We start from the raw sequence: 95,229 nt of genomic DNA on the forward strand, positions 1-95,229 counted from the left end.
CGTAGCGGCCGGGTTCGCAGCGCAGCTGGGCGTAGCCGAGCCCGGGCAGCCGCACGGACTGGTAGTCGTGACCCTTGGCGTCGCCCTCACCGTGCCAGTTGAGGCCGATGCGGGGCGTGGTCTTGGTGACGAACGTGCCGTCGAAGCGACAGGACCGGTACTTGGCCGGGTAGTCGAAGCCGTTCCAGTACCAGTTGAGGTCGAACGTCGTCACGGCGCGCAGCGGGTCCCCGCCGACGGCCACGTTGCGGCCCCCGCGCTGGCTGATGATGCCGTGGGCGTAGCCCTTGGCGTAGTTCTCGACGCCGTTCTTGCCGCGGCGCTGGTTGAGCCCCTCGTGCTGCGGGTTGGCCGTGCCACCGCGACCGTCGTCGGAGGCGTGCGCGTAGCGGTAGATGCGCACGGTCTTGACCGCCACCGCACGGCCGTAGCTCTTGTCCTCGTACTTCGCGAGCCACATCTGGGTCTCCCGCTCGCGCGCGATGGCCTTGAGGCTGACCCGGGTGGCGTCGGGACGACAGGTGAGGGTCATCGTGCCGATGCCCGGGATGGCGAACGACCTGGTGTAGCGACTCCGGGCCCCCGCCCCCTTCCACTCCAGCACGACGTGACGGACCGTCGTACCGCTGCTCGCCGCGGCGGCACGCGGTGCCGGTCCGGCCGGTCCGGCCGGTCCGGCCGGCGTGACCGGTCCCGCGGACGCGGGCACCGCCCCGGCGGCCGTGAGGACGACGGCCAGGGCGACGGCGGCCAGGGAACGGCCACGGGAGCCGACGGTCATCGTGCGGGGTTCTCCGCGGGTGCCGCCGGGTGCGCCTGGGTGGCCTCCTGGGCGTCCTCCTCGGTGAGCTGGCGGAACCGGCCGTCGACGACGCCGAACTCCGGGGCCTTCTCCTTGCCCTGCAGCCACGCGACCTGCTGTGCGACGTTGGCGTCGGGCAGCGGGACCACGCCGGCCTTGTCGGCCAGGCTCTGGCTGCGCTTGAGGTAGTAGGTCAGGAACTTCTGGACCTCGGGGCGGCCCAGCGAGCGGGTGCTGACGGTGAGCAGCAGCTGCCGCGACAGCGGGTACTGGCCGTTGAGGATCGTCTGCGGGCTCGGGAAGATGCAGTTGGGCTGGTCGTCGCCGTCGGAGATCTCGATCTCGAAGGGACGCAGCTCGTTCTCGTACGTCGTGTAGTAGCCGTGGCTGAACAGCCCGACGTGGCCGAGCGTGTCGTCGAGCCGGTCGCGCGCGGCGTCCGCGACCTTGAAGCGCCGGGCCACCGGGACCAGCGCGGCCTTGCGGGCGTTGAGCTTGCGGATCATCCGGCCGCGGGCGGCGTACGCCGTGGTGACCCGCGCGTCGTCCTTGGCGCGGTCGGCGGGGGAGCGCTTGTCGGCGACGCCGCGCTTCTGCTGCTTGACGGACTCGAGCACCTCGGCCTGCGCCTTGTCGTAGTAGCCCTGGGACTCCGCGACCTGCCGGCGCAGCTCGACGTACTGCGGCTCGATCGTCCTCAGCAGGTTGGCCTGCAGGTCGTCCTGGGTCGTCCCGGTGACGAACTTCCTCGTCTGGTCCTCGGAGTCGGTGTCCTGGTAGCCGACCCGGAAGTCGGAGTTGATCGGCTCGGGGTCGCCCAGCACGTAGCGTCCGAAGAACCGGGCCGGGGCGAACTCGACGGTGGGCCCGCCGGCTCGGAACTCGACGTCGTCGAGGTTGCTCCCGAGCTGGGACCAGTTGTCGATGGCGGACCCGTTGCGGAAGCCGGCCCGGATCTGGTCGGTGGACAGGCAGTCGGTCCCGACGTCGGTCTGGGCCTTGATCGCCAGCACGACGGCGTCGGCGGCCACCTGGAACTGCATGACGTCGAGCCCGTTGCGGCGGCACTGCTCGTACTCGTCGGCGGTGAGGGGCCGCGCCGAGTCGACGATGTCGACCTCGCCGATGCACAGGCGCTGGAAGCCCCGGGTCTCGCCGCTGGTCTGCTGCTCGACGGTCGTGCCGGACCCGGTGCCGGCGAAGCCGCGCCGGGCGGGTCCGGTGAGCGAGTCGAGCCCGCCGTCGACCTCGACCACGCCGGGGACCGGGTCGGCACGGTCACCGAGTCGCACGCCGACGGTGTCGTCGGTGGCGTCGTCGGCCGTGGTGCCGGCGCCGTCGGTGGTCTCGTCGGACGGCTCGAGCCCCGCCCGGTTGAGCGACGGCACCCCGGAGGAGCCCGCGTCGGTCCGGTCGGTGGAGTCGCTGCCGCAGCCGGCGACGCCGAGGGCCAGGGCCAGGGAGAGCGCGGCGCTGACCGCGAGCCGGCCGCGGGCGTGGTGGCTGCGCGTCACTGGTCGTCCTTCGTCGTGGTGTCCGTGGTGGTGCCCGTCGTGTCCGTGCCGGACCCGGTGCCGACCCCGCCGGTGAACTCCAGGCGGCTCGCGTCGACGACCTGGTCCTCGGCCGGGTAGGGGTAGCTCTTCTGCTTGCTGTAGTCGACGACCTCGAAGTCCTCGAGACCGATGCTCTGCAGCTCGTAGCCGGCCAGGAGGGGGCGCCGACCCTTCTCGACCGCGACCTTCTGGAAGTACAGGGTGGGCACGGCGGCCCGGTCGACGACGATCGCGCCGTACTTCTTCAGCGCGTCGACGATGTGCGCGGCGTACGCGGCGCGGTCCTTGTCGAACGGCAGGGCCTTGCCGGTCTCGGGGTCGACGGGCGGGGCGAGCTGGAAGTCGCCCTTGAGCCGGATCCGGGCCCCCTCGGGCAGCGAGTCACCGTTGTTGTTGTTGCCGTCGGTGGAGGAGGCCGGCTGGACGAACGTGCCGGCGGCCGGTCCGGGGATGCTGATGGCCAGGGCGTGGTTGATCTGGCCACGCTCGAGCTCGCCGGGGCGGATGACGCCACCGAAGAGGGGGAGGCCCGAGCCGCGGGCGCTCACCACGTAGGGCTGGTTGAAGCCGGGTCCGTCGAGGTCCCAGGTGCGCATGAAGTGGTAGGAGATCGTGCCGTCGTTCTCACGGCGGGCCCGCCACAGGTCGTAGGCGGTCCGGGTGCGCTGGTCGAAGACGGTGAACCAGCCGTCGTAGAGCGGGTCGGGGTCGACATCGGCGGGGATGTCGAGCGTGATGTCCTTGCCACCGCCGTCACCGCAGAGCACCTGACGGCAGGTGAGCACGGTCGGCTCGCCGCCGGCGACGATGGGGGTGGTCCACTCGCGCGTGTTGACGTAGATGCCCTCGTCGACCGTCTCCTGGGTCGGCTTGCCGTCGAACCCGACGGAGGTGCGGACCTTGGAGCTCTGCAGCAGCTTCTCGGACGTCGCGGCGATCGGCGCCGTCAGCACGTCGGTGTTCCACGGGGACTCGACGCTGAAGACGTCCTCCTGGGCCTGACCGTCGTCGGCCCCGCTGCCGCCCGCGTCCTGGAAGGCCGGCGAGGCGCCGGACCGGGCCGGGGTGGCGCTCGAGGAGGGGGTGCCCGCGGACGCCGTGTCGCCGGCCTCGTCGTCCGCTCCGCCGCAGGCGGCCAGCAGCCCCAGCGAGAGGAACGCGAGCACGGTGACGGCAGCCAGGCGCTGTCGTGAGGTAGGGGTCTTCATGACTTCCGCAGGTGGTCGTGAGTGCCGGAGGTGGCCGGGGCCACCGTGGTCTCGATGGTCTCGGCGAAGCGCGAGAAGGTCTCGCCGATCTCGCCGAGGTGGTCGGAGGAGGCGGGGGTGGCGACGGAGGGCCGAGCCGCGCTGATGATCGCGTGGGCCTCGCGGCGCGCGTGCAGACGGATCAGCTCGGCATCGAGCTCGGCCTGGGCGGTCAGCAGCTCGCAGCGCCGGGCGGCCTCGACCGCCAGGGCCTCGACGTGCCGCTCGTGCAGCACGTTGATGCGCCGCATGGAGGCCACGATGCCGGCCGCCACGTCGGCCACCTCGCGCACCAGCGCCGCGGGGTCGGCGACCTCGGCACCGGTGACCAGGTGCTCGATGACGGGGGCGACCGGGGCGGCCGGGGCGACGGTGGCGATCGGCAGGACCGGGAGGGTGGGTGCCCCGGGGGCGGGGCGCTGGACCGGCTCGGCCTGCGCGACCGGCTCGGGTCGGACCGGGGCGGTGGGTACGGCGGCCTCGGCCTCTCGCTGTGCGGCCAGCGCGTCGAGGTCGGCGACCGACTGGATCCGCAGACCCTCGATGCCTGCCCCGGACGCGGTCGGCTCGGGGGCAGGTTCGGGCTCGGGGGTGGGCTCGGCCTCGGGCTCGGGTTCGGGCGCCAGGTCGAGCTCGGCCTCGGTCTCGTCCTGTACCTCGTCCTCGTCGTCGACCTCGGACTCCGGGTCGACCTCGGACTCCGGGTCGATCTCGTCCTCGTCCTCGGGCTCGGCCGGGGCGACCTCGCCGCGGGCCGTCGCGATCGCGAGCCGCGTGCGCTCGGCCTCGACGGCCATGGCGGCGTCGACCGTGGCCGGCGGCAGGATGAGCGGCATCCGGGGCTGGTCGTCGTCGGCCCGGTCGGCTCCGTCGGCCGCGACGCGCGGTGGGCGGGCCACGGACGTCAGCGGGACCACGGTGTCGTCCGTCGCCGGCTCGACGCTCGTGGGTGCCAGGAGGGTCGAGCTGAAGTCGACCGTGCCGACGCGCTGTGCCGACGCAGCCGCGTCGGCCACGGACGGGGCCTCGGGGATCGAGGCGTGCTGCTGCGTCATCGCGTGGCCGTCCCGGTCGAGCCGGGCTCGCCGACGACTCCGCCGACCCCGCCCGGGTCGGGGGCCGGGGCGTCGGTCTCGCCCTGCTCGGCGCCGTCACCGTCGCCGCTCGACGTCTCGCCCTTCGGCGCGACCGCGCCGAAGGTGTAGCCGTCGGGGACGGCGACCAGGGTGTAGCGCGCGTTGCCGTAGACCTCCTTGAGGAGGGTGTCGTCGCGGGCGGCGGCGGCCGGGTAGAGGCGGCTCAGCAGGTCGGTCGCGGTGCTGGTCGACAGCAGCATGTAGTCGGCGTGTCCGGCCGGGTCCTTGGCCGCGCGGTTCCACGGGCCGTCGGACTCGTCGACGCGGTCGAAGAAGATCGACGGCTTGCCGGTCATCAGGATGACGGCGTACGTCGAGGCGTTGTCGGTGAGGATCGAGTCGGGGGAGTCGGCGTGGTCGAGGATGTAGTCGGCCATCGCACGCTCGTTGTCGTAGCCGACGACGGAACCGTCCACGGTCCGGGCGCCCTCCTGGCTGTCGCCGGTGAGGACCGCGTCGTGGAAGGCGCGCTCGACGCCCTGCTGCTGGAAGTCGTCCATGGCCGCGAAGGTCCACGGGATGCTGAGCAGCAGCGCCGCGGCGAGGACGCCGGCGACGACCGTCGCGCCCTGGACGGCCGACCGGGCCAGCCAGATGGCGCCGATGACGGAGACGAGCAGGATCGGGAGGGCGTTGTTCATCAGCATCGGCGAGTCGGTCACCCGGACGAGGACGGCGAGACCGGGCGCGACGATGGAGACGAGCAGCATCAGCCCCAGCCACAGCGCGAAGCCGTTGCGACGCGCGACGCCGGCGACGAGCAGGGCGGGCAGCACCACGATGGCCAGCGGGGCGCCGTACAGGACGAGGTCGAGGGTCCCGCGCAGGATGTCGAGCAACGAGAAGTCGGCCAGGCCGCCGGACGCCGCGGTGTCGCTGCTCGCGGTGAGCCAGTTGAGGGGCTTGAACAGCAGGATCAGGTTGAACAGCGACCAGAGCGCGATGACGTAGACCGTCGGAGACGCGAAGCCGACCGTCGTGCCCTCGATCTCGGTGCCGTCGGCCCCGAGACGCGCCAGGATCGCCGCGACCATGACGAGGCTGATCAGGAAGAACACCAGGCTGCCGTAGCCGGTGAGCGAGGCGACCGCGAAGGCCAGGCCGGCGATCATCACGAACCGGATGTCCGCGGTGACGTACCAGGCGAAGAGCGCGCCCAGGGCAGCGACCACGAAGGCGAGCCACAGGAAGCTGCGGGCACCGATCGAGGCGTACATGACGACGAGCGGGTTGAGCCCGAGCGCGGCCAGCACCATGAGGCGGACCGGGAGCAGGACCTGCGCACGACGCAGCATCGTGTTGAGGACGACCATCGTGGAGCCGGCGAAGACCGCGGACACGACCGGGATGATGATCAGGGACTTGGTGAGGACCGGCACGAACGCGAACGGCGCGAGGAGGAGCACCGAGAGCGGCGCGTAGTCGAAGCCGACCGAGGACAGCTTGGGCGGCTCGTTGCGCCAGATCATCAGGGCGCGGGTCCAGCGGTCGAGGGTCTCGAAGCCCACGACGTGCTTCTCGACGACCAGCCAGTAGCCGATGACGGAGTAGAGGACGGTGAACACGGCGAAGATCGCGGCGCTCTCCCACCAGCGGCGCTGGATGTCGGCGGGGCGCTTGCCGACGGCCTGGACGACGCCGGAGAGGCGTTCGCGGTTGGAGACGATCCGGGGCGTGCTCGGGCGCTCGGGGGCGACGATGGCCATGGTGATCAGCCCTCGTCCAGACCGTGCTCGGTCTTTTCCCAGTAGAAGGGGTTGGTGAAGAGCTGGATGAAGCCCTTCCAGGCCGCCCAGCTCATCAGGCCCCAGTAGAGCGGGGACAGCATCGCGGTCCGGGTCAGGCCGAACTCACCGCGCTGCAGGCTGCCGGCCACGTTGAGGTAGATGAAGATGAAGTTGCCGACGAAGAGCATCAGGCTGGCGGCGTAGAAGATCAGGCTCGGGTAGATGTCCTCGATGAAGCCCCACTGGCACACCACGTAGATGGTGGTGAGGGCCCAGAAGATCGGGTTCATCAGCAGGACGAACGCCGAGCCCATGGTCAGGTTGAAGGACAGGAAGCCCCGCAGACCGGTCTGGCGGAACAGCTGCACCGGGTGACGCATGTGCACGAGCCAGGTCTGGAAGTAGCCCTTGTTCCAGCGCGAGCGCTGACGGATCCAGTTGCCGACCTTGGAGTTGGCCTCCTCCAGCGTGGTGGAGTCGATCATCGCGGTGCGGAAGCCCTCGCGGTGCAGGCGGATGCCGAGGTCGGCGTCCTCGGTCACGTTGAAGGGGTCCCAGGCGCCGAGCTCACGCAGGATCGAGGTCTTGAAGTGGTTGGAGGTGCCGCCCAACGGGATCGGCGACTCCGAGGCACCCATGGCCGGCAGGACCAGCTCGAAGTGCATGGAGTACTCGTTGGCGAACCACGACGTGAGGATGTTCTGGTCCTGGTTGAAGTGGTTGAGCTTGCCCTGCACGCAGACGACGTTGTCGGGCACGTGGTCGAAGGCGATCAGCGCCTTCTTGAGCTGGTCGGGGTCGGGGCGGTCCTCGGCGTCGAAGATGACGGTGAAGGTGCCGGTCGCGAGCTGCAGCCCGTAGTTGCAGGCCTTCGGCTTGGTCTTCGGCTGGCTGTCGGGCACCACCACGAGGTGGAAGTGCGGCGGGAGCGCGAGCTCCTTGATCTTGGCGATCGTCTCGTCGTCGTCCTCCTCGCAGAGGAGCTTGACGTCGAGCCGCGTGCGCGGGTAGTCGAGCGCGTTGATGTCGCGCACCAGGCGCGGCACGATCCCGGCCTCCTTGTAGAGCGGCACGAGGATCGTGTAGACGGGCAGGGTCCGCTCGTCGAGAGCAGCGATCTCCTCGTCGGTGACGTCGGTCTCGAGGTGCGTGCCGAGGGCCCGCAGCGTGAGTCGGAACTTGTAGACCGACACGAAGAAGTAGACGAAGCTGCAGACGCCGACGATCCCGATCGCGGTGGTGGTCGGCCAGATCACCGCGGCGACGACCAGGAGCACGGCCGCGGTCACGAAGAAGGCCTTCTGGACCGACGAGAACACCACGTGGGCCGACTGCTCGGGGAAGTTGTCCATGAGGAACTGCGTCGAGGTGTCGGAGTAGTGGCTGCTGTGGACCCGCTGGAGCAGCTGGTCGAGGTCGGTGCGGTTGGCGAGGAGCTGGCGGAAGGGCTGACCGAGCGCCGCCTCGACCTGGACGGCGTCGTCGGTCGACAGCGGCCGGGCGACCGCGAGGAAGACCTCGCCGTCGCTCTCGGCGACCGGGACGACCTGCAGGGTGCGGGCCAGCCGCTCGGGGAGCCGGCGCGACAGGTCGTAGTCGGGCTCGAAGTCGGCCAGGCCGACTCGCTGCAGCTGGTGCATCTCGGACAGGGCCGCGACGAGCACGTCCTCGGAGATCGACTCGTGCGACACCAGGATGTCGCCCAGCGGGTCGCCGGTGCGGGAGTGCTCGAGCATCGCGCGCTGCAGCTGCTCGGGGGTGACCAGGCCGCTGCGGGTCAGCATCTGGGCCATCTGCATGCGGCTGCGACGGGCCTCGGGCGACTCGACCTCGGCCTCGACGGGCGGGTAGGCCTCGTCGATGACCTCGTTGATCTCGTTGACCGTGTGGCGCACCAGGATGACCGGCCGGTCGAGGCGCTCGGACACGACGTGCTCGGTGATCGAGTCGTCGGCGTCGGCCGCCGCGACCAGGACGTGACCCTCGTGGACGACGTACGGCATCACTCGGAAGGTGCGGCAGATGCCCTCGGGGATGGCGTGCTGGAGGTCGGCCTCGATGCCGTCGGAGAGCCGCGGCAGCGAGCGCGTGATCGTGGTGGTCACTGGGTGCCGGCTCCGAATCCGTGGTGCGCGACGCCCGAGCCGACGACCGGCCCGGACGACGCCGGGCGGTCGGCCCGCGGTCGCATGACCAGGTAGGCGATGAGCGCGACGCCGAGCAGGATCAGCGGCGCGATCAGGAACGCCAGGAAGACCACGACGAAGATCACCAACGTGACGAGAAGGCCGACTGTCGCGGCGCCGACGGACTTGCCCGCCGGGCGTGACGCGGACGTCTGGACCGACATGATTGAACCCCCCTAGTGCGTCGAGTCCGCCTGTCCCTTGAATGGCGGTCCTCGACATGTATCGATAAGCAGTAACCCATGGGGGTGAGACACGGTTCAACAAGCGCCGAGTAACAGGTTCTGTTGCCTTGGCGGGCCGGGGGAGTCGAGCCCGGAGGTTCGCTCAAGGTGACCTCAAGCACTGCTCAAGGAAGGGGCAAGACCCCTGGTCGCCCGGGCCTCCGGCGGCGGTGACGGGGTCTCGCGGTCGGCGCCGGCCCGGCGCTTAGGGTGGCTGGGTGAGCGAGACCGTCTTCACCTACGCAGCCCCCGCCCTGAAGTTCGGCTCCGGTGCCTCCGCCGAGATCGGGCACGACCTCGCCGCGCTGGGGGCGCGGCGGGTGCTGCTCGTCACCGACGCGGGCGTCGCCGCGACCGGTCATCCCGCGCGGATCGCCGAGCAGATCGGCGCCCGGGGACTCGACGTGACGACGTACGACGCGGCGAGGGTCGAGCCGACCGACGAGTCGCTCGCGCACGCGATCGCCTTCGCGCGCGACGCGGGCCCCTTCGACGCGATCGTCGCCGTCGGTGGCGGATCCTCGATCGACACCGCCAAGGCGGTCAACCTGCTCACCACCAACCCGGGCGAGCTGATGGACTACGTCAACGCCCCAGTCGGCCGCGCGCAGGCGCCGACGCAGCCGCTGCTGCCGCTGGTCGCCGTACCGACGACGACCGGGACCGGCAGCGAGAGCACCACCATCTGCGTGCTCGACGTGCTGTCGTTGCACGTCAAGACCGGCATCAGCCACCCGAGGCTGCGCCCGACGATGGCCGTCGTCGACCCCTCGCTGACGCTGACCCAGCCCGCGCTGGTCACGGCCGCCGCGGGGATGGACATCCTGTGTCACGCGCTCGAGAGCTACACCGCGCGCTGGTACGCCGACTTCGAGGCCAAGCAGCCCGAGCAGCGGGTGCCCTACTGCGGCGCCAACCCGATCGCCGACCTGTGGTCGGAGCGGGCGATGTCGTTGCTGGCCGGGTCGTTCCGGGCCGCCGTCGCCGAGGGCTCCGACGTGTCGGCCCGTGAGCAGATGTCGCTGGCCGCGACGTTCGCCGGGCTGGGCTTCGGCAATGCCGGGGTGCACGTGCCCCACGCCAACGCCTACCCGATCGCCGGTCGGGTGCGCGGCTACCGCCCCGACGGCTACCCGCCCGAGGAGCCGATCGTGCCGCACGGCATGGCGGTCTCGCTGACGGCTCCCGAGGCCTTCCGCTTCACCTTCGACGCCGCCCCCGAGCGTCACCTCGCGGCGGCGCGGCTGCTCGACCCGACGCTGTCGTCGTCGGCGTCCGGGCCCGACGTGCTGCCCGGCGTGCTCTCGGCGCTGATGCGCGACGTCGGGATCCCCAACGGCCTGGCCGAGGTCGGCTACGGCGACGCCGACGTCGATGCCCTGGTCGAGGGCTCGCTGCAGCAGCAGCGACTGCTGGCCACCGCACCCAAGGCCGTGACCGCCGACGACCTCGCCGGCGTCTTCCGCGGGTCCATGGAGCACTGGTGACGGCGCTCGCCCTGCGTGGCCTCTACCTCGGCGCGGTCACCGCGTACGCCGGGGTCGTGCTCATCGTCTCGCTGGCGCTGCCCGACCGGGCGCCCCTGCACTTCGGGCCCACCGGCGAGGCCGACTCCTACGGGTCGCGGGGCCAGGTGGCCTTGATGTTCGTGGTGATCGGGGTGGCGCTGGTCGCCGTGTTCGCCGCCAGCGGGTGGCTGGTCCGTCGCGGGTCGACGACCTGGCTCAACGTGCCCGCCAAGGACTGGTGGACCGCGACGCCCGAGCGGGAGCAGACGATGCGCGCGATGCTGGCGGCCGACTTGCACGCCGTCGGGACCGCGACCTTCCTGCTGCTGGCGGCCGTCGTGGCGATGTTCGGTCGCGCCGCCCGCGACGACGCCGGGCTGGGCGCGGGGTTCTGGGTGCTCGTCGGGCTGTACCTGGCCGCGGTGCTCGGGTGGGGGGTCTACTCGTCGCGGGTGCGCTACCGGCCGACGTCGGAGTAGGGCTGGGTGGGTCGGCTGGGGTGGTCTCGAGGCTCGGCCGCGGGCGGCCTCGCACCTCGACCGGCGTGGGGTGGGGTTGGGTGGGTCGGCGGCGGGGGTCTCGAGGCTCGACCGGCGTGGGGTCTCGAGGCTCGACCGGCGTGGTGCGACCTAGGGTGGTGGGGTGAACCCCCGCCACCGTCGCCTCGTGATCTCGTTGGCGTTGGTGGGACTGCTGGTGATCGTCGTGATCGCGGCGGCGGTCAAGTGAGCGACGCGAGGGCGCTGGTGCGTGAGGCGCTGCTCGACGCCGACGGGCTGGTGCGGGCCGTCGCCTCGGGCCGGCGCAAGGAGGCCGCACCGGTGTGGCGCCGGGTGGAGGCGCGCTACGTCGACCTCAAGGCCGGGCGGCACCTCCAGGCCACGTCGTACGACGCCACGCAGGCACACACCGCCAACCACGCCGCCGGGGCCGCGGCGGCGGAGGCGGTCGACGCCCTGCTCGCCGAGCCGTTCGGCAACTGGCACCTCGAGACCGCCACGCACACCCACCAGGTGCGGATCACCAAGCGCGGCGAGTGGCTCGCGTCGAGCAAGGCGCGGGCGCAGGCGGCCCCCGTCGAGCACGACCACGACCGCACCAAGGACCGGCTGCTGCCCCTCGACGACCCGCTCTACCGCGCGCTCGGCCTGGCCGGGGCCGACGGGCGGATCAAGCCGACCCGGATGGCCAAGGTGCGCCAGGTCGAGGAGTTCCTGCGCCTGCTCGACGCGGCCGTCGCCGACGCGCTCGCCACCGGTCACCTGCGCCGGCCGACGCCCGAGAAGCCGTTGCGGGTCGTCGACCTCGGCTGCGGCAACGCCTACCTGACGTTCGCGGCGCAGCGCTACCTCGGCGGGGTGCTGGGCCTGCCGGTCGCGATGACCGGTGTCGACGTCAAGGAGCAGTCCCGCGAGCACAACACGCGGGTGGCGGCCGAGCTCGGCATCGAGGCGGGGTTCGTCGTCGGCACGATCGCCGACGCCGTCGTCGACCCCGCACCCGAGGTCGTGCTGGCCCTGCACGCCTGTGACACCGCCACCGACGAGGCCCTGGCCCGTGCGGTCGGGTGGGACGCCGCGCTGGTCCTGGCCGCGCCCTGCTGCCACCACGACGTCGCCGCCCAGCTGCGGCGCCAGCCGACGCCGGCGCCGTACGCCGAGCTGACCCGGCACGGCATCCTGCGCGAGCGTCTCGCCGACACCCTCACCGACGCGCTGCGGGCCTCGCTGATGCGGCTGGAGGGCTACCGCGTCGACGTCGTGCAGTTCGTCGGCAGCGAGCACACGCCGCGCAACACGATGCTGCGCGCCGTACGCACCGGCGTGGTCGCCGACGCCTCGCGCCAGGAGGCGCGCGACGACTACGAGGCGCTGGTCGCCGAGTGGCGCCTGACGCCCCGGCTGGCCGAGCTGCTCGCAGCCGGCCGGCCGCACGACCGGGCATGAGGCGCGTGGGTCGTCTCCTGACGGCGGCGGTCGCCCTGCCGTTCGTCGTCGGTCTCGCAGCGGCCGACGCAGCACCCCCGGCCCGGGTCGAGCTGACCTTCGCCGACCCCGCCATCGTGGAGTCCAGCGGGCTGGTCGCGCGCGACGGACTCGTGGTCACGGTCAACGACTCGGGCGACACCGGGCGGGTCTTCACCGTCGACCGGGGCACCGGCGAGACGGTCGGGGTGACCACCTGGAGCGACGACCCCGAGGACGTCGAGGCCGTGGCGCCCGCCGGTGACCGCTTCCCCGGTCAGGTCTGGGTCGCCGACACCGGCGACAACCTGGAGCAGCGCGACACGGTCAGCGTGACCCGGGTGCCGGTCGGTCGGGGCGACCGCGACGTGCGAGGTGAGGTCACGACGTACGAGCTGGTCTATCCCGACGGTCCGGCCGACGCCGAGACGCTGCTGGTGCAGCCCTCGAGCGGCCGGCTGGTCGTGGTGACCAAGGGCGTCTTCGGCGGTGACGTGCTGCTGGCGCCGGCGCGGCTCGACCCCGACCGGCCCAACCGGATGCGCCTCATCGGCAGCGCCCGGGCGATCGCCACGGACGGCTCGTTCTGGCCCGACGGCCGCCACCTGATCGTGCGCGGCTACTCCTCCGCCACGGTCTACACGTGGCCGGCGCTCGCGCAGGTCGCCCGCTTCACGCTGCCCGAGCAGCAGCAGGGCGAGGGCATCGCCGTCGACGAGGACGGCGTCGTGCTGATCAGCAGCGAGGGGGCACGCTCCGACGTGCTCCGGGTGCGGCTGCCGCGGGTGGTCGCGCGGGCGGTGCGACCGGCCCCGCCCACCTCCACGCCGACCTCGTCGCCGTCCTCGGCGCCGAGCTCGACGACCGATCCGGGGTCTCGACAGGCTCGACCACCGAGTGGCTCCTCGAGTAGCTCGTCGGGTGACCGACCGGTGTGGCCGTGGGCGGTCGGCGGCGCCGTCGGGCTCGTCGCCCTCGGTCTGCTCGGGCGCTGGCTCCGTCCTCGTGGGTGAGGTCGCTCACCGCGCCGCTGCCTAGGCTCGGCGCGTGGTCCGTCTCCGCCGTACGTCGCCCGACCAGCCGGGCTGGACCCGCCGGCGCGCGGGCCGCGGCTTCGTCTACCTCGACCAGCGCGGCGACCGGCTGCCGCCCGAGGACGCGGCGCGGGTCAAGGCGCTGGCGATCCCGCCGGCCTACCGCGACGTGTGGATCACGCCGTACGCCAACGGGCACCTGCAGGCCGTCGGCATGGACGACGCGGGCCGGCGACAGTACCTTTACCACCCCGAGTGGCGGCTGCGCCGCGACGCGGAGAAGTTCGAGCGGATGCTGCTGTTCGGCAAGGGCCTGGTCAAGGCCCGCGAGCTGGTGCTGGCCGACCTGGGGCGTGAGGGCATGCCGCTGGAGCGCGCCTGCGCGGCGGCCGTCCGGTTGCTCGACCTGGGCTACTTCCGCATCGGCAACGACGTCTACGCCGACGCCAACGGGTCCTTCGGCCTCACGACGATCGAGCGGCGACACGTGAAGCGTCACCAGGACAAGCTCGTCTTCACCTTCACCGGCAAGTCCGGCGTCGACCACCGCATCGAGATCGACGACGAGACCGTGATCGAGGCCGTCGAGATCATGCGACGCCGCCGGGCCAAGGACGACCCGCGGCTGATGGCCTACCAGCTGGGCCGGTCGTGGCGCTCGGTCATCCCCGACCTGGTCAACACCTACGTCCGCGAGACGACCGGGCTCGAGGCGACGGCCAAGGACTTCCGCACCTGGCACGCCACCGTCCTGGCCGCCGCGGCCCTGGCCGAGACGCCCGAGCCCGGTCACACCAAGGCGTCGCAGAAGCGGGCGGTCTCGGGCGCGATGAAGGAGGTCTCCGAGTTCCTCGGCAACACCCCGACGCTCGCGCGCTCGGCGTACGTCGACCCGCGGGTGATCGACGCCTACGAGCGCGGCCACACGATCCACCGGGCGACCCGACGGACCTACGACAACCCCGACGTGCGGCAGGCGGCCCTGGAGCGGGCGACGCTCACGCTGATCAAGTCCGTGGCGGCGGGCAACTCGTGACCGCCGAGGTCACCGTCGTCCCGGGCGACATCACCGTCCAGGACGTCGATGCCGTCGTCAACGCGGCCAATCGGGCGATGCGCGGCGGGGGAGGCGTCGACGGCGCGATCCACCGGGCCGGCGGACCCGCGGTGCTCGAGGACTGCCGGCGACGGTTCCCGCGCGGCCTGGCCACCGGCGACGCGGGTTGGACGACGGCCGGCGAGATGACCGCTCGGTGGGTGATCCACGTGGTCGGGCCGAACTTCTCGGCCGGTGAGACGGACCGCGCCCTGCTGGTCTCGTGCTACACCCGCGCCCTCGCGGTGGCCGACGAGCTCGGCGCGCGCACCGTGGCGTTCCCGCTCGTGTCGGCCGGGGTCTACGGCTGGCCCCTCGACGACGCGGTCGCGGCCGCCGTCGACACGCTGCGCGCGACCCCGACCTCGGTCACCGAGGCGCGTCTCGTGGCCTTCGGCCCTGCGGCGTACGACGCCGTGGCGGCGGCCCTCGCAGCCCGGTAGCGCGTCGACGCCCGGGTCGGCCTGCAGGTCACCGGGCGCGCGTGCCGCTCGGGACGGGAGGCAGCGGCGCGGCGAAGCCGGAGGCGCCCAGGTGGCGATCAAAGCTGGCCTGCCAGGTGCCGTCGTCGATGGCGCGCTGGAGGATGTCGTTGACGACGGCGACGTCGGGGGAGCCCTGGGGCAGCCCGATGCCGTAGTAGTCGGTCGAGAACGGCGACCCCACCAGGCGCAGCCTCGTGGCGTGCTTCTTCGCGAACCCGGCCAGCACGGCATCGTCGGTCGTGACCGCGTCGACCCGCCCCGCGAGGAGGAGGTCGACGCACGCGGCGATGTCGTCGGCGCCCTTGAGGACCGCGCGGCGGGAGAACTCGGCCTCCTGGACCCGTGCGAGCTCGGCCGAACCGCGGGTGCCGCACACGGTCTTGCCGTTCAGGCTCCGCGGCCCGCTGATCTCGGACTTCCTCGCGACGAGCAGGTCCTGTCCGGCGACGAGGTAGGGCCCGGCGAAGTCGACGGCCTTCGCCCGCTCGGTCGTGATCGTGTAGGCCGACACCACCATGTCGACCTCGCCGGTGCTCAGCGCCTGCTCACGGTCGTCGTCGGGCAGCGCCCGGAAGGTCACCTGGCGGTCGCTCCACCCGAGCCTCCTGGCGACGTACGACGCCATGTCGACGTCGAAGCCGCTGAAGCTGCCGTCGGCCTTCTCGGCGGAGAGGCCGGGGCGGGCGTCGCTCACGCCGATGACGATGCGGGCGTCGTCGGAGGCCTTGGCGTCGTCGTCGTTCGAGCAGGCGGAGACCGAGGTCGCCAGCACGGCGAGGACGGCAGCTGCACGAGCAGCCTTGCTGAACATGTGATCTCCCCTGGATGGACCGCGGCTCGCGCAGCACGCGGCGCGGTCGACTCGACGACCATGCTCGCAGTCGGGCGTGCACAAGGTGTCCACGCTGCGGTAACGGGTCGGGCACGCCCCGTCGTCAGTCCTCGCGAGGCTGGCGCGCTGGGTCTCGCGCTGGGTCAGAGGCGCTCGACCACGTGGTCGATGCAGCGGGTGAGGGCCTCGACGTCGGCGGGGTCGACCGCGGGGTACATGGCGATCCGCAGCTGGTTCTGACCGAGCTTGCGGTAGGGCTCGGTGTCGACGACGCCGTGGGCGCGCAGGACCGCGGCCACCGCCTCGGCGTCGACGGACTCGTCGAAGTTGACGGTGCCGATGACCAGCGAGCGGTGGGCCGGCTCGGCGACGTAGGGGTGGGCGTACGACGCGCGCTCGGCCCAGCCGTAGAGGACGTCGGAGGACGCGGTGGTCCGTTGGACCATGCCGGCGAGGCCACCCTCGGCGTTCATCCAGTCCAGCTGCTCGGCCATCAGGAACAGGGTGGCGACCGACGGGGTGTTGTAGGTCTGGTTCTTGGTGGAGTTGTCGATCGCCGTCGGCAGGTCGAAGAACGCCGGGACGTGCCGGTCGCTCGCCGCGATCCGCGCGGCCCGCTCGAGCGCGGCCGGGGAGAAGAACGCCAGCCAGAGGCCGCCGTCGGAGGCGAACGACTTCTGCGGCGCGAAGTAGTAGACGTCGGTCTCGGTCAGGTCGACGGGCAGGCCGCCGGCGCCGGAGGTAGCGTCGATGAGCACCAGGGCGGCGTCGGGGCCGTCGGGTGACGTGCCGGCCGGGCGGACGACGGGGGTCATCACCGCGGTGGACGTCTCGTTGTGGGCCCACGCGTAGGCGTCGATGCCGTCCTCGGCCACGGCCACCGTCGCGGTGCCCGGGGCGGTGGTGATGACCGACGGGTCCTGCAGCCACGGGGCGGACGTCGCCGCGGCGGCGAACTTCGAGGAGAACTCGCCGTTGGCCAGGTGCTGCGAGCGACGCTCGATCAGCCCGTGGGTGGCGACGTCCCAGAACGCCGTGGCGCCCCCGTTGCCGAGCACGACCTCGTAGCCGTCGGGCGCCGAGAAGAGCTCGGCGAGGCCGGTGCGCACGCGGCCGACCAGGTCGCGCACGGGGGCCTGGCGGTGCGAGGTGCCCATCAGGGACCGGCCCGTCGCGGCGAGGGCGTCGAGGTGTGCCGGCTGGATCTTCGACGGCCCGGCCCCGAACCGTCCGTCGGCGGGCAGCAGGTCGGCGGGGATCTCGATCGTCACGGGTCCTAGTGTGTCAGCGCCCCGGTTTCCGACCCTCGAGGAGTCCAGATGCGCCTGGAGCGGGTCGGCTACGGCCACCCCGACGTGCTGAGCCTCGTCGAGCGGGTCCAGGCCTTCTACGCCGATCGCTACGGCACCCCCGACGCGACGCCGCTGGACCCGTCGATGTTCGAGCCCCCGGAGGGCAGCTTCTACGTCGGGTACGACGACGTGGGCGGCCTCGGCGTGCCGATCGCGACCGGTGCGTGGCGGCGGTCGTCGGTCGAGGTGTTCGGGACAGCCCGCACCGCCGAGGTCAAGCGGATGTACGTCGTGCCCGAGGCCCAGCGACGGGGACTGGCCCGACGCATGCTCGCGCACCTCGAGGCGTCGGCCGCCGAGGCCGGGGCCGAGGCGATGGTGCTCGAGACGGGCGTCAAGCAGCCGGAGGCCATCGAGCTCTACGTGTCGGCGGGCTACCAGCCGGTCCCGGGGTTCGGGTTCTACCTGGACTCCCCGCACAGTCGGTGCTTCGGCAAGGACCTGCGATGAGGCTGCCCATGAAGGCGGCTCAGGGGGTGCGCGACGGGTCGATCACCCTGGCGTTCCGCCGCTGGCAGCGCCAGGACGTCAAGCCCGGTGCGGTGTTCACCTCGTCGTCGGGCCTGGTGCGGGTGACCTCGGTCGAGGTCGTCGACGCCGACGCGATCGCCGACGAGGACGCCGTGCTGGCCGGCTGGGCCGACGCCGACCGCCTGCGCCGCCGCTTGGCCGGGGACGCCGACTGGCCCACCTACCGCGTGGGCGTGGAGTGGGCGGGGGAGGACCCCCGCCTCGCCCTGCGCGCCAGCGCCGACCTGACCGACGCCGACGTCGCCGACCTCGACAAGCGCCTGGAGCGGCTCGACCGCGCCAGCAGCCACGGCGCCTGGACGATGGCGACGCTCCGGCTGGTCGAGGCCCACCCCGAGCGTCGCGCCCCCGACCTGGCCGAGATGGTCGGACGCGAGACCGCGCCGTTCAAGATCGACGTACGCAAGCTCAAGGGCCTCGGCCTGACGATCAGCCACCGGGTGGGCTACGAGATCTCGCCGCGCGGTGCGGCGTACCTGACGCGCACCACCCGCGCGGGCTGACCCGTCCGGGCCGTGCGCGCTCGCCGTCCGGTCAGACTTCGCACGATCGGCTCACGTCGTCACGGGTCTTGACCTAGCGTGCGCGGCATGACTCGGTCCCCACGCCCGGTCGAGGTGCTGGTCGCCCTGCTCGCAGCGGCGCTCCTGCTCTCCATCGCCCCCGCCCACGCCCTGGTGCACGCCGGGGCCAAGGTCTCGCTGCCCCTCGAGGACCTGGCCCGCTACGAGGAGCCCGGAGACTGCACCCCCACCGTGAAGCCCGGTACCCGGGTCCTCAGCAGCTGGCTGGTGCAGCACTACGCCAGCAGGACCACGATGACGCGGGCCTGCGAGTGGGGCGAGCACGTGACGTCGGAGCACCAGGAGGGCCGCGCCATCGACTGGTTCTCCGACGCCGCCACGAGCAAGGGCATGCGCGCCTCCCGCCGGCTCATCGACGGGCTCGTCGCCCCGGACCGGTGGGGCAACGTGGCCGTGCGAGCCCGCCGGATGGGGATCATGTACATCATCTGGAACGACCACATCTACTCCGCGTGGAACGGCTTCCGTCCCGGGCCCTACCTGCACTCGGGGTGCAAGACCCTCACCAAGTGCTCCAAGACGCTGCGCCACCGCGACCACGTCCACATCTCGCTGACCCGCGCCGCCGCCCGCGGCAAGACGTCGTGGTTCGACGGTCGGCTCGAGAAGTAGTGCGCCGGTCGGTCGAGCTCGGCCCCGTCTGCGTGACGGGCCGCCCGACGTCACCGGGGGGCGGTTGGGGCGGGCCGTCGCTCTGGTTCGCGTGCGTGCCTGGGGGCAAGGCGGAGAAGAACCGTCAACACGTCGACCTGCGCCCCACCTCGAGCCACCCGGACGAGGTACGTCGGCTGGTCTCGTACGGAGCGATCCTTGCCAGTGACGACCGGGGGCTGCGGTGATGGCCGATCCCGAGGGCAACGAGTTCTGCGTCGAGTGAGACCGGCCCGACCATGGTGCGCCGGAAGCCGTCGGGAGGCTGCCTCTGTGTGGCTGCCCTCGTGGTGCGCGTCCGATGTCGTTGATCGTCTGGCGTGCTCAGGGTGCGTGCATTCGCGGTGCCGGCGGTCCGAGGTCCTACCTGTTCGTCTCCCGAGGGTCGCCGGTGCCGTGGGTGCGTGGCATCAGTGCGCGAAGCGTCCGAGACCTTCGGACACGGGCCCCTAGGCATGCCGGTGGCCCCGCGGTCCTGGTGGACGGCGGGGTGTGGGGCGGTCAGGGTCGTCGGCGTCGGTCGACGGTGTAGGTCGCGCCGGTGGGGCTGGTCCACTCGTAGAGACCGGGTTCGAGCATCCGGTAGGACCAGCGGCCGTGGGTCTTGGCACGGTGGTGGCGTCTGCAGAGCATGGCGAGGTTGTGAGCGCTGGTTGGTCCGCCGAGGTCGAAGGGGTGGATGTGGTCGAGGTCGACGTGGCGTCTGCCGCAGTCGGGGAACACGCACGTCCGGTCGCGTAGGTGGACCTGTTCGCGGATCGTCTCGGTGGGGCGGTACGCCGTGGTGGTCGGGTCGGAGGCGAGGTCGATGACGGGCTTGATGGTGACCTTGGTGCCAGCGGTCTCGCACCACTGGCGGACTTGCTCGACCAGGACCGGGGTGAGGGTGTTGTCCAGGACCGCTGAGGTGTCCTCGGCGGTGAGGTGGGCGTAGATCGTCACGCCTCTGCTTGCCCCAATGGTGTCGAGGTCGAGGGTGAGCTGGTGGCGGGCCATCTCGCCGAGGGCTTGGGAGCGGCGTACGTCGAGGGTCTCGGTGGAGCCGAGGTCGGCCAGCACCTGGGCGCCCTCGCGCAGGGCGGTCTCGAGGTCGAGGGCGTCGGCCAGGTCGAGGGTGGCGGTGACCTCGACGGTGCCGGTGGTGGTGGCGTCGGTGAGGTGGACCGAGGCGTGGCGTCCCTCGGCGGCGACCAGGCGGCGGCGTTCGGCCTCGGCGGGGTCGTAGGCCGCTCGGGCGGAATCCACGGCTCGGTCGACCTGGGCCCAGGAGCAGGTGTGCAGGAACGGGGAGATGACCCGGTCCACATGGGTCGCACCCGCGGGTGGCAGGGCGATGGTCTGCTCGGCGACCCGGAACACCTTCCACAGCGAGACCTCCAGACCCACGACCCTCGCGTAGAGCCGCGGCAGCCGGTGGCGCAGCTCGAGGGCCTTGCCCAAATAGGCCAGGCCACCGTCGGTCGACATCCCCAACGACAACGCCAGGTCCAGGGCGGCGTACTCACCGATCACAGGGCAGCCGGGTCCGCCCAGGTGCAGGGCCGGCTCGACCATCGGGTCCAGCAGCTCGGCCGCCTCAGCATCGTCGGCGGTGTTGGCCACCGCCCAGTCCAGCACCGCGGTCAGGGTCGCGACCTGGTCACGCGCCTCGGCCTGTCGGCGCGTGCGCACGGACTCGAGCAGCGGGTCGCTGCTGCGGAGGCGGGTCATGGTCGGCATGCGATCGTCTTAGCATGTATTCGAACAGATGATCGAGTCAAATGTGAGGTGGTGGATACACCAGTTGGCATGTCGCAAGACATAGGTGACAGTTCTGGATCAGGACATCGGTGACACCTGAATGGGGCTAGGTGGTGACACTTCGGACCTGAGGCTCGGGCGGTGGCTGTTAATGAACCCATCGATCCCCGTGTTCGTCTCGCGATCTCGCAGTGGCCTGATGATGCGCCCCGTGGCGCGGTCTCGACGTTCTGCGCCGAGCACGGCATCTCACGTAAGTCGTTCTATGAGCTGCGCAAGCGGGCGAAGGTCGATGGGCCTGCCTCGGTGCTCGAACCCCGGTCCAGGCGGCCCAGGTCGAGCCCCTCGAAGTTGACCGATGAGGTCAAGGCCCACGCGATCCAGGTTCGTGCAGCGTTGGAGTCCTCGGGGCTCGACTACGGGCCGATCAGCGTGCACGACAAGATGCACGCGATGGGCTTGGACCCGGTGCCCTCCACGGCGTCGCTGGCCCGGATTTTCCGCGAGGCTGGTCTAGCCAGGCTCGAGCCGAGGAAGAAGCCACGCTCGGCTTGGCGACGGTTCGTCTACCCGGCTCCGAACGCGTGCTGGCAGCTCGACGCGACCGAGTACGTCCTGACCGGCGGTAGGAAGTGTGTGATCTTCCAGCTGATCGATGATCACTCCCGCTACGCGGTCGCCTCCCACGTGGCATCGAGCGAAACCGCAGCCGACGCGATCACCGTGTTCGACAAGGCCGTGGCCGCTCACGGCGTGCCACAGCGGCTGCTCTCGGACAACGGGATCGCACTCAACCCCTCGCGTCGCGGGCACCTTGGCCGACTCGTGGTCCACGTGATGGCGCTGGGGACCGAACCGATCACCGGCAAGCCCTACAAGCCGACCACCCAGGGCAAGAACGAACGGTTCCACCAGACGTTGTTCCGCTACCTCGACAAGCAGCCCCTGGCCACCGACCTCGACGAACTCCAGACCCAGGTCGACGCCTTCGACCACATCTACAACACCGAACGCGGACACCAAGGACTACCCGGCCGGATCACCCCGCTGGCCGCCTGGGAGGCAACCGTGAAGGCTGAAGCGCCACGCCCCGCCCAGGAGCGGCTCGTCCCTCATCAATCGCCCCGCACCCGGCCAGCACCGGTGCCGGTGCCGGTGCCGCTCGACCTTCCCGACGACACCCACGTCAGGAAACTGAGCAGCGTCGGGGCATTCATGCTCGACAAGGTCTTCTACATGGTCGGTGCCCGCCACGGCTTCCATCAGGTCCTGGTCACCACCCACGGCGACGAGCCTGGCGGCAAGATCACCATCACCGACCTGCAAGGCGAAGTCCTCATCGAGCACACCAGGCCAGCACCAGGCGTGACCTACGTCGGCAACGGAAGACCTCGCGGGCCTCAACAACACCGACCAGCGTCACCGAAGTCCTGACACACCAACCGTCACCCGTGTCCTGATGCGGAACTGTCACCGCTGACCTGAGACATCACAGGGATGGATGAACCAGTCCACCACCCGAACCGTCACCTTTGTGTTGATGCAGAACGGTCGCCGAAGTCCCGAGACATCCCACGATCTGGGGCCTCAGCCCCACCAGTCCTCGGCGCGGACCTCGTAGTCGACCTCTCCGAGCTCGGCGCCGGGGAGCGGGTCTTCCCACTGCTCGACGCGGGCGCCGACCTGGACGAGTCCCACCTTCTCGAGCACCGCTCTCGAGTCGGTGTTGACGGCCATCGTCTCGGCGACGACCCGCTCGAGCCCGACGGTCCCGAAGCCGTGTGTCAGAAGGGCTCTCGCCCCCTCGGTCGCCAGGCCGCGCCCCCACGCGTCGCGGCGCAGCCGGTAGCCCAGCTCGGCGGCGTCCGGGTCGTCGTCGACGACGTTGAGCGACCACCAGCCCAGGAACGCGTCGGTCGCCGCGTCGAAGCCCACCCAGTAGCCGATACCGCGCTCGTCGGCGTCCTCACGGGTCCGGCGCGGCATCCAGGTGCCGACGACCTCCTCGCGGCTCAGCGGACGGCCCCAGACGAAGCGCAGCACCTCGGGGTCGGCGTCCAGCTCGACCAGCAGCTCGGTGTGCGCGAGCGTCAGCGGGTCGAGCCGGATCCGCGCGGTGCGCAAGGTCGGTCGCACGGTTGGATCCTGCCCCAAGAACGACCCGACCGCAGCGCCGGTGGACGGACGCTGCGGTCGGGTGGTCTCGAGACGGTCGCTAGCGCGACCTCCTCGACCAGCGTGTGGCCCGGTCGCCCGGCGCCCTCGATCAGGGTCGGCTCAGCCGGCCCACTCGGCCTCGTCGGCCTGGCGCGGATGGGCCTCGGGATCTCGCCGCGGGGGCGCCTACCTCGCGCTCACCCTGCGACCAGGCTGACCGCCTGACGCGCGGACCTGCCCGAACGACGATGACCCGACTCGGCCGACATCGGTCTAGACCCGTGGTCCCGAGCGACCGTCGATCCGGCCGTTCGCCTGCGTCCCGGCGGGGGGAAGGGGTGCACTACGCCCATGACCATCCTCACCTCCGGCCGGTACGCCACCGTGACCTCGACCCTCGCCCTCGTCGTCGCGCTCGGCGGCACGAGCTATGCCGCCACGCAGATCACGACCTCGCAGCTCAAGGACAACGCCGTGACCTCGCCGAAGATCAAGGACGGCGCCGTGACGGGCCTGGACGTCAAGGAGTCGAGCCTGGGCACCGTCCCGTCCGCGACCAAGGCGACGACCGCGTCCAAGGCGACCACGGCGTCGCGCGCGACCCTCGCCGACCAGGCCAAGAAGGCCACCACCGCCGACACGGCGACCACCGCCGGCGCGGTCAACGGCGTCGTCCCGAGCAAGGTGTTCCTCTACACCAACGACTCGGTGGCCGACCAGGTCCTGTTCAGCGGGGCAGGGCTGACGATCAGCGCGAGCTGCGACGCGCCGAGCTTCAACCTCGACCTGGTGGCGACCACCTCGAAGAACGGCTCCTACTTCAGCATCGTGGGCGTCGCCGACTCCAACCCCACCGCCACCGTCCAGGCGGACGCCGAGAACGGCAGCATGCAGGTCGGCGCCCCCATCGACCTGCTGCTCGGTGACGACGGGGACACCTTCCAGTCGACCTTCACCTACAGCAACGCGGACGGCTCGGTCGTCACCGGCGACCTCGCCTCCGACGTCGGCGCTCCGACGTGCTCGGTCCGCGGAATGGTCCTGGCGAGCGCCTGAGCAGGCACCCGGAGACGACTCGACCGCAGCACCCACCGTGGTGGGGCTGCGGTCGCTGTCGTGACGTCGTGACGCTGCTAGCGCGGTCGCGCTGCGCCGGGCCTGCTCAGCCGGCCCACTCGGCCTTCCAGCCGTCGACCTCGTCGGCCTTGCGGGAGGCGGGGCCGGTATAGATCGCCGAGGGGCGGATCAGCCGGCCGGTGCGCTTCTGCTCCAGGATGTGCGCGGACCAGCCGCCGGTGCGGGCACAGGTGAACATCGCGGTGAACATGTTGGACGGGACCTCGGCGAAGTCGAGGACGATGGCTGCCCAGAACTCGACGTTGGTCTCGAGGACGCGGTCGGGACGACGCTCGCGCAGCTCCTTGAGCGCGGCCTGCTCGAGGGCCTCGGCTACTGCGTAGCGGGGAGCGTCGAGCTCCTTGGCCGTACGACGCAGCACGCGGGCGCGCGGGTCCTCGGCGCGGTAGACGCGGTGGCCGAAGCCCATCAGCCGTTCGCCCTTGTCGAGCAGGCCCTTGACGTAGGCGGTCGCGTCGCCGGACCTCTCGACCTCCTCGATCATGGTGAGCACGCGGGCCGGGGCGCCACCGTGCAGCGGGCCGCTCATCGCGCCGATCGCGCCGGAGAAGGCCGCGGCCACGTCGGCACCGGTCGAGGTGATGACGCGCGCGGTGAAGGTGGAGGCGTTCATGCCGTGCTCGGCCGCGCTGCTCCAGTAGGCGTCGATCGCGTGGGCGTGCTTGGGATCGGCCTCGCCCTTCCACCGGATCAGGAACTTCTCGGCGAGCGTGCCACCGGCGTCGACGGCCTTCTGCGGGACGACCGGCTGGTTGAGGCCGCGAGCCGACTGGGCGGCGTAGGAGAGGACCATGACGGCGAGCCGGCCGATGTCCTCGCGCGCCTGGTCGTCGGAGATGTCGTAGGTCTGGCCGAAGCCGAAGGCCGGCGCCAGCATGGCCACCGCGGCCTGCACGTCGACGCGCACGTCGCCGGTGTGGACCGGGAGGTTGTAGGGCTCGGCGGGGGCCAGGCCCGGCTGGTAGGCGCCGTCGATGAGCAGGCCCCAGACGTTCTCGAAGGGCACCCGCCCGACGATGTCCTCGATGTCGACGCCGCGGTAGCGCAGCGCGGAGCCTTCCTTGTCGGGCTCGGCGATCTCGGACTCGAAAGCGACGACTCCCTCGAGTCCGTGGTGTACCTCGGTCATACGTCGCTCCTAGCGGTTCGTGAGAGGCCTCTTTGCGTCGCTCGGCATTGTGCCGCACGCACTACGGTCGACCCATGGGTGACCCTGGTGCGGACCGCGACCTCAGCAGTGACCTCAGCAGTGACCTCGCCGCAGCCCGGCAGGAGTACGCCGCGGGTGGGCTGGCCGAGGACGACCTGGCGGCCGACCCGGTCACGATGTTCGGGCGCTGGTACGACGACGCGCGGGCCGCCGGTCTGCACGAGCCCAACGCGATGGTCGTGGCCACCGTCGGCGCCGAGGGGCAGCCGACCGCCCGGACCGTGCTGCTCAAGGGCGTCGGCCCCGACGGGTTCCGCTTCTTCACCAACCAGGCCTCGCGCAAGGGCCGCGAGCTCGCGGCCCAGCCGCGGTGCTCGCTGCTGTTCCCGTGGCACCCGCTCGAGCGGCAGGTGCGCGTCGACGGCGTGGCCGAGCCGCTGCCGCGGGCCGACGTCGAGGCCTACTTCGCCCAGCGGCCACGGGGCTCCCGGCTCGGCGCGTGGGCCTCGCACCAGTCGCGCGAGGTGGCCGGCCGGGACGCCCTCGCGGCGTCGTACGACGAGGTCGAGTCGAGGTTCGCGGGCACCGATGACGTGCCGCCGCCCGAGGAGTGGGGCGGCTACCTGGTGCGGCCCCAGGTCGTGGAGTTCTGGCAGGGCCGGCCGAGCCGGATGCACGACCGGCTCGTCTACCGGCGCACGCCCGGTGCCGACGGCTGGACCACGGCGCGGCTCGCGCCCTGACTCCCGCGGTGGCACGATGAGGTGATGCGTCGACCTCTCGGACTGATGGTTCTCCTGGCCCTTCTCGGCATCCTCACCGCGGGGCTGGTCGCCGTGCCGGCTCCCGCGCAGGCCGCACCCAGCGCCGCCAAGTACCTCGTGGAGGCCCGCACGTACACCAACCACGAGCGCACCATCCGTGACCGCCCCGCGCTGGCCAACAGCGAGTGCCTCGCGCGCTTCGCGCGGGCCCAGGCGGCGCGGATGGCCAAGGCCGGACGGATCTTCCACACCCAGGACTTCGCCGCGATCGGTCGCACCTGCGGGCTGCGCGCCTGGGGCGAGAACGTCGCCCAGGCCGTCGGCAGCGACACCGGCAAGGGCGTCGTGCGGATGTGGATGGGGTCCAGCGGCCACAAGGCCAACATCCTCAACACCACCTACCGCCACTTCGGCATGGGCGCCGTCTACCGCGGCGGCCGGTGGTGGGTCGTGCAGGTGTTCGGCCGCCGTGCCTGACCGGCGGGCCTGACCGCCGATCTCACGATCCTCGCGTGTCCTAGTAGCCTCGATCCTTGTGGCAGGCCCTGACTTCGAGACCGAGATCAAGCAGCTCCAGGCGACGATGCACACCATCGGCCAGGTGCTCGACCTCGATGGCATGCGCGTCGAGATCGACGACCTCGGCGAGCAGGTCGCGGCCCCCGACCTCTGGGACGACGTCGACCGGGCGACCGGCATCACCGGCCGCCTCTCGGCGCTCCAGGGCACGCTCGACCGCTTCCACGAGCTCGAGACCCGCATCGAGGACGCCGGGCTCATGCACGAGATGGGCCAGGAGGAGGGCGACGCCGACTCCCTCGAGGAGGCCGCACGCGAGCTCGACAAGGTGCGCAAGGCCGTCGAGAGCCTGGAGGTCCGCACCCTGCTCAACGGCGAGTACGACGCCCGCGAGGCCCTGGTGTCGATCCGCTCCGGCGCCGGTGGCGTCGACGCCGCCGACTTCGCCGAGATGCTGATGCGCATGTACGTCCGCTGGGCCGAGCAGCACGACTACAAGGTCGAGGTCTTCGAGACGTCGTACGCCGAGGAGGCCGGCCTGAAGTCCGCCACCTTCGCGATCCACGCGCCCTACACCTACGGCACGCTGTCGGTCGAGGCCGGCACCCACCGCCTGGTGCGGATCAGCCCGTTCGACAACCAGGGTCGTCGGCAGACGTCGTTCGCCGCGGTCGAGGTCGTCCCGGTGCTCGAGCAGACCGACGAGATCGACATCCCCGACGAGGACATCCGCACCGACGTCTACCGCTCCGGCGGCCCGGGCGGTCAGTCCGTCAACACGACCGACTCCGCGGTGCGGCTCACGCACATCCCGACCGGCACCGTCGTGTCCTGCCAGAACGAGAAGAGCCAGCTGCAGAACAAGGCCAGCGCCATGGTCGTGCTCAAGGCCAAGCTGCTCGCGCGCAAGAAGGCCGAGGAGAAGGCCCACCTCGACTCGATGCGCGGCGACGTGCAGGCCAGCTGGGGCGACCAGATGCGCAACTACGTGCTCAACCCCTACCAGATCGTCAAGGACCTCCGCACCGGCTACGAGGAGGGCAACCCCTCCACCGTGTTCGACGGCGACCTCGACGGCTTCCTCGAGGCCGGCATCCGGTGGCGTCGGGGCTCCGAGAAGGCCGACGAGAACTAGGCCGAACCCCACGGTTCGTTCCTGCGCGCCCACGGGTGATCGTGTGTCAAGGTGTGCGCGTGAAGACCCGGCTCGGCCTCGTCGCCGCCACCCTGACCGCAGGACTCCTCATCAGCGCCGCCCCGTCGGCCCACGCCGAGACCTGGCGGCACACCGACGCCACCGGTGACGTCCGCGTGGCCGAGCTCGAGGAGGGCACACCGGATCCGCTGCCGTCGGCGGTCGACCGCCACGAGCGGCGGGGCGACATCACGCGGGTGACCGCCACCTACACCCGTGACAGCCTGCGGGTGGCGACGTCGCTGCGGGCCTTCGACAACGCCGACAACCGGATCCAGGTGCGGATCTTCACCTCGCACTCCTCGACGTTCGACCTGGTGCACGTCCGCCGGGGCGCGCAGGTCACCACGGCCTTCACGCGCTCCTACCGCGCCCAGGAGTGCGAGGGCCTCCGGGTGACGCCCACGGCGTCGGGTGTCGTCGCCACCGTCCCGCGCAGCTGCCTCGTCGGGGCCTACCGGGTGCGGGTGGGCGTGCTGACCAACACCTACGACCGCTCCTACGAGCGCGGCACGAGGGACGACGCGCTGCGCACCGGCGTCACCTCCGCCACGCCGCGCCTCGGCTCCTGGATCGCCGCGGGCTAGGTGAGCGGGCTGACGCTCGAGTCGACTCGAGGGGTGACGTGGCTCGCACGGTGTGGCACCGTGCGGAGATGACACCCCTGCGGTCGTTCCTTCTCGCCTGCGTGACGACGGCGCTGCTGATGGCCGCGGTGCCCGCTGCGGACGCCCAGACCTGGCGCCACGCCGACGCCGTGGGCGACGCCCAGGTCACCCGCTACGACGACGACGGCCAGCTCGACGAGCCCGTCGTCGACCCGCAGGAGCGGCGCGGCGACCTCACCAACCTGAGGGTCACCTACACCGCCCAGACGCTGCGGATGGCCATCAGCGTCCGGTCGCAGCGCATCGCCATCCAGGACGTGCTCATCAAGGTCGTCTCGTCGCGCGGCTACACCTACCGGATGGTCCTCGAGTACTTCATCGAGAACTCCCTCTCCATCACCCGCAACGGCTACCGCTACGAGTGCGAGGGGCTCAAGGCCACCAGGACGCAGGCCGGCTACGTGGTCACGGCCCCGAGGTCCTGCTTCGACGACGCCTACCGGATCAGGGTGGGCGTCCAGACCGACTTCAGCACCGACAATGCCGAAGAGACTGGCGACGCGGGGACCTACGACGACGCCCTGCGCACCGGCAGGTACACCAAGAACAAGCCCAAGCTCAGCCCGTGGATCGTCGCGGGCTGATCGACCGGGACGGTCGGTCGACCAGCGTGGGATAGACATGGGCGCGTGAGCGTCCCCGAGCAAGCCAGGTCCGCAGCGGACGCCGCCCTGTCGGGCCTCAAGCGCCGGCGGCGTGAGACGTTCCTGCTGCGGCTCGAGCGCTGGTGGCCCGACCTGCTGGCGGGGGTCGCGGCGGCGTACGACGACCCCGAGCGCGTCGCGGTGCGGCTGGTCGAGGTGGCCGCCCGTGCCTACGCCGACCGGCCCCGCGACCTGCACCGTCTCGACGAGGAGCGGCTGCTGCGCCCCGACCGGGTCCAGGGCCCCGACCAGGTCGGCTACGCGGCGTACACCGAGCGGTTCAGCCCCGACGGCACCCTGTCCGGCCTAGCCGGGCGCATCGACCACCTGCGCGGTCTGGGGGTCACCTACCTGCACCTGATGCCGCTGCTGCTGCCGCGCGACGGCGACAACGACGGCGGCTACGCGGTCGCCGACTACCGCGCCGTGCGGCCCGATCTCGGCACCGTGGACGACCTGCGGGAGCTGGCGACGACGCTGCGCGGGCACGGCATCAGCCTGGTCGTCGACCTCGTCCTCAACCACGTGGCCCGCGAGCACCCCTGGGCGGTGGCCGCCCGGGCCGGCGACGCGACCTACCGCGACTACTTCCACGTCTTCCCCGACCGCGAGCTGCCCGACCGCTACGAGGAGACGCTGCCCGAGGTCTTCCCCGACTTCGCGCCCGGCTCGTTCACCTTCGACGACGAGCTCGACGCCTGGGTGTGGACGACCTTCAACTCCTGGCAGTGGGACCTCGACTGGTCCAACCCGGCGGTGCTGGCCGAGCTCGCGCAGGTCGTCGTCGACCTGGCCAACCTCGGGGTCGAGGTGCTGCGGCTCGACGCCATCGCGTTCCTCTGGAAGCGGCTGGGGACCGACAGCCAGAACCAGCCCGAGGTGCACGCGATCACCCAGGCGCTGCGGGCAGTGGCGCGGATGGCCGCGCCCGCGACGCTGTTCAAGGCCGAGGCGATCGTCGGGCCGCGCGACCTGGTGCCCTACCTCGGCGTGGGCCCGCACGTCGGCCGCGTCAGTGACCTGGCCTACCACAACAGCCTGATGGTGCAGGTCTGGTCGATGCTCGCGACCGGCGACGTGCGCCTGGCCCGGCAGGCGCTCGGCGCGCTGCCCCCGACCCCGCCGAGCGGCACCTGGATCACCTACCTGCGCTGCCACGACGACATCGGCTGGGCGATCGACGACGGCGACGCCGCGGCGGTCGGGGTGACCGGCGCCGGCCACCGGGGCTTCCTGGCCGACTGGTACGCCGGGGACTTCCCCGGGTCGTGGGCCGAGGGCCTGGTCTTCCAGCACAACCCCGAGACCGGTGACCGGCGGATCAGCGGCATGGCCGCGTCGCTGGCCGGTCTGGGCCCGGGGCGACCCGATCCCGACGAGGCGCACGCGCGGCTCTTCCTCGCGCACGCGCTGGTGGCCGGCTGGGGCGGCGTACCCGTGATCTGGAGCGGTGACGAGCTGGCCCTGCCCAACGACCCCGCCTGGGCGCAGGAGCCCGGCCACGCCGGCGACAACCGGTGGGCCCACCGTCCGCGGGTCGCCGACGCCGACCTGGCGCGGCGCGACGAGCCGGGCACTGACGCGGCGCGCGTCTACGCCGGGCTCGCCCACCTGATGCGGGTGCGGGCCACGCTGCCGCAGCTGCACGCGTCGGCGCCGGTCTCGGTGCTGCCGGACGGCGACGACGGGGTGCTCGCCGTCGTCCGCCGTCACGCCAGCGGCACGTTCGTCGGGCTCTACAACGTCACGGGGGAGTGGCGGGCCCTCCCGCACCACCGTCTCGTCGAGGTCGGGGTCGAGCACCCGCACGAGGCGCTCGGCGGGGTGACGCCGACGCCCGGGGACGACGGTCTGCTGTGGCTGCCGCCGTACGCCGCGTGGTGGGTCGTCGACGCGCCGACGTCCTGACAGGTGGCCCGTGTCACCCCCCCTGTGGCACGGTGTCGCCATGAACCTCCGACCCGCGTTCCTGGTCGTATCCCTCACCGCCGGGCTGCTCCTCGCCGGCGGGCCCGCGGCGCACGCCGAGACCTGGCGGCACGTCGACAAGGCGGGCGACGCGGTCGTGACCGACCACCGGCTCGACGGCACCGCCACGAGGCCCGCGGTGCTCAGGAGCGAGAAGCGCGGCGACATCACCGCCGAGACCGTGACCTTCACCCGCGATCGGGTCCAGGTGGCGATGGGCGCCCGGTCGCTGGAGGAGTACGACGTGTCCGCGACCCTGAAGGTCGTCACGTCACGGGGCGACAGCTACACCCTCGGCTACCTCGACAACGACAACACGGTCGGCGAGTCGAAGATCTTCGTCCAGCGCAACGGCTACCGCTACACCTGCGACGGCATCGCGGCCAGTCGCACCCGCGCTGGGCTGCTGTTCCGGATGCCGACCTCGTGCCTCGACACGCCGTACAAGATCCGGGTCGGTCTCCAGACCAGGATCTACACGACCCCCTTCGACGACGTCAACGAGCGGGAGATCCGCGACGACGCCTACCGCACCGGCAAGGTCGACGTGAAGAAGTCCAAGCTCAGCCCCTGGATCCTCGGAGGCTGAGCTGAGCGAGGCCGACGAGACTCGCTCGACCGGCTCCATTCCAGCCTGGCGACCGTGTGACACGGTGACGGCATGAAGACGACGACCACCTTCCTCGCCGCCCTTCTCGCGACCGGGTTGCTGGTGTCCTCGGTGCCGGCCGCGCACGCCCAGACGTGGCGCCACACGGACGCCACCGGTGATGTCGTGGCTCAGGACCAGACGGACGACGGCGTCGCCGAGCCGCGGGTGGTGCGGGGCGTCAAGCAGGCCGACGTCGTGAGGCTGACCGTGCAGCACGGCGCGGACGTGCTCCAGGTCGCGACGACCCTGCGCGCCTTCGGCGGCCCGGACAACTCCTGGGACCTACGCGTCGTCACGTCGCACGGCGACACCTACGACTTCCAACGCTGCGAGTACAGCTCGGACGGGACGAAGTCCACGTCGAGTCGACGCAACGGCTACCGCTACCAGTGCGACGGACTGAGGATCAGTCGCACGTCGGCCGGCATCGTCGCGCGCGTGCCCGTCGCGTGCCTCGACATCCCCTACCGGCTGCGGGTCGGGGTCCAGGCTCGAGTGATCTACCCGCTCGTCGCAGACCCGCGCGATCGCATCGCTCAGGACGACGCTCTGCGCACCGGCAAGGTGACGGCGCGCAAGCCCAGGCTCAGCCCGTGGATCGTCCGGGACTCCTCCGCCAGGTAGGTCCGGCCGACAGGCGTGGGGGTATTCGCCCCACGGCCAGGAGAGGTGAAGGCATGCGTGTCTACGTTGCCGTGCACGACCGTCGTAGCGCCGACGACCGCCCTGCGGACGGGTGGCCCGCGGTCGAGGCCGCCGCGGCGCGGTGTCTGCCGTTCGACCCCGTCGAGCAGGCGCGGTGGACCGCTGGCGACGGCCGGACGCTCGTCGCCGCGTGGACCAACGAGCCCGAGCAGCCCGACCGCCCCCTGCTGCTGACCGACTCCGCGGGCGCCCGCGGGTTCTCCGGCTACGTCAACGGCGAGGTCCCGCCCCTGGCGCGACTGCTGGCGAGCGACGAGGACATCGCGGTCGGCGGGGTGTGGTCGTTCGTGGCGGCCGGCGAGGACGGCATCTCCGGGGCGACGTGCGCGTCGGGTGCGGAGGTCGTGTTCCACGCGGTGACCGACGACCTCGTCGTCATCGGCAACCGGGCCTTGCTGGTCCACCTGGTGGCGAGCTCGAGGGGGCCGGTCCCCGACCTGGTCGGCCTGGCCGGTGTGGTCGGCTCCGGCTACTGCGTGACCGACCGGACGGCGTACGACGGGGTGCGCTGCCTGGCTCCGTCGTCGCGGATCACCTGCGGCGCCGACGGGCGGGTCGACATCAGCCCCTACGGCGACCCGCGCGTCGACGCCACCGCGGCCGACGTCGCGCAGGCGCTGGTCGCCAGCGTCTCCCCGCTGGTCACGCTCGAGCAGCCGGTGCGGCTGGGGCTCACCGGGGGCCGTGACTCGCGGCTGCTGGTCGCCCTGCTGACCCGCGCGGGGGTGCCGGTCGTCACCCACACCTCCGGCCTCCCCACCGACCCCGACGTGATCGTGGCCCGGGAGGTTGCCGCCGCGCTCGGCGTGCCCCACAAGGTGGGGTCCCCGATGGGGGCGGCGGTCGAGGAGGGGTCGGTGACCTTCGACGTGCGCTCGCGGGTCCGCGAGGCCGTCGTCCTCGGCGAGGCGATGCTCTCGGCCTACGACCGCGTCGGTCGCGTCGGTGCCGCGTACAACGCGGCGACGGTGCCGCTCACGGGCGCCGGCGGGGAGATCCTGCGGGCCTACTTCGCGGGCTCGGTCAAGGACCCCCAGGACCGCGACGCCGTCGTGACGTTCATGCGCAGCCGGATGTACCAGGGGGCGAAGCGGATGACGACGGCGAGCCGGGCGGCGTACGAGACCGACACCGCCGACTGGGTGGCCGCGGCCGAGCGGGACGGCGTCGCCGCGCTCGAGGACTTCTACGTCCGCCAGCGCACCGGTCGCTGGACGGGCGCCGCACGGAGCTCGGCGAGCGTCGGCTCCCTGGCGCGTCGCCCCTACCTGGACCACCTCGTCGTGCGTGCCGTGCGTGCCGTCTCCGTCGAGGACCGGACGAGTGAGCGGCTGATCGCCGACGTCCTCGACGAGCTGGCCCCCGGCCTCGCCGACGTGCGGTTCGCCGGGCGCCGATGGACGTTCGACGAGCAGCCACCGACCGACCCCGAGCGGCTGGCCGCGTGGCACCGCCGGGAGCCGGTGCGCGGGGCCCACGGTGACGGGGCCAGCTTCAGCTGGCGCACCGACCTGCCCGAGGTCCGCCGGGAGCTCGCCGACATCGTCCTGGGTGCGCCCGCCGTCTTCTGGGAGCTCGTCGACCGGCGCAAGGTCACCGAGTTCGTCTCCCGCGTGGATGACCGGACCCGGGCCGACACCATGAGGATGTGGCACCTGGCCACGGTCGCCGACGCGCTGGCCCACGACTTCTACGCGGGTGCGGCGCGCTTCGACCAGACCCGGTCCGAGGTCGTGTCGGCCCGGCCCCCGGTGGGTGCGACATCGGCGCCGGGCCGGGGCCGTCGGGGGATCAGGTCGGCGCTGCGGGCGGTCCGGGGCGGGCTGCGGCGCTGACCGGGTGTCCGCGCAGGGTGGCAGCATCGAGGCCATGCCCGTGCTGCACGTCGACCTCGACCAGTTCCTGGCGTCGGTCGAGGTCCTGCGACGTCCCGAGCTGGCCGGGCTACCGGTCGTGGTCGGCGGCCGGGGCGACCCGACCGAGCGCGGTGTGGTGTCGACGGCGTCCTACGAGGCCCGGGCGTTCGGGGTGCGCTCGGGCATGCCGCTGCGCACGGCGCTGAAGAAGTGCCCCGAGGCGGTGTTCCTGGCCGTCGACCTCCCGGTCTACGAGGCCGCGTCGGCCACCGTGATGGACACGCTGCGGGCGGCGCTTTGGGCCGGTGACCCGGTCGATGTCGAGGTGCTGGGCTGGGACGAGGCGTTCGTCGGTCTGCGGCCCGGCGCCGACCCGGCCCACGAGCACGACCCGATGGCGTTCGCCGGCCAGCTGCGGGCGGAGGTGCTCGCCGCCACCGGACTGCACTGCTCGGTCGGCGTCGGCGACACCACGCTGCAGGCCAAGATCGCGACCGACTTCGGCAAGCCGCGCGGGGTCTACCGCATCTCCGACGCGTCGTGGTCCGCCGAGATGGGCGACCGTCCGACCCGGGCGCTGTGGGGCGTCGGCGCCAAGGTCGAGCGGCGCCTGGCCGACCTCGGCATCCGCACCGTCGCGCAGCTGGCGGCCTCCGACGAGCGGGTGCTCGCCGCCGAGATCGGGCCGACGATGGGTCCCTACTACCACCGGCTGGGCCGCGGCGTCGGGAACCGGGTCGTCGACCCCACCCCCTGGGTCCCGCGCGCCCACGGCCGCGAGGAGACGTTCCAGACCGACCTCGACGACGAGGTCGAGATCGAGGCGGCCGTGCGCCGCATCACTCGTCGCGTGGTGGCCGACATCGACGCCGAGGGCCGGCCCGCCTGGCGGGTCGGGCTCAAGGTGCGCGACCGCGCGTTCCAGACCGTGCAGCGCAGCCGCAAGCTGCCCGCGCCCACCGCCGACCCCGACGAGCTCGCCGACGCCGTCGTCGCGCTGCTGACGAAGGTCGAGCGCAAGCGACCCGTGCGGCTGCTCGGCGTACGCCTGGAGATGGTGGAGCCCGAGGGCGGTTACCTGCGGTAGGCGTCCCAGGCAGTTTCCGGGGGACCGGGCGTGGGCAGGGAGCGCCCGTGCTCGCCTTCGCCTTGTTCCTTTCCGCGCTGACCCTGGCCGTGGGGTGGCTCAACGTCGACCTCTGGCGGCGAGAGGCGCTCGGCGGCCAACCGGTGTTCCAGGGGGTCGATGCGACTCCGGCCTCGACCGCGCGCGACGGCCTGGACCCGCTGCGCGCTGTGGCCCTCGTCGGTCTGGTGGGGCTGATCGGGGTGACCTTCCACGTCTGGCAGGACAAGGTCTTCAACTACTCCGACGACCGGGTCGGGGAGATCGCGGACCGCACGGCGCGCGCGTTGGAGAACCGGGATCCTGAGCTCGCCTCGATCGACCGTTCCGACATCGAGGCCGCCCTTCCCGACGACGCCGACCTCGACAAGCTGCTGATCCGGAAGGCCGCCTCCGACTACTCCGGCGACGCGACGCTGTGGCAGCTCAGCGACGACGACGGGGCTTCGCCCCACTGCCTGAAGGTCGAGGCGCCGAGCCGTGGCGACGCCGATCCGGAGTGGAGCGCGGTCGTCCTCGCCGACGTCTGCTGAGGTCGTCGAACCGGGCCCTCACACCGACTCGCGCAGCTCGCGCACGACCGAGTCGACGACGGCCACGAGGTCGCCGCCGGTGGCGGCGGCGACCGCCCGCTGCCGTTGGTACGACGCCCCGCCGGCCACCACGGAGGCGACCGACGCGAGCTCGGCGGCGCACCCCAGGCGCGCGGCGGTCGGCTCGAGCCGCACCAGCAGGTCGGCGAGGTCGTCGGTCACCAGTCGCTCGGTGCAGTCGGAGTCGAGGATGACGATCGCGTCGAGGCCGTAGCGCGCCGAGCGCCACTTGTTCTCCTGCACGTGCCACGGGGCCATCGTGGGCAGCTCCTCGCCGGCCGCCATCCGGGTGTCGAGGTCGACGACGAGGCAGTGCATCAGCGCGGTGAGCGCGGCGAGGTCGTCGAGGGAGGAGACGCCGTCGCAGATGCGGTTCTCGATGGTCCCCAGGTGGGCCGCGGGGCGCAGGTCCCAGCGGATCTCGTTGAGCTCGTCGATGACGCCGGTGGTCAGCTGGTCGCGGGCGAAGGCCTCGTACTCCGCCCAGGTGGCGAACTGGAACGGCAGCCCGGCCGTCGGCAGCTGCTGGAACATCAACGCGCGGTTGGAGGCGTAGCCGGTGTCGACGCCGCCCCAGACCGGCGAGGACGCCGAGAGGGCCTGCAGGTGCGGGTAGTAGTCGAGCAACGCCGAGAGCACGGGCATCACCCGGTCGCGCTCGGGCAGCCCGACGTGCACGTGGACGCCCCAGATCAGCATCTGCCGCCCCCACCACTGGGTGCGGTCCATCAGCTCCTGGTAGCGGTGGCCGGCCGACAGCTGCTGTCCGGTCCACGACGCGAAGGGATGGGTGCCGGCGCCGAACAGGTCGAGGTCGAGGTCGTCGCCGGCGGCCAGGACCGGCAGCAGCGTGGCCCGTAGGTCGGCCATCGCCTCGCCGACGGTGTCGCACACCCCGGTGACGAGCTCGACGGTGTTGCGCAGCAGCTCCTGGTGCAGCCGGTCGGGGTGGGGGAGCCGCGGTCTGGCGCGGGCGAAGAGGTGCGAGGCGTCGTTGCGCAGGTCGCGGGTGCGCCGGTCGACCAGGGCCAGCTCCCACTCGACGCCGAGCGTGTAGTCGGCCGAGGCGTGGAAGTCGATCCGCACGGGCCCAGGGTTCCACACGCGCGACCCGAGGGGTGACCGACGTCGCCGCGGCGCCGGGTTGGGTGCCCACGGCAGGTGCGCGACCATCGAGGGATGGACGACCCCACGCCGCCCACCCAGGAGATGCAGGTGCCTCGGCGGCTCGCGCTGACCCTCGACTTCTGCCTGCGCATCGGCGAGGTGCTGCTGTCCTCCGGCGCCGGGGCCGCCGACGTCACCGCCACCATGCTGTCCGTCGCCCGCGCCCTGGGCGCCGACGGCGCCGAGGTCGACATCACGTTCACCTCGCTGACCATGAGCCACCAGGCACACGTCGACGAGGCCCCGCTGATCTCCACCCGCCACGTCGTGCAGCGCACCATCGACTACCAGGACCTGACCCGCGTCGACCACCTCGTCCGCGACGTCGTCGGGGGCCGGCTCGGCCTGCACGCCGGACGCGACGAGCTGCGCCGGATCGTGTCGACCGGGCACGACCGGCCGCGCTGGGCGGTCACCGCCGGCTGGGCCACGATGGCCGCCGGCGTCGCGGTCTCCCTCGGCGGCGACGTGGTCGTCGCCATCCTGGCCGCCCTCGCCGCGGTGCTCATCGACCGCTCACAGCTGCGGATCGCCCGGCGCCGCCTGCCGGTGTTCTACCAGCAGGTGGCCGGCGGGGCCGTCGCGACGCTGGTCGCCGTCGGCGCCGCGCTGCTCGACGAGCGGCTCGACCTGGGCCTCGACGTCTCGCAGGTGATCACCGCCAACATCGTGATGCTGCTGGCCGGCATCGGGTTCATGGGGGCGCTGCAGGACGCGCTGACCGGCTTCTACATCACCGCCGGGGCGCGGATCACCGAGGCGCTGCTGTCGACCGCCGGCATCATCGCCGGCGTCAGCGGCGGCCTCAGCCTGGCCGGGGCCGTCGGGGTCGACCTGCCCACCGTCCGGGCCGGCGCGACCGGCATCCAGGACGTCACCGTCGCGGTCGCCGGGTCCGCCGTGGCGGCGGGAGCGTTCGCGTTCGCGTCGTACTCGCCGCTGCGCGCGCTCGTGCCCGTCGCCCTCACCGCCGGGGTCGCGATGGCGATCTCGCTGTCGCTCCAGGACCCCGGGATCGCGCGCGCCTGGGCGGTGGCCCTGGCCGCGTTCTTCGTCGGCCTCGTCGGGTACGCCGTCGCCCGCCGGCTCAAGGTGCCGCCGCTCATCGTCGTCGTCTCCGCCGTGGTGCCGATGCTCCCCGGCATCGCGATCTACCGCGGGCTGTCGCTGCTCAGCGAGGGCAGCAGCCGCAACACGTCCTACGGCCTGGTCCACCTGATCGGCGCCGCCTCGGTGGCGCTGGCGATCGCGGCCGGGGTGATCCTCGGGGAGTACCTCGCCCAGCCGCTCGCGCGCGAGGCGCGACGCGTGGAGACCCGGCTCGCCGGACCCCGGCTGGTCGGGCCCGCCCAGCGGCTCACCGCGCGCGGCCGGGGGCGTCGGGGCCGAGGAGATCGGCCAGCCGCCTGAGCCACCGGTCGGCGGTGTCGCCGTCGAACGGCGCCCGCTCGGCGAGGACCGCCTCGTGCACCCAGGCGGCCGACTCCTCGGCCAGGGCGATCACCTCGGGCGGGTAGCCGTAGCGCACCTGGTGCTCGGCGAACTCGTCCTCGTCGTCGACGAACACGTGGCCGTCGGCGGTGCGGACCACGTCGAGGTCGAGGTCGACGGTGCGGCAGGTCGTGCCGTCCCACCCCGGCACCGTGGTCATGTCGACGTACGTCGCGATCCGCCAGCCCGGGGCGTGGAACGTCGAGACCCAGCCGACCCCGCGGGGCACCAACCCGACCTGGGCGACCACGGTGTCGAACGCGGCGCCCGGTCGCGACATGTGCGTGCCGACCGGGATCCCGATCCAGTCGCCGTGCTCGTCGGCGCCGAGGTACGTCGCCGCGAACTCCCAGTGCGGGCGGTCGCCCCACTTGGTCATCTCGAGGCGGACGGGGGTGCCGAGGACGAGGGTCACGGGGTCAGTCTGCCTGCCGGCTGCGGTGGCTTCGAGGCTCCTCGCCGGGGCTCGTCGCACCTCAGCCGACGGAGGCCGTCGGCTGAGGTGCGAGCGCAGCGAGCCTCGAAGCCACGGGCTCGATCAGACGACCTTGGTCTTGGCGGGCAGGATCCGGCCGGCGCCGAGGGCGACGACGTCCTGGTAGCGCGAGCCGGCGAGCTTGGCGGCGGTGTGGATGGCGTGGGCGTCGAGGCCGACGAGCACGCGGGCCTTGTTCTTCTCGATGCCGCGCACGATGATCTCGGCCGCCCGCTCGGGGGTCATCTTGGCCAGCTTCTTGTCGAAGAACTCGGCCGTCGCGGCCTGGTTCTCCTTGGCCGAGACGCGGGAGTTGCGCGCGATCGCGGTCTTGATGCCACCGGGGTGCACGGCGGTGACGCCGACGGGGTGCTTGGCGATCAGCATCTCCTCGCGCAGCGCCTCGGTCATGCCGCGCACGGCGTACTTGGAGGCGTTGTACATGGACTGCCCCGGCATCGAGACCAGGCCGAACAGCGAGGACAGGTTGACGATGTGCCCGTCGCCGCTGGCGATCACGTGGGGGAGGAACTCCTTGGTGCCGTGGACGACGCCCCAGAAGTTGATGCCGATGATCCAGTCCATGTCGGGGTACTCGAGGTCGGTGAGGTCACCGGCCAGCGCGACACCGGCGTTGTTGATGACGACGTTGACGCGACCGAAGTCCTCGACGACGTCGAGGGCGTAGCGGCTGAACGCGTCGCGGTCGGCGACGTCGAGACGGTCGCTGCGGACCTTGGTCACCCCGGCTCGGTCGACCAGCGAGACGGTCTCGGCGAGCCCGGCCTCGTCGACGTCGGACAGCGCGAGGAGCGAGCCCTTGCCGGCGAGGTTGAGGGCCAGGGCGCGGCCGATGCCGGAGCCGGCACCGGTGATGACGACGACCTTGTCGTGGAGCGACTTCATGCCGGACGTGCCTTCCGATCGGGGATGGGTGGTGCGGGGGGTCGGAGCGGGTGCGCCGGGTCCCTGGGTGATGCTCGTGGCATGACGGTATTGCTCTTATTGAACAAGTGTCAATAAAGTGGGCGACGTGACCGTAGGCACCGGACAACGGATCCGCCTGACCCCCGACGAGCGCCGCGCCCAGCTCCTCGACCTCGGCGTGCGGCTGCTGGCCGACCGCTCGCTCGACGAGCTGTCGATCGACCTGCTGGCCGAGGAGGCCGGCATCTCGCGGGGGCTGCTCTACCACTACTTCGGCAACAAGCACGCCTTCCACGAGGCCGTCGTACGCCGCGCGGTCGACGACCTGGTCGCGCAGACCGCGCCCCCGGGCAGCGGTGACGCGCTCGAGCAGCTCGCGGCCTCGATGACCGCCTACGTCGACTACGTGGTCGCCAACCACGCCGGCTACGTCTCGCTGGTCAAGGGCGCCCAGGGCGGCAACGAGACCCTGCGCGCGATCTACGACGAGGCGCGCGGCGTGCTGACCGACCGGATCTTCACCGAGGACGCTCAGGCCGACCTGATCCCCGACACCCCCGCCACCCGGCTCCTGGTGCGCGGCTGGGCCGCGATGGCCGAGGAGCTGGTGCTGTCGTGGGTCGAGGAGCCCAACGGCGTCACCCGCGACGAGCTGCTGCGCCTGCTGGCCGGGTCGCTGCCGGCCCTGGTCGTCGCCGCCGCACCGGACTGACCGACCACCCCTCGCGGGGGTCCGTCGCCGTCGCCCACGCCCTAGCGTGAGGCGCATGAGCTATGCCCTGAGTCGTCTGATGAGCACCGCCACCGCGTCGTACGCCGGGTTCTGCCTCGTGCGCCCCGAGCACCTCGGTCAGGCGATGGGGGCCGACAAGCACGAGCAGGACGGCTATGACCTGCTGGCCGAGGTGTTCGGCGTCCGCGACCTCGCGATCAGTGCGTTCGGCATCCTGGGCCGCTCGGACCGGACGGTCACCACCGCCATGTGGATCCGGATCATGTGCGATGTCGGCGACGGCATCGTGCTCGCCTCGCGTGCCGACGACGACCAGACCCGCACGAAGGCGCTGGCCGCCACCCTCACCTGGGGCACCCTCAACCTGCTGGCCCTGCGGGCCGACAAGCGCCGTGCCCTCAAGGTCGCGGCGGCCACGAAGGTCGCCGAGGCCGGGGGCAGTGTCGTCGGCGCCGTCGTCGACCGGGCCCGGTCCGGCGACTGAGCCCTGTTCCGAGCCCTCCGGTGTCCCGACCCCGTCGATGAACGGCATGGAGCACCAGTCCCTCGTGGGCTGGGTGACCGCCTTGGTGGCGCTGGGACTCGTCCCGGTGGCCTACGCCCTGACGGGCGACGACATCGGAGGAGCCGAGCGGGTCGTGGCGGTCGCCGGCGCGCTGGTGGCGGCCGCGGCGATCCTGCTCTACGTGCGGGCCCGTCGTCGCGCGATCAGGCGGACCCGGTCAGGTCGTAGACGGTGACCCCGTCGACGGTCTGTGCGGGATAGGTGGCCGCCACCCAGGTCGAGATCTCCGAGTCGCCCCCCATGCCGCCGCCCATGCCGCCCCGCCCGCCACCGAGCCCGCCGCCCCCGGCGATGAAGTAGTGGATGCGGCCGTCGGCGACGTCCTGCTGGAACTGCGCGAGCGTGGGGCTCGGGTCGCTGCCGTTGAAGCCGCCGATCGGCATCACCGACCTCTCGGTGGAGAGCTGGTAGCCCGCGGCCGAGTTGGCGCCCACGGTGGCGGCGACCCAGTCGTAGGAGTCGGCGTCCTCGAGCAGCAGCGTGGTCAGGGCCGTCGTGGAGGTCGAGCCGTCGAGCAGCCCGCCGACGCCACCTGCTCCACCCCCCGGCATGGTGGCGCCCGGACCTCCCATGCCCCCGGCCGAGGCGGGGCCCGCGCTCGGGATGGAGCCGGTGTGCGGCGTGCTCGCCGTCGAGACGGCGTACGCCGTCGGCCCGGCGAGCACAGCGATGAGGGCGACCGCCGCGACGATGCCGGCGACGACGCGGGGCAGGTGCCGGGCACCGACGACCAGGAGTGCGGCGGCGAACCCCAGCACCGCGACCGCGCCGCGCAGCCAGGGCAGGTAGTCCGACGTGCGGTCGAGGAGCACGAACGACCAGGCCGGGGTCAGGGCGACGGTGAAGCCCAGGACGCCCGCGGCGACCAGCGACTCGCGGCGCTGCCACAGGGCCCACGCGCCGAGCGCGACGCACGCGGCGATCGCGGGAGCCAGGGCGACGGTGTAGTAGGCGTGGTAGATCCCGGCCATGAACGAGAAGGTCGCCGCGGTGACCACCAGCCAGCCGAGCATCAGCGACGCCGCCACCTTGACCGGGCGTCGCCCGGCCCAGAGCGCGGCGACCCCGAGGATCAGCGCGGCGGGCAGCAGCCAGGCGATCCCGCCGCCGTTCTCGGTGCCGAGGAGCCGGAAGAGCCCGGTCGAGCCCCACATGCCACCGCCACCTGCGCCGCCGCCCCCGCCACCGACCGACCCGACCTCGTCGCCGGTGAGGCGGCCGAAGCCGTTGTAGCCGAAGGTCAGCTCGAGGAAGTCGTTGGTCTGCGAGCCGCCGATGTAGGGCCGCGACGACGCGGGCCAGAGCTCGACGATCGCCACCCACCAGCCGGCGCCGGCGACCATGGCGCCGAAGGCGGCCAGCAGGTGACCGAGCCGACGCCGCCACGAGACGGTGGCGAAGACGGCGTACGTCACGGCGAAGCCGGGCAGCACCAGGAACGCCTGCAGGGTCTTGGTGAGGAACGCCAGGCCGAGCAGCCCACCGCCGAGAAGCAGCCAGCGCAGTGCCCGCTCGGAGCCGACCGCGCGGAACGACGCGTACGCCGCCCCGAGCATCAGCAGCGTCAGCAGGGCGTCGGGGTTGTTGAACCGGAACATCAGCGCCGCCACCGGCGTGGTCGCCAGGGCGAACCCCGCGAGCAGACCCGCCCAGGGACTGCCGGTGGCGCGGCGGACCAGGGCGACGAGCACGGCCACGGACCCGACCCCCATCAGCGCCTGCGGCACGAGCATCGACCACGACGACAGCCCGAAGATCCTCACCGACAGCGCCATCGGCCACAGGGCCAGCGGCGGCTTGTCGACGGTGATCGAGCCCGCGGCGTCGGAGGCCCCGAAGAAGAACGCCTTCCACGACTCCGAGCCGGCCTGCGCGGCCGCGGCGTAGAACGAGTTGGCCCAGCCCGACTCGCCCAGGCCCCACAGGTAGAGCACGCCGGTGCCGGCGAGCAGCGCGACGTACGCCGCCGTCGCGGGGCGCACCGACCGCCGTGGGGTCCGCCCCGAGGTGGGTGCGGGGTCGGGCTCGGCGTCGGCCAGGTGGGGGCGGTCGGGGGCGATCGTCGTCATGGCTCGATGGTGCGAGCCGGGACTGGGACGACGGTGCGGGTTACCTGTCAGGCACCTGTGAGGGCGTCAGCGGCGTGGTCACGAAGGTGAGGTCGTAGACGACCACGCCGTCGACGACCTGCGGCGTGAAGTGCCGGGAGACCCAGCGCTCGATGCGCACGGCGTCGTTGCTGCCGGTGCGGGTCACCGGCTGGGTCTCGCCGCCGTCCTCGGGCACGTAGCGCCCACCGCCGGCGACGAACCAGTGGATCCGCTCGTCGGCCACCAGTCGGCGGAAGTGGGCGAGGGTCGGGTTGGGGTCGGTGCCGTTGAAGCCGCCCACGGGCATCACCGGGCGGTCCGTGGCGAGCTGGAACCCGGCGGCGGAGTTGGCGCCGGTGACGGCGGCGACCCAGGTGAAGTCGTCGGCGTGGCGGACCAGCAGCCGCGTCAGGTCGGGCGGCGAGGAGCTCACGGTGAGCAGGTCGCCGACGGGGTCCTCGGCGTACGACGGCCCGGAGCCCCCGCCGGGGCCGGCGTGCGGGACGGCGCCGGTGTGGGGGGTCGACGCGGTCTCGACCGAGTACGCCGCCGGCCCGACGTACGCCGCCAGCAGCGCGGTCGCGGCGAAGCCGACCCCGACCGGGATCGCACGACGGTGCGCGACCAGGACCCGCCACACGGCGGCGCCGACCAGGGCGCCGACCAGCCAGGGCAGCCAGGGGATCCAGCCGCGCTGGGGCCACAGGACCACCAGGGCGAGCAGGCCGGTGACCAGGACGGCGGCACCGAACGCCCAGGTCGCGTGGGCGTGCGCGCGGTGCTCCCACACGACGTGGGCGCCGATCCCGATCAGCGACGCGACGGCCGGGGCGAGAGCGACGGTGTAGTAGTCGTGGAAGATGCCGTTCATCAGGCTGAAGACGGCCCAGGTGACGCCGGTCCAGGTCAGCCAGAGCACCAGCGCCGGACGGGCGCGCGTGACCGTCCCGCGGCTCAGCCACAGGGCCGCGAGCGCCAGCACCAGGGCGGCCGGCAGCAGCCAGGACGCCTGGCCCCCCGAGCCCGGGTCGAACAGCCGCAGCGGGGTGTTGTGGCCCCAGCCCTTCGGGCCCGAGACCGCGCCGGTCTGCGCGCCGGTGAGGCGACCGACCCCGTTGTAGCCGAGGACGAGCTCGAGGGCCGAGTTGTGCTGCGAGCCGCCGATGAAGGGGCGCGACGACGCCGGCCACAGCTCGACCACCACGACCCACCAGGAGCCCGCGACGACGGTCGCGCCGACCGCGACCAGCAGGTGCAGGACCCGCCGGCGCCACGGCGCCACGGCGAAGAGCGCGTAGACCAGCGCGAGCGCCGGCAGCACCAGGAAGGCCTGCAGCATCTTGGTCAGGAACGCCAGCCCGACCAGCGATCCGGCCAGTGTCACCCACCAGACCGCGCGCGGGCTGTCGAGCGCGCGGAGCGTGGCGACGGCCGCGCCGGCGAGCAGCAGGACCAGCAGGCAGTCGGGGTTGTTGAACCGGAACATGAGCACCGCCACCGGGGTCAGTGCGAACGTCGCCCCGGCCAGCAGCGCGGCCGGGCTCGAGCCGGTCGCCCGGCGTACGCCGTGGTGGACGATCGCGACCGTGGCCACCCCCATCAGCGCCTGGGGCAGCAGGATCGACCACGACGACAGCCCGAGCATCCGCACCGACAGCGCCATCGGCCACACGCCGAGCGGGGGCTTGTCGACAGTGATCGACCCGGCCGCGTCGAAGGAGCCGAAGAAGAAGGCGCGCCACGACTCCGCTCCCGACTGGGCGGCCGCCGAGTAGTAGGCGTTGGCCCAGCCGGAGGAGCCGAGTCCCCACAGGTAGAGGGCTGCGGTGGCGGTGAGCAGGACGGCGAGGGGCGGGACGCGGCGGAGCGTCGGGCGGAGCGCGGTGAGGCGAGTGGGCACGTGCATGGGCCCAGCCTGGTCAACGAAACGCCGTGCGGGGTCTCGCCGGAAGGGAGTTCACCGAGTCGTGCCGAAGTGTTCGGCGGGCCGCTCCGCGCGTTGGAGGAGCGTTCGGTGAGTGTTGTCTCAGCGTTGGCCGACGACCGCCGCGAGCTGGTCGAGACCCCAGGTGAGGTCGTCCTCGGAGACGACCAGCGGGGGAGCCAGGCGGATCGTGGAGCCGTGGGTGTCCTTGGCCAGGACGCCGCGGGCCATCAGGCGCTCGCAGACCTCGCGGCCGGTGCCGACGGCGGGGTCGATGTCGACGCCGGCCCACAGGCCGCGCACACGGACGCCGACGACGCCGTGCCCGATCATCGCCTCGAGGCGCTCGCGCAGCAGGACCGACATCTCGTCGGCCCGACGCTGGAAGTCGCCGGTGGCGAGCAGGTCGACGACGGCGGAGCCGACGGCGCACGCGAGGGCGTTGCCGCCGAAGGTCGAGCCGTGCTGGCCGGGCTGGAGCACGCCCAGCACGTCGCGGTCGGCGACGACGGCCGAGACGGGGACGATGCCGCCGCCGAGGGCCTTGCCGAGCACGTAGAGGTCGGGGACGACGTCCTCGTGGTCGCACGCGAAGGTGCGGCCGGTGCGGCCCAGGCCGGCCTGGATCTCGTCGGCGGCGAAGAGCACGTCGTGGGCGGTCGCGAGGTCGCGGATGCCCCGCAGGTAGCCGTGGGGCGGGATGACCACGCCGCCCTCGCCCTGGATCGGCTCGACCAGGATGCCGGCGGTGTGGGGCGTGATGGCGGCCTCGAGGGCGGCGAGGTCGCCGTAGGGGACGGTGACGAAGCCGGGCGCGAACGGGCCGAAGTCGTCGCGCGCGTCGGGGTCGTCGGAGAAGCCGACGATGGTGGTGGTGCGGCCGTGGAAGTTGCCGCTGGCCACGATGATCTCGGCCTGGTCGGCGGGGATCCCCTTGACCCGGTAGCCCCACTTGCGGATCACCTTGACGGCGGTCTCGACGGCCTCGGCGCCAGTGTTCATGGGCAGCACGAGGTCCTTGCCGCACAGGTCGCCGAGCTTGGCGGTGAAGTCGGCGAACTGGTCGTGCACGAAGGCCCGGCTGGTCAGCGTGAGCTGGTCGAGCTGTGCGTGGGCGGCCTCGAGCAGGCGCGGGTGGGAGTGGCCGAAGTTGAGGGCGCTGTAGCCGGCGAGCAGGTCGAGGTAGCGCCGACCGTCGACGTCGGTCATCCAGGCCCCCTCGGCGTGGGCGACCACCACCGGCAGCGGGTGGTAGTTGTGCGCGGTGCGGGCCTCGGCGCGGTCGAACTCGGGCGCGGTGCGGGCCGACGAGGCGGCGGCCGTGGTCTCGGTGGTGGCGGTCATGTGATCCCTCCCTTGGGTCGTCGTCCACTGTAGGGGCCGACCCCGATTGTCTGACAATCGGGGTCGGCGCCACGTTTCCATGGAGTACCGAGTGCGTGGCCGGTGGTGAGCGTCGCTTTCCTATGTCGGCGCGGGCGTCCTGGCGACCGCGCTGCATGCGGTCAAGCACCGGACGTCGCGTGCTGCCACACGACTGCTCGTCCTATGTCTCGGTTCTGAATACGTCCACCAGGACTCGCGCTAGGAATCGGTAGTCCGTCATGAGCGGACCGACGAGTTCGGGCCGCGCTGCGGGCTCCGCCCGACAAGGCCGCGCGGAGCGTGCACGATGTCGCGAGACTCAAGTTCACGACGACCGCTCGACGAGCTCGAAGGTTCGAGTCATCACACGGCACGAACCTTCGACCTAGGTCTGAGAGTCGCGATGCACGCAGATGCTCCGCCGTGGTCGAACGGACATACATGCTTTGACTCGTGTGCGTCGGCGCTCGACACCAGTCCATCCGTTCAACAGTCGTCGCCTCTGTCCGTGTGGCTGCGGCTTCCAGGGGTGCGCTGGTGAACTGCGGGGTCAGAGTCGTACGTCGACCCGCGTGTCGCCCGGCACGCTGGACAGGGTGACCGTGCCGCCGTGGGCGGTCACGATCGCCTCGACCAGCGCGAGCCCGAGCCCCACGCCCCCCTCGCGGTGGCGCGCCGCGTCGGCCCGGGCGAACCGCTCGAACGCGTGCGGCAGCAGCTCGGGGGCGAACCCGGGGCCGTCGTCGTGGACCCCGAACCCGCCCGGACGAGCGCTCACGGTGACGGTGGTGCCGGCGGGGGTGTACTTGCGGGCGTTGGTCAGCAGGTTGGTCACGACCTGGTGCAGCCGCTGCTCGTCGCCGGTCACCTCGACCGCCTCGTCGGGCAGCTCCAGGCGCCAGCGGTGGTCGGGCGCGACGACCCGGGCATCGGACACGGCCTCGAGCAGCAGGCGGGTCAGGTCGACCGGGGCGCGCTCGAGCGGGCGTCCGGAGTCGAGGCGGGCCAGCAGCAGGAGGTCCTCGACGAGCGCGGTCATCCGCTTGGACTCGTCGGCGACCTTGGCGAGGGCGGTCGCGGCGGCCTCGGCGTCGTCGGGTCGCGTCCGGGCCAGCTCGGTGTAGCCGGCGATCGTCGTCAGCGGCGTGCGCAGCTCGTGGGAGGCGTCGGCGACGAACTGCCGCACCCGCTGCTCGCTCTCGTGGCGCGCGTCGAGCGAGGTCTCCACGTGGGCCAGCAGCGTGTTGAGCGCCGAGCCGACCTGGCCGACCTCGGTGCGCTCGTCGGTGAGATGGCCCGGGACCCGCTCGGTGATCCCGATCTCGCCGGAGTCCAGCGGCAGGCCGGCGACGGTGTGGGCCGTCTCGGCCACCTCGCGCAGCGGCCGGAGCTGGCGTCGTACGACGGTGCGCGCGGCGAGCGCGGCGATCAGCACGGCGGCCAGGGCCAGCAGGAGCTCGAGCCGCACCAGCGAGGTGACCGACTCGTCGACCTCCTCGGTGGGCAGGCCGACCACGGTGGCGCTGCCGCCGTCCCCGTCGCCCTGGGAGACCACCCGGTAGTCGCCGAGGCCCGGTACCTCGACGGCGTGCACGTCGCCGTCGTCGGGCACCGCGTCGAGCACGTCGAGGGCCTTCTGGGTGAGCGGCTGCGGTACGGCGCCCCCGCCGGCGCGGTCGGCGAGGACGACACCCGTCCCGCCGTCGTAGTCGGCGTAGAAGAAGGCGGTGATCGTGCCGACCCGTTGACCGCGCGCGCTGCCGCTGGGCCGATCGTCACCGTCACCGTCGGGCGGTGGCTCGGGAGCACCGCTCTCGGTGCCGAAGAACGGGTCGCCCCGTCCGAACTCGGCGCGCCCCAACGACTTCTGGATCTCGTCGTCGAGCTGTCCGACCAGGTAGCCCCGCATGGCCAGCGTGGTCGCCGTACCGAGCAGCAGCGCGGCCATCGCGACGAGCAGCACCGCGGTGACGACGAGACGCGAGGTCAGCGAGCGAGGCGGACGGATCCTCACGGCGTGCTCACTGGCCGGCAGCCGGCTTCAGGACGTAGCCAGCGCCGCGCATGGTGTGGATCATCGGCTCGCGACCGGCGTCGATCTTCTTGCGCAGGTAGGAGACGTAGAGCTCGACGACGTTGGCCTGGCCGCCGAAGTCGTAGTTCCAGACGCGGTCGAGGATCTGGGCCTTGCTGAGGACACGGCGCGGGTTGCGCATCAGGTAGCGCAGCAGCTCGAACTCCGTGGCGGTCAGCGAGATCTCCTCGCCGTCGCGCGCGACCTCGTGGCTGTCCTCGTCGAGCGTGAGGTCGCCGACGGCGAGCACCGACGACTCGGCGGCCTGCTGTGCACCGGAGCGGCGCATCAGCGCGCGCAGCCGGGCCACGACCTCCTCGAGCGAGAACGGCTTGGTCACGTAGTCGTCGCCCCCCGCGGTCAGGCCCGCGATGCGGTCCTCGACGGCGTCGCGCGCGGTGAGGAACAGCACCGGCACGTCGGGGTCGGTGCCGCGCATCCGGCGCAGCACCTCCAGGCCGTCGAAGTCGGGCAGCATCATGTCGAGCACGACCGCGTCGGGCTTGAGCTCCTTGGCGGCCGCGACCGCCTTGGTGCCGGTGTGGGCCGCCGAGACCTGCCAGCCCTCGTAGCGCAGGGCCATCGAGATCAGCTCGGCGATGTTGACCTCGTCGTCGACCACGAGCACGCGCACCGGCGAGCCGTCGGGGCGGGTGAGGGCGGGACTAGCGGAGGCGGCCATGGGGCCACTGTGACCGGGCTGTCTGTGGGTTTGCTGTGCGTGGCCTCGCGGGCCGTTGTCAGCCCGCGCGGTCACCGGCTCAGGAGGCGAGGACCTGGAAGGCGACGTCGTCGGACGGCGACGGCTCGTCGTCGCCGGCCCAGGTCGTGGTGTGGATCTCGATCTCCTTGCTGGCGCACGAGCTGCCGTCGGAGACCCACAGCACGGTCGGGATGCTCATGCTGAGGGAGAAGTCGGCGGACACCAGGATCGCGCTGTGTGACAGGTCCACGCCCGGCGACGGCACCAGGCACCAGGTGCCGGTGCCCTCGGTCGCGTGCTTGAGCTTGCTGAAGCCGTAGGTGCGCTGGGGGTCGAGCCTGGTGACCAGCCCGGTCGCCGTCTCGACCCGCGTCACCGTGGCGTAGGCCCGGCCGACGTCGAGCTTGCGGATGGTGCCCGGGGTGAGGTCGCCGACGCTGATCGACCCGTTCTTGATGTCGATGCTGGTCAGCGAGCCGTCTCTGATGTCGGCACTCCCGAACCGGGCGCCGGCGTAGCCGGCGGTCGAGGAGGCGACCACCAGGGCGGCCGCGGTGAGGGCGAGGGCAGCGGGTGTCGTGATCTTCACCGGGCGACCGTAAGCGGGGCGCGACGGCTGCACATGACGAGAACGGGCTCTTGCCAACTGGTAGGTCCCGCCCATCGGGGGCACAGGTCGCGCACAGGGTCCTCGCCCAGAGTCGGGGGCATGAACGACACCCAGCCGATCGCCCCGCAGCCCCCGGACCCGTACGACGCCCCGCCGTCCTCTCCCGTCCCCACAGGCTCGCGCCCGTCCCACGACACGGCCACCTTCACCGAGACCCCGGTCGCGGCGGTGGCGCCCGAGGGGCCGCGCGGCCTGCGGCACCGGGTGCTGGGTCTGCGCGCGGTCGCCGCGGTGGCGCTCGCCGCACTGGTCCTCGGCGGCCTGGGCGGCGTCGCCCTCGGTGCGGTCAGCGACGGTGCCGACCAGCAGCAGGGCCCGGGCGGGCGCGGTGGCTTCGGCGGTCCCGGCGGCGGCCAGAACTTCCAGCCCGGACAGGGCTTCCCGGGCCAGCAGAACCAGGGCGGGCAGAACCAGGGCCAGCAGAACCAGGGCGGGCAGCCGGGTGGGGTCCAGCCCGGTCAGGGCGTGCAGCCGGGCGCTGGTGTGCCGCCCGGCACGGCCCCCCAGGACGACGTGCAGCCCGATGCGTCGGCGGACGGCTCCTCCGGCGGCACCGACACCTGATCCACCTCAACCCTCGGAACGGGCCAGGTCGCGCACGGCCAGGCTGGCGAAGACCATCGCGGACCCGAGCGGCGCGCCCGGCCCCGGGTAGACGCCGCCGAACATCGAGGCGGAGGAGTTGCCGGCGGCGTACAGGCCGGGGATCGCGGAGCCGTCCTCGCGCAGCACCCGGCCGGCGGGGTCGGTGACGAGCCCGCCCTTGGTGCCGAGGTCGGACAGCACGAAGCGGGCCGCGTAGTAGGGCGGCTGGTCGAGCGGCACGAGGGCCTCGTCGGGGCCGCCGCCACCGGTGAAGAACGTGTCGTACTCGTCGGTCCCGCGGCCGAAGTCGGCGTCGACGCCGGTGGCGCAGAACCCGTTGAAGCGGGAGACGGTCGCGGCGAGCGCGTCCGCCGGTACGCCGATCAGCCCGGCGAGCTCGTCGAGCGACCCGGCGCGCAGCCAGGTGCCGGCCTCGAGGTGGGCGGCCGGGTCGCCCTCGGGCATCGCGATCGCCGGCAGCCGGCCGCCCTCGCGGGAGTCGAAGACGAACCACGACGGCACCCGGTCGGGAGCCTTCGCCATCTCGCGGCCGAAGCGGTCGTAGGGCAGGCACTCGTTGGCGTAGCGCCGTCCCGTCTGGTCGACCATCAGACCACTGCGGAAGCCCAGGGTGAACGAGCCGCCGCCGTCGGGCTGCTCGAGCCCGGGGCAGAACCAGCCCAGTGCGCTGAAGTCCGCGGCGGCCCCGAGGGCGAGGGCCGCCCGGATCGCCTCGCCGAGGTTGGCATCGCGCGGCGCCATGCTCCAGGCGACGGCGCCCGGCACGCCGTGCTCGGCGCGCAGCGCGGCGTTGCCCTCGAACCCGCCGGCCGCGACCAGGACGCCGAACCGGGCGTGCAGCTCGAGGCCGTCGGCCGTGCGGACGCCGACGACGCGCGCGTCCCCTCCTCGGGTCAGCAGGTCCACCACGGCGTGACCGGTGCGGAGGATGCCGCCCTCGCGCACGACGATCGCCGCGAGCCGCCCGATGAGCGACTGCCCGCCGCTCAGGGTCCGGCGGCCGGGCGCCCCGACCCGGTCGAGCTCGACCGGCGGGCGGACCAGCTCGCCGATCAGCGGGGGCAGGGCGTCGCGCTTGATGGTGGTGGGCTGGATCGATCGCCCGAACGGCACCCGACCGGGCGCGTCGTAGTACTCCGGGAACGGCAGCCACTCGAACTCCATGGCCTCGTCGGCCTCGAGCTGGGCCACCAGCTCGGGAGCGTGGGCCAGGAACGCCTCGACCTTGGCCCGGGTGGCGGGCTCGTCGGGGTCGGCCAGGATCGTGTCGAGGTAGGCGCGGGCGCCCTCGGTCGAGTCGGGGATCCCGGCGCGCTGCTGGACCTGCGTCCCCGGCAGCCAGCACGCCCCACCGGAGTAGGCCGAGGTGCCGCCGAGCAGCGCCGTCTTCTCCAGCACCAGGACCGACAGGCCGGCCCGGGCGGCGACCGCCGCTCCGGTCAGCGCGCCGCCCCCGGAGCCGACCACGATGACGTCGTACTGCTGCTCGTCGCTCACGCGCTGATCATGGAAGTAGAACGTGTTCTAGCGCAAGCGGGTCGGGGAGGGCTTTGGGAGTTTCACCGCTGAAGCGGTGAAATTCCCACACCCTCGACGAAGTTTCGTCGTGGAGGCGCGAGTTTCACCGCCGCGGCGGAGAATTTCCCACCGGGGTCAGGACCGGTTGAGCAGCACGATCGCCACGATCGCACCGATCACGACCAGCGCCGCGGTCACCGCCAGCGCGATCTTGATCGGGCTGTAGGGGCGGTCGCCGACGACCTTGCCGGTGTTGGCGTTGACGAGCACCTGGAAGGTCTTGCCGGCGTGGACGTAGCTGGCGATCCACAGCGGCATCAGCACCAGCTTGAACATCGCCTGGGCGTAGGTGACGTCCATGTCGTTGACGCGCTGCTCGTCGCCGCCGATGTCGTGCTCGACGTCCTCCTGGATGACCTCGCGCATGACGCTGCGGGCCTCCTCGGCGCCGGCGGCCGGGGTCACGTCGTAGCGCAGGGCGGAGTAGCCGGTGACGTACTCGTCCTGGTAGGGCCTGGCCTCGGTGAGCTGCCAGGGGCCCATCTTCTCGAGCTTCTCACGCTCGACGTGGTGGCTGGCGACGATCAGCACGTCGTCGAAGGCGCGGCTGACGTGGCCGGAGCGGTCCGACCAGCGGGTGTGTCGCTGCTGGTAGGTCTCGGTGCGGGTGCCGCCCTTGCCATCGGAGACCGTGCGGGTCCGGGTGACGTAGTAGTAGTCGCCCCGCTTGCCCTCGTAGTCGGTGCCGGTCTGCGCGTCGAAGGTCCAGTGCGGGATGTAGGTGCCCTTGAGGCCCTCGGTCGAGCCGACCTTCTTCAGGCTGTTGGGGGCGAAGCGACGCGAGCCGACCCACTCCTGGAAGTGGGCGCGGGCGGCGTTGCGGTCGACCTTGAACGGCACCACCGCCTCGGGCTGCACGACGCCCTCGGGCGCCTGGGTCGCGACCAGGGCGCCGCCACAGAACCCGCACGCACCGGCCACGTCGGTCGACTCGGTCTGGGCGCCGCAGTTGCGGCACTTGAGCTCGACCGCCGCGGTCAGCGCGGCGACCTGCGACTGACCGTGCTTGGCCTGCCACTCGTCGTAGGAGTGCTCCTTGATGGTCAGGTGCTCGGCGTCGATCTGCTGCTCCGCGCCGCACGAGCCGCAGCGCAGCACGGTCGTGCCGGGGGAGTACGCCGTCTGCGCGCCGCAGCTCGGGCAGACCGCGCTGAGCGGGACCGGTGGGACCGGCGGGACGGTGGGGCTGTCGGTCACGGACCCGTCCTCAGGCCGTCGGCGGGACGGGCGGCGGGGTGCCCTCGTCCGGCGGCTGCGGAGCGGCGGCCGGCGGCACGGCGGGCGGGAGCGGCGGCGGGGTCGCCGCGAACAGCGCCCGGACCTCGGCGACGTCGGCAGCGGGGGTCCAGGCGTCCATCCCGTCACGCCAGACCAGCGTCTCGCGGGTGACCTCGCCGGCGGTGATCTTGTCCTTGATCGCGTCGCGCTCAAGAGGGCCGACCTGCTGGCCGCCGATCGCGAGGAAGAACGCCGACGAGGCGACCGGGACCGGCGGCGGGGCCGCGGGGGCCGTGGGGGCAGCCGGTGCCGCGGGGGCGGCCGGCTGCGAGGCCTGGGGAGCGAGCGCACTGGCCATCTGCTGGCCGAGCGCGACGCCGACGCCGAGCCCGACGCCCTCACCGGCACCACCGGGGTTGTTGGCGGCGTCGCCGATCGCGGTCGCGGCCTGGAACTTGGCGTACTGGTCGAGGTTGCCGAGCACGCCCATCGAGGTGCGCTTGTCGAGGACGGCCTCGACCTCGGGCGGCAGCGAGATGTTCTCGATGACGAACCGCGGGATCGAGATGCCCATCGGGGCGAGCTGCTCGGTGAGCGTCAGCGCGAGCTGGTCGGCGATGCCCTGCTGGTTGGCGGCCAGGTCGAGCATCGGCACGCCGGCCTTCGCGAGCGCCGTACCGAGCTGGGAGACGATCGACTGCCGCAGGAACTCCGCGACCTCCTCGGTGCGGAACTGCGGGTCGGTGCCGACGAGCTCCTTGAGCAGCTTGCCGCCGTCGACGATGCGCAGCGCGTAGGTGCCGAAGGCGCGCAGGCGGACCATGCCGAACTCGGCGTCGCGCAGGGTGACCGGGTTCTGGGTGCCCCACTTGAAGTCGGTGAACTGGCGGGTCGCGACGAAGTAGACCTCGGCCTTGAACGGGGAGTCGAAGCCGTACTTCCAGCCCTTGAGGGTCGAGAGGATCGGCAGGTTCTGGGTCTCGAGCGTGTAGGTCCCCGGCGTGAAGACGTCGGCGATCTCGCCCTCGTTGACGAAGACGGCGATCTGGCCCTCCCGCACGACCAGCTGGGCGCCGTTCTTGATCTCGTTGTCGTGGCGCGGGAACCGCCACACCAGCGTGTCCCGGCTGTCGTCGAGGAACTCGACGATGTCGATGAACTCGCCACGGATGCTGTCCATGAAGCCCATGGGTGGACTCTCCTTCGGGATGGGGTCGTGCGGGACGCTAGCCGACGGCCGGGACGGTACGCCGTCGAAGTCGCTCGACACGACCGGGCAGAATGGTCGTCTTATGTCCGAGTCGGCGGTCGCGAAACTCATCACCTACCCGCCCGACCTCCCGGTCAGCCAGCGGCGCGACGAGATCGCCGAGGCGATCCGGGACCACCAGGTCGTGATCGTCGCCGGTGAGACGGGGTCGGGCAAGACCACCCAGCTGCCGAAGATCTGCCTCGAGCTCGGCCGCGAGCGGATCGGCCACACGCAGCCGCGACGGATCGCGGCGCGCAGCGTCGCCGAGCGGATCGCCGCCGAGCTGGGCTCCGAGCTGGGCGAGCTGGTCGGCTACCAGGTGCGGTTCACGGCCAAGACGTCGCGCGCGACCAAGGTCAAGGTGATGACCGACGGCATCCTGCTCGCCGAGCTGCAGCGCGACCGGCAGCTGAAGAAGTACGACACGATCATCATCGACGAGGCCCACGAGCGCAGCCTCAACATCGACTTCCTGCTCGGCTACCTCAAGCGGCTGCTGCCCCGTCGTCCCGACCTCAAGCTGGTCATCACCTCGGCGACCATCGACGTCGAGCGCTTCTCCGAGCACTTCGCCGTCGACGGACGGCCGGCACCCGTGGTCGAGGTCTCGGGCCGCACCTACCCCGTCGAGGTCCGCTACCGGCCCCTGGTCGACGAGCTGGAGGACGACGAGGAGGGCGAGCCGATCGTCCGCGACCAGACCGAGGCGATCGTCGAGGCGGTCAAGGAGCTGGGCGCCGAGGGATCGGGCGACGTGCTGGTCTTCCTGCCCGGTGAGCGCGAGATCCGCGACACCGCCGATGCCCTGTCCACCGCGCTCGGCGACCGCGGCCCCGAGATCGTGCCGCTCTACTCCCGGCTCTCGGCGGCCGAGCAGCACCGGGTGTTCGCGTCGCACTCCGGTCGCCGGGTGGTCCTGTCCACCAACGTCGCCGAGACCTCGCTGACCGTCCCCGGCATCCGCTACGTGATCGACACCGGCGTCGCCCGCATCTCGCGCTACTCCGTGCGTACCAAGGTGCAGCGCCTGCCGGTCGAGCCCATCAGCCAGGCCTCGGCCAACCAGCGCTCCGGCCGCTGCGGACGCGTCGCGCCCGGCATCGCGATCCGGCTCTACTCCGAGCAGGACTTCGAGGCGCGCCCCGAGTTCACCGAGCCCGAGGTGCTGCGCACCAACCTGGCCTCGGTCATCCTGCAGATGACCTCGCTCGGCCTCGGCGACGTCGCCCGGTTCCCCTTCGTCGAGCCGCCCGACAAGCGCAACGTGCAGGCCGGCGTACAGCTGCTGGAGGAGCTGGGCGCGGTCACCACCGCCGACGGCGGGATAGTCCCTGACGTAAATCAAGGCTCTCGGGGCCGGAAGGCTGATTTACGTCAGGGACTATCCCGCCGGGGGCGCCAGCAGGACGGGCCGCGGCTGACCGAGGTCGGACGTCGACTGGCGCGGCTGCCGATCGACCCGCGGCTGGCCCGGATGATCCTGGAGGCCGAGCGGCTCGGGTGCGTGCGCGAGGTGATCGTGATCGCGGCGGCGCTCAGCCTGCAGGACCCGCGGGAGCGACCTGCCGAGCAGCGCCCGCAGGCCGACCAGCAGCACGCGCGGTTCAAGGTCGAGGGCTCCGACTTCCTGTCCTGGCTGGCGTTGTGGCGCTACCTGCGCGAGCAGCAGACCGAGCTCAGCAGCAGTGCGTTCCGGCGCATGTGCAAGCGCGAGTACCTCAACTACCTGCGCGTGCGCGAGTGGCAGGACTTCGAGTCCCAGCTGCGCCAGGTCTGCAAGGAGATGGACATCAAGGTCGGCACCCCCGCCGACGCGCCCGACGCCGACGGCATCCACCAGGCGCTGCTGTCGGGGCTGCTCTCCCACGTGGGTCTGTTGGAGGAGCGGGACGAGGCCAAGGGCCCCAAGAGCGCCGGGCGCAAGCCGATGCGTGAGTACGTCGGCGCACGCGGCGCGAGGTTCGCGATCTTCCCCGGCAGCGGGCTGCACAAGAAGAACCCGCCCTTCCTGATGGCCGGTGAGCTCGTCGAGACCGGGCGGCTCTGGGCCCGCCAGAACGCCGCGATCGACCCCGAGTGGGCCGAGCGGCTCGGCGCCCACCTGGTCAAGCGCACCTACTCCGAGCCGCACTGGTCCAAGAAGCGGGCCCAGGTGCTCGCCCACGAGAAGGTCACGCTCTACGGCGTACCCCTGGTCGCCGACCGGCTCGTCAGCTTCGGCAAGGTCGCGCCCTCGGTGGCGCGGGAGATCTTCATCCGGCACGCGCTCGTGCAGGGGGAGTGGCACAGCCGGCAGAAGTTCTTCACGCGCAACCGCGAGCTGCTCGACGAGGCGATGGACCTCGAGCACCGTGCGCGCCGCCGCGACATCGTCGTCGACGAGCACACGCTCTTCGACTTCTACGACGCCCGGGTCGGTCACGAGGTCGTCAGCGGCGCCCACTTCGACACCTGGTGGAAGCACGAGCGGCAGAAGCGGCCCGACCTGCTCGACCTCACCCTCGAGATCCTCACCCACGACAACGCCGGCGCGGTGCAGGAGGACGACTACCCCGTCGCGTGGGCGGGTGCGCGCGAGGGCCTGACCTTCCCGATCAGCTACCACTTCGAGCCGGGCGCGGCCGACGACGGTCTCACCATCGACGTGCCCGTCGCGACCCTCAACCAGGTCGGCGACGACGACTTCTCCTGGAACGTGCCGGGGCTGCGCGAGGAGCTCGTCACCAGCCTGATCCGCAGCCTGCCCAAGAGCCTGCGCGTCGCGCTGGTGCCGGCCCCCGACCGGGCGCGGGCCTTCCTGCGCGAGACGCCGGCCGGCGAGGAGCCGCTGCTCGACGCCCTCGAGCGCTGGTGTCGCGCCACCGCCGGCATCGTCGTGCCGCGCGATGCCTGGGACTGGACCAAGGTCGCCGAGCACCTGCGCCCCACCTACCGCGTCCTCGACGACACCGGCGCCGAGCAGGCCCGCGGCAAGGACCTCGAGGCGCTCAAGGCGCCGCTGCGCCCGCAGTTTGCCGCCGCGCTCGACGAGGTCGCCAGCGGCAGCGGGCTGTCCGCGACCGGGCAGACCTCCTGGACCTTCGGGGCCGTCGCGCCCGAGATCACCGAGCGCCGGGCGGGGCACGAGGTGACGGCGTACCCCGGGCTCGTCGACGAGGGAGCGTCCGCCGGCACCGTGGGCCTGCGGGTGTTCGGCTCCCGCGACGAGGCCGCGGCCCGCCACCGGCTCGGCGTACGCCGGCTGCTCACCCTGGCCGTGCCCGACCCCACCTCGCGCGTGCTCGGCTCGCTGAGCAACCTGGACAAGCTCGGGCTCGCGGGGTCGCCGTACCCCTCGGTCGCCGAGCTGCTCGCCGACTGCCGCGTCGCGGTCCTGTCGGACCTCGTCGACGCCCACGAGGAGGTGCGCGACGAGGCGGCGTTCGCCGCGCTCGTCGCCGAGGCCGCGCGCGAGCACGAGGCGGCGGTGCGGGCCACGGTCGGCGACGTGCTCGTCGTCCTCGACCGCTGGCGCAGTGCCGACAAGGCGCTCGGCGGGCGTGCCGACATGGCGCAGCTGCCGGCGCTGACCGACATGAAGGCCCAGCTCGGCCGGCTCGTCGAGCGCGGCTTCGTGGGGGAGGCGGGGGCGCGACGCCTGCGCCGGTTCCCGGTCTACCTGCGCGCGCTCGAGCAGCGCCGTGAGCGCCTGGTCGGCCCCGGCGTCCAGAAGGACCGCCAGCTGATGGACCAGGTCGTCCAGCTGCAGGACGCCTACGCCCACCGGGTCGCGGCGCTGCCCGACGGCCGGCCGCCCGACGAGCGGCTGCGCCAGGTGCGCTGGATGCTCGAGGAGTACCGCGTCTCGCTGTGGGCCCAGCAGCTCGGCACCGACGGCCCGGTCAGCGACCAGCGGATCAGGAAGGCCCTGGCCTGACGGTCGGCCCTGCGGCTGCGGTGGCTTCGAGGCTCGTCGCCGGGGCTCCTCGCACCTCAGCCGACGTGGGGTGCCGTCCGTCGGCTGAGGTGCGAGCGGAGCGAGCCTCGAAGCCACGGACCCCTCCTCGTAGGCTGGCCCGATGACCGAGCGACCGCACCACAAGCCCGCGCCGTTCCGGGCCAGCTGGTTCGAGGACCTCGGCGGCGGCACCGACCCGGCGCTGGTGACCGAGGCCGCTGACCGGGCGGCCACCGTGCTCGTGCGGGGCGCGGAGCGCTCCGGTGACGCCGGGGTCGCCGACCGGCTGCTCCACCTCGCCGACTCCGAGGGCATCGAGACCATCGCCGAGGTGTGGGCGGGCTCGCCGGCCGACTCCCTCGCCGGGTGCCTGTGGCGCCTGTTCGTGCTGCGCTCCTGGGTGCACCGCGAGCCCGTGCGGGCCTCCCACGAGTACGACGCCGGGCGCAGCCGCGTGCCCGTCGCCGAGGTGGTGGCGGGCGTGGCCGACCCGCCGGGCCCCGACGAGCTGCGGGCCATGGTCGACCACGTGCTGCGCGGCATCGCGACCGGCGACTTCGCCGACGTGCTCCTGCGCGCCTCGGCCTTCGCCCGCGTCGTCGCCACCGGCCGCGCGGTCCTCACCGAGCCCAGCGACGCCGACGTACGCCGGATGCTCGGCCTGGCCGAGCAGCTCGAGGCCGCGGCCCGCCTCGAGCTCGACGGCCGCCTCGCCTGAGCGCGCACCACGCGTCCGGCCGGGTGCGGAACAGCCGGGCCCGGAGTACGGTTGACCAGGTCGAGCACGTCGGGCCGCGGCAGCCCCGGGTCCCACAACAAGCCGCCACGAGCGGCCATGCGCCGTGAGGCGCTCCCGGTCCGACGTGCTCGACTCCACCAGGATCCTTCTCCTGTCGTTCACCTCGGTAGGGTGGCGCGCGCCGGACGCAGCAGGCTTGTTACCGACCGTTGCGACTTGTTCCATGCGCTTTGAAGCGCAGGCTAGAAGTCCGAACGGTCAGTAACACCGCAGCCGCACCCCACCGACCCGAGGAGCACGATGAGACGACGCTGGAGCCGACGGCTCGCGATCGTCCCGGTGCTGGCTCTCCTGGCGTCGTTCGCGACCGCCTGCCAGGACGACGCCGACCCCGAGCCGGCACCGTCGACCGGCACGGTCGACCTGACGCTGGGGGTGTTCGGCAGCTCGGCCGTGGTGGCGGCCTACCAGTCGATGGTCGACAGCTACAACGCCACGGCCAAGAGCGTGCAGGTCAAGCTCCGCTCGTGGCCCACCAACGCCGCGATGAACGCCGCTCTCGACAAGGGGGCCCCCGCGCCCGACGTCTACCTGGTGGCCCGCGAGGACCTCGCCTCGGTGATCGACGCCAAGCGCAACGTGCCGTTGTTCGACCTGCTCGCCGACCGCAACATCAGCTACGGCGACGACTACGCCCAGACCGCGATCGAGGCGTTCTCGGTCGACGACGACCTGCAGTGCATGCCCTCGGCGGTCTCACCGATGGTCATCTACTACAACACCGACCTCATCGACTTCGACGACATGCGTGAGCTGGGGCTGCCGGCCCCCGCCGACCCGGTCGAGGGGTGGACCTTCGACGAGTTCAGCGCAGCGGCCACCTACGCCAGCCGCGCGGGCGACAACCGGGGGGTGTCGATCTCCCCGACCCTGCCGAGCCTGGCGCCGTTCCTGCTCTCCGGCGGCGGCAGCCTCTACGACGACGACAGCGACCCCAGGTCCCTCGCGTTCAGCAGCAGCGACAACCTCGACACGCTCGGCACGATCCTGCCGGTGCTCCGCGACGCCACCGTCACCCTCGACGAGGACCAGCTCGCCGAGGGCGACCCGCTCGACTACTTCGAGGCCGGCAAGCTCGGGATGATCGAGGGCTACCGCGACCTGGTGCCCGAGCTGCGCAAGGTCGACGGGCTCGACTTCGACGTGATGCCGATGCCGCAGGTCGGTGGTCCGGCCACGGTCGGCGAGGTCAGCGGGCTCTGCATCGCTCCCGGCGAGCACGTCCAGCAGGCCGCCGACCTCCTGGTCCACCTGATCTCCGACGAGTCCACGCAGGCCCTGGCCGAGTCCGGCGAGGTGGTCCCGGCCAACCTGTCCGTGGCCCGCTCCGACGCGTTCCTGCAGCCCGACCAGGAGCCCGCCCACGCGGGGGTCTTCAACGCCAGCGTCGACCAGCTGGCGCTGCTGCCGCTGGTCGACGACGTCGCAGGCCTCGACGACGCGGTCGGGCCGCTGCTGTCCGAGCTGCTGCTCAGCGTGGGGGTCGTCAACACCGCGGGGCTGGCCGAGCAGATCGACGAGGCGTCGCGGTCGGTGCTCGACCCCGACTACACGCCCTCGCCGTCGGAGTCGCCCACGTCCTGAGGCTCGGCCTCGGCGGGCAGGTCGGACCTGTCGGCCTCCCGCTGGGCGGCCTTCTCGGCGGCCTTCGCGGCAGCCTTGTCCGCAGCCAGGGCGTCGGCCTGCAGCACCGCGGTGGTGATGACCGGTGCGGTGAGCGCGACCTGCCAGGCCCGGGCACCCATCGCGGTGAGCTGGTCGACGACGCCGTCGAGCAGGTCGCCGGCGTCGCGGGTCGCGGGCGGTGACCAGAGCGTGCGACGCAGCACGTCGGGGGTCAGCAGGTTCTCGACCGGCAGGTGGTGCTGCTCGCTGAGCGCGGCGACGGCGTCGCGGGCCAGCTGCAGGCGGGTCGCGGCCACCGGGTCCTTCTCGGCCCACGCACGAGGCGGGGGAGGTCCGTCGCCCTTGGGGGAGCGGCTGGGGAGCTCGTCCTCCTCCAGGGCGGCCACGCGCTCCAGCGCCTCGACCCAGCGGGCGCCGTAGCGGTCGGCCCCACGCCCGTGGAACCCCTTGACCTCCTGCAGCTCGGCCCGGTCGGTCGGCAGTGCGACGGCCGCGGCGATGATCGCGGCGTCGGGGATGATCCGGCCCGGGGTGACGTCACGGTGGGCGGCCAGGTCGTCACGGGTCTCCCACAGAGCCTTGACCGCGCCCAGCGACCGGCGTCCGCGGACCCGGTGCAGCCCGGAGACGCGACGCCAGGCGTCGGTACGCGGGGTCTGCTTGAACGAGCGCAGCGCCTCGAACTCCTGGCGCGCCCACTCGGCCTTGCCGGTCTCCTCGAGCTCGGCGGCCAGCCGGTCGCGCAGCTCGACGAGCACCTCGACGTCGAGGGCGGCGTACTCGAGCCAGGCCTGCGGCAACGGTCGCGTGGACCAGTCGGCCGCGGAGTGCTCCTTCTTCATCCGGAAGCCCAGCAGCGTCTCGACCAGCGTGGCCAGCCCGACCCGCGGGTAGCCGAGCAGCCGGCCGGCCAGCTCGGTGTCGAACAGCGCCGAGGGGTAGAGGCCGATCTCGTTGAGGCACGGCAGGTCCTGGGTCGCGGCGTGCAGGATCCACTCGGTGCCCTCGAGCACCTCGGCGAGCGGCGCCAGCGAGTCGAACGCGATCGGGTCGATCAGCGCGGTGTGGCTGCCGTTGCGGCGCAGCTGGATCAGGTAGGCACGCTGGGAGTAGCGGTAGCCCGAGGCCCGCTCGGCGTCGATCGCGACCGGACCGGTGCCGGCGGCCAGGTCGGCGCACACCTCGGCGAGCGCGGCCGCCGTCTCGGTCAGCGGGGGTACGCCGTCGGCGAGGACGAGCAGGTCGGCCAGGGGCTCCACGACCTCGGGGGCGTCGTCGACGACATTGTCGCTGCCGGGGTCGCTGCCGGGGTCGGCGCTGTCGGGGGTCTCGGGGGTGGCGCTGGGGTCGGACGTCATCGGACGGGGGCGCCCCGCTGACCGCGGCGGCTGGGCAGCACGGTGACCCCGTCGGGCACCGGCTCGAGACCCGAGGCGGTGCAGAGCAGCTCGCCCCAGGCCTCGACGTGGGGGACGATGTCGAGGCCGGTGGGTCCGAGCACCGGCGTCCACGACGCACGGACCTCGATCTGGGCTGTGCCGCCGTCGTCGGCCATGCCGCCGAACGACTCGGTCGCGACCCGGGTGACGGTGCCGGAGGCCTGGACGTGGTCGGCGCTGTGGGACTCGAGGGCATCGACGAGCCAGGACCAGCCGACGTGGGCGAGCAGCGGGTCGGCGACGAGCTCGAGCTCGACCTCGCAGCGGACGTAGGCGACGCAGCGGAACGTGCCGTCCCACGCGTCGTTGCCGTCGGGGTCGTGGAGCAGGATGATCCGCCCGGTGCCGACGTCGACGCCGTCGACGGTCACGTCGGCGGACAGGGCCGAGGCGTAGGGGGCGATGCGCTGCGGGGCCGGCATCTCCTCGCAGAGGACCTCCGGGCGCAGCACGGCCGCGCGCATCGCGGCGACCGCCGCGCGGAACTCCGCGGGCGCAGCGCTCGACTCCTGCCGCACCACCATGGGACCCACACTAGGTCTGTGCCGGGGGATCCGATCCAGGGACACGCCCGAGTGGGTGGCACGCTTGCGGCGTGGCCCTCCCTCCTGACGCTCATCCCGGACTCGCCGACAGTGCCTTCCTCAAGGCCGCGCGTCGTGAGCCGGTCCCGCACACGCCGGTCTGGTTCATGCGTCAGGCGGGCCGCTCGCTGCCCGAGTACCTCAAGCTGCGCGAGGGCGTCGGCATGCTCGAGTCGTGCATGCGACCCGAGCTGGTCGTCGAGATCACCCTGCAGCCCGTGCGCCGGTACGGCGTCGACGCGGCCATCTTCTTCTCCGACATCGTGCTGCCGCTCAAGGCCGTGGGCGTCGACCTCGACATCGTCGCGGGGGTCGGACCGGTCGTCGCCCTGCCCGTGCGCACCCTCGCCGACGTCGAGGCGATCCCCGACCTGACCCCCGACCACGTGCCCTTCATCTCCGAGGCCGTGGCCGGCCTGGTCGCCGAGCTTGGCCCGACGCCGCTGATCGGGTTCGCCGGGGCGCCGTTCACCGTGGCGTCCTACCTCGTCGAGGGAGGTCCGTCCAAGGAGCACGCCAAGACCAAGGCGATGATGTTCGGCGCCCCCGACGTGTGGGACGCGCTGATGCGCAAGATCGCCGGCATCGCCGCGGCCTACCTCGAGGTGCAGGTCGCGGCCGGGGCCTCGGCCGTCCAGCTCTTCGACTCCTGGGCCGGCGCGCTCACGCCCGACGACTACCGCACCGCGGTCATGCCGCACTCGACCCGGGTGCTCGAGCACGCCGGCACCCTCGGCGTACCCCGCATCCACTTCGGGGTCGGCACCTCCAACCTGCTCGGCGCGATGGGCGAGGCCGGGGCCGACGTCGTCGGCGTCGACTGGCGCACCCCGCTGAGCACGGCGATCCCGCAGGTCGGCGAGCGGGCCGTCCAGGGCAACCTCGACCCCACGCTGGTCTTCGCGCCCACCGAGGTGATGACCGCGCGCGCGGCCGAGGTGATCGAGGCCGGCCGCGCCGCCCACGGTCACGTCTTCAACCTCGGTCACGGCGTCATCCCCTCGACCGACCCCGACCAGCTCAAGCGCCTGACCGAGTTCGTGCAGGGCTACCCGCTCGCATGAGCGCCGCTGCACCCGAGTTCACCTGCGACGCCGGCGTCGTGCGCGGCTGGTACGACGAGGGCGTCGTACGCGCCACCGGCATCCGCTACGCGCGCGCCGAGCGGTACGCCGCCCCGGTGGCGGAGCCGCCGAGTGCCGAGGGCATCGACGCCACCACGTGGGCGCCGGGCTGCCCGCAGGCCGGCTCGCCGCTGCTGGAGCGGATGTTCCCGCTCGGGTTCGGCGACGTCGAGGAGGACGAGGACTGCCAGCGGCTGTCGGTGACGGTGCCCGTCGACGCTCCGTCGCCGGACGGCCCCGGGGACAAGCTCCCCGTGATGGTGTTCCTGCACGGTGGCTCCTACGTCAACGGTGCCGGCGACGCCCCCATCCACGACCCGTCGGTGCTGGTGCGCGACGAGCGCGTCGTGGTCGTGTCGGTGACCTACCGGCTTGGCCTGTTCGGCTACCTCGGCACTCCCGACGGTCATCCGGCCAACCTCGGCCTGCTCGACCAGATCGAGGCCCTGCGCTGGGTACGACGCAACATCGCCGGCTTCGGCGGCGACCCCGACAACGTGACGGCGTTCGGCGAGTCCGCCGGGGCCGACGCGATCGCCCACCTGATGGTGGCCGACGGGGCGACGGGGCTGTTCCGCCGCGCGATCCTGCAGAGCGCCCCGCTCGGCATCACCCGCGGCCGGGCGGCGATGTCGGCCGCCATGGCCGAGGAGGCCGGCTCGATCCCCGCCGACGCCCCGGCGAGCGAGATCGTCACCCACTACGGGCGGATCAACGCCCGGGCCCGGTCGTTCGGGCTCATCTCCGGGATGCCGTTCGGCCTCCAGTACGGCCACGCCCCGCTGCCGGCCGAGGACGACCTCGACGCCGCCTGGGCAGCCGCCGCACCCGACGTCGAGGTGCTCATCGGCACCAACAGCCGCGAGAGCAGCTTCTTCGTCTCCGAGGTGCCGCCGCTGGCCCGCCTGGCCCGGGTGCCGGTGGCGCGGCTGCTCGTCGAGGCCGTCGTCAAGGCCACGACCTGGCGGATCTACTCCCGCGACGCGCGCCGGTTCGTCGTACGCCACCGGACCGCCGGCGGTCGGGCGACGCGCTACACGCTCTCGTGGGGCGCGCCCGGCACGGGCGTGGTCGGCGCCCACACCATCGACCTGGCGCTGCTCTTCCCGCACCACGGCGTCTGGGAGGCCTCCCCGCTCGTCGAGGGGCTCACCGGCCCCGAGGTCGAGGCGGCCGGTCGTCCCGTACGCCGGGTCTGGGCCGAGTTCGCCCGCACCGGCCGGGTACTCGACGAGGGCTGCGGCTACCTCACGATCCACGCCTGACGCTCAGGCGACCGCGTCCGGCGTACGGACGACGGGACGGGGCTGACGACGCCGCAGCCACACCCGCAGCGGTACGCCGAGCACGAGGGCGAGCAGGGCGAACGGCAGCAGCGCGCCGGCGCCGGTGAGCAGGCCGGTGGTGACGTGCCGGAAGGCCTTCCAGCCGTCCTCCAGCCCGGCGGCGAAGCCGGACTCGTCCTCCTCGGGCGGCGTGGCCGACCTCTCGGTCGGCCGCTCGACGGAGATCGTGATCGTCGAGAGCGCGGTCTGGTCGGCGAGCAGCTTCTGCCGCTTCTCCAGCGAGCCGAGGTCGGCCTCGCGGTCGGCGAGCTCGCGCTCGATGCTGACGATGTCGCGGATCGAGGTGGCCCTGTCCAGGAGCAGGCTGATCCGCTGGATGCTGCGCTTCTGCAGCGCGACCCGCACGTCGGTGTCGACGACCTGGCTGCTGACGTCCTTGCTGGTCGAGGTGGCGTCGATCAGCTTGACCGTCGAGCTGTCGGTGCCGAGCCCCTTGAGCTGCTGCAGCGCCGTGTCGAAGCGGACGACCGGCACGCGCACCGTCAGCAAGGCTCTCTCGGCGTCGCCCTGCTCGTCGGCCTGGGTGTCGTCGTCGGACACCTCGCCGCCCGTGCCCTGCAGGATCTTGCGGATGTCGAACAGGGTGCGGCTCACGTCGGCCGAGCGCAGCGCCACGTTGCCCTCCCGGATCAGCGAGCGTGGGCCGGCGTCGCTGACCACGTCCTGCTTCCCGGACCCAGACCCGGACCCGGACCCGGACGTGGACCCGGTCCGGGCCACGTCGCCCGCGACGCTGCCGCGGGCCGCCTCCGCCTGGGCGGGAGCCGGAGCAGCCAGGCTCGAGCCGCCGCTGTCGTCGGCGACGGCGCTGTTGTCGTTCTCACTCCCCGCGGAGCACGCGGCGACGGCGAGGCCGAGCAGGACGGTGGACGCGGCGGCCGCGACGACGCGGCGGGTTCGAGAGGTCATGCAGCACTGACGCGCCGGGCGCGTCAGCGGTTCCGCCGCCGGTCAGGCGTGGCCCGCCGGCGGGCCGTCGATCGACTTGTCGTCGGGCACGACCGCCTCGTCGAGCTCGGTCTCGTCGATCTCGACGCCCTGGGTCGGGTTGCCGTCGGCGGTGCCCGGCGCGGCGGGCTCGCGCTCTCCCGTCGTGTCGGCGCTGGAGTTCTGGGGGTCGAACGTGTCCTCGGTCATCCCTCGACCCTAGGGACGGCACGCTGCGGCCCCCATACCCCGGCGGATGGGCTCGACCCCGTTGCACGGGCGCCCTGGGTCCGCCGAACGGCCAGCGTGGACGGTGCCGGGGGCCTGCTCTCAAAGCAGATAAAGTCACTCAAGTTAAGACCTGAGAGTCGGGCGCCTCGCCGGCACCCGACAGCTGGAGCACACCCCCGGGAAAGGACTCCACCGATGAGCACGCTGAGGTTCCACTGGTTCCTGCCGACCAACGGCGGCGACGGTCGCCAGGTCGTCGGCGGCGGCCACGGGGTCCAGGTCGGAGCCGCCGGACGGCCCGCGTCGGTGGCCTACCTGGGCCAGATCGCCCGCAGCGCGGAGCAGCTCGGCTTCGAGGCGGCCCTGACGCCCACCGGGGCGTGGTGCGAGGACGCCTGGATCTCGACCGCGATGCTCAGCCAGGTCTCCGAGCGCCTCAAGTTCCTGGTCGCGTTCCGCCCCGGCCTCACCGCGCCCTACCTCGCCGCGCAGATGGCCGGCTCGTTCCAGAACCTCACCGGCGGACGGCTGCTGCTCAACGTCGTCACCGGCGGTGAGAGCCACGAGCAGCGGATGTTCGGCGACTTCCTCGACAAGGACGGACGCTACGAGCGCTGCGGGGAGTTCCTCGAGATCGTCCGCCGCCTGTGGACCGGCGCGACGGTCGACTTCGAGGGGGCGCACTACCGGGTCGAGGACGCCGTCCTGGCGCAGCTGCCCGACCCGCTCCCCGAGATCTACTTCGGGGGGTCCTCGCCGGCGGCCGGGCTGGTCGCCGCCAAGCACGCCGACGTCTACCTCACGTGGGGCGAGCCGCCCGCCGCCGTACGCGACAAGATCGACTGGATCAGGAGGCTGGCCGCCGAGGAGGGGCGCGAGCTGCGCTACGGCATCCGCCTCCACACGATCGCGCGCGACACGTCGGCGCAGGCGTGGGCCGAGGCCGACCGGCTGCTCGCCGGCATCTCGCCCGAGGAGATCGAGCGGGTCCAGTCCGGGCTGCGCCGCAGCGAGTCCGAGGGACAGCGCCGGATGCTCGAGCTCAACCGGGGCTCCAAGGACGGCCTCGAGATCCACCCCCACCTGTGGGCCGGCATCGGTCTGGTCCGCGGGGGCGCCGGGACCGCGATGGTCGGCAGCCACGCCGAGATCGCCGACCTCGTCGAGCAGTACGCCGAGGTCGGCATCGAGGAGTTCGTCCTGTCCGGCTACCCCCACCTCGAGGAGTCCTACTGGTTCGGCGAGGGCGTGCTGCCCGAGCTCGCCCGCCGCGGGCTCTGGGAGCACCCGGCCCCGCCCGTCGCCCGGGCCGCGGCGGTGCCCTTCGGCGGGAGCGCCGGCCGCACGGGGGTCGGCTCGTGAGCTCGCGGCTGTCGGCGCTGCAGATGCCGACCAACCAGGACCTCGACCCCGCCCAGCTGCGCGCGGCGTTCGGGGTCTTCCCGACCGGCGTCGTCGCCGTGGCCGCCGAGGTCGACGGACGGCTCGTGGGGCTGGCCGCGTCGTCGTTCACCTCGGTGAGCCTCGACCCGCCGCTGGTGTCCTTCTCGATCGCCAACACGTCGAAGACGTGGCCCGACCTGCGCCGCTCCCGCCACCTCGGCGTGACGATCCTGGCCGAGCACCACGGTGACGTCTGCCGTCAGCTGGCCGGGCCCGTCGAGCACCGCTTCGACGACGTGCCGACCACGACCACCGCCGACGGTGCGGTGACCCTCGACGAGGGGCTGGCGCGCTTCGACTGCACGGTCTACCGCGAGGTCGAGGCCGGCGACCACACGATCGTCCTGCTGCTCCTGCACGGCGTCGACGCGGGCGCCGACGCCGCCGACGCGGCGTCCCCGCTGCTGTTCCACCGCAGCGGCTTCGGGTCGATGTCGCACTAGCGGTCCCTCGCTCCCGCCTCACCCGGGTGAGCACGGCTCCGTAGGCTGGCGCCATGCGGGTCGTCGTGGTGGGAGCAGGCATCGCAGGGCTCGTCGCCGCACGGGACCTCGTGGCCGCGGGGGCCGAGGTCGTCGTGCTCGAGGCCTCGGACCGGGTCGGCGGCAAGATCCGACGGGAGTCGGTCGGGGGGGTCGTCGTCGACGTCGGCGCCGAGGCGATGGTCAACCGGCGGCCCGAGGGCGTCGCCCTGGCACGCGACCTGGGCCTCGAGGTCGTCCACCCGACGTCGGCGTCGTCGCGCATCTGGACCCGCGGCGCGCTGCGACCGCTGCCGCGCACGCTGATGGGGGCGCCGCTCGACCTCGACGGGCTGGAGGCCTCCGGCATCCTCAGCGCCGAGGGCATGCTCCGCGCCCGGCAGCAGGTGACCGGGCGACCCGGTGACGACCGTGACGAGGGCGACGACGTCTCCGTCGGCGACCTGGTCGCCCACCGGTTCGGCGACGAGGTCGTCGAGCGGCTCGTCGAGCCGCTGCTCGGCGGGGTCTATGCCGGCGACGCCCGCGAGATCTCCGTGCGGGCCGCGATCCCGCAGCTGCTCGGCCTGGCCGACCAGGACCTCGTCGGTGCCGTCGCGCCGCCGGTCGTCGACGTGCCGATGTTCGCCGGCCTGGACGGCGGCATGGGCACCCTGGTCGAGCGCGTGGCCGCCGGACTCGACGTGCGCACCGGCGTCACCGTGCGCGAGGTGCGGCGGGTGTCGACCGGCTTCGACCTGGTGACCGGGCCGGTGCCGTCGCCGCTCGTCGAGCACGCCGACGCGGTGGTCCTCGCGACCCCGGCGGCCCCGGCGTCGCGGCTCCTGGCCGGCCTCGCGCCGACGGCGTCGGGCCTGCTCGCCTCGGTCGACTACGCCTCGATGGCGGTGGTCACGCTGGCCTTCCGCGAGGCCGACCTGCCGCCCGGGCTCGACGCGGCCTCGGGCTTCCTGGTCCCGCCGGTCGACGGGCGCCGGATCAAGGCCTCGACGTTCTCCTTCGCCAAGTGGGGCTGGGTCCGCGAGGCGGGCCGGGCCGCGGGGGGCGTCGTGCTGCTGCGCACCTCGCTGGGGCGGTACGGCGACGAGGTCACCCTGCAGCGCTCCGACGACGAGCTCGTCGCCGCCTCGCTCGCCGACCTGCGCGATGCCGTCGGACTGACCGCGGTGCCGGTCGACTCCTTCGTGCAGCGCTGGGGCGGCGGGCTGCCCCAGTACGTCGTCGGCCACCTCGACCGGGTCGCCCACATCCGGGCCGACCTGAGGCGCGTGCCCGGTCTCGCCGTCTGCGGGGCGGCGTACGACGGGGTCGGCGTGGCGGCCTGCATCGCCTCCGGGCACGCCGCTGCGGACGCGCTGGCGCCGCGCGCCACAATGGAGGCATGAGCGACACCGCGAGCACCCCGACCACCGACGGCCAGACCAACGCCGCCCGGCTCAAGGAGCTCAACAGCACCATCCGCTACACGATGTGGTCGGTGTTCCGGCTCGACGACGTGCTCGGCGACGGCCCCGACGGGGCCGACCGCGAGGCCGAGGGCGCCGAGATCGAGAAGCTCTTCGCCGAGCTCGCCGAGAGCGACGTGGTGGTCCGCGGCACCTACGACGTGAGCGGCCTGCGCGCCGACGCCGACGTGATGGTCTGGTGGCACGCCACCGACTCCGAGGCGCTGCAGGCGGCCTACCACCGCCTGCGTCGTACGGCGTTCGGTCGGCGGCTCGCGCCCGTCTGGTCGCAGATGGCGCTGCACCGCCCCGCCGAGTTCAACAAGAGCCACGTGCCGGCGTTCCTCGACGGCGAGCCGGCCCGCCGCCACGTCTGCGTCTACCCGTTCGTCCGCTCCTACGAGTGGTACCTCCTGCCCGACGAGGAGCGCCGCGACATGCTCAAGGAGCACGGCATGCAGGCGCGCCCCTACCCCGACGTGCGCGCCAACACCGTCTCGTCCTTCGGCCTCGGCGACTACGAGTGGATTCTGGCCTTCGAGGCCGACGACCTCCACCGCATCGTCGACCTGATGCGTGACCTGCGCGCCAGCCGCGCCCGCCGTCACGTGCGCGAGGAGATCCCGTTCTACACCGGTGCGCTGACCCCCGTCGCCGAGCTGGTCAACCGCCTGCCCTGAGCCGGACACCCCGGCGGTCGAGGTGCGAGGCCGCCCGCGGCCGAGCCTCGAGACCCCGGCGGTTGGCAGCGCCCCTCGCCAGGTCTCGAGGCTCAGGCCTGGCGGCCTTCGCACCTCGACCGACGCGGGGCTCGCTCAGCCGGCGACCGGGCCCGAGCCGTCGACCGGCTCGAGGGTCAGGCTGACCGAGTTGATGCAGTAGCGGTCTCCGGTCGGGGTGCCGTAGCCGTCGGGGAACACGTGGCCCAGGTGGGAGCCGCAGTTGGAGCAGCGCACCTCGGTGCGCTTCATGCCCAGCGTGGAGTCGTCGATGTACTCGATCGTGTCGGTGATCGGCTGGTAGAAGCTCGGCCAGCCGCACCCGGAGTGGAACTTGGTGTCGGACTCGAAGAGCTTGGCGTGGCAGGCCTTGCAGCTGTAGACGCCCTTGGTCTCGGTGTCGGTCAGCTTGCCGACGAACGCGCGCTCGGTGCCGGCCTTGCGCAGCACCTGGTACTCCTCCGGGGACAGCTCGGCACGCCATTCCTCGTCGGTCTTCTCCACCTCGTAAGCCATGCCCTCCAGCCTACGGGTGGCCGCCCAGCGGTCGGGTCGACGGCGGCGTACGAACGGCCAGGAGAGTCCCACGTCACCGACGCTAGCCCGTGACCACGAGCACTAGGGTCGTCGTCATGCCCAAGACACCGGCCGCCGAGGTGGACGCGGGAGGGCGCGCGGTGCGCGTCTCCAGCCCCGACCGGGTCATCTACGAGGCCACCGACCGCACGCCCGAGGTCACCAAGCTGATGGTGGCGGAGTACTTCGCCAGCGTCGACGACGGGTTGATGCGGGCGCTGCGCGACCGGCCGACGGCGCTGGAGCGCTGGACCTCCGGGGTGCGCGAGGGCATGAGGCTCGCCACCGGGCCGCAGGACAAGGACGCCGACGCGTTCTACCAGAAGCGCGTGCCCAAGGGCGCTCCCGACTACCTCGAGACCGTGCAGATCACCTTCCCCAGCGGTCGTACGGCGGACGAGATCTGCCCCACCGAGATCGCGGTCCCGGTGTGGTGCGCCCACATGGGCACCTTGACGTTCCACCCCTGGCCGGTGCGTCGTGCCGACGTCGACCGCCCCGACGAGCTGCGGATCGACCTCGACCCGCAGCCCGGCACGACGTTCGCCGACGCCGTTCGGGTGGCGGGCCTCGCCGACGAGCTGCTCCGCGAGCTGGGCCTGGTCGGCTACCCGAAGACCAGCGGCAACCGGGGCGTCCACGTCTACGTGCGGATCGAGCCCGAGTGGGAGTTCACCGACGTGCGGCACGCGGCGATCGGGTTGGGCCGCGAGCTGGCCCGTCGCGACGACGGCGTGACCGTCGAGTGGTGGAAGGAGGAGCGCGGCGAGCGGATCTTCGTCGACTTCAACCAGAACAACCGCGACCGCACCATCGCCTCGGCCTACTCCCTGCGCCCGCAGCCCGGCGCTCCGGTCTCCACGCCGCTGACCTGGGCCGAGCTCGCCGACCTGAAGGACCCCCGCGAGCTCAACCTCTTCACCGTGCCCGACCGGGTCGCCGACGGCGACCCGTGGGCCGACATCGACGACACGGCGTACTCGCTGCAGCCGCTGCTCGACCTGTGGGAGGAGCAGGGCGCGGTCGAGCTCAGCTTCCCGCCCGACTACCCCAAGATGCCGGGGGAGCCGCCGCGGGTGCAGCCGAGCAAGAAGGTGGCCGAGCACTGGGACGCCGACGGCACCTTCGTCGGGCCCGGCTCGTAGCCCCTGGGCTCGGCGAACGTGATTTCACCCTTGTGAGTCGCCCGACTCGTTGACGTCGTCCAGTAAACAGTTGTTCACTGAACTCGTGACGACCGACATGAGGGCGGCGGACCGCAAGGTCACGTGGGAGCGACTGCGCAAGAGCGCGGACAAGCTCACCACCCCGCTGCTTCCCGACGACTACCTGACGCTGCTCAACCCGCTGTGGAGCTCGCGCGAGCTCCGGGGCCGGGTCGAGGAGGTCATCCCCGAGACCGACGACGCCGCCACCCTGGTGATCCGGCCCGGCTGGGGCTGGCGCTACCAGCACCGTCCCGGTCAGTACGTCGGCATCGGGGTCCAGGTCGACGGCAAGTTCCACTGGCGCTCCTACTCGGTCAGCTCGCCGCCGAAGCGCTCGGGACGCAACCTCGCGATCACGGTCCGTGCGATGCCCGAGGGCTTCTTGTCCACCCACCTCGTCAACGGCCTCGAGCCCGGCACGATCGTCCGCCTGGCGACGCCCAACGGCGACTTCGTGCTGCCCGACCCGCCGCCGGCCAAGTCGCTCTTCCTCGTCGGCGGCAGCGGCATCACGCCGGTGATGTCGATGCTGCGCACCCTCGACCGCCGCGACACGATGAGCGACGTCGTCCTGCACTACGCCTCGACCACGCCGGAGCGGATGATCTTCCGCGACGAGCTGCGCGAGCTCCACGCCAAGCACCCCAGCCTCACGGTGCACGAGTGGTTCTCCGACGACCAGGGGATCTTCAGCCTCGCCGACCTGGACGACGCGATCCCCGACTGGCGTGAGCGCGAGACGTGGGCCTGCGGGCCGGCGCCGATGCTCGACGCGGTCGAGGAGCACTGGGCGAGGGCCGACCTCGAGGACGCGCTGCACATCGAGCGGTTCTCCCTGCAGGTCGGCACCGACGGGGGAGAGGGCGGCACGATCACCTTCCAGAACTCCGGTCGCGAGGCCGAGGTCGACGGCGCCACCACCGTCCTCGAGGCCGGCGAGAAGGCCGGCGTCGGCATGCCCTACGGCTGTCGCGTCGGCATCTGCCACACCTGCACCGTCACCAAGATCTCCGGGACCGTGAAGGACCTGCGCAACGGCGACGAGTACGACCAGCCCAACGAGCAGGTGCAGACCTGCGTCACCGTCCCGGTCGGCGCCTGCACCCTCGGCATCTGATCCACCGGGTCTCGACAGGCTCGACCACCGGGTCTCGACAGGCTCGACCACCGAAAGCTCGACCACCGGGTCTCGACAGGCTCGACCACCGACAACGAAGGGAGACGCCGTGGCCATCTCGGACGTCAAGGAGTACACCCACCTCACCACCGAGGACGTGGAGGCGATCGGACGCGAGCTCGACGCGATCCGCGAGCGCGTCGAGGAGGCCCGCGGGGCCGCCGACGCGGCGTACATCCGCCGGGTGATCCGCACCCAGCGCTGGATGGCGGCCGCGGCGCGCCTCGGCATGGTCGTCAGCTCGCCGCTCGAGGCGAGGTACCGCCGCCCGATCCTCGCAGCCAGCGCGGTCTCGCTCGGCCTGGCCAAGATCCTGGAGAACATGGAGATCGGCCACAACGTCATGCACGGTCAGTGGGACTGGATGAACGACCCCGAGATCCACTCCTCGTCGTGGGAGTGGGACACCGCCCAGCCGGCCGAGCAGTGGAAGCACAGCCACAACTACATCCACCACCAGTTCACCAACGTCCTGGGCTTCGACAACGACATCGGCTACGGGATCCTGCGGATGGCCCGGGAGCAGAAGTGGCACCCCCACTACCTCGGGCAGCCGGTCTTCAACGCACTGCTCGCCGGTCTCTTCCAGTGGGGCGTCGCCCTGCACGACCTCGACCTCGAGGCGATCCGCACGGGCAAGAAGGACCCGGTCGAGATGAAGCGCCAGCTCAAGCAGATCGGCAAGAAAGGGCTCAACCAGGCGCTGAAGGACTACCTCGTCTACCCGGCGCTCAGCGGCCGGCAGTGGAAGTCGACCCTCAAGGCCAACGTGGCGTCCAACGTCATGCGCAACCTGTGGGCCTACATGATCATCTTCTGCGGCCACTTCCCCGACGGTGCCCTGCACTTCACCGAGGAGGAGCTCGAGGACGAGACCCGCGCCGAGTGGTACCTGCGCCAGATCCTCGGCACCGCCAACTTCGAGGGCAGCAAGCTGCTGCACATCATGAGCGGCAACCTGGGCTACCAGATCGAGCACCACCTCTACCCCGACCTGGTCAGCAACCACTACGGCGAGATCTCCCCCGAGATCCGCGCGCTGTGCGACAAGTACGGCATCCCCTACACGACCGGGCCCCTGCACAAGCAGTACGGCCAGGTGCTCCGCACGATCCACAAGCTCTCGCTGCCCAACAGGTTCACCAAGGACGACCGGCCGCCGACCGGTGAGGGCGTCACGATCGAGCAGAGCGAACGGGTGCGTCACGAGGACACCCACGACCGCCGTCCCGAGCTGGGCGGCTGGTCGCGCTCCAAGGCCGACGCGCGCGCGTGAGCGAGCCCTTCGCCTGGGAGGAGGGCGCGCTGGTCCGGCGCAAGGTGACCCAGTGTGCGTTGTCCCGCATCTGTGGGGGTTGCGGGACACCACTGGGGCGCCCGATCGCCTTCGTCGGCACGGCCACGGAGGTGGCGCGCAACGAGTTCCACGCGCCGCCGCTGCACGCGACCTGCGCCGATGACGTACGCCGGGAGCTCGAGCCGACGTGGGAGGTCGTGCTCACCGCCGGCTTCGAGTTCGTCCGGCCCGCAGCGCACGACCTCGACCCCTCGGTGAGGTTCGTGCCCAACAGCCTGCTGTGACCCTCCGGGGACTCCGCTAGCCTCGCCCGCGTGAACAAGGTCGTGGTCGTCGCCGGTCCGGGTCGCAGTGGCACCAGCGCGCTGGCCGGGATCCTGAGCCATCTCGGGACCCGCGTGTCCCGACCTCATCTGCCGGCCGACGAGCGCACCGACCAGCCGTCCTTCGAGACCAAGTGGGTCGTCGAGCACCACCTGGCACTGATGCGCCGCGACCCGCTGGTCCGGGCCCTCGACACGCGACCGGGCGCCGCCGACCTCGCTCGTCGGCTCACGACCGCCGAGGACGAGGTGGCGCTCAACCACTGGCTCGGTGGTGTCCTCCACGACGCGCCCACCGGTCAGGTGGTCGTCAACGACCCGAGGGCGTTCTGGTTCCACGACCACTGGACCTCCGTGGTCGACCGCCTGGGCGCCGACCTCGGCTACCTCGTGCTGCTGAGCGACCCGGTCGGTTTCGTCCGGGCCCGCGACGTCCTCAAGGACGACGCCGACCGCGACCCGGGCTCGCGCCGACAGCGCGACACCGCCTTCCTCGCCGAGTGGGTGCACTCCCTGCTGGTGGTGGAGGAGTCGACGCGACAGGACGTCCGTGCCTTCGTGCGCCACGCCGACCTGCTCGCCGACTGGCGGCCGGCGGTGTCCGCACTGGCTGAGCGGGTGGGGCTGGCCCTCGACCTCGAGGGCGGGGGCGCCGCCGTCGACGACCTGGTCGGGTCCGTACCCGCCGAGAGCACCCCGGGCTGGGACGAGGTCGACGTCCCCGACACGCTGCGCGACATCGCCGTCCGGCTGTGGGAGCAGCTCGGTCGGCTCGCCGACGACCCGGCCGACCCGTCGGTCCCCGAGGCCCTGGCGGTGCTGCGCACCGACTACGACCGGGTCTTCGACCACGCACTCGGCGTGGCCACCGACCACACCGCGACCCGCGAGATGTACGTCGGGCGTCGGACCCGCGCGTCGGTGACCTCCAAGTTCGAGTCGCAGATCGCCGAGCTCGAGCAGCAGCTCGAGGAGGCCCGGGGCGGCAGGGGCGACGACGAGGCCGACGACCGCTCGCGTGGCGGCCTCGGCAGCCGCTGGCGCGGCTGAGCGGATCGCTCAGGCGCCGCTGATCCCGTCGGGGCCGGCGGCCTGCTCGTCGAAGGTCTCGTGCTCGAGCAGGTGCAGCACCGGCACGTCGAGGTGGCGCCGCGCCTTGGAGGCCCAGTCGAGCCGGAACAGCTCGGCGACCACGTGGGGCTGGGTCAGGATGATCGTCTCGCGACCGTCGACCTCCTTGACCTTGGCGACCAGCTCGTCGATGGGCGACCCGGTCACCAACGTGCTGCTGGCGACCGTGGCGCCGGCCGACTCGAGCGCGGCGACGGTCGCGGTGAGGTCGGCCTCGGACCGCTCCTGGCAGTCCTCGCGCACGGCCTCGAGGTCGACCGCGTCCATCGGGGTCTGCGGGGAGGCGAGCAGCTCGCTGCCCGACAGCGAGCCGAGCGACGCCTCGACGCGCGCCGCGGCGTCGTCCAGCGGCAGCAGCACGTGATAGGTCACCGGGTCGTCGAGCCCGTCGTGCAGCGAGCGCACCTGGCGCGCGTCCTGCTCGGTCAGCGCCTGCTCCACGAGCAGGACGACGTCGTAGTCAGCCATGTCCCCACCCTCTCACCCGTGATCGGGACCCGGTCACCCTCATCCGCCCAGGACCTCGGCGAGGTCGTAGCCGACGGGCTGCTCGAGCTGGTCGTAGCCGCACGACTCGGGGTCGCGGTCCTCGCGCCACCGCTTGAAGTGGGCGGTGTGCCGGAAGCGCCGACCCTCCATGGCGTCGTACTTGACCTCGAGCACGCGCTCGGGTCGCAGCGGCGTGAACGACAGGTCCTTGCCCTGGCTCCAGCGGCTCTGGGTGCCGGGGATGCGGTCCGGGTTGGCGGTGAGGAACTCCTGCCACCGGCCCCACGGGTGCTCCTCGATCGGGCAGACCAGCGGCTGCAGCTCCTCGATCAGCTCCGCGCGACGCTTGGCGGTGAAGCTGGCGCTGACCCCGACGTGCTGCAGCCCGTCGTCGGTGTAGAGACCGAGCAGCAGGCTGCCGAGCAGTGGGTGCTCGGGGGTGCTCGTCTTGTGCTCGCGGTAGCCGGCCACCACGACGTCGGCGGTGCGCTCGTGCTTGATCTTCATCATGGTCCGCCCGCCCTCGGAGTACGGCGCCCCGAGCGGCTTGGCGATGACTCCGTCGAGCCCCGCGCCCTCGAACTGGTGGAACCAGCGCTCGGCGACGACCGGGTCGTCGGTCGTCCGGGTCAGGTAGCAGGGACCGGTGAGGCCCTCCAGCGCCCCGACGAGGGCCGCTCGCCGCTCGACGAACGGCCGGTCGACGTACGACTCGTCGCCCAGGGCCAGCAGGTCGAACGCCACGAAGCTGGCCGGGGTCTTCTCCGACAGCATGCTGACGCGCGAGGCCGCCGGGTGGATGCGCTCCTGCAGCACCTCGAACTCCAGCCGCGCGCCGACCGCGACGAAGATCTCGCCGTCGAGCACGCAGCGTGCGGGCAGCTGCTCGCGCGCGGCGGCCACGAGCTCGGGGAAGTAGCGGGTCAGCGGCTTGGTGTTGCGGCTGGTGAGCTCGACCTCGTCGCCGTCCTTGAAGACCAGGCAACGGAAGCCGTCCCACTTGGGCTCGAAGCTCAGGCCGGTGATGCCGCCGGCGGTGTGCTTGGCGGGGTCGGGCACACCCGCGACCGCCTTGGCCAGCATCGGCTGCACGGGTGGCATCACGGGTAGGTCCACGTGGCTACCTAATCACGGGGCCCGACGCCCTACCCTGGTCCCACACATTCCCCGGTTGGTCTGCCGGCAGGGCCCGCCTGACTTTGAATCAGGACTAGCGACGATGGTTCGACTCCATCCCGGGGAGCTGGTGCCCACGCGCCGGGCGATCGGTGGTCGTGTCGGCGGAGGGGCGGCTCCGAGCGCAGCCGGCCCGCCCCAGGACGGAGCAGGGCCGGCCGTGAGACGGTCCAGAGGTCCCGGCACACGTCGGGTGACGCGGCCGGCCCGATGTCGGCAGCGATCAGCCGGCGAAGGCCTTGAAGCGGCCGTTCCGGGGCGTGGCGAGCAGAGGTGCCGGCTCGTCTCCCGGCGTACCGGTGCCCGTCAGGTCGACCGTGAGGGTCTGGTCGCCGGCGAAGAACTTGACGGTGGTGCTCTGAGGTCCGGTGCCCTGCGGGGCGAAGGTCACCGAGAAGGTGCAGGAGCTTCCGGCGGGGATGGGCGCGAGGCAGGTGAAGTCCTCCGCCGGGGCGCCGAAGTCGAACGCGAAGCTGGGGTTGCCGCCGGGGTCGCCCCCGGTGTCGGCGACCTCGTCGGTGTGGTTCGTGACGCGGAACGTCATGGTGCTGGAGGCTCCGACGGCCACCTCGCCGTAGTCGTAGGACGACGGGTCGACCTCGAACGGCGCCTGGGCGATGGTCACGGTGGCGTTGGACAGCCGGCACACCTGGGAGCCGAGCGGGCCGAGGCAGGCGCGCACGGCGTAGCGGCCGGCGGGTGCCTTGGCCGGCGCCAGCCCGGTCGTCCGCACCGTGGCCCGTGCGCCGGGAGCGAGGGACGGCGTCCGGGCCGTGGTCAAGCCGTAGGTGCCGGCGGCACCGGCGAGGTAGAGCCGGAGGGTGCGCCGGGGCTGGCGGGTGGGGCTCGTGCTGCGCACGACGAGGCTGGTCCGCACCTGGGTGCCGGCGGGGACGGCGGTGCTGGCGGCGTAGACCTGGGTCACTCGGACCTGGTGCACCGCGGCAGACGGCTCGGCGGACAGGGCCGGGGCGGACGGGGCGAGGACCGCGCCACCCGCGGCGAGGACGGCCAGCGTCACGAGGGCGGAGTGCCCTGCGGAGTGCGGCCGGCGGTGCCGGATGACGGGGCGGGAGGAGGCGATCACGGGGTCAGGGGACCACACGGACCGGTGCGTCGTCCGCGTTTCGTCGATGTTGCCTGCGCACTCACGCACGCACCGACCGGGCGCGGGCAGCAGCTCGGACAATCACCGGACGGTGCGCCGTTCGGCTCCTAGGGTGCGGACATGACCCTGCGCCAGCACCTGCCGACCCTCGCCCTCTGCTCGGCCACCGTGGTCCTGGCCGTGGCCGGTGGCGCCACGGCGGCCACGGTGGTGACCGGCGCCGACATCAAGAACGGCACGATCACCTCGATCGACGTCAAGGACCGCAGCGTCGGGGTCGTCGACCTCAGCACCGCGGCCCGGGCCTCGCTGCGCGGGGCGACCGGGCCGAGGGGCACCGCCGGACCGGCCGGCCCCCAGGGCGACACCGGTGACGCGGGTCCGGCCGGCGACCCGGGGCCGGTCGGCCCGACCGGACCGACCGGACCGCAGGGCGAGACAGGACCGCAAGGTGAGACCGGACCGCAGGGTGCGGCTGCGCCGCTGGTCGAGGTACTGGACTCCACCCTCGGCTTCGACTCGGGGAAGCGGTTCGTGTTCGACGACGGCGGCGCCTACGTCAGCTGCGCCGCCAACACCCCCTCGAACTACGGAGCGATCAGCCTGGAGACCGACGGCCAGCCGGCGTTCTCGGGTACCGCGGTCAGCGCGGGGTCCGGGCAGCCGGCGGGGCAGTACCCCGTGATCAACAGCTTCGTGCGGGCCTACGCACCCTCGACCGTCACCTTCACGATGACCGCGGCCGCCACGTCCGACCGGCCCACCCTGGTGGCGGCGGGCACCGTCGCGGTGACCGCGAACGGGTGCCGGGTCCAGATGACCCTGACGAGGGCGACCCCGATGGTCGAGATCGGCTGACCCGGGCCCGCTTCGCGGCCCAGGACCGTTCACGCCGACGAAACGCGTCGGCCCTAGGCTCGCGACGTCGCTCGAGTTCAACAGGACACCAGCTCACCCGCACCACGTGAGCCGGAGACGGACACCTCCGAGCGGCGTACGCATCGTCCGTTTCCCGAGCAGGAGTCCACCATGACCACCACGTCCCACAGCGCCATCCCGTTCCACGTCCCCGTCGTCGACATCTCGGCCTACGTCGGTGCCGGCACCGACGACGAGCGGGCGGAGGTCGCGACGGCGGTCGACGCCGCCTGCCGCGAGGTCGGCTTCATGCAGGTCCTCGGCCACGGGATCGCCCCGGAGGTGGTCGCGGGACTCGCGACCGCGATGGACGGCTTCTTCGGCATGCCCCCCGACGACAAGCGGCGGTGGATCCGCCCCGGTGGCGAGAACCGCGGCTACACGCCACCGCGGTCGGAGTCGCTCAGCCTGAGCCTCGGCGTCGAGTCGGCGACCCGGATGAACGACTTCTTCGAGGCCTTCAACGTGGGCCGGGCGGTCAGCGACTACCCGGGCGCGACCCTCCTGGAGGAGCACTACGCCGAGAACACCTGGCCCGACGTCGCCGGCTTCGAGCCCCACGTCACGGCGTACGTCGAGGAGGCGGGCCGGGTCGCGACCACCATGACGACGATCTTCGCCGACGTCCTCGGGCTGGCCCCCGACTTCTTCGACACCATCGCCGACCACTCGATCGATGTGCTGCGGATGAACAACTACGCCCTGCCCGAGGGCACCCGGGTCGACCTCGACGGCGACCTCACGGGTATGGGCGAGCACACGGACTTCGGCATCGTCACCGTGCTCTGGGCCGACCAGGTGCGGGGGCTCCAGGTGCTCGGCGGCGACGGCGGCTGGTACGACGTCCTGCCGGCCGACGGTGCGCTGCTCATCAACCTCGGCGACCTGACCGCCCGGCTCACCAACGAGCGCTGGCTCTCGACGCTGCACCGGGTCAAGCCTCCGCTGGTGGACGGCACCGTCGAGCGCCGCCGCTCGGCCGCGTTCTTCCACGACGGCAACGCCGAGGCGGTCGTCGGACCGCTGGCGTCCTGCGTCGATGCCGAACACCCCGCGCTCTACGACCCCGTCTCGGTCGACGAGCACATCCGGGCCAAGCTCGCCGGCTCGCGGGCCGGCGTACGCAACGACGCGGCCCACCGCGAGGCCGCCCGGGTGCGGGCGTCGGGCGCGGTCTAGACAGCACTGCTGTCACGGTCCGGCAATTCAGCCGATCTCACCCTTTCGGGGGACCGACCCGTGACGATGGGCCCGTGGACCACGGCGCCGTCGACCAAGGTGCCCCCGACCAGATCACCGTCGATCGGGTCACCGTCGACCGGGTCGAGCATCGCCGCACGCTGCGCCGCGCCGCCGCCGGATCGCTGGTCCTGGGGCTGATGGCCCTGTCGAGTGGGTTCGTGTGGGCTGCGGACGTGTCCCGGGACGCGTCCGCGCTCGCGGGGCGGACACTCGACACGCGCGCCACCGCCGTCGAGGACGCCGCCGAGGCCGAGGTCGCACGCTACAGCGACGCCCTCGAGCTGGTCGCGGCGGCCCTCGGCTCGGTGACCGGGGTCGACGCCGACGCCTTCGACACCGCGGCGGCGCCCCTGGACGGCATGGACCTCGCGGGCGCGACGTCGCTGGCGTTCCTGGCCCCACCGGTGACCGACGGGCGACTGGCGCGCTTCCAAGCCGCCTGGCGCACCCGCGGGTCGACCGGCCTCGAGCTCGACCCGGTGGCGGCTGAGACGACCCACGTGTTCGCCGTGCTGAGCAGGCCGCTGGACGGCAGCAGCCAGCGGCGCACCGGGGTCGACGTGGTCGGTGCGCCTGCGCCGTACGCCGCGCTGCGCGAGGCGCAGCGCTCGGGGCGGGTCTCCATCTCCGACGCCTACCAGCTGATCATCGACCAGGGCCTCCCGGAGTCCGAGCGCCAGACCTCGTTCTCCGTGGTCGCGCCGGTGGTGCGGCACGACCGCCTCGTGGGCTGGGTCCTGATGGGGGTGCGGGGCCGCGACTTCCTCGGTGGGGTGCTCGCCCAGGCGGCGGAGGGGCGCGTCGACGTGAGGCTGATGGCCGCCGACACCGCCGGGGTCGACCTCACCGTGGCCGCGGTGTCCGCCGCCGACGGGCCCGGCTCGGGGGCGGACCACCACCGGCGCACGATCGGTATGACGGTCGCCCAGCACACGTGGACCCTCGAGGTCTCCGCCAGCACCCCAGCCCTGATCGGGAACATCCACTACCGCCCGCTCGCGATCCGGGTCATCGCCGTGATCCTCGCCCTGCTCGTCGCCGGGTTGTGGTGGGTGGTCGCGTCGAGCCGCGCCCGGTCACGCGCCGAGATCGCGGCGGCCACCCGCGACCTCGCCCTGGCCGAGGCCGCCGCGCGCCGCCAGGCGACGCTGCTGGACACGATGCTCGAGACGATCGACCAGGTCGGGGTGACCGTGGTCGACGCGGACGGCACCTTCCTGATGCACTCCCGCGCGGCACGCCAGATCCTCGGGGTCGAGACCGAGCCCGTCGCCGGCGACGGGCCGGAGGCGTGGCAGCGACACTACGGCATCTTCACCCTCGACGGCGCGCCGTTCGCCCAGGACGAGATGCCGCTGGTGCGAGCCCTGGCCGGCGAGCCCACCGACGACGTGGAGATGCTGATCCGCAACGCCACCCATCCCCAGGGCGCCCAGATCGTGGTGTCAGGTCGTCCGATCGAGCTGGCACAGCAGCGCCCGGGGGCCTTGGCGTTCTACCGCGACGTCACGGCCGACCGTCACCAGCAGGCGGAGCAGGCGGCGTTCGCCGGGATGGTCGCCCACGACCTCAAGAACCCCCTGGCCCTGGTCCTGGGCTGCCTGGAGCTCGTCGGCGACGGCGTCGACCAGCTCGTGGGTCCCGCCGACGTCGTGGGCACCGTCGCCGTCTACCTCGACAAGGCGTCCGCCGCCGCCGCCCGGATGGCGGGGCTGATCGACGACCTCCTCGCCTACACCTCGGCCAGCGACACCTCGCTCGACCTCGCCGACGTCGACCTCGGCGAGCTCGTGCGCGACGCCCTCGCCGAGGTCGTCGCCGGTCACCTCGCGACGTGCCGGTCGGCCGGCCGCGAGCCCCTCGCGCCGCTGGTGCACGTCGGGGAGCTGCCGACCGCCCGGTGCGACCCCGAGCGGATGCGCCAGGTCGTCGCCAACCTCGTCGGCAACGCACTCAAGTACGCCCGCCCCGGGACCCGGCCCGTCGTCGAGGTGACCGCCGAGGTGGACGACGAGCACGGCGTGACGCGGATCTTCGTGGCCGACCGGGGCATCGGCATCGAGCCCGAGCTGCGGACCGAGGTCCTCAAGCCCTTCGTGCGGACCCCGACGACGGTCGCCGACCAGACGACGTACCCCGGGACCGGGCTCGGTCTGGCCATCTGCCAGCGCATCGTCGAGCGTCACGGGGGCCGACTGCTCCTACGCCCCAACCCGGGCGGCGGCACCGTGGCCGTCATCGACCTGCCGGTCCCGGATCCCGACCCGCAGCCCGGCGCGGCCGGGCCCGATCACTCGCGGCGGACCTACCGGTCGACGGCGTACGTCGACACCGTGGCCTCGCCCTGACACGACGAAGGCCCCGCCCCCAGCGGGGACGGGGCCTACGGCGCTGTTAGACCCTCACTCGCGGCGTACGACGACCTTGCCGCCGCGCAGCGCGACCGACGTCGGCATCGACGACGGTGACGACACGGACGGCGCGGTCCCCCGGGCGGGGACCCCGGTGCCCAACAGCAGCGAGGACGTGTTGAAGTTGGTGCCGCCGGCGGTCAGCGTGGTGTTGAACGAGCCCACGGACTGCGGCTTGAAGGACAGTGTCATCGTGCACCAGCGGTGGGGCTGGATGGTCGAGATGATCAGCACGCAGGTGAAGTCCTGGTTGAGCTCGAGCGGGAACGGCGGTCCGCTGCTCGCCGAGTTCATGTCCTCTCCGTTGTCCGTGGTGTTGACGACGCGGAAGGTGAAGTACGCCGCGCCGCCCACGGGGACCGCGCCGTAGTCGTAGGTCGCCGGGTAGAGGGTGACGCCCGCGGGCGCCCCGAGCCCGACGAGGGAGGCGGTGGCACCGGGGGCTCCGTTGACCGTGAGGGTCGCCGACCTGTCTCCGAGCGCGACCGGAGCGAACTCGAGGGTCACCGTGCAGCTGGCGCCGCCGGCGAGGGTGGTGGGGCAGTCGGTGCTGTCGACGGCGAACACGGCCGCGTCGGGCCCGGTGATCGCGAGGCCCACGGTCGAGGAGTCCTGGGTGCCGGTGTTGGTGACGGTCACCTGCTGGGTGCCGGTGTCGCCGGGGGTGTAGGCCCCGAAGTCCACGGTCGAGGTGCTGAGGGAGAACGTGGCCGGGGTCAGGCCGGTGCCGGTGAGCTCGACCTGGGCCTGGGCGCCCTGCGCGAAGTAGTCGATGGAGCCGGTGGCGGGCCCGGAGCTGGAGGGGGCGAAGCGCGCGGTGAAGGTGCACGTGTCGCCGGCGGGGATGGTGACGGTGAAGCAGCTGTCGTCGATCGTGAACGGTCCGGTGGTGCCCTCCCCGTCGACCTGGACCGCGGTGAGGCGGTGGTTGGTGAGGGTGAAGGACTGGGGGTCGCTGGTGTCGCCGACCGGGATGCCGCCGAAGTTGTAGGTGGTGGGGGCGATGGTCAGGGCCAGGGGGCTGCCGGTGAGGTCGGCGGTGACGGTGCCGCCGGGGGTGGCGGTCACGGACAGCTGGGCGGTCTGCTGGTCGGTCCCGGTGCCGGTGTAGGTGACCTCGACGGTGCAGGTGGCGTCACCGGCCAGGGCGGTGGTGCAGGTGTTGGTGGTGATGGTGAAGGCGGTGTCGCCGGTGAGGTCGACGGTCGGGACGCCGGTGGGGGTGTCGCCGTCGTTGGTGATGGTGAAGGTGTGCTGGCTGGCGGCGCCGGTGTAGCCGTAGTCGTAGGCGGTGTCGTCGATGGACAGTGCGGGTTCGGTCTGTCCGAGGCCGGTCAGGTCCGAGGTGGTGGTGGCGCCGGGGGTGGCCGAGGCGGTGAGCGAGGCGGTGGCCTCACCGGCGGCGGTGGGGGCGAACAGGACGTCGATCGAGCAGGACGCACCGGCGGGCAGGGCGGCGGTGCAGGCGTTGTCGTCGATGGTGAACTGCGCGGCGTCATCCCCGGTCAGGGCGATGGTGGGGGTGCCGGTGGTGACGTCACCGTCGTTGGTCAGGGTGAAGGTCCGGGCCTCGGACTGCTGGCCGATCACGGTAGCGGGCAGGGCGGCCGTGGCGGGGTCGAGGCTGAGCTCGGCGGGGGCCAGGCCGGTGCCGGCCAGTTCGGCGGTCGTGGTGCCGCCGGGGGTGGCGCTCACGGTGAGGTCGGTGGTGGCCGCGCCACGGGTGGTGGGGGTGAAGGTGGCGGTCACGGTGCACGTCGCACCGGGGGCCAGGGCGGCGGTGCAGGTGGTGGTGGTGACGTTGAACTCGGTGGAGCCGCCCAGGGAGACCACCGGGACGCCGGAGGGCAGGTTGCCGGTGTTGGTCACGGTGAAGGTGACCGGCTCGGAGGTGGCATCGAGGAGGGTGTCGTCGTACAGGGCGCTGTCGGGGCTGATGCTCAGCGTGGCGGCGCCCAGGCCGGTGCCGGTCAGGCCGATCGAGGCGATCCCGCCGCGGGGGCTGGAGGCGATCAGGTTGCTGGCGGCCTCACCGGGGGTGGTGGGGGCGTAGGTGACCTTGACCCGGCAGGAGTCGCCGGGGTCCAGGGAGGACCCGCAGGTCGAGGACTGCGCGGTGAAGGCGGGGTCGCCGTTGAAGGACACGGTGACGGTGCCGGAGGTGGCGTGGCCGCGGTTGGTGATGGTGACCTCCTTGGTCGAGGTCTCACCGACCGGGACCTGACCGAAGGCCAGGGTGCTGGGGGAGGCGGCCAGACGGGCGGCGCCGATGGTGATGCTGGGGCTGGAGTCGCGGCACGACTGGGACCCGATGGGGCCCAGGCAGGCGCGTAGTGCGTAGCGTCCGGCGGGCACGCGCAGCGGTGCGGTGGTGGTGTCACGCACGGTGGCGCTCTTGGACGGGGCCAGGGAACCCACGCTGGTCGTGGCCAGTCCGTAGGTCGTGGTGCCGTCGGTGAGGTAGAGCCGGACCGAGCGGGTCGGCTGGCGTACGCCGCTGACGTTCTTGACCGTCACGCTGGACTTGACCGTCGTGCCGGTGGTGGTCGCGGTGCTGGTGGCGTAGGCCGCGGTCACCCGCAGCTGGTAGGTCGGCTGGGGGTCGGCGGGCATGGCCTGCGCACCTGGTGCGAGGACCGCGTTACCGGCCACGAGGAGGGTCAGAGCAAGAAGGGCGAACAGGCCCTGGGAGAGGCGACTACGGCGCGGTCGTGCGGAGGGAGGTGGCGGGGTCATAGCAGGATGGGAGCACGGATTCGAAGGCCCCGCTGACGTTTCGGCAATTTTTGTGTCGAATGGGTCAGACCGGGCAATTTTCGTGTCTTGGTGCCCGGTCTCGGGTGAGCCAGACCAGTCCAGCGGCCTGGACATCTACGCGTCCTACGCCTCGTCCGCCGCGTCCGCCTCGACCGGCCGTAGGTCGGGCCGCTTGCAGACCGCCCTCGCACGGGGAGGGGCGTGGCGGTGCACGACCTGCCCGGTGAGCCAGGGGCCGAGGAACGTGCGGGCCCAGCCGAGCTCACCCAGCACCAGGCGCACCGGGCCCAGCCGGGACGGATCGACCTCGGCCCACCGCTCGTCGCTGCCCGGGACGTCGAGGAGCCACGCCATCCCCTCGGCGACGCGTCGGTGGCCCTCGGCGGAGCCGTGGATGCGGTCGTGGCTCCACAGCTCGCGGGCCGCCCCCAGGGGCTGTCCGGCCAGCTCGAGCGTGGGCACGTCGTAGCGCTGGTGCAGCGCGCGCAACCGGTCGTGGAACACCCGCTGGCGACCGGCCAGCCACCCCATGGCCGGCAGCATCTTGGCGATGTCGGGGTTGGTCATCGACACCACGTGAGCGCCGGACTCCTGCAGCCCCGCGATCGTCGTCTCGATGTCGGCGAGCGTGGCCGTGACGTCGTAGTCGTGGCGGAGCAGGTCGTTCATGCCCACCGCGACGCTGGCGAGGTCGGGGGAGAGGTCGATCGCCCGGGGCAGCTGCACCTCGCGCACGTGACGTGCCCGGCACCCACGCACCGCCAGGTTGGCGTAGTGCAGACCCGGACTGGTGGTCCCGGCGAGCCGGGCGGCGAGCCGGTCGGCCCAGCCGCGGGGAGTCCCGTCCGGCGCCAGGTCGTTGAGGCCCTCGGTCTGGCTGTCGCCCAGGGCGACGTACCGGGACCAGGACGCCATCCTCGGACCGTACTCCGTGCCGTCCTCCGCGCCGCCCGGGAGGCGTCGGCCACCAACCTGTCCTAGTGTGACCCGGTGCCCCGTGACCTGACCGTGATCGTCCTGGCTGCCGGTGGCGGCACCCGCATGAAGTCCAAGACGATGAAGGTGCTCCACCCGGTCGGTGGCCGCAGCATGGTCGGCCACGTGCTCCACGCCGTCCTGGCGACCGACCCGAACCGCATCGTGGCGGTCGTCGGCCACCAGCGCGAGCAGGTCGGCCCCCACATCCAGCAGCTCGTGCCCGACGCGGTGCTCGCGGTCCAGGAGGAGCAGCTCGGCACCGGTCATGCGGTGCGGGTCGCGATGGACGTCGTCGGCGCCTCCGGGCAGACGACCGGCACCGTCGTCGTCGCCACCGGCGACACCCCGCTGCTCACGGGCGACACCCTGCGCGAGTTCGTCCACGAGCACCTCGCCTCCCAGGCCGCGGTGAGCATCCTCAGCGGCGTGGTGGACAACCCGTTCGGCCTGGGTCGCGTGGTGCGCAACGACGAGGGCGACGTCCTGGCGATCGTGGAGGAGAAGGACGCCTCCGACGTGACCCGCGAGATCCACGAGATCAACTCCGGCATCCTCGCCTTCGACGCCGCGTTCCTGACCGATGCGCTCCCGCGCATCGGCAACGACAACGCCAAGGGCGAGTTCTACCTCACCGACGCCATCGGCCTGGCCCGCGGCGACGGGCTGACCGTCAGCGCCCACCCGACCGACGACGTGGTGCAGACCGAGGGGGTCAACGACCGCGCGCAGCTGGCACGCGCCGGCGCCGAGCTCAACCGCCGCATCGTCGAGCGCTGGATGCGCGCCGGCGTCAGCGTGATGGACCCCGCCACCACCTGGATCGACGCCGACGTCGTGCTGGCCGAGGACGTCACCATCCTGCCCGGCACCCAGCTGCTCGGCGCGACCGTCGTCGGCGAGGACGCCGTCGTGGGGCCCGACACGACGCTCAAGGACACCGAGGTCGGGGCCGGGGCGCGCGTCGTACGCACGCACGGCGAGCTCGCCGTCATCGGCGCGGGTGCCACCGTGGGGCCCTGGTCCTACCTGCGCCCCGGCACCCGGCTCGGCGCGCGGGGCAAGATCGGCGCGTTCGTCGAGACCAAGAACGCCGTCATCGGCGAGGGCGCCAAGGTGCCCCACCTGTCCTACGTCGGCGACGCCGAGATCGGCGAGGGCGCCAACATCGGGGCCGGCACGATCTTCGCCAACTACGACGGCGTCGCCAAGCACCGCACGACCGTCGGTCGCCACGCCAAGACCGGTTCCAACAACACCTTCGTCGCCCCGGTCGCCATCGGCGACGGCGCCGGCACCGGCGCGGGCACCGTCGTACGCCGCGACGTGCCGCCGGGAGCGCTGGCGGTCAGCGCCGGTCCCCAGCGCGACCTCGAGGGCTGGACCCTCGCCCGACGTCCCGGTACCGACCAGGCGTCGGCCGCCGCCGAGGCCCTGGCAGAATCGCCCGCGGCGGTCGACCATGCGGACGATCCGACCGACGACTGAGGAGTCTCCCGTGACGGGCATCCAGAAGACCACCGAGAAGAACCTCATGGTCTTCAGCGGCCGGGCCCACCCGGCGCTGGCCCAGGACGTGTCCGAGATCCTCGGCACCCCGCTGGTGCCGACGTCGGCCTACGACTTCGCCAACGGCGAGATCTACGTGCGCTACGAGGAGTCGGTGCGCGGCTGCGACGCGTTCGTCATCCAGAGCCACACCGCGCCCATCAACACCTGGCTGATGGAGCACCTGCTCATGGTCGACGCGCTCAAGCGTGCCTCGGCCAAGCGGATCACCGTCGTCATGCCGTTCTGGGGCTACAGCCGCCAGGACAAGAAGCACCGTGGTCGTGAGCCGATCTCGGCGCGGCTGGTGGCCGACATGTTCAAGACCGCCGGTGCCGACCGCATCATCACCGTCGACATGCACGCCGACCAGCTGCAGGGCTTCTTCGACGGCCCCGTCGACCACCTGATGGCACTGCCGCTGCTCACCGACTACATCAAGGCCCAGTACGGCGGCCAGCAGCTCGCGATCGTCTCGCCCGACGCCGGGCGCATCAAGGTCGCCGAGCGCTGGTCGGCCCGCCTGGGCGGTGTGCCCCTGGCCTTCATCCACAAGAGCCGTCGCCTCGACCGTCCCAACGAGGTCGTCGCCAACCGGGTCGTCGGTGACGTCAAGGGCCGGATGTGCGTGCTGACCGACGACATGATCGACACCGGCGGCACCATCACCAAGGCCGCCGAGGCACTGGTCGAGGAGGGCGCCGCGGGCGTCGTCATCGCCGCGACCCACGCGATCCTCTCCGGGCCCGCCGTCGACCGGCTCAAGAACTCCCCGGCCGTCGAGGTCATCGTCACCAACACGCTGCCGATCGCCCCCGAGGCCGAGTTCGACAAGCTGACGACGCTGTCGATCGCGCCGCTGGTCGCGCGCGCCATCCGCGAGGTCTTCGAGGACGGCTCGGTCACCTCGATGTTCGACGGTCACGCATAGACACACCGCGAGGAACGAGCGGGGTGTCGCGAGGCGGGAGATCGAGCAAGCCCCGCGACCGAGGAACGAGGTCGCGACGGGCGCGTCGAGATCACCGCAGGCACAGGTCGACCTGAGCTGCACCTGCGGGGGTCTCGACTCGGACTCGCTGGCGCTCGCCCGGCTCGACCACCGTGGGAGGCGCGCTCCGGGGACACCCCGGTGGGTGGCGATCCGGCTCGACCACCGGTCCGGTCAGCCCCGGTCGTCGAGGGCGTCCTCCCAGTCCCGCCTGAGGATCGTGTTGGTGACGGCCGGCACCGCGGCACGCACGTCGGCCAGCTGGTCGGCGTCGAGCGGCACGGCCGGGAACGCCCGGCCCACGGCCTGCGCGAACGCCTGTCCGCGCTCGGCCAGCGCGGGTGCCTCGGCCAGGTAGCGGGCGACGTACGGCGCCACGAGGGCGGCCTGCTCGGGCTGCCACAGCCCGCCGGTGAGGGCCTCGAAGCGCCGGTTGGAGACACCGGCGTCGGTGGCCGCGGCCCAGGCGTCGGCCTTGGCCTGCGCGGTCGGTCGGGCGGCCAGCGCCCGGGCTGCGCCGATCTCACCGTCGACGGTGCCGTCACGACGACGCTCGCCCTCGACGTACGCCGCGTCCGCGGCGCCGATCGCGGCGAGCCGGGTCACGACCCGCCAGCGCAGCCCGGCGTACCACTCGAGCCCGTCGACCCCGTCGGCGTCGAGCCAGGACTCCAGCAGGGCCGCGTCACGCGAGGTCGACGCGAGGCCCTCGACGAACACCAGGCGGAGCTCGTCGTCGCCCGCCGCGGCGAGGCCGCGGGCGAACGCCGCGGAGAGGGACGCCACGGCGTCGCCGACGTCGGCCGCCGCGACCCGCTCGGGCAGGACCGAGCCGAGGGTCCGGGTGGCGACCGAGCCGACGATCATCGGGTGCGGCTCGACCGGGAGGTGGCGCGCCACCAGGTCGAGGTAGTCGTGGGAGGCGAGCCGCCGGGTGCGGACCGCCTCGAACCACTGGCCCCACACCACCGCGCGGGCCAACGGGTCGTCGAGCCGGGGGAGCCGGTCGGCGAACGCCGCGAGCGAGAGGTCGTCGAGCGCCACCTGGGCGTAGGTCTGGCTGCGGGCGTTGGGCAGCACGATCCGCCCGCGCAGCTCGGGCAGCCGCACCGGCTCGTCGCCGAGGTCGACGAGGTGTCCGCCCGCCGGGCTCAGCGCGTCGTCGTACGACGCCACCCAGAAGCGGTGGGGACGCGACCCGTCGCGGTGCAGCACCGGGGTGCCGTCGGCCTCGCGCTCGACGCGCACGGTGTCGAAACCGGTGGTGCGCAGCCAGGCGTCGGCCCAGCCCACCGCGTCCCGGTCGGAGACGGCGTCCAGCGCGGCGACGAAGTCGGTCAGTCGCGTGTTGCCGAACCGGTGCTGCGACAGGTAGGCGTTGACCCCGGCCAGGAAGGTCTCGTCGCCGAGCCAGGTGACCAGCTGGCGCAGGCTCGAGCCGCCCTTGGCGTAGCTGATCATGTCGAAGTTGGTGGCCGCGGCGTCCACGTCGGGCACGTCCTCGGCCTCCGGGGCGACCGGGTGGGTGGAGCGCCGGGCGTCGGCCCGATAGGCGTTGACCTTGCGGGCGGTCTCAAAGGCGACGAGCAGGTCGTGGTGGCCCACCGCGTCTCCGGCGACGCGGACGCCCATGTAGTCGGCGAACGACTCCTGCAGCCAGGTGTCCTCCCACCACGTCATGGTCACCAGGTCGCCGAACCACATGTGCGCCATCTCGTGGGCGATCGTCGACGCGCGGGCGGCCCGGAGCCGGTCGGTGAGCCGGCCACGGGGGAGGTACTCGTCGCGGTAGGTCACGCACCCGGGCGTCTCGAGCGCCCCCCAGTTCTGGCCGGGGACGAAGGCCTGGTCGTAGGAGTCGAACGGCATCGGCTCGTCGAACAGCGACGCGTAGTGGTCGAAGCACCTCTCGGTCGTGCTCCGCAGCTCGTCGAAGTCGCGGTCGAGCTCGTCGGCGAGCGACGCGCGCGCATGCCAGCCGAACGGCAGGCCGGCGTGCTCCCAGGTGCGGCTGTGCCACGGGCCGGCGCAGACCACGAACATCGCGGTCGGGATGGGCAGGGTGGTGGCGAACTCCCAGTGGCCGTCGTGCTGGTGGTGGACGCGTCCGTTGGCCAGGACCGTCCAGGCGGGGTCGGCGGTCACCTCGAGGTCCACGAGCGCCTTGAGGTCGTTCTGGTCGAAGCAGGGGAAGACCTTCTGTGCCACGTCCATGCCGAGGTACGCCGCGACGTAGGTCTCGCCGTCGGCCGGGTCGGTGAACGTGTGCATCCCGTCGCCGTCGGTCACGTAGGGCATCCGGGCCGTCACCACGACCCGTCGCGGGCAGACGTCCCCCGGCTGGTGCTCCGGGTGACGGCAGCGGTCCACCCCGGACAGGTGGAGGCGCTTGCCGTCGTACGACCACCCGACCCCGGGGTCGGCGTCGACCTCGAGGCCGACCGCGTCGGTGACCTCGAGGAACGTCGTCTCCTCCGAGCACTGGAACGTGACCTGGCACCTCAGGCCGTAGGTCCCCTGGCTGGGGTCGGTCAGGTCGAGCGCCAGGGCGTAGTGGACGTCGCTGACGGCAGCGGCACGGGCTCGGGCTTCGGCAAGGGTCAGGCTCACCCCCTCACCCTAGGGAGGCGTCGAGCAGCGGCCGCGCTCGATTGGCTGCGCTCGTACGTCGTCCCGTAAGGTTCACGAGTTGCCTCGGCGAGGGAGCTCACGCTCCGTGATCGACAGGGCCGGCCGTCCAGCCGAACTGACCAGGACGCCGCGCTGTCGCGCGGCGTTCGTTGCTTTTCGACCACCGCTCTCGCCGGGCCCGCCGACCCACACCACGAGGAGACCAGCATGTCCGACACCGAGAAGATCCAGGCCGAGAGCCGCACCGAGTTCGGCAAGGGTGCGGCCCGCCGCATCCGCCGCGACCACAAGATCCCCGCCGTGATCTACGGCCACGGCAACGACCCCGTCCACGTGACGCTCCCGGGCCACGTCACGACGCTCGCGCTCAAGCGCGGTGGCGCCAACTCCCTCCTCGAGCTCGACATCGACGGCTCCGCGCAGCTCGCGCTCACCAAGCAGATCCAGGTGGACCCCATCCGCCGGGTCATCGAGCACATCGACTTCGTCGCCGTCCGCAAGGGCGAGAAGGTCACCGTCGACGTCGCGATCAACCTCGTCGGCGAGGCCGGCCCCGACACGCTCGTCGTGCTCGAGAACCCGACCGTGCAGGTCGAGGCCGAGGCCACCACGATCCCCGAGCAGATCGACCTCGACATCGAGGGTCTGGCCGCCGGCACCCAGATCCTGGCCTCCGAGCTGTCCCTCCCGGCCGGCACCACCCTGCTGGTCGATGGCGAGACCCTCGTCGTCAACGTCACCGAGCAGATCAGCGCCGAGGCCCTCGAGGCCGAGCTGGAGGAGGCCGAGGCCGAGGCCGGCATCGAGCGCGAGGTCTCCGACGAGGAGATCGGCGACGCCCAGGTCGAGGCCGCCGCCATCGACAAGGCCGCCGACGAGGAGTGATCCTCCCGCGGCTCAGGTGGTTCCTGGGCCGGTTGATCTCACCGGTTCGCGCCGCTGACCCCTTCGGTCGGCGGCGCGACCCCGACCAGGAGTCCGACATGTCCGACGTGTGGCTCGTCGTCGGGCTCGGCAACCCCGGGCCCGGCTACGCCGGCAACCGGCACAACATCGGCTACCTGGTCGTCGACGAGCTGGTCCGCCGCCTCGGCACCCCGCTGCGCGCCCACAAGACCGGGCGCGCCGAGGTCGCCGAGGCGCGGCTCGGTACGCCGGGCAGCGACGGCCCGCGGCTGGTCCTCGCCCGGCCCCGGTCCTACATGAACGAGGTCGGCGGTCCGGTCAAGGCGCTGGCCACCTTCTACAAGATCGAGCCGTCCCGGATCGTCGTGATCCACGACGAGCTCGACATCGACTTCGGCACCCTGCGCACCAAGCTGGGCGGTGGCGACAACGGCCACAACGGTCTGAAGTCGCTGCGCTCGTCGTTCGGCACCGGCGACTTCTACCGGGTCCGCGCCGGCATCGGGCGCCCGTCAGGGCGCCAGGACGTCGCCGACTTCGTGCTCTCCGACTACTCCGGCGTCGAGCGCAAGGAGCTCCCGTTCCAGGTCGACTCCGCTGCCGACGCCGTCGAGTCGCTGGTCCTCCAGGGTCTCGACAAGACCCAGCAGAAGTTCAACTCCTGAGCCGCAGCGCCAGCTCCTCGATCCGCAGCGGCGAGCCCTCGCGCAGCGGCTCCCAGGCGCCGGTCGGCACGAACCCCCGGGCGACGTAGAGCCGGCGCGCCGCGTCGTTGCCCTGCGTGACGTGCAGCCGGACCTCGTCGTACGCCGGCCCGGGGCGCCGTGGCTCGCGGCACCACGCCACCAGGTCGTCGAGCACTGCGGCGCCGATGCCGCGCCCCCGCGCCACCGGGTCGGTCCACATGCCCCATACGCACGCCGTCGGCCCGCCGTCCGGCGCGAACGCGCCACCCATGCCCAGGCCACGCTCCTCGTCGACGCCGCTGCTCCCGAGGGCGACCAGCGTGAGACCGCCGTTGTCCGCCCGGTCGCGCCAGTCGGACTCGGTCAGCCCCTCCGCGAGTGCGCGGGTCGAGCCGAACGCGTCCGGGGCGTCGGCGAGCGCCCGCAGCCGTACGTCGCGCAGCAGCCGCCAGTCGTCCGGGGTGACCCGGCGCAGCTCGAAGGTCATGGCGGCCAGCCTGGCACGGGTGACGGCGGCCGGGAGCCCTTGTCTAGGTGCGTCGGTGGAAGGTGAGGGTGCCGTCGGGATGTCGTTGCATGTCGTAGCGGTGGTCGTGGGCGAGGTGGTGGTGGTGGGGGCAGAGCAGGATGCCGTCGTCGAGGTTGGTGGGGCCGCCGTGGGTCCAGGGGGTGAGGTGGTGGGCTTCGCACCAGGCGGCGGGGATGGTGCAGCCGCTGGCGCGGCAGGTGGTGTCGCGTAGTGCCATGGCTTTGCGTTGGTGGCGGTTGTAGAGGCGTTGGCTGCGGCCCAGGTCGAGGATGTGGGAGTCGCCGTCGAGGACGGCGGGGACGAGGTGGGCGGTGCAGGCCAGGCGGCGGGCGTGGGCCGCGGTGATGGGTTGGTCGCCGATCAGGGCGACGCCGGGCTCGCCGAGCTGGGAGAGGAGGGTGGCCAGGTCGAGGGTGACGAT

Annotated in this window: 85 protein-coding genes and 1 tRNA gene (1 of these 86 cut by a window edge); 49 read left to right on the forward strand and 37 right to left on the reverse strand. The window is 72.5% G+C overall.

The genetic code is table 11. From position 1 onward, the window contains the following. The 7 genes in view from FJQ56_RS20810 to FJQ56_RS22300 are tightly spaced (at most 5 nt apart) and all read right to left on the reverse strand, a layout consistent with a single transcriptional unit that may run on beyond the window. Positions 1–781: the 5' portion of a hypothetical protein gene (locus FJQ56_RS20810; RefSeq protein ID WP_140011538.1), read on the reverse strand. It extends 290 nt beyond the left edge of the window; 781 of the gene's 1,071 nt are visible here — the first part of the coding sequence; the start codon lies at positions 779–781; its stop codon lies off the left edge, out of view. Then, positions 778–2,316, reverse strand: a complete 1,539-nt coding sequence (locus tag FJQ56_RS20815; protein WP_140011539.1) for a PstS family phosphate ABC transporter substrate-binding protein — start codon at positions 2,314–2,316, stop codon at positions 778–780. Before FJQ56_RS20815 ends, FJQ56_RS20810 begins: the two co-directional genes overlap by 4 nt. Continuing rightward, a complete protein-coding gene (locus FJQ56_RS20820) occupies positions 2,313–3,566 on the reverse strand; it encodes a hypothetical protein (protein ID WP_140011540.1) in 1,254 nt (417 codons plus the stop codon). Before FJQ56_RS20820 ends, FJQ56_RS20815 begins: the two co-directional genes overlap by 4 nt. Continuing rightward, positions 3,563–4,660: a hypothetical protein gene (locus FJQ56_RS20825; RefSeq protein WP_140011541.1), complete on the reverse strand. Its 1,098-nt coding sequence runs from the start codon at positions 4,658–4,660 to the stop codon at positions 3,563–3,565. The genes FJQ56_RS20820 and FJQ56_RS20825 overlap by 4 nt, the downstream gene beginning before the upstream one ends. After that, positions 4,657–6,447 carry a hypothetical protein gene (locus FJQ56_RS20830; RefSeq protein ID WP_140011542.1) on the reverse strand — a complete coding sequence of 597 codons (1,791 nt, stop codon included), beginning with the start codon at positions 6,445–6,447 and terminating at the stop codon, positions 4,657–4,659. The genes FJQ56_RS20825 and FJQ56_RS20830 overlap by 4 nt, the downstream gene beginning before the upstream one ends. 5 nt (positions 6,448–6,452) lie before the next feature. Next, positions 6,453–8,573, reverse strand: coding sequence for a glycosyltransferase (locus tag FJQ56_RS20835; RefSeq protein WP_170215489.1), 2,121 nt, complete (start codon positions 8,571–8,573; stop codon positions 6,453–6,455). Then, positions 8,570–8,818 (reverse strand): hypothetical protein, encoded by a 249-nt coding sequence (locus FJQ56_RS22300; protein ID WP_170215490.1) that lies wholly within the window; start codon positions 8,816–8,818, stop codon positions 8,570–8,572. Before FJQ56_RS22300 ends, FJQ56_RS20835 begins: the two co-directional genes overlap by 4 nt. A gap of 278 nt (positions 8,819–9,096) precedes the next feature. On the opposite strand from FJQ56_RS22300, the gene FJQ56_RS20840 reads away from it, so the two are divergent. From FJQ56_RS20840 to FJQ56_RS20865, 6 genes are all read left to right on the forward strand, one after another. Further along, positions 9,097–10,365, forward strand: a complete 1,269-nt coding sequence (locus FJQ56_RS20840) for a hydroxyacid-oxoacid transhydrogenase (protein ID WP_140011544.1) — start codon at positions 9,097–9,099, stop codon at positions 10,363–10,365. After that, entirely contained in the window at positions 10,362–10,865 is a 504-nt protein-coding gene (locus tag FJQ56_RS20845) for a DUF1648 domain-containing protein (RefSeq protein ID WP_140011545.1), read from the forward strand. Before FJQ56_RS20840 ends, FJQ56_RS20845 begins: the two co-directional genes overlap by 4 nt. Positions 10,866–11,111: 246 nt before the next feature. Further along, the gene (locus FJQ56_RS20850; protein ID WP_140011546.1) at positions 11,112–12,332 is read left to right on the forward strand and encodes a class I SAM-dependent methyltransferase; all 1,221 of its coding nucleotides are present in this window, start codon (positions 11,112–11,114) and stop codon (positions 12,330–12,332) included. 5 nt (positions 12,333–12,337) lie between these two features. Then, complete coding sequence (locus tag FJQ56_RS20855; protein ID WP_140011547.1) at positions 12,338–13,363, forward strand: hypothetical protein; 1,026 nt, start codon at positions 12,338–12,340, stop codon at positions 13,361–13,363. Between the two features lie 34 nt (positions 13,364–13,397). Beyond that, positions 13,398–14,420 carry a DNA topoisomerase IB gene (locus FJQ56_RS20860; protein ID WP_140011548.1) on the forward strand — a complete coding sequence of 341 codons (1,023 nt, stop codon included), beginning with the start codon at positions 13,398–13,400 and terminating at the stop codon, positions 14,418–14,420. Then, the gene (locus tag FJQ56_RS20865) at positions 14,417–14,923 is read left to right on the forward strand and encodes an O-acetyl-ADP-ribose deacetylase (RefSeq protein ID WP_140011549.1); all 507 of its coding nucleotides are present in this window, start codon (positions 14,417–14,419) and stop codon (positions 14,921–14,923) included. The genes FJQ56_RS20860 and FJQ56_RS20865 overlap by 4 nt, the downstream gene beginning before the upstream one ends. 28 nt (positions 14,924–14,951) lie before the next feature. On the opposite strand, the gene FJQ56_RS20870 is transcribed toward FJQ56_RS20865, so the two are convergent. Then, complete coding sequence (locus FJQ56_RS20870) at positions 14,952–15,776, reverse strand: glutamate ABC transporter substrate-binding protein (protein ID WP_140011550.1); 825 nt, start codon at positions 15,774–15,776, stop codon at positions 14,952–14,954. A 164-nt stretch (positions 15,777–15,940) separates the two neighbouring features. Then, a complete protein-coding gene (gene serC, locus FJQ56_RS20875; protein ID WP_140011551.1) occupies positions 15,941–17,068 on the reverse strand; it encodes a phosphoserine transaminase in 1,128 nt (375 codons plus the stop codon). A 48-nt stretch (positions 17,069–17,116) separates the two neighbouring features. On the opposite strand from serC, the gene FJQ56_RS20880 reads away from it, so the two are divergent. From FJQ56_RS20880 to FJQ56_RS20890, 3 genes are all read left to right on the forward strand, one after another. After that, the gene (locus FJQ56_RS20880) at positions 17,117–17,599 is read left to right on the forward strand and encodes a GNAT family N-acetyltransferase (RefSeq protein ID WP_140011552.1); all 483 of its coding nucleotides are present in this window, start codon (positions 17,117–17,119) and stop codon (positions 17,597–17,599) included. 8 nt (positions 17,600–17,607) lie between these two features. Then, a complete protein-coding gene (locus FJQ56_RS20885; RefSeq protein ID WP_246084287.1) occupies positions 17,608–18,183 on the forward strand; it encodes a hypothetical protein in 576 nt (191 codons plus the stop codon). An 87-nt stretch (positions 18,184–18,270) separates the two neighbouring features. Then, complete coding sequence (locus tag FJQ56_RS20890) at positions 18,271–18,876, forward strand: VldE C-terminal domain-containing protein (RefSeq protein WP_140011554.1); 606 nt, start codon at positions 18,271–18,273, stop codon at positions 18,874–18,876. A 540-nt stretch (positions 18,877–19,416) separates the two neighbouring features. On the opposite strand, the gene FJQ56_RS20895 is transcribed toward FJQ56_RS20890, so the two are convergent. Then, a complete protein-coding gene (locus tag FJQ56_RS20895) occupies positions 19,417–20,625 on the reverse strand; it encodes an HNH endonuclease signature motif containing protein (protein ID WP_170215491.1) in 1,209 nt (402 codons plus the stop codon). A gap of 171 nt (positions 20,626–20,796) precedes the next feature. Here FJQ56_RS20895 and FJQ56_RS20900 point away from each other — a divergent pair, with 171 nt between their 5' ends. Then, complete coding sequence (locus tag FJQ56_RS20900; RefSeq protein ID WP_140011556.1) at positions 20,797–22,089, forward strand: DDE-type integrase/transposase/recombinase; 1,293 nt, start codon at positions 20,797–20,799, stop codon at positions 22,087–22,089. Positions 22,090–22,242: 153 nt separating this feature from the next. Here the strand turns inward: FJQ56_RS20900 and FJQ56_RS20905 are convergent, their stop codons facing one another. Next, on the reverse strand, positions 22,243–22,791 hold the full coding sequence (locus FJQ56_RS20905) for a GNAT family N-acetyltransferase (RefSeq protein ID WP_140011557.1): 549 nt from the start codon (positions 22,789–22,791) through the stop codon (positions 22,243–22,245). Positions 22,792–23,163: 372 nt separating this feature from the next. Between FJQ56_RS20905 and FJQ56_RS20910 the strand changes: the two genes are divergently transcribed. After that, a complete protein-coding gene (locus tag FJQ56_RS20910; RefSeq protein ID WP_140011558.1) occupies positions 23,164–23,868 on the forward strand; it encodes a hypothetical protein in 705 nt (234 codons plus the stop codon). A 106-nt stretch (positions 23,869–23,974) separates the two neighbouring features. Here the strand turns inward: FJQ56_RS20910 and FJQ56_RS20915 are convergent, their stop codons facing one another. Then, entirely contained in the window at positions 23,975–25,078 is a 1,104-nt protein-coding gene (locus tag FJQ56_RS20915) for a citrate synthase 2 (protein ID WP_140011559.1), read from the reverse strand. A gap of 74 nt (positions 25,079–25,152) precedes the next feature. Here FJQ56_RS20915 and pdxH point away from each other — a divergent pair, with 74 nt between their 5' ends. The 11 genes from pdxH to FJQ56_RS20970 all read left to right on the forward strand — a co-directional run bounded on the left by pdxH (position 25,153) and on the right by FJQ56_RS20970 (position 35,729). Further along, positions 25,153–25,842: a pyridoxamine 5'-phosphate oxidase gene (gene pdxH, locus FJQ56_RS20920; protein WP_140011560.1), complete on the forward strand. Its 690-nt coding sequence runs from the start codon at positions 25,153–25,155 to the stop codon at positions 25,840–25,842. Between the two features lie 24 nt (positions 25,843–25,866). Then, positions 25,867–26,340, forward strand: a complete 474-nt coding sequence (locus tag FJQ56_RS20925) for a CAP domain-containing protein (protein WP_140011561.1) — start codon at positions 25,867–25,869, stop codon at positions 26,338–26,340. Positions 26,341–26,398: 58 nt separating this feature from the next. Beyond that, positions 26,399–27,517: a peptide chain release factor 2 gene (gene prfB, locus FJQ56_RS20930; protein ID WP_140011562.1), complete on the forward strand. Its 1,119-nt coding sequence runs from the start codon at positions 26,399–26,401 to the stop codon at positions 27,515–27,517. A 59-nt stretch (positions 27,518–27,576) separates the two neighbouring features. Beyond that, the gene (locus tag FJQ56_RS20935) at positions 27,577–28,164 is read left to right on the forward strand and encodes a hypothetical protein (protein ID WP_140011563.1); all 588 of its coding nucleotides are present in this window, start codon (positions 27,577–27,579) and stop codon (positions 28,162–28,164) included. A 68-nt stretch (positions 28,165–28,232) separates the two neighbouring features. After that, positions 28,233–28,829 carry a hypothetical protein gene (locus FJQ56_RS20940; RefSeq protein ID WP_140011564.1) on the forward strand — a complete coding sequence of 199 codons (597 nt, stop codon included), beginning with the start codon at positions 28,233–28,235 and terminating at the stop codon, positions 28,827–28,829. 87 nt (positions 28,830–28,916) lie between these two features. Beyond that, positions 28,917–30,797: an alpha-amylase family protein gene (locus FJQ56_RS20945; RefSeq protein WP_140011662.1), complete on the forward strand. Its 1,881-nt coding sequence runs from the start codon at positions 28,917–28,919 to the stop codon at positions 30,795–30,797. A 40-nt stretch (positions 30,798–30,837) separates the two neighbouring features. Further along, positions 30,838–31,446, forward strand: coding sequence for a hypothetical protein (locus FJQ56_RS20950; RefSeq protein WP_140011565.1), 609 nt, complete (start codon positions 30,838–30,840; stop codon positions 31,444–31,446). Positions 31,447–31,518: 72 nt separating this feature from the next. Beyond that, the gene (locus FJQ56_RS20955) at positions 31,519–32,133 is read left to right on the forward strand and encodes a DUF4124 domain-containing protein (RefSeq protein ID WP_140011566.1); all 615 of its coding nucleotides are present in this window, start codon (positions 31,519–31,521) and stop codon (positions 32,131–32,133) included. Positions 32,134–32,186: 53 nt separating this feature from the next. Next, positions 32,187–34,049, forward strand: coding sequence for an asparagine synthase-related protein (locus FJQ56_RS20960; RefSeq protein ID WP_140011567.1), 1,863 nt, complete (start codon positions 32,187–32,189; stop codon positions 34,047–34,049). Between the two features lie 34 nt (positions 34,050–34,083). Continuing rightward, positions 34,084–35,157, forward strand: a complete 1,074-nt coding sequence (locus FJQ56_RS20965) for a DNA polymerase IV (protein ID WP_140011568.1) — start codon at positions 34,084–34,086, stop codon at positions 35,155–35,157. A gap of 47 nt (positions 35,158–35,204) precedes the next feature. Next, on the forward strand, positions 35,205–35,729 hold the full coding sequence (locus FJQ56_RS20970) for a hypothetical protein (protein ID WP_140011569.1): 525 nt from the start codon (positions 35,205–35,207) through the stop codon (positions 35,727–35,729). Positions 35,730–35,747: 18 nt separating this feature from the next. Here the strand turns inward: FJQ56_RS20970 and FJQ56_RS20975 are convergent, their stop codons facing one another. Next, the gene (locus FJQ56_RS20975) at positions 35,748–36,875 is read right to left on the reverse strand and encodes a glutamate--cysteine ligase (protein ID WP_211351288.1); all 1,128 of its coding nucleotides are present in this window, start codon (positions 36,873–36,875) and stop codon (positions 35,748–35,750) included. Between the two features lie 93 nt (positions 36,876–36,968). Here FJQ56_RS20975 and FJQ56_RS20980 point away from each other — a divergent pair, with 93 nt between their 5' ends. Continuing rightward, positions 36,969–38,366, forward strand: a complete 1,398-nt coding sequence (locus FJQ56_RS20980) for a threonine/serine exporter family protein (protein WP_140011571.1) — start codon at positions 36,969–36,971, stop codon at positions 38,364–38,366. On the opposite strand, the gene FJQ56_RS20985 is transcribed toward FJQ56_RS20980, so the two are convergent. Continuing rightward, complete coding sequence (locus FJQ56_RS20985; protein ID WP_140011572.1) at positions 38,314–38,862, reverse strand: DUF402 domain-containing protein; 549 nt, start codon at positions 38,860–38,862, stop codon at positions 38,314–38,316. The two genes, FJQ56_RS20980 and FJQ56_RS20985, sit on opposite strands and share 53 nt — an antisense overlap. 123 nt (positions 38,863–38,985) lie before the next feature. After that, the gene (locus tag FJQ56_RS20990) at positions 38,986–39,828 is read right to left on the reverse strand and encodes an SDR family NAD(P)-dependent oxidoreductase (protein ID WP_140011573.1); all 843 of its coding nucleotides are present in this window, start codon (positions 39,826–39,828) and stop codon (positions 38,986–38,988) included. Between the two features lie 127 nt (positions 39,829–39,955). Between FJQ56_RS20990 and FJQ56_RS20995 the strand changes: the two genes are divergently transcribed. Genes FJQ56_RS20995 through FJQ56_RS21005 form a run of 3 tightly spaced genes read left to right on the forward strand, consistent with a single transcriptional unit; the run spans position 39,956 to position 41,322 of the window. After that, positions 39,956–40,561 (forward strand): TetR/AcrR family transcriptional regulator, encoded by a 606-nt coding sequence (locus FJQ56_RS20995; RefSeq protein ID WP_246084288.1) that lies wholly within the window; start codon positions 39,956–39,958, stop codon positions 40,559–40,561. Between the two features lie 55 nt (positions 40,562–40,616). Further along, on the forward strand, positions 40,617–41,066 hold the full coding sequence (locus tag FJQ56_RS21000; protein WP_140011575.1) for a hypothetical protein: 450 nt from the start codon (positions 40,617–40,619) through the stop codon (positions 41,064–41,066). Between the two features lie 46 nt (positions 41,067–41,112). Next, the gene (locus FJQ56_RS21005; RefSeq protein ID WP_140011576.1) at positions 41,113–41,322 is read left to right on the forward strand and encodes a hypothetical protein; all 210 of its coding nucleotides are present in this window, start codon (positions 41,113–41,115) and stop codon (positions 41,320–41,322) included. Here the strand turns inward: FJQ56_RS21005 and FJQ56_RS21010 are convergent. The 6 genes from FJQ56_RS21010 to FJQ56_RS21035 all read right to left on the reverse strand — a co-directional run bounded on the left by FJQ56_RS21010 (position 41,291) and on the right by FJQ56_RS21035 (position 49,892). Continuing rightward, the gene (locus FJQ56_RS21010) at positions 41,291–43,216 is read right to left on the reverse strand and encodes an ArnT family glycosyltransferase (protein WP_140011577.1); all 1,926 of its coding nucleotides are present in this window, start codon (positions 43,214–43,216) and stop codon (positions 41,291–41,293) included. The genes FJQ56_RS21005 and FJQ56_RS21010 overlap by 32 nt on opposite strands. Before the next feature lie 40 nt (positions 43,217–43,256). Further along, positions 43,257–45,143, reverse strand: a complete 1,887-nt coding sequence (locus tag FJQ56_RS21015) for a glycosyltransferase family 39 protein (protein WP_140011578.1) — start codon at positions 45,141–45,143, stop codon at positions 43,257–43,259. A gap of 120 nt (positions 45,144–45,263) precedes the next feature. Then, positions 45,264–46,505 carry an ornithine--oxo-acid transaminase gene (gene rocD, locus FJQ56_RS21020; RefSeq protein ID WP_140011579.1) on the reverse strand — a complete coding sequence of 414 codons (1,242 nt, stop codon included), beginning with the start codon at positions 46,503–46,505 and terminating at the stop codon, positions 45,264–45,266. A 571-nt stretch (positions 46,506–47,076) separates the two neighbouring features. Then, positions 47,077–48,540, reverse strand: coding sequence for a sensor histidine kinase (locus FJQ56_RS21025; protein WP_246084289.1), 1,464 nt, complete (start codon positions 48,538–48,540; stop codon positions 47,077–47,079). A 7-nt stretch (positions 48,541–48,547) separates the two neighbouring features. Then, positions 48,548–49,282, reverse strand: a complete 735-nt coding sequence (locus FJQ56_RS21030; RefSeq protein ID WP_140011580.1) for a response regulator transcription factor — start codon at positions 49,280–49,282, stop codon at positions 48,548–48,550. A gap of 79 nt (positions 49,283–49,361) precedes the next feature. After that, positions 49,362–49,892 carry a hypothetical protein gene (locus FJQ56_RS21035; protein WP_140011581.1) on the reverse strand — a complete coding sequence of 177 codons (531 nt, stop codon included), beginning with the start codon at positions 49,890–49,892 and terminating at the stop codon, positions 49,362–49,364. Between the two features lie 120 nt (positions 49,893–50,012). Here FJQ56_RS21035 and FJQ56_RS21040 point away from each other — a divergent pair, with 120 nt between their 5' ends. After that, positions 50,013–50,537, forward strand: coding sequence for a hypothetical protein (locus FJQ56_RS21040; RefSeq protein ID WP_140011582.1), 525 nt, complete (start codon positions 50,013–50,015; stop codon positions 50,535–50,537). A 6-nt stretch (positions 50,538–50,543) separates the two neighbouring features. On the opposite strand, the gene FJQ56_RS21045 is transcribed toward FJQ56_RS21040, so the two are convergent. From FJQ56_RS21045 to FJQ56_RS21055, 3 genes are all read right to left on the reverse strand, one after another. After that, the gene (locus FJQ56_RS21045) at positions 50,544–52,076 is read right to left on the reverse strand and encodes an FAD-dependent oxidoreductase (RefSeq protein WP_140011583.1); all 1,533 of its coding nucleotides are present in this window, start codon (positions 52,074–52,076) and stop codon (positions 50,544–50,546) included. A 156-nt stretch (positions 52,077–52,232) separates the two neighbouring features. Next, on the reverse strand, positions 52,233–53,354 hold the full coding sequence (locus FJQ56_RS21050; protein WP_211351290.1) for a hypothetical protein: 1,122 nt from the start codon (positions 53,352–53,354) through the stop codon (positions 52,233–52,235). 10 nt (positions 53,355–53,364) lie between these two features. Further along, positions 53,365–54,564: an SPFH domain-containing protein gene (locus FJQ56_RS21055; protein WP_140011584.1), complete on the reverse strand. Its 1,200-nt coding sequence runs from the start codon at positions 54,562–54,564 to the stop codon at positions 53,365–53,367. Between the two features lie 103 nt (positions 54,565–54,667). Between FJQ56_RS21055 and hrpA the strand changes: the two genes are divergently transcribed. The 3 genes from hrpA to FJQ56_RS21070 all read left to right on the forward strand — a co-directional run bounded on the left by hrpA (position 54,668) and on the right by FJQ56_RS21070 (position 60,947). After that, the gene (gene hrpA, locus FJQ56_RS21060) at positions 54,668–58,543 is read left to right on the forward strand and encodes an ATP-dependent RNA helicase HrpA (protein ID WP_211351292.1); all 3,876 of its coding nucleotides are present in this window, start codon (positions 54,668–54,670) and stop codon (positions 58,541–58,543) included. Between the two features lie 142 nt (positions 58,544–58,685). Beyond that, positions 58,686–59,282, forward strand: a complete 597-nt coding sequence (locus FJQ56_RS21065; protein WP_140011586.1) for a hypothetical protein — start codon at positions 58,686–58,688, stop codon at positions 59,280–59,282. Between the two features lie 321 nt (positions 59,283–59,603). Continuing rightward, positions 59,604–60,947 carry an ABC transporter substrate-binding protein gene (locus FJQ56_RS21070; RefSeq protein ID WP_140011587.1) on the forward strand — a complete coding sequence of 448 codons (1,344 nt, stop codon included), beginning with the start codon at positions 59,604–59,606 and terminating at the stop codon, positions 60,945–60,947. Here FJQ56_RS21070 and FJQ56_RS21075 read toward each other — a convergent pair. Both FJQ56_RS21075 and FJQ56_RS21080 read right to left on the reverse strand, forming a co-directional pair. Beyond that, positions 60,911–62,347, reverse strand: a complete 1,437-nt coding sequence (locus tag FJQ56_RS21075; protein ID WP_140011588.1) for a ribonuclease D — start codon at positions 62,345–62,347, stop codon at positions 60,911–60,913. The genes FJQ56_RS21070 and FJQ56_RS21075 overlap by 37 nt on opposite strands. Next, positions 62,344–62,952, reverse strand: a complete 609-nt coding sequence (locus tag FJQ56_RS21080) for a DUF3000 domain-containing protein (RefSeq protein ID WP_140011589.1) — start codon at positions 62,950–62,952, stop codon at positions 62,344–62,346. The genes FJQ56_RS21075 and FJQ56_RS21080 overlap by 4 nt, the downstream gene beginning before the upstream one ends. A gap of 71 nt (positions 62,953–63,023) precedes the next feature. Between FJQ56_RS21080 and hemE the strand changes: the two genes are divergently transcribed. Then, entirely contained in the window at positions 63,024–64,076 is a 1,053-nt protein-coding gene (hemE, locus tag FJQ56_RS21085; RefSeq protein WP_140011590.1) for a uroporphyrinogen decarboxylase, read from the forward strand. Beyond that, positions 64,073–65,401: a carboxylesterase family protein gene (locus FJQ56_RS21090; RefSeq protein WP_140011591.1), complete on the forward strand. Its 1,329-nt coding sequence runs from the start codon at positions 64,073–64,075 to the stop codon at positions 65,399–65,401. The genes hemE and FJQ56_RS21090 overlap by 4 nt, the downstream gene beginning before the upstream one ends. Positions 65,402–65,404: 3 nt before the next feature. Here FJQ56_RS21090 and FJQ56_RS21095 read toward each other — a convergent pair whose 3' ends face one another. Together FJQ56_RS21095 and FJQ56_RS21100 are read right to left on the reverse strand one after the other, a co-directional pair. Further along, on the reverse strand, positions 65,405–66,391 hold the full coding sequence (locus FJQ56_RS21095) for a DUF4349 domain-containing protein (RefSeq protein WP_140011592.1): 987 nt from the start codon (positions 66,389–66,391) through the stop codon (positions 65,405–65,407). A 42-nt stretch (positions 66,392–66,433) separates the two neighbouring features. Then, the gene (locus tag FJQ56_RS21100) at positions 66,434–66,619 is read right to left on the reverse strand and encodes a hypothetical protein (protein ID WP_140011593.1); all 186 of its coding nucleotides are present in this window, start codon (positions 66,617–66,619) and stop codon (positions 66,434–66,436) included. Positions 66,620–66,835: 216 nt separating this feature from the next. Between FJQ56_RS21100 and FJQ56_RS21105 the strand changes: the two genes are divergently transcribed. Genes FJQ56_RS21105 through hemQ form a run of 4 tightly spaced genes read left to right on the forward strand, consistent with a single transcriptional unit; the run spans position 66,836 to position 70,690 of the window. Next, the gene (locus FJQ56_RS21105; protein ID WP_140011594.1) at positions 66,836–68,002 is read left to right on the forward strand and encodes an LLM class flavin-dependent oxidoreductase; all 1,167 of its coding nucleotides are present in this window, start codon (positions 66,836–66,838) and stop codon (positions 68,000–68,002) included. Next, positions 67,999–68,526: a flavin reductase family protein gene (locus tag FJQ56_RS21110; RefSeq protein ID WP_246084290.1), complete on the forward strand. Its 528-nt coding sequence runs from the start codon at positions 67,999–68,001 to the stop codon at positions 68,524–68,526. The genes FJQ56_RS21105 and FJQ56_RS21110 overlap by 4 nt, the downstream gene beginning before the upstream one ends. 53 nt (positions 68,527–68,579) lie before the next feature. Continuing rightward, positions 68,580–69,950: a protoporphyrinogen oxidase gene (gene hemG / locus FJQ56_RS21115; protein ID WP_140011595.1), complete on the forward strand. Its 1,371-nt coding sequence runs from the start codon at positions 68,580–68,582 to the stop codon at positions 69,948–69,950. Then, complete coding sequence (gene hemQ / locus FJQ56_RS21120) at positions 69,947–70,690, forward strand: hydrogen peroxide-dependent heme synthase (protein ID WP_140011596.1); 744 nt, start codon at positions 69,947–69,949, stop codon at positions 70,688–70,690. Before hemG ends, hemQ begins: the two co-directional genes overlap by 4 nt. Positions 70,691–70,825: 135 nt before the next feature. Here hemQ and msrB read toward each other — a convergent pair whose 3' ends face one another. Further along, positions 70,826–71,245: a peptide-methionine (R)-S-oxide reductase MsrB gene (msrB, locus tag FJQ56_RS21125; protein ID WP_140011597.1), complete on the reverse strand. Its 420-nt coding sequence runs from the start codon at positions 71,243–71,245 to the stop codon at positions 70,826–70,828. A 116-nt stretch (positions 71,246–71,361) separates the two neighbouring features. On the opposite strand from msrB, the gene FJQ56_RS21130 reads away from it, so the two are divergent. From FJQ56_RS21130 to FJQ56_RS21150, 5 genes are all read left to right on the forward strand, one after another. Next, positions 71,362–72,450: a DNA polymerase domain-containing protein gene (locus tag FJQ56_RS21130; RefSeq protein ID WP_140011598.1), complete on the forward strand. Its 1,089-nt coding sequence runs from the start codon at positions 71,362–71,364 to the stop codon at positions 72,448–72,450. An 85-nt stretch (positions 72,451–72,535) separates the two neighbouring features. Then, positions 72,536–73,630, forward strand: a complete 1,095-nt coding sequence (locus FJQ56_RS21135) for a ferredoxin reductase (protein WP_246084291.1) — start codon at positions 72,536–72,538, stop codon at positions 73,628–73,630. 109 nt (positions 73,631–73,739) lie between these two features. Then, positions 73,740–74,966 (forward strand): fatty acid desaturase family protein, encoded by a 1,227-nt coding sequence (locus FJQ56_RS21140; RefSeq protein ID WP_140011599.1) that lies wholly within the window; start codon positions 73,740–73,742, stop codon positions 74,964–74,966. Next, positions 74,963–75,271 (forward strand): hypothetical protein, encoded by a 309-nt coding sequence (locus FJQ56_RS21145; RefSeq protein ID WP_140011600.1) that lies wholly within the window; start codon positions 74,963–74,965, stop codon positions 75,269–75,271. Before FJQ56_RS21140 ends, FJQ56_RS21145 begins: the two co-directional genes overlap by 4 nt. Positions 75,272–75,301: 30 nt before the next feature. Further along, entirely contained in the window at positions 75,302–76,360 is a 1,059-nt protein-coding gene (locus FJQ56_RS21150; RefSeq protein WP_140011601.1) for a hypothetical protein, read from the forward strand. 9 nt (positions 76,361–76,369) lie between these two features. Here FJQ56_RS21150 and FJQ56_RS21155 read toward each other — a convergent pair whose 3' ends face one another. Together FJQ56_RS21155 and FJQ56_RS21160 are read right to left on the reverse strand one after the other, a co-directional pair. After that, the gene (locus FJQ56_RS21155; RefSeq protein ID WP_140011602.1) at positions 76,370–76,909 is read right to left on the reverse strand and encodes a hypothetical protein; all 540 of its coding nucleotides are present in this window, start codon (positions 76,907–76,909) and stop codon (positions 76,370–76,372) included. A 39-nt stretch (positions 76,910–76,948) separates the two neighbouring features. Beyond that, positions 76,949–78,046 (reverse strand): ATP-dependent DNA ligase, encoded by a 1,098-nt coding sequence (locus tag FJQ56_RS21160; RefSeq protein ID WP_140011603.1) that lies wholly within the window; start codon positions 78,044–78,046, stop codon positions 76,949–76,951. A gap of 48 nt (positions 78,047–78,094) precedes the next feature. On the opposite strand from FJQ56_RS21160, the gene FJQ56_RS21165 reads away from it, so the two are divergent. Next, positions 78,095–78,173 (forward strand) — tRNA-Gln (locus tag FJQ56_RS21165). 156 nt (positions 78,174–78,329) lie between these two features. On the opposite strand, the gene FJQ56_RS21170 is transcribed toward FJQ56_RS21165, so the two are convergent. Beyond that, on the reverse strand, positions 78,330–79,193 hold the full coding sequence (locus FJQ56_RS21170; RefSeq protein ID WP_170215492.1) for a hypothetical protein: 864 nt from the start codon (positions 79,191–79,193) through the stop codon (positions 78,330–78,332). Between the two features lie 141 nt (positions 79,194–79,334). On the opposite strand from FJQ56_RS21170, the gene FJQ56_RS22970 reads away from it, so the two are divergent. From FJQ56_RS22970 to FJQ56_RS21185, 3 genes are all read left to right on the forward strand, one after another. Then, positions 79,335–80,072: a collagen-like domain-containing protein gene (locus FJQ56_RS22970; RefSeq protein WP_170215493.1), complete on the forward strand. Its 738-nt coding sequence runs from the start codon at positions 79,335–79,337 to the stop codon at positions 80,070–80,072. A gap of 171 nt (positions 80,073–80,243) precedes the next feature. Next, complete coding sequence (locus FJQ56_RS21180) at positions 80,244–81,311, forward strand: isopenicillin N synthase family dioxygenase (RefSeq protein ID WP_140011605.1); 1,068 nt, start codon at positions 80,244–80,246, stop codon at positions 81,309–81,311. A 74-nt stretch (positions 81,312–81,385) separates the two neighbouring features. Next, the gene (locus FJQ56_RS21185) at positions 81,386–83,722 is read left to right on the forward strand and encodes an ATP-binding protein (protein ID WP_140011606.1); all 2,337 of its coding nucleotides are present in this window, start codon (positions 81,386–81,388) and stop codon (positions 83,720–83,722) included. Between the two features lie 54 nt (positions 83,723–83,776). Here the strand turns inward: FJQ56_RS21185 and FJQ56_RS22975 are convergent, their stop codons facing one another. Together FJQ56_RS22975 and FJQ56_RS21195 are read right to left on the reverse strand one after the other, a co-directional pair. Next, positions 83,777–86,398: a choice-of-anchor D domain-containing protein gene (locus FJQ56_RS22975; protein ID WP_140011607.1), complete on the reverse strand. Its 2,622-nt coding sequence runs from the start codon at positions 86,396–86,398 to the stop codon at positions 83,777–83,779. A 267-nt stretch (positions 86,399–86,665) separates the two neighbouring features. After that, the gene (locus FJQ56_RS21195) at positions 86,666–87,457 is read right to left on the reverse strand and encodes an SGNH/GDSL hydrolase family protein (protein WP_140011608.1); all 792 of its coding nucleotides are present in this window, start codon (positions 87,455–87,457) and stop codon (positions 86,666–86,668) included. A gap of 75 nt (positions 87,458–87,532) precedes the next feature. Here FJQ56_RS21195 and glmU point away from each other — a divergent pair, with 75 nt between their 5' ends. Both glmU and FJQ56_RS21205 read left to right on the forward strand, forming a co-directional pair. Continuing rightward, on the forward strand, positions 87,533–89,005 hold the full coding sequence (gene glmU, locus FJQ56_RS21200) for a bifunctional UDP-N-acetylglucosamine diphosphorylase/glucosamine-1-phosphate N-acetyltransferase GlmU (protein WP_140011609.1): 1,473 nt from the start codon (positions 87,533–87,535) through the stop codon (positions 89,003–89,005). Continuing rightward, entirely contained in the window at positions 88,980–89,996 is a 1,017-nt protein-coding gene (locus FJQ56_RS21205; protein ID WP_140011610.1) for a ribose-phosphate diphosphokinase, read from the forward strand. The genes glmU and FJQ56_RS21205 overlap by 26 nt, the downstream gene beginning before the upstream one ends. Before the next feature lie 234 nt (positions 89,997–90,230). Here FJQ56_RS21205 and pepN read toward each other — a convergent pair whose 3' ends face one another. Beyond that, positions 90,231–92,666: an aminopeptidase N gene (gene pepN / locus FJQ56_RS21210; RefSeq protein ID WP_140011611.1), complete on the reverse strand. Its 2,436-nt coding sequence runs from the start codon at positions 92,664–92,666 to the stop codon at positions 90,231–90,233. A gap of 228 nt (positions 92,667–92,894) precedes the next feature. Here pepN and FJQ56_RS21215 point away from each other — a divergent pair, with 228 nt between their 5' ends. Both FJQ56_RS21215 and pth read left to right on the forward strand, forming a co-directional pair. Next, a complete protein-coding gene (locus FJQ56_RS21215) occupies positions 92,895–93,572 on the forward strand; it encodes a 50S ribosomal protein L25/general stress protein Ctc (protein WP_140011612.1) in 678 nt (225 codons plus the stop codon). Positions 93,573–93,670: 98 nt separating this feature from the next. Then, positions 93,671–94,258, forward strand: coding sequence for an aminoacyl-tRNA hydrolase (gene pth / locus FJQ56_RS21220; protein WP_140011613.1), 588 nt, complete (start codon positions 93,671–93,673; stop codon positions 94,256–94,258). On the opposite strand, the gene FJQ56_RS21225 is transcribed toward pth, so the two are convergent. Then, positions 94,248–94,766, reverse strand: coding sequence for a GNAT family N-acetyltransferase (locus FJQ56_RS21225; RefSeq protein ID WP_140011614.1), 519 nt, complete (start codon positions 94,764–94,766; stop codon positions 94,248–94,250). The two genes, pth and FJQ56_RS21225, sit on opposite strands and share 11 nt — an antisense overlap. 43 nt (positions 94,767–94,809) lie before the next feature. Next, positions 94,810–95,229: HNH endonuclease signature motif containing protein (locus tag FJQ56_RS21230; RefSeq protein WP_140011615.1), on the reverse strand; the 420-nt coding region annotated here is incomplete at its 5' end.

The sequence above is a fragment of the Nocardioides plantarum genome (assembly GCF_006346395.1).
Classification (GTDB): Bacteria; Actinomycetota; Actinomycetes; order Propionibacteriales; family Nocardioidaceae; genus Nocardioides; species Nocardioides plantarum.

Excerpts from the sequence above, each read along its gene's own strand:
- FJQ56_RS20820 (WP_140011540.1), bottom strand. The coding sequence starts at position 3,566 with ATGAAGACCCCTACCTCACGACAGCGCCTGGCTGCCGTCACCGTGCTC.
- FJQ56_RS20825 (WP_140011541.1), bottom strand. The coding sequence starts at position 4,660 with ATGACGCAGCAGCACGCCTCGATCCCCGAGGCCCCGTCCGTGGCCGAC.
- FJQ56_RS20830 (WP_140011542.1), bottom strand. The coding sequence starts at position 6,447 with ATGGCCATCGTCGCCCCCGAGCGCCCGAGCACGCCCCGGATCGTCTCC.
- FJQ56_RS22300 (WP_170215490.1), bottom strand. The coding sequence starts at position 8,818 with ATGTCGGTCCAGACGTCCGCGTCACGCCCGGCGGGCAAGTCCGTCGGC.
- FJQ56_RS20870 (WP_140011550.1), bottom strand. The coding sequence starts at position 15,776 with ATGTTCAGCAAGGCTGCTCGTGCAGCTGCCGTCCTCGCCGTGCTGGCG.
- FJQ56_RS20880 (WP_140011552.1), top strand. The coding sequence starts at position 17,117 with ATGCGCCTGGAGCGGGTCGGCTACGGCCACCCCGACGTGCTGAGCCTC.
- FJQ56_RS20885 (WP_246084287.1), top strand. The coding sequence starts at position 17,608 with ATGAAGGCGGCTCAGGGGGTGCGCGACGGGTCGATCACCCTGGCGTTC.
- FJQ56_RS20890 (WP_140011554.1), top strand. The coding sequence starts at position 18,271 with ATGACTCGGTCCCCACGCCCGGTCGAGGTGCTGGTCGCCCTGCTCGCA.
- FJQ56_RS20895 (WP_170215491.1), bottom strand. The coding sequence starts at position 20,625 with ATGACCCGCCTCCGCAGCAGCGACCCGCTGCTCGAGTCCGTGCGCACG.
- FJQ56_RS20910 (WP_140011558.1), top strand. The coding sequence starts at position 23,164 with ATGACCATCCTCACCTCCGGCCGGTACGCCACCGTGACCTCGACCCTC.
- FJQ56_RS20915 (WP_140011559.1), bottom strand. The coding sequence starts at position 25,078 with ATGACCGAGGTACACCACGGACTCGAGGGAGTCGTCGCTTTCGAGTCC.
- pdxH (WP_140011560.1), top strand. The coding sequence starts at position 25,153 with ATGGGTGACCCTGGTGCGGACCGCGACCTCAGCAGTGACCTCAGCAGT.
- FJQ56_RS20925 (WP_140011561.1), top strand. The coding sequence starts at position 25,867 with ATGCGTCGACCTCTCGGACTGATGGTTCTCCTGGCCCTTCTCGGCATC.
- FJQ56_RS20940 (WP_140011564.1), top strand. The coding sequence starts at position 28,233 with ATGACACCCCTGCGGTCGTTCCTTCTCGCCTGCGTGACGACGGCGCTG.
- FJQ56_RS20950 (WP_140011565.1), top strand. The coding sequence starts at position 30,838 with ATGAACCTCCGACCCGCGTTCCTGGTCGTATCCCTCACCGCCGGGCTG.
- FJQ56_RS20955 (WP_140011566.1), top strand. The coding sequence starts at position 31,519 with ATGAAGACGACGACCACCTTCCTCGCCGCCCTTCTCGCGACCGGGTTG.
- FJQ56_RS20960 (WP_140011567.1), top strand. The coding sequence starts at position 32,187 with ATGCGTGTCTACGTTGCCGTGCACGACCGTCGTAGCGCCGACGACCGC.
- FJQ56_RS20965 (WP_140011568.1), top strand. The coding sequence starts at position 34,084 with ATGCCCGTGCTGCACGTCGACCTCGACCAGTTCCTGGCGTCGGTCGAG.
- FJQ56_RS20980 (WP_140011571.1), top strand. The coding sequence starts at position 36,969 with ATGGACGACCCCACGCCGCCCACCCAGGAGATGCAGGTGCCTCGGCGG.
- FJQ56_RS20990 (WP_140011573.1), bottom strand. The coding sequence starts at position 39,828 with ATGAAGTCGCTCCACGACAAGGTCGTCGTCATCACCGGTGCCGGCTCC.
- FJQ56_RS21000 (WP_140011575.1), top strand. The coding sequence starts at position 40,617 with ATGAGCTATGCCCTGAGTCGTCTGATGAGCACCGCCACCGCGTCGTAC.
- FJQ56_RS21005 (WP_140011576.1), top strand. The coding sequence starts at position 41,113 with ATGGAGCACCAGTCCCTCGTGGGCTGGGTGACCGCCTTGGTGGCGCTG.
- FJQ56_RS21010 (WP_140011577.1), bottom strand. The coding sequence starts at position 43,216 with ATGACGACGATCGCCCCCGACCGCCCCCACCTGGCCGACGCCGAGCCC.
- FJQ56_RS21015 (WP_140011578.1), bottom strand. The coding sequence starts at position 45,143 with ATGCACGTGCCCACTCGCCTCACCGCGCTCCGCCCGACGCTCCGCCGC.
- rocD (WP_140011579.1), bottom strand. The coding sequence starts at position 46,505 with ATGACCGCCACCACCGAGACCACGGCCGCCGCCTCGTCGGCCCGCACC.
- FJQ56_RS21030 (WP_140011580.1), bottom strand. The coding sequence starts at position 49,282 with ATGGCCGCCTCCGCTAGTCCCGCCCTCACCCGCCCCGACGGCTCGCCG.
- FJQ56_RS21040 (WP_140011582.1), top strand. The coding sequence starts at position 50,013 with ATGAACGACACCCAGCCGATCGCCCCGCAGCCCCCGGACCCGTACGAC.
- FJQ56_RS21055 (WP_140011584.1), bottom strand. The coding sequence starts at position 54,564 with ATGGGCTTCATGGACAGCATCCGTGGCGAGTTCATCGACATCGTCGAG.
- hrpA (WP_211351292.1), top strand. The coding sequence starts at position 54,668 with ATGTCCGAGTCGGCGGTCGCGAAACTCATCACCTACCCGCCCGACCTC.
- FJQ56_RS21065 (WP_140011586.1), top strand. The coding sequence starts at position 58,686 with ATGACCGAGCGACCGCACCACAAGCCCGCGCCGTTCCGGGCCAGCTGG.
- FJQ56_RS21070 (WP_140011587.1), top strand. The coding sequence starts at position 59,604 with ATGAGACGACGCTGGAGCCGACGGCTCGCGATCGTCCCGGTGCTGGCT.
- FJQ56_RS21075 (WP_140011588.1), bottom strand. The coding sequence starts at position 62,347 with ATGACGTCCGACCCCAGCGCCACCCCCGAGACCCCCGACAGCGCCGAC.
- FJQ56_RS21080 (WP_140011589.1), bottom strand. The coding sequence starts at position 62,952 with ATGGTGGTGCGGCAGGAGTCGAGCGCTGCGCCCGCGGAGTTCCGCGCG.
- FJQ56_RS21090 (WP_140011591.1), top strand. The coding sequence starts at position 64,073 with ATGAGCGCCGCTGCACCCGAGTTCACCTGCGACGCCGGCGTCGTGCGC.
- FJQ56_RS21095 (WP_140011592.1), bottom strand. The coding sequence starts at position 66,391 with ATGACCTCTCGAACCCGCCGCGTCGTCGCGGCCGCCGCGTCCACCGTC.
- FJQ56_RS21100 (WP_140011593.1), bottom strand. The coding sequence starts at position 66,619 with ATGACCGAGGACACGTTCGACCCCCAGAACTCCAGCGCCGACACGACG.
- FJQ56_RS21105 (WP_140011594.1), top strand. The coding sequence starts at position 66,836 with ATGAGCACGCTGAGGTTCCACTGGTTCCTGCCGACCAACGGCGGCGAC.
- hemG (WP_140011595.1), top strand. The coding sequence starts at position 68,580 with ATGCGGGTCGTCGTGGTGGGAGCAGGCATCGCAGGGCTCGTCGCCGCA.
- hemQ (WP_140011596.1), top strand. The coding sequence starts at position 69,947 with ATGAGCGACACCGCGAGCACCCCGACCACCGACGGCCAGACCAACGCC.
- msrB (WP_140011597.1), bottom strand. The coding sequence starts at position 71,245 with ATGGCTTACGAGGTGGAGAAGACCGACGAGGAATGGCGTGCCGAGCTG.
- FJQ56_RS21130 (WP_140011598.1), top strand. The coding sequence starts at position 71,362 with ATGCCCAAGACACCGGCCGCCGAGGTGGACGCGGGAGGGCGCGCGGTG.
- FJQ56_RS21155 (WP_140011602.1), bottom strand. The coding sequence starts at position 76,909 with ATGGCTGACTACGACGTCGTCCTGCTCGTGGAGCAGGCGCTGACCGAG.
- FJQ56_RS22970 (WP_170215493.1), top strand. The coding sequence starts at position 79,335 with ATGACCCTGCGCCAGCACCTGCCGACCCTCGCCCTCTGCTCGGCCACC.
- FJQ56_RS21180 (WP_140011605.1), top strand. The coding sequence starts at position 80,244 with ATGACCACCACGTCCCACAGCGCCATCCCGTTCCACGTCCCCGTCGTC.
- FJQ56_RS22975 (WP_140011607.1), bottom strand. The coding sequence starts at position 86,398 with ATGCCCGCCGACCCCCAGCCGACCTACCAGCTGCGGGTGACCGCGGCC.
- FJQ56_RS21195 (WP_140011608.1), bottom strand. The coding sequence starts at position 87,457 with ATGGCGTCCTGGTCCCGGTACGTCGCCCTGGGCGACAGCCAGACCGAG.
- FJQ56_RS21205 (WP_140011610.1), top strand. The coding sequence starts at position 88,980 with ATGCGGACGATCCGACCGACGACTGAGGAGTCTCCCGTGACGGGCATC.
- FJQ56_RS21215 (WP_140011612.1), top strand. The coding sequence starts at position 92,895 with ATGTCCGACACCGAGAAGATCCAGGCCGAGAGCCGCACCGAGTTCGGC.
- pth (WP_140011613.1), top strand. The coding sequence starts at position 93,671 with ATGTCCGACGTGTGGCTCGTCGTCGGGCTCGGCAACCCCGGGCCCGGC.
- FJQ56_RS21225 (WP_140011614.1), bottom strand. The coding sequence starts at position 94,766 with ATGACCTTCGAGCTGCGCCGGGTCACCCCGGACGACTGGCGGCTGCTG.